The 105,000-nt window shown below is 38.5% G+C and carries 97 protein-coding genes, 2 rRNA genes, 1 pseudogene and 1 riboswitch; of the genes and pseudogenes, 38 read left to right on the top strand and 62 right to left on the bottom strand.

The genetic code is table 11. The features are described 5' to 3' along the window. Positions 1-39 precede the first annotated feature (39 nt). Positions 40-1,527 carry a carboxypeptidase M32 gene (locus tag MKY27_RS01075; RefSeq protein WP_339196993.1) on the top strand — a complete coding sequence of 496 codons (1,488 nt, stop codon included), beginning with the start codon at positions 40-42 and terminating at the stop codon, positions 1,525-1,527. A 417-nt stretch (positions 1,528-1,944) separates the two neighbouring features. Here MKY27_RS01075 and MKY27_RS01070 read toward each other — a convergent pair whose 3' ends face one another. Next, complete coding sequence (locus tag MKY27_RS01070) at positions 1,945-2,559, bottom strand: CoA pyrophosphatase (protein ID WP_079523288.1); 615 nt, start codon at positions 2,557-2,559, stop codon at positions 1,945-1,947. 139 nt (positions 2,560-2,698) lie between these two features. Here MKY27_RS01070 and MKY27_RS01065 point away from each other — a divergent pair. Next, positions 2,699-3,232 (top strand): annotated as a pseudogene (locus MKY27_RS01065) (ABC transporter substrate-binding protein); the annotation flags it as partial. Positions 3,233-3,629: 397 nt separating this feature from the next. Here the strand turns inward: MKY27_RS01065 and MKY27_RS01060 are convergent. The 5 genes from MKY27_RS01060 to MKY27_RS01040 all read right to left on the bottom strand — a co-directional run bounded on the left by MKY27_RS01060 (position 3,630) and on the right by MKY27_RS01040 (position 9,579). Further along, positions 3,630-4,727 (bottom strand): hypothetical protein, encoded by a 1,098-nt coding sequence (locus tag MKY27_RS01060; RefSeq protein ID WP_339196990.1) that lies wholly within the window; start codon positions 4,725-4,727, stop codon positions 3,630-3,632. A gap of 96 nt (positions 4,728-4,823) precedes the next feature. Further along, positions 4,824-5,966, bottom strand: coding sequence for a DGQHR domain-containing protein (locus MKY27_RS01055; RefSeq protein WP_339196987.1), 1,143 nt, complete (start codon positions 5,964-5,966; stop codon positions 4,824-4,826). Then, the gene (locus MKY27_RS01050; RefSeq protein ID WP_339196984.1) at positions 5,956-7,470 is read right to left on the bottom strand and encodes a hypothetical protein; all 1,515 of its coding nucleotides are present in this window, start codon (positions 7,468-7,470) and stop codon (positions 5,956-5,958) included. Before MKY27_RS01050 ends, MKY27_RS01055 begins: the two co-directional genes overlap by 11 nt. Before the next feature lie 239 nt (positions 7,471-7,709). Then, positions 7,710-8,807, bottom strand: a complete 1,098-nt coding sequence (locus MKY27_RS01045; RefSeq protein ID WP_339196981.1) for an AAA family ATPase — start codon at positions 8,805-8,807, stop codon at positions 7,710-7,712. Then, positions 8,791-9,579: a DUF6414 family protein gene (locus MKY27_RS01040; protein ID WP_339196979.1), complete on the bottom strand. Its 789-nt coding sequence runs from the start codon at positions 9,577-9,579 to the stop codon at positions 8,791-8,793. Before MKY27_RS01040 ends, MKY27_RS01045 begins: the two co-directional genes overlap by 17 nt. 258 nt (positions 9,580-9,837) lie before the next feature. On the opposite strand from MKY27_RS01040, the gene MKY27_RS01035 reads away from it, so the two are divergent. The 7 genes from MKY27_RS01035 to MKY27_RS01005 all read left to right on the top strand — a co-directional run bounded on the left by MKY27_RS01035 (position 9,838) and on the right by MKY27_RS01005 (position 15,610). After that, on the top strand, positions 9,838-9,984 hold the full coding sequence (locus MKY27_RS01035; protein ID WP_339196976.1) for a hypothetical protein: 147 nt from the start codon (positions 9,838-9,840) through the stop codon (positions 9,982-9,984). After that, a complete protein-coding gene (locus MKY27_RS01030) occupies positions 9,959-10,120 on the top strand; it encodes a hypothetical protein (RefSeq protein ID WP_339196974.1) in 162 nt (53 codons plus the stop codon). Before MKY27_RS01035 ends, MKY27_RS01030 begins: the two co-directional genes overlap by 26 nt. Before the next feature lie 54 nt (positions 10,121-10,174). Beyond that, positions 10,175-10,330 carry a hypothetical protein gene (locus tag MKY27_RS01025; protein WP_339196970.1) on the top strand — a complete coding sequence of 52 codons (156 nt, stop codon included), beginning with the start codon at positions 10,175-10,177 and terminating at the stop codon, positions 10,328-10,330. A gap of 20 nt (positions 10,331-10,350) precedes the next feature. Then, entirely contained in the window at positions 10,351-11,736 is a 1,386-nt protein-coding gene (locus MKY27_RS01020) for a recombinase family protein (RefSeq protein WP_339196967.1), read from the top strand. Further along, positions 11,733-13,229 carry a recombinase family protein gene (locus tag MKY27_RS01015; protein WP_339196966.1) on the top strand — a complete coding sequence of 499 codons (1,497 nt, stop codon included), beginning with the start codon at positions 11,733-11,735 and terminating at the stop codon, positions 13,227-13,229. Before MKY27_RS01020 ends, MKY27_RS01015 begins: the two co-directional genes overlap by 4 nt. Positions 13,230-13,773: 544 nt before the next feature. After that, a complete protein-coding gene (locus tag MKY27_RS01010) occupies positions 13,774-13,977 on the top strand; it encodes a hypothetical protein (protein WP_339196963.1) in 204 nt (67 codons plus the stop codon). 40 nt (positions 13,978-14,017) lie between these two features. After that, complete coding sequence (locus tag MKY27_RS01005; RefSeq protein WP_339196961.1) at positions 14,018-15,610, top strand: recombinase family protein; 1,593 nt, start codon at positions 14,018-14,020, stop codon at positions 15,608-15,610. A 907-nt stretch (positions 15,611-16,517) separates the two neighbouring features. On the opposite strand, the gene MKY27_RS01000 is transcribed toward MKY27_RS01005, so the two are convergent. The 5 genes from MKY27_RS01000 to MKY27_RS00980 all read right to left on the bottom strand — a co-directional run bounded on the left by MKY27_RS01000 (position 16,518) and on the right by MKY27_RS00980 (position 18,908). Beyond that, the gene (locus MKY27_RS01000) at positions 16,518-16,862 is read right to left on the bottom strand and encodes a hypothetical protein (RefSeq protein WP_339196958.1); all 345 of its coding nucleotides are present in this window, start codon (positions 16,860-16,862) and stop codon (positions 16,518-16,520) included. A gap of 14 nt (positions 16,863-16,876) precedes the next feature. Continuing rightward, positions 16,877-17,077, bottom strand: coding sequence for a transposase (locus tag MKY27_RS00995; RefSeq protein ID WP_339196956.1), 201 nt, complete (start codon positions 17,075-17,077; stop codon positions 16,877-16,879). A 295-nt stretch (positions 17,078-17,372) separates the two neighbouring features. Further along, entirely contained in the window at positions 17,373-17,552 is a 180-nt protein-coding gene (locus MKY27_RS00990; protein WP_339196954.1) for a hypothetical protein, read from the bottom strand. 43 nt (positions 17,553-17,595) lie between these two features. Next, positions 17,596-18,018 carry a hypothetical protein gene (locus MKY27_RS00985; RefSeq protein WP_339196952.1) on the bottom strand — a complete coding sequence of 141 codons (423 nt, stop codon included), beginning with the start codon at positions 18,016-18,018 and terminating at the stop codon, positions 17,596-17,598. A gap of 14 nt (positions 18,019-18,032) precedes the next feature. Continuing rightward, positions 18,033-18,908 carry a hypothetical protein gene (locus tag MKY27_RS00980; protein WP_339196950.1) on the bottom strand — a complete coding sequence of 292 codons (876 nt, stop codon included), beginning with the start codon at positions 18,906-18,908 and terminating at the stop codon, positions 18,033-18,035. A 919-nt stretch (positions 18,909-19,827) separates the two neighbouring features. On the opposite strand from MKY27_RS00980, the gene MKY27_RS00975 reads away from it, so the two are divergent. Genes MKY27_RS00975 through MKY27_RS00965 form a run of 3 tightly spaced genes read left to right on the top strand, consistent with a single transcriptional unit; the run spans position 19,828 to position 21,685 of the window. Continuing rightward, entirely contained in the window at positions 19,828-20,154 is a 327-nt protein-coding gene (locus MKY27_RS00975) for a hypothetical protein (protein ID WP_339196947.1), read from the top strand. Continuing rightward, entirely contained in the window at positions 20,155-20,901 is a 747-nt protein-coding gene (locus tag MKY27_RS00970) for an ABC transporter ATP-binding protein (protein WP_339196945.1), read from the top strand. It begins immediately after the preceding gene. Beyond that, entirely contained in the window at positions 20,891-21,685 is a 795-nt protein-coding gene (locus MKY27_RS00965; RefSeq protein WP_251691486.1) for an ABC transporter permease, read from the top strand. The genes MKY27_RS00970 and MKY27_RS00965 overlap by 11 nt, the downstream gene beginning before the upstream one ends. A 211-nt stretch (positions 21,686-21,896) precedes the next feature. Here the strand turns inward: MKY27_RS00965 and MKY27_RS00960 are convergent, their stop codons facing one another. Next, the gene (locus tag MKY27_RS00960; protein WP_079523284.1) at positions 21,897-22,403 is read right to left on the bottom strand and encodes a GNAT family N-acetyltransferase; all 507 of its coding nucleotides are present in this window, start codon (positions 22,401-22,403) and stop codon (positions 21,897-21,899) included. A gap of 191 nt (positions 22,404-22,594) precedes the next feature. On the opposite strand from MKY27_RS00960, the gene MKY27_RS00955 reads away from it, so the two are divergent. Then, positions 22,595-23,179 carry a helix-turn-helix domain-containing protein gene (locus MKY27_RS00955; protein WP_079523283.1) on the top strand — a complete coding sequence of 195 codons (585 nt, stop codon included), beginning with the start codon at positions 22,595-22,597 and terminating at the stop codon, positions 23,177-23,179. Positions 23,180-23,240: 61 nt separating this feature from the next. On the opposite strand, the gene dacB is transcribed toward MKY27_RS00955, so the two are convergent. Continuing rightward, positions 23,241-24,635 carry a D-alanyl-D-alanine carboxypeptidase/D-alanyl-D-alanine-endopeptidase gene (gene dacB / locus MKY27_RS00950; protein WP_339196939.1) on the bottom strand — a complete coding sequence of 465 codons (1,395 nt, stop codon included), beginning with the start codon at positions 24,633-24,635 and terminating at the stop codon, positions 23,241-23,243. Positions 24,636-24,834: 199 nt separating this feature from the next. Next, complete coding sequence (locus MKY27_RS00945; RefSeq protein WP_079523281.1) at positions 24,835-25,572, bottom strand: SDR family NAD(P)-dependent oxidoreductase; 738 nt, start codon at positions 25,570-25,572, stop codon at positions 24,835-24,837. Positions 25,573-25,772: 200 nt separating this feature from the next. Here MKY27_RS00945 and MKY27_RS00940 point away from each other — a divergent pair, with 200 nt between their 5' ends. After that, entirely contained in the window at positions 25,773-26,384 is a 612-nt protein-coding gene (locus MKY27_RS00940; RefSeq protein ID WP_251691476.1) for a TetR/AcrR family transcriptional regulator, read from the top strand. 99 nt (positions 26,385-26,483) lie between these two features. On the opposite strand, the gene MKY27_RS00935 is transcribed toward MKY27_RS00940, so the two are convergent. The 3 genes from MKY27_RS00935 to MKY27_RS00925 all read right to left on the bottom strand — a co-directional run bounded on the left by MKY27_RS00935 (position 26,484) and on the right by MKY27_RS00925 (position 30,189). Continuing rightward, a complete protein-coding gene (locus MKY27_RS00935) occupies positions 26,484-27,425 on the bottom strand; it encodes a sensor domain-containing diguanylate cyclase (protein WP_339196936.1) in 942 nt (313 codons plus the stop codon). A gap of 213 nt (positions 27,426-27,638) precedes the next feature. Continuing rightward, positions 27,639-29,054 (bottom strand): cytosine permease, encoded by a 1,416-nt coding sequence (locus MKY27_RS00930; protein WP_339196933.1) that lies wholly within the window; start codon positions 29,052-29,054, stop codon positions 27,639-27,641. A 511-nt stretch (positions 29,055-29,565) separates the two neighbouring features. Beyond that, on the bottom strand, positions 29,566-30,189 hold the full coding sequence (locus MKY27_RS00925; RefSeq protein ID WP_339196932.1) for a LysE/ArgO family amino acid transporter: 624 nt from the start codon (positions 30,187-30,189) through the stop codon (positions 29,566-29,568). A gap of 385 nt (positions 30,190-30,574) precedes the next feature. On the opposite strand from MKY27_RS00925, the gene MKY27_RS00920 reads away from it, so the two are divergent. From MKY27_RS00920 to MKY27_RS00890, 7 genes are all read left to right on the top strand, one after another. Then, entirely contained in the window at positions 30,575-30,847 is a 273-nt protein-coding gene (locus MKY27_RS00920; RefSeq protein WP_339196930.1) for a CrcB family protein, read from the top strand. Continuing rightward, positions 30,844-31,206 carry a fluoride efflux transporter CrcB gene (gene crcB, locus MKY27_RS00915; protein ID WP_339196928.1) on the top strand — a complete coding sequence of 121 codons (363 nt, stop codon included), beginning with the start codon at positions 30,844-30,846 and terminating at the stop codon, positions 31,204-31,206. The genes MKY27_RS00920 and crcB overlap by 4 nt, the downstream gene beginning before the upstream one ends. 109 nt (positions 31,207-31,315) lie before the next feature. Then, the gene (locus MKY27_RS00910) at positions 31,316-31,780 is read left to right on the top strand and encodes a general stress protein (protein ID WP_339174769.1); all 465 of its coding nucleotides are present in this window, start codon (positions 31,316-31,318) and stop codon (positions 31,778-31,780) included. 155 nt (positions 31,781-31,935) lie between these two features. Continuing rightward, a complete protein-coding gene (locus tag MKY27_RS00905; RefSeq protein ID WP_339174767.1) occupies positions 31,936-32,391 on the top strand; it encodes a general stress protein in 456 nt (151 codons plus the stop codon). Between the two features lie 164 nt (positions 32,392-32,555). Continuing rightward, positions 32,556-33,398 carry an aldo/keto reductase gene (locus tag MKY27_RS00900; protein ID WP_339196926.1) on the top strand — a complete coding sequence of 281 codons (843 nt, stop codon included), beginning with the start codon at positions 32,556-32,558 and terminating at the stop codon, positions 33,396-33,398. A 110-nt stretch (positions 33,399-33,508) separates the two neighbouring features. Continuing rightward, a riboswitch (purine riboswitch) is annotated at positions 33,509-33,608 on the top strand. A 53-nt stretch (positions 33,609-33,661) separates the two neighbouring features. Then, a complete protein-coding gene (locus tag MKY27_RS00895; protein WP_339196924.1) occupies positions 33,662-34,855 on the top strand; it encodes an MFS transporter in 1,194 nt (397 codons plus the stop codon). A 129-nt stretch (positions 34,856-34,984) separates the two neighbouring features. Further along, positions 34,985-35,539 carry a GNAT family N-acetyltransferase gene (locus tag MKY27_RS00890; RefSeq protein ID WP_339174764.1) on the top strand — a complete coding sequence of 185 codons (555 nt, stop codon included), beginning with the start codon at positions 34,985-34,987 and terminating at the stop codon, positions 35,537-35,539. 86 nt (positions 35,540-35,625) lie between these two features. Here the strand turns inward: MKY27_RS00890 and MKY27_RS00885 are convergent, their stop codons facing one another. From MKY27_RS00885 to MKY27_RS00840, 10 genes are all read right to left on the bottom strand, one after another. Further along, a complete protein-coding gene (locus tag MKY27_RS00885; RefSeq protein ID WP_339196922.1) occupies positions 35,626-36,351 on the bottom strand; it encodes a 3-ketoacyl-ACP reductase in 726 nt (241 codons plus the stop codon). A 98-nt stretch (positions 36,352-36,449) separates the two neighbouring features. Beyond that, complete coding sequence (locus tag MKY27_RS00880) at positions 36,450-36,935, bottom strand: glycosyl-4,4'-diaponeurosporenoate acyltransferase (protein WP_339196919.1); 486 nt, start codon at positions 36,933-36,935, stop codon at positions 36,450-36,452. Between the two features lie 12 nt (positions 36,936-36,947). Continuing rightward, positions 36,948-38,066, bottom strand: coding sequence for a glycosyltransferase family 2 protein (locus MKY27_RS00875; RefSeq protein WP_339196917.1), 1,119 nt, complete (start codon positions 38,064-38,066; stop codon positions 36,948-36,950). Positions 38,067-38,111: 45 nt separating this feature from the next. Next, positions 38,112-39,605: a phytoene desaturase family protein gene (gene crtI, locus MKY27_RS00870; RefSeq protein WP_339196915.1), complete on the bottom strand. Its 1,494-nt coding sequence runs from the start codon at positions 39,603-39,605 to the stop codon at positions 38,112-38,114. A 28-nt stretch (positions 39,606-39,633) separates the two neighbouring features. Continuing rightward, positions 39,634-40,476, bottom strand: a complete 843-nt coding sequence (locus MKY27_RS00865) for a phytoene/squalene synthase family protein (protein WP_339196913.1) — start codon at positions 40,474-40,476, stop codon at positions 39,634-39,636. 26 nt (positions 40,477-40,502) lie between these two features. Continuing rightward, positions 40,503-42,020 carry a phytoene desaturase family protein gene (crtI, locus tag MKY27_RS00860; RefSeq protein ID WP_339196912.1) on the bottom strand — a complete coding sequence of 506 codons (1,518 nt, stop codon included), beginning with the start codon at positions 42,018-42,020 and terminating at the stop codon, positions 40,503-40,505. 421 nt (positions 42,021-42,441) lie between these two features. Continuing rightward, positions 42,442-43,116 carry a hypothetical protein gene (locus tag MKY27_RS00855; RefSeq protein WP_339196910.1) on the bottom strand — a complete coding sequence of 225 codons (675 nt, stop codon included), beginning with the start codon at positions 43,114-43,116 and terminating at the stop codon, positions 42,442-42,444. A gap of 15 nt (positions 43,117-43,131) precedes the next feature. Next, a complete protein-coding gene (locus tag MKY27_RS00850) occupies positions 43,132-44,487 on the bottom strand; it encodes an arsenic transporter (protein WP_339196908.1) in 1,356 nt (451 codons plus the stop codon). A gap of 263 nt (positions 44,488-44,750) precedes the next feature. After that, a complete protein-coding gene (locus MKY27_RS00845; protein WP_339196907.1) occupies positions 44,751-45,260 on the bottom strand; it encodes a hypothetical protein in 510 nt (169 codons plus the stop codon). Between the two features lie 569 nt (positions 45,261-45,829). Next, positions 45,830-50,230, bottom strand: coding sequence for an S-layer homology domain-containing protein (locus tag MKY27_RS00840; protein WP_339196904.1), 4,401 nt, complete (start codon positions 50,228-50,230; stop codon positions 45,830-45,832). A 573-nt stretch (positions 50,231-50,803) separates the two neighbouring features. On the opposite strand from MKY27_RS00840, the gene MKY27_RS00835 reads away from it, so the two are divergent. Then, positions 50,804-51,988, top strand: a complete 1,185-nt coding sequence (locus tag MKY27_RS00835; protein WP_339196902.1) for a CaiB/BaiF CoA-transferase family protein — start codon at positions 50,804-50,806, stop codon at positions 51,986-51,988. 46 nt (positions 51,989-52,034) lie between these two features. On the opposite strand, the gene MKY27_RS00830 is transcribed toward MKY27_RS00835, so the two are convergent. The 3 genes from MKY27_RS00830 to MKY27_RS00820 all read right to left on the bottom strand — a co-directional run bounded on the left by MKY27_RS00830 (position 52,035) and on the right by MKY27_RS00820 (position 55,670). Then, positions 52,035-53,477, bottom strand: coding sequence for a Fe-S-cluster redox enzyme (locus MKY27_RS00830; RefSeq protein ID WP_339196901.1), 1,443 nt, complete (start codon positions 53,475-53,477; stop codon positions 52,035-52,037). 198 nt (positions 53,478-53,675) lie between these two features. Continuing rightward, on the bottom strand, positions 53,676-54,194 hold the full coding sequence (locus MKY27_RS00825; RefSeq protein WP_339196898.1) for a hypothetical protein: 519 nt from the start codon (positions 54,192-54,194) through the stop codon (positions 53,676-53,678). Positions 54,195-54,305: 111 nt separating this feature from the next. Further along, positions 54,306-55,670 carry an acetamidase/formamidase family protein gene (locus MKY27_RS00820; protein ID WP_339196896.1) on the bottom strand — a complete coding sequence of 455 codons (1,365 nt, stop codon included), beginning with the start codon at positions 55,668-55,670 and terminating at the stop codon, positions 54,306-54,308. Between the two features lie 182 nt (positions 55,671-55,852). Here MKY27_RS00820 and MKY27_RS00815 point away from each other — a divergent pair, with 182 nt between their 5' ends. Continuing rightward, positions 55,853-56,206 carry a YbgA family protein gene (locus MKY27_RS00815; RefSeq protein ID WP_339196893.1) on the top strand — a complete coding sequence of 118 codons (354 nt, stop codon included), beginning with the start codon at positions 55,853-55,855 and terminating at the stop codon, positions 56,204-56,206. A gap of 60 nt (positions 56,207-56,266) precedes the next feature. Here the strand turns inward: MKY27_RS00815 and MKY27_RS00810 are convergent, their stop codons facing one another. The 5 genes from MKY27_RS00810 to MKY27_RS00790 form a co-directional block, all read right to left on the bottom strand. Beyond that, complete coding sequence (locus tag MKY27_RS00810; protein WP_339174749.1) at positions 56,267-57,049, bottom strand: SDR family oxidoreductase; 783 nt, start codon at positions 57,047-57,049, stop codon at positions 56,267-56,269. Positions 57,050-57,253: 204 nt separating this feature from the next. After that, the gene (locus MKY27_RS00805; protein WP_339196890.1) at positions 57,254-58,249 is read right to left on the bottom strand and encodes a nucleotide kinase; all 996 of its coding nucleotides are present in this window, start codon (positions 58,247-58,249) and stop codon (positions 57,254-57,256) included. Between the two features lie 168 nt (positions 58,250-58,417). Further along, on the bottom strand, positions 58,418-61,015 hold the full coding sequence (locus tag MKY27_RS00800) for a cation-translocating P-type ATPase (RefSeq protein ID WP_339196887.1): 2,598 nt from the start codon (positions 61,013-61,015) through the stop codon (positions 58,418-58,420). Between the two features lie 271 nt (positions 61,016-61,286). Then, positions 61,287-61,532, bottom strand: a complete 246-nt coding sequence (locus MKY27_RS00795; RefSeq protein ID WP_339196884.1) for a spore protein Tlp — start codon at positions 61,530-61,532, stop codon at positions 61,287-61,289. Positions 61,533-62,124: 592 nt separating this feature from the next. Then, on the bottom strand, positions 62,125-63,456 hold the full coding sequence (locus tag MKY27_RS00790) for an FAD-dependent oxidoreductase (protein ID WP_339196881.1): 1,332 nt from the start codon (positions 63,454-63,456) through the stop codon (positions 62,125-62,127). A gap of 169 nt (positions 63,457-63,625) precedes the next feature. Here MKY27_RS00790 and MKY27_RS00785 point away from each other — a divergent pair, with 169 nt between their 5' ends. The 3 genes from MKY27_RS00785 to MKY27_RS00775 all read left to right on the top strand — a co-directional run bounded on the left by MKY27_RS00785 (position 63,626) and on the right by MKY27_RS00775 (position 66,986). Beyond that, positions 63,626-64,564, top strand: a complete 939-nt coding sequence (locus tag MKY27_RS00785) for a Gfo/Idh/MocA family oxidoreductase (RefSeq protein WP_339196878.1) — start codon at positions 63,626-63,628, stop codon at positions 64,562-64,564. 155 nt (positions 64,565-64,719) lie between these two features. Then, entirely contained in the window at positions 64,720-66,321 is a 1,602-nt protein-coding gene (locus MKY27_RS00780) for a gamma-glutamyltransferase family protein (RefSeq protein WP_339196876.1), read from the top strand. 209 nt (positions 66,322-66,530) lie between these two features. After that, positions 66,531-66,986 (top strand): helix-turn-helix transcriptional regulator, encoded by a 456-nt coding sequence (locus MKY27_RS00775; RefSeq protein ID WP_339174740.1) that lies wholly within the window; start codon positions 66,531-66,533, stop codon positions 66,984-66,986. 35 nt (positions 66,987-67,021) lie between these two features. Here the strand turns inward: MKY27_RS00775 and MKY27_RS00770 are convergent, their stop codons facing one another. Then, positions 67,022-67,330 (bottom strand): DUF6509 family protein, encoded by a 309-nt coding sequence (locus tag MKY27_RS00770; protein ID WP_339196874.1) that lies wholly within the window; start codon positions 67,328-67,330, stop codon positions 67,022-67,024. Positions 67,331-67,464: 134 nt separating this feature from the next. On the opposite strand from MKY27_RS00770, the gene MKY27_RS00765 reads away from it, so the two are divergent. Further along, a complete protein-coding gene (locus MKY27_RS00765; RefSeq protein WP_339196871.1) occupies positions 67,465-68,640 on the top strand; it encodes a DHHA1 domain-containing protein in 1,176 nt (391 codons plus the stop codon). Between the two features lie 61 nt (positions 68,641-68,701). Here the strand turns inward: MKY27_RS00765 and MKY27_RS00760 are convergent, their stop codons facing one another. The 13 genes from MKY27_RS00760 to MKY27_RS00700 all read right to left on the bottom strand — a co-directional run bounded on the left by MKY27_RS00760 (position 68,702) and on the right by MKY27_RS00700 (position 79,090). Beyond that, positions 68,702-69,058 (bottom strand): rhodanese-like domain-containing protein, encoded by a 357-nt coding sequence (locus MKY27_RS00760; RefSeq protein WP_339174736.1) that lies wholly within the window; start codon positions 69,056-69,058, stop codon positions 68,702-68,704. Positions 69,059-69,342: 284 nt separating this feature from the next. Further along, on the bottom strand, positions 69,343-70,161 hold the full coding sequence (locus MKY27_RS00755) for a metallophosphoesterase (RefSeq protein WP_339196869.1): 819 nt from the start codon (positions 70,159-70,161) through the stop codon (positions 69,343-69,345). Between the two features lie 37 nt (positions 70,162-70,198). Continuing rightward, positions 70,199-70,828 carry a glucose-6-phosphate isomerase gene (locus MKY27_RS00750; RefSeq protein ID WP_339196867.1) on the bottom strand — a complete coding sequence of 210 codons (630 nt, stop codon included), beginning with the start codon at positions 70,826-70,828 and terminating at the stop codon, positions 70,199-70,201. A 38-nt stretch (positions 70,829-70,866) separates the two neighbouring features. Further along, entirely contained in the window at positions 70,867-71,580 is a 714-nt protein-coding gene (locus tag MKY27_RS00745; RefSeq protein WP_339196865.1) for a silver transporter, read from the bottom strand. Continuing rightward, entirely contained in the window at positions 71,546-72,433 is an 888-nt protein-coding gene (locus tag MKY27_RS00740) for an ABC transporter ATP-binding protein (RefSeq protein WP_339196863.1), read from the bottom strand. The genes MKY27_RS00745 and MKY27_RS00740 overlap by 35 nt, the downstream gene beginning before the upstream one ends. A gap of 4 nt (positions 72,434-72,437) precedes the next feature. Continuing rightward, positions 72,438-72,809, bottom strand: coding sequence for a GntR family transcriptional regulator (locus MKY27_RS00735; RefSeq protein WP_339174729.1), 372 nt, complete (start codon positions 72,807-72,809; stop codon positions 72,438-72,440). 486 nt (positions 72,810-73,295) lie between these two features. Then, positions 73,296-73,700, bottom strand: a complete 405-nt coding sequence (locus tag MKY27_RS00730; RefSeq protein ID WP_339196861.1) for a Na+/H+ antiporter subunit G — start codon at positions 73,698-73,700, stop codon at positions 73,296-73,298. Beyond that, entirely contained in the window at positions 73,678-73,962 is a 285-nt protein-coding gene (locus MKY27_RS00725; protein WP_008407457.1) for a Na(+)/H(+) antiporter subunit F1, read from the bottom strand. The genes MKY27_RS00730 and MKY27_RS00725 overlap by 23 nt, the downstream gene beginning before the upstream one ends. After that, positions 73,959-74,441: a Na+/H+ antiporter subunit E gene (locus tag MKY27_RS00720; RefSeq protein WP_339174728.1), complete on the bottom strand. Its 483-nt coding sequence runs from the start codon at positions 74,439-74,441 to the stop codon at positions 73,959-73,961. Before MKY27_RS00720 ends, MKY27_RS00725 begins: the two co-directional genes overlap by 4 nt. 14 nt (positions 74,442-74,455) lie before the next feature. Beyond that, a complete protein-coding gene (locus MKY27_RS00715) occupies positions 74,456-75,940 on the bottom strand; it encodes a Na+/H+ antiporter subunit D (protein WP_339174727.1) in 1,485 nt (494 codons plus the stop codon). After that, positions 75,933-76,271: a Na(+)/H(+) antiporter subunit C gene (locus MKY27_RS00710; protein ID WP_339174726.1), complete on the bottom strand. Its 339-nt coding sequence runs from the start codon at positions 76,269-76,271 to the stop codon at positions 75,933-75,935. Before MKY27_RS00710 ends, MKY27_RS00715 begins: the two co-directional genes overlap by 8 nt. Position 76,272: 1 nt before the next feature. Then, complete coding sequence (locus MKY27_RS00705) at positions 76,273-76,695, bottom strand: Na(+)/H(+) antiporter subunit B (protein ID WP_339174725.1); 423 nt, start codon at positions 76,693-76,695, stop codon at positions 76,273-76,275. Continuing rightward, positions 76,682-79,090 (bottom strand): Na+/H+ antiporter subunit A, encoded by a 2,409-nt coding sequence (locus MKY27_RS00700; RefSeq protein WP_339174724.1) that lies wholly within the window; start codon positions 79,088-79,090, stop codon positions 76,682-76,684. The genes MKY27_RS00705 and MKY27_RS00700 overlap by 14 nt, the downstream gene beginning before the upstream one ends. A 333-nt stretch (positions 79,091-79,423) precedes the next feature. Here MKY27_RS00700 and MKY27_RS00695 point away from each other — a divergent pair, with 333 nt between their 5' ends. The 5 genes from MKY27_RS00695 to MKY27_RS00675 all read left to right on the top strand — a co-directional run bounded on the left by MKY27_RS00695 (position 79,424) and on the right by MKY27_RS00675 (position 83,834). Beyond that, entirely contained in the window at positions 79,424-80,110 is a 687-nt protein-coding gene (locus MKY27_RS00695) for a histidine kinase (RefSeq protein WP_087618520.1), read from the top strand. Positions 80,111-80,178: 68 nt separating this feature from the next. Further along, on the top strand, positions 80,179-80,883 hold the full coding sequence (locus MKY27_RS00690) for a FadR/GntR family transcriptional regulator (protein WP_339174722.1): 705 nt from the start codon (positions 80,179-80,181) through the stop codon (positions 80,881-80,883). Between the two features lie 110 nt (positions 80,884-80,993). Continuing rightward, complete coding sequence (locus tag MKY27_RS00685) at positions 80,994-81,710, top strand: (Fe-S)-binding protein (RefSeq protein WP_339196859.1); 717 nt, start codon at positions 80,994-80,996, stop codon at positions 81,708-81,710. Between the two features lie 19 nt (positions 81,711-81,729). Further along, entirely contained in the window at positions 81,730-83,157 is a 1,428-nt protein-coding gene (locus MKY27_RS00680) for a LutB/LldF family L-lactate oxidation iron-sulfur protein (protein WP_339196857.1), read from the top strand. After that, entirely contained in the window at positions 83,154-83,834 is a 681-nt protein-coding gene (locus tag MKY27_RS00675; RefSeq protein WP_339196855.1) for a lactate utilization protein C, read from the top strand. The genes MKY27_RS00680 and MKY27_RS00675 overlap by 4 nt, the downstream gene beginning before the upstream one ends. Before the next feature lie 42 nt (positions 83,835-83,876). Here MKY27_RS00675 and MKY27_RS00670 read toward each other — a convergent pair whose 3' ends face one another. After that, entirely contained in the window at positions 83,877-85,076 is a 1,200-nt protein-coding gene (locus tag MKY27_RS00670) for an MFS transporter (RefSeq protein ID WP_339196854.1), read from the bottom strand. A gap of 186 nt (positions 85,077-85,262) precedes the next feature. Between MKY27_RS00670 and MKY27_RS00665 the strand changes: the two genes are divergently transcribed. Then, a complete protein-coding gene (locus tag MKY27_RS00665; protein ID WP_339196853.1) occupies positions 85,263-85,943 on the top strand; it encodes a DUF421 domain-containing protein in 681 nt (226 codons plus the stop codon). A 90-nt stretch (positions 85,944-86,033) separates the two neighbouring features. On the opposite strand, the gene MKY27_RS00660 is transcribed toward MKY27_RS00665, so the two are convergent. The 5 genes from MKY27_RS00660 to MKY27_RS00640 form a co-directional block, all read right to left on the bottom strand. Then, positions 86,034-86,816, bottom strand: coding sequence for an ABC transporter permease subunit (locus MKY27_RS00660; RefSeq protein ID WP_339196852.1), 783 nt, complete (start codon positions 86,814-86,816; stop codon positions 86,034-86,036). After that, positions 86,803-87,705, bottom strand: a complete 903-nt coding sequence (locus tag MKY27_RS00655) for an ABC transporter ATP-binding protein (RefSeq protein ID WP_339196851.1) — start codon at positions 87,703-87,705, stop codon at positions 86,803-86,805. Before MKY27_RS00655 ends, MKY27_RS00660 begins: the two co-directional genes overlap by 14 nt. Beyond that, positions 87,702-87,902 carry a PLD nuclease N-terminal domain-containing protein gene (locus tag MKY27_RS00650; protein ID WP_339174712.1) on the bottom strand — a complete coding sequence of 67 codons (201 nt, stop codon included), beginning with the start codon at positions 87,900-87,902 and terminating at the stop codon, positions 87,702-87,704. The genes MKY27_RS00655 and MKY27_RS00650 overlap by 4 nt, the downstream gene beginning before the upstream one ends. 12 nt (positions 87,903-87,914) lie before the next feature. Then, positions 87,915-89,021 carry a helix-turn-helix transcriptional regulator gene (locus MKY27_RS00645; RefSeq protein WP_339196849.1) on the bottom strand — a complete coding sequence of 369 codons (1,107 nt, stop codon included), beginning with the start codon at positions 89,019-89,021 and terminating at the stop codon, positions 87,915-87,917. A 501-nt stretch (positions 89,022-89,522) separates the two neighbouring features. Further along, a complete protein-coding gene (locus MKY27_RS00640) occupies positions 89,523-90,470 on the bottom strand; it encodes a carbohydrate kinase (protein ID WP_339196848.1) in 948 nt (315 codons plus the stop codon). Between the two features lie 149 nt (positions 90,471-90,619). Here MKY27_RS00640 and MKY27_RS00635 point away from each other — a divergent pair, with 149 nt between their 5' ends. The 4 genes from MKY27_RS00635 to MKY27_RS00620 all read left to right on the top strand — a co-directional run bounded on the left by MKY27_RS00635 (position 90,620) and on the right by MKY27_RS00620 (position 94,709). Next, entirely contained in the window at positions 90,620-91,180 is a 561-nt protein-coding gene (locus MKY27_RS00635) for a GNAT family N-acetyltransferase (protein WP_339196846.1), read from the top strand. 18 nt (positions 91,181-91,198) lie between these two features. Then, entirely contained in the window at positions 91,199-92,113 is a 915-nt protein-coding gene (locus tag MKY27_RS00630) for a DMT family transporter (RefSeq protein WP_339196845.1), read from the top strand. A 132-nt stretch (positions 92,114-92,245) separates the two neighbouring features. Beyond that, positions 92,246-93,769 carry an argininosuccinate lyase gene (gene argH / locus MKY27_RS00625; RefSeq protein WP_339196843.1) on the top strand — a complete coding sequence of 508 codons (1,524 nt, stop codon included), beginning with the start codon at positions 92,246-92,248 and terminating at the stop codon, positions 93,767-93,769. Beyond that, entirely contained in the window at positions 93,762-94,709 is a 948-nt protein-coding gene (locus MKY27_RS00620; RefSeq protein ID WP_339196841.1) for a BadF/BadG/BcrA/BcrD ATPase family protein, read from the top strand. Before argH ends, MKY27_RS00620 begins: the two co-directional genes overlap by 8 nt. 49 nt (positions 94,710-94,758) lie before the next feature. Here the strand turns inward: MKY27_RS00620 and MKY27_RS00615 are convergent, their stop codons facing one another. The 5 genes from MKY27_RS00615 to aceA form a co-directional block, all read right to left on the bottom strand. After that, a complete protein-coding gene (locus tag MKY27_RS00615; protein ID WP_339174700.1) occupies positions 94,759-95,142 on the bottom strand; it encodes a YkvA family protein in 384 nt (127 codons plus the stop codon). A gap of 85 nt (positions 95,143-95,227) precedes the next feature. Further along, positions 95,228-95,938 (bottom strand): glycosyltransferase, encoded by a 711-nt coding sequence (locus MKY27_RS00610; RefSeq protein WP_339196840.1) that lies wholly within the window; start codon positions 95,936-95,938, stop codon positions 95,228-95,230. 56 nt (positions 95,939-95,994) lie between these two features. Beyond that, positions 95,995-97,728 (bottom strand): adenine deaminase, encoded by a 1,734-nt coding sequence (gene ade / locus MKY27_RS00605; protein WP_339196839.1) that lies wholly within the window; start codon positions 97,726-97,728, stop codon positions 95,995-95,997. A 134-nt stretch (positions 97,729-97,862) separates the two neighbouring features. Beyond that, positions 97,863-99,038, bottom strand: coding sequence for an alanine--glyoxylate aminotransferase family protein (locus tag MKY27_RS00600; protein ID WP_339196838.1), 1,176 nt, complete (start codon positions 99,036-99,038; stop codon positions 97,863-97,865). A 427-nt stretch (positions 99,039-99,465) separates the two neighbouring features. Continuing rightward, positions 99,466-100,749 carry an isocitrate lyase gene (gene aceA / locus MKY27_RS00595; RefSeq protein ID WP_339174695.1) on the bottom strand — a complete coding sequence of 428 codons (1,284 nt, stop codon included), beginning with the start codon at positions 100,747-100,749 and terminating at the stop codon, positions 99,466-99,468. 215 nt (positions 100,750-100,964) lie between these two features. Between aceA and MKY27_RS00590 the strand changes: the two genes are divergently transcribed. Next, positions 100,965-101,636, top strand: coding sequence for a LytTR family DNA-binding domain-containing protein (locus tag MKY27_RS00590; RefSeq protein WP_339196836.1), 672 nt, complete (start codon positions 100,965-100,967; stop codon positions 101,634-101,636). Positions 101,637-101,720: 84 nt separating this feature from the next. On the opposite strand, the gene rrf is transcribed toward MKY27_RS00590, so the two are convergent. Together rrf and MKY27_RS00580 are read right to left on the bottom strand one after the other, a co-directional pair. After that, positions 101,721-101,836, bottom strand: a 5S ribosomal RNA gene (gene rrf, locus MKY27_RS00585). A gap of 183 nt (positions 101,837-102,019) precedes the next feature. Then, positions 102,020-104,948: ribosomal RNA gene (locus tag MKY27_RS00580) — 23S ribosomal RNA — on the bottom strand. Positions 104,949-105,000: the final 52 nt, after the last annotated feature.

The following is a 105,000-nucleotide window of genomic DNA, read 5'->3' as shown; positions in this document are numbered from 1 at the left end:
GTACTATATAATAAATGTGAAAGGAGTGGGTGATATATTATGCAACAAACTTTTATTAATTATGTGAAGAAAATGCAAAACTATTCAGAGGCGCTTTCCGTTATTTATTGGGATATGCGTACAGGGGCTCCTCGAAAAGGGTTGGAGCAACGTGCGGAAGTAATCGGAACATTGTCCGCAGAATTATTTGCTCTTCAAACGAGTGACGAACTGGGAAAATTGCTGTCTGAGCTTCAAAATGAGAAATTGGACTTTGTGACGCAACGTCTGTATGAAGAAGTTAAGAAAGAATATGACGAGTCTAAAAAGATACCAGCTGAAGAATTTAAAGCTTATACGATTTTAAAAGCAAAATCGGAAGCAGCTTGGGAAGAGGCAAAAGAAAAGTCGGATTTTCAGATTTTCCTGCCGTACTTAAAAGAAGTAATCGATTATCAGAAGCGGTTTGTTCAGTACTGGGGTATTAAAAATGGTTCTGCCTATAATACATTATTGGATAAATATGAACCGAATATGACGACGGATACGCTTGACGAGTTATTCGGTGAGCTGAAGGCAACAATCGTTCCTTTAGTAAAGGCTATCGGTGAATCAAAAAACAAACCGGATACTTCTCTATTATTTAAACACTTCCCGAAAAGCGGACAACATGCTGCTTCACTGGAATTATTGAAACAGCTTGGCTACGACTTTGAAGCTGGCCGTTTAGATGAAACGGTCCATCCTTTCATGATCGGTTTAAACAGCGGAGATATTCGGATTACGACAAAGTATGATGAAAATGATTTCCGTTCTGCTGTTTTTGGCACAATTCATGAATGCGGACATGCTTTATATGAACAAAATATTGATGCTTCATTAAACGGCCTGCCATTATCTACAGGTGCTTCAATGGGAATTCATGAATCTCAATCACTGTTTTATGAAAATATTATTGGACGGAACGAAAGCTTCTGGAAACATCATTACGCTATTTTACAAAAGCATTCTCCGGAACAATTTGGGGACGTACCTGCTGATGAATTTTTAAAAGCGATCAATTTCTCAGAGCCTTCGTTAATACGGATTGAGGCAGACGAGCTTACTTACCCGCTTCATATTATGATTCGCTATGAAATTGAGCGAGAGATTTTCAATGGGGACTTACAGGCGGAAGACTTACCGCGCGTTTGGAATGAAAAATACGAAGAATATTTAGGGATACGTCCACAAAATGATGCAGAAGGTGTACTGCAAGATATGCACTGGAGTGACGGCAGCTTTGGCTACTTCCCAAGCTACGCGCTGGGCTTCATGTATGCTGCGCAATGGAAACATGCAATGGATCAGGACATTCCAAACTTCGATGAGCTTTGCGAACGCGGAGAATTAGCTCCTATTAAAGATTGGCTAACAGATAAAGTCCATCAGTTCGGTGCATTGAAAAAGCCGAATGAGTTAATTATGGAAGGTACCGGTGAACCGCTTTCCGCAAAATACTTGGCCGACTACTTACAGGAAAAATATACAAAGCTTTATAATCTGTAGTTTTATAAGCGAACCTTTTCTTATAAAGGTTTGCTTTTTCCATAAAAAAACCCGCTACATTTAATATGCAACGGGTGATTACGGACTTATGAAAATATTTTTTGCAGCAGTTGATATCCTAAACCTTTAAATGCGATATCTAAAGCTGAAGCTATCACAATCACTACAACTACTCCTATATAAAGCATCTTTTTCCCTTTCATAAATGCCTCCTGATTCTTTGATTGATAAGATTCCCTGTTCTCTGTACTGCTTTGTTTAAGCTATATACAATTCTTTGTTTCTTCGCGTCTCTCTTAGGACAATACACTGATTTTACCATAGCATTTGCATATTTTCCCTCTTCATTAAATTTATTCGTCATTAATAGAAAGCATAGTAAAAGGCGTCTCCCCGGTAATGAGAAGGCGCCTAATCTTATTTTAACTTTTCAATAAAGTGCTTTAACAATCGTGCGGTTAAACCCCAAATTGTGTACTTTCCATATTCATAAAACCATTCTTCCATCCGGCTTGAACGCCATTCGTAATTTTCGCCGTTCGCAATTTTATCATACGGAAAATCAATCGGAGGCTTCGGTTCAACCGGAACATAATGCACATACGGCTCATGCGTCAGCAACCAGTTTAACGGGACTGTAAACAGTTCTTCGACTTCATCCTTATTAAATGTATTCAGTTCCGACTGCTCGATGATCCCGATGAACGGATAGACAACAAAAGCCGGTGATATAACAAATGGACTGAGATTGCCTATTAGTTCAATCGACTGTTGATCGATACCGAGCTCTTCATGTGTTTCACGAAGCGCTGCAGCGAGCGGCGATTCATCTGTCTCATCAATTTTTCCGCCCGGAAAGCTAATATCGCCAGGTTGTTTGCGCATTGTTAACGCACGCACCTCAAACAAAATATGCCACTCGCCCTGTTTTTTTACAAGCGGGATGAGCACGGCCGACCGAAAAGCAGTGTCTTCCCCTAAAAACAGAGGCTGCGGTTTTGCAAGCTGTCCTTTCAGATGATTTAAATCCATAACATTCTCCACCTTACTAAATAGTTATCTTTATCGTACCATGACCGCCTTGCATGGTGAAATGGAAATATGGAAGTAACACCTCTCACCCCTTTACTGCATACGATACAACAACACTATTAGAGAAAAGGATGACCAAATGAAATGGCTTAGAACCGCCCTTTTCGTTGGGCTTTTATTGTTGTTGGTCGGCTGTGGACAGAAGGATTTACAGGAAGTAAAAGTAGGCGAAGTAACCCGTTCTATTTTCTACGCTCCTCTTTATGCAGCGATTGAAGAAGGCTTTTTTGAAGATGAAGGTTTATCGATTCAACTGTCAACGATCCCTGGCGGAGACAAAACGATGACCGCGCTTTTATCGGACGGCATTGATATTGCCTTAATTGGAGCTGAAACGTCGGTTTATGTATCAGGTCAAAATCCAAACGATAAAGTAATCAACTTTGCACAGCTAACACAAACAGACGGAACATTTTTAGTTGCGCGTGATCAGAATATCGACTTTAGCTGGGATGGTTTAAAAGGCAGTACATTTTTAGGTCAGCGTGTTGGCGGGATGCCGCAAATGGCCGGCGAATTTGTGCTGAAAAAACAAGGGATTGACCCGCATAATGATTTAACTTTGATTCAAAATATTGATTTTGCTAATATTGCGAACGCCTTTGCTTCAGGGTACAAAAAACACTACCTATAAGCACACCAACCAATTTCAAGGAATTTTTGATATTAAAATCGGAATAATGTTAGTAAATCTGTTTCACCTTACATACAAGCCCTTTGACATCAAGGGTTTGACAGGGGTATCACATCCTTCCTGGCGTAAGGTGAAAGTGTGTATTATCTACCATGATATGTTCCAAAAGTGAAATAAATCAAGGTGTTTGGAAATCGCAGCTGTAACATATTGAATGACAATTTATCATTTTCCATATAATTGCGTTAGCAAAATGTTAGCATATATTCACATACTCTACCTCTGCGGAGTGTATGTGGCAACACATGGTGCTGGTGGGTTTACCCCTTTATTTATAATATACTTATCATTTTGATTAAAATATAATAGATACCAATTAAAAATAATCAATACAAGTGTACACTAAAAAACTAACGCTACTTATTAGACCTATGATATAAAATACGAAGAATGTCGTTGCTGTATATCCTTCACTCTTAGTAAAAGGTTTATATCCGCCATTTTTCAAATCGTAATTAATTGCTACCCATTCTAAATCATATAAGGATACCGGCAATTTCTTTTCAATCGCACTAATAACACTTATCTTACTCCGATTTAATTTACCATAAGAATTCAGTACATTTTTCCACGCTAAGCTATTTATAACACCTAAAGAGCTTATAATGAATCCAATTATCCCTATCATTATCCCCTTTAAATCCATAAGTGTAACTAAAGTTGTGAACAATGTTGCCATTAATGTATTGGCCGTAATATAAAAGCTATTTATTGCTTGCCGACGCTGCATTAAAGATTCCGAAGTTTGAATGAAAATTTTATATTGCTCTAACAATAATTCTGGATTTTTTTTATGAATATTTTCTTTAATTACTCTTAATTCATCAAATTCAAACTGTTCGATTACTTCATTTATTTCGTGTAAATCTTTTTTGATATCTGCTTCCATTAACTGATTTAAATAGGGGTCTTTAATTTTAAATCGTTTTGAAATATCTTCAAAAGAATGAAAGTCATATAAAGTATCCAAAAATTCTTTTCTCGTTTTCCCTTGTTCTATAAACTTTTTAATCTTATGAATATCCCAAATACTACTTTGTATACAATGCTCTATATCAATTAATGCAAGTTTCCTCTCTAAATCCAAATCTAGAAAAACCTCATATATTTCCATTAAAAACTCTAATTTTAATCTACTTATATTTACGATAGGTTTTCCCAAGCTTTTTGCTTTTTTTAGTTCCCATAAAATATTTTTACTAATAGGAGCATTGTTGCTAATAAATATAATAATATGGCTGTCCTTAATAGCATTTTTAGCTAGATATTTCCAAGATAATAAGTTATCATTTTCTTTTAGATATTTAAGCTTTATTTTAGAGTTCACTTTTTTAAAAATAGCGCTTAATCTTTCATAAGATAGCTTTTCGCTATCTTTAAAATCATTAAAAGAATGTACTAAAAATATCTGCATTTCATTTCCCTTTCTTTTTCATCTCTAACAATTCCGTCAATATATTCATACTGTATATACCAGCATATTAGTGTGATATGAAATACTTGGTTAGTATTAATTCTTTTCCTCCCAAAATTCTTTAGGATCCTTACTTAATATAATTCCCACCGCTTTATTAAAACCAGATTTTGATGTTAATCCGGAAAAAGGTCCTTTTGCTTTCCAATCTTCGTATTTGATTGGACTTTTCAAAAGTATTTCTTGATAGCTCTCTAAAGTATTAACTCTATCTCTTTTGATACATTCCATCATAATTTGATGTAATGCATTAACCCCTGTGGTTTTTTGAATATAAAAATTACTATTAAATCTAGATTCATTATCGTCATTTGTAAAAGCCATAGGCCAATGTCGATATGTTATTTCCCATGCTCGCACTAAAAATTCAGTTAGTTCTATTGATATACTTTGAATTTGATCAATTGTGGGAGATATAAAAATTCTGTCATAGCCTTTAGCTTCTATAAACGTTTTAATTAATGGATTTAAAGAATTTTTAAATGCTGCTACTCCTATAATTCCAGAGTTCACATTTGATGTTACATCTACCTTAATTGCCCCAAACCATATATTCACAAGAGAAACATGCTTTAATTCATTAAGATTATATGCAACCTCTACGCCCACATGATCTAGTATCTCCTGCTGACTAATGCTTGGTAAATAGTGAAGTCTATAATTATATTCTGCCAATAACGTTAAATCTGTAGTTATTTTCTTAGCCTTAGAATTTATATCTGTAAAAACTTTAATCTCTTTAATACGGTCTATATCTTTATTTACTAAGATAATTATATTCAAACTATAATCTAATAAGTTACTATTTTTAGTAGCAGCCAATTCTAATGCTGCTAACCTATGTTGTCCATCAACAACACTAAACATAGGTTCTTCAGATTGTAATAACTGGCTAATTGGAAAATCGACTATTGATTCTTCTTGATTTATGTCAATGAATTGTTTTATAAATTCCTCACTAACTCCAAGTACAATAGCTGTAGGTAACGTAACTTCACCTGTTAGTAATTTTCTAGCCAAATCATAATAATGTTTTTTATCTAATTGTCTTTGATATCCTAAGGGGTTATCTTTATGATATATCAATGGTTTAGCAATTTCATTTACATGTTTAAACGGTAAAACAGTACTTAAATATAATTGATTTTCTTGAATATATTTAAACGCTTTAATCTCCAAAACCATCCACCTCCATTAAATTTGAAATTTTCTGTTCGAAACCTTTATGAATTTCTTTTAACCAACTTAACTTCTCAACATCATTACCTGCAATTTCTATTTCAACTTCTCTAAATAAATCTTCTAGCCGCTTTAATTCTCCTAATGTATCTATTACTAAGTTTAGTGTTTCACTTTTTAAAATTAATTCCCTTTCAAAACTAGCAAAGGCAAAGTTTAGAGTTAGATTTTCTAATAGTTTCCGATACTTTTCATTTTCCATATCTGAATCTTTATTTAATAACACTCCATAAACAGTAGCAAAATAATCACTGATTTTTTTATATGTATAATGATTTAGGTAAACTTCAACGTTCGGACAAGAATTTAAAATTCCGTATATGACCTCACTCATTCCTATTATGTAATCATCATTTTTCACAAAATGTCTGACTAAATATTCTATATAAAGGTCTATATATTCTTTTAAATTAAGGTCTTGGCTACAATTTTGATTTTGCTGGTTTTTAAAACTTTGGAAAACTATCTCGTTAACAAGGGTATCATAATTTTTTCTATGAAAGTCAGTATAAACTTTAGATATACCTTCTAATTCACCTTTTATAATTGTAGGATTCACAACGTATTCTTTGGATATTTTCTCTCTTTCACAACTATATGAATCCGCCATGTAATTATAAAAATCTACATGTCTGCTAAAATCAAAAGAAAATTCCACTTTAAACAATTCCTTTATGAAATCTTGATATTCTTCATTTAATTTTCGTAAAAGTATTATTTTATGTTCTTCTTCTTGAAAGTCTAACTTAGAGTTCCTAATAGAAAATAGTAATCCATCCACCTCATGTAATAATTTACCAACCTTATTCATAGTGCTTTGTACTGATTTTCTTACAGGTGTAATATCATAATCTTTATAAAACATTTCATGATCCATATCTGCCCAGGCAGATTCAATTTGGCTTTTTATTTGTAATTCGAAGTTGTATTTATTTTTATATCTACCTTTAATGTTATATATATCCATACCATTCTTCATTGGTTTAGGTTGTTTATGAAAGTCTTTAAACTCTATATCATTACTTTTTAATAGATTTAAATTTCTATTTAGTAATTCATAAATTTTTTCACTATCATTTTTGACTTGTGTTAAAATTTTAATCCCTATTAAATCATCCATTTCCAATAAATACTCTTCTATTAATTGCTTTCTTTTTTTAGGTTCTTGTCCTTCAAGCATTTCAGCTATTTCCCAAATTAGATTTTTCCTGAAAAATTTTTCTTCTAGGCTCCGACTTTTCTTAATTCTAATTATAAAATCATAATAAGTTCCTGAATGAACATTATTTGAATACACCAACTCACTCTGGACTTGATTATCTAAAATTACTTTCTTTAAATGTAACTTTATTTCTTCTTTCGCAATTATTAAAAGGTTCTCTCGAAATTCATCATTGTATATATCTAATATTTCTCTAGTTTTTTCTTCACATACTATTTGCACTATACATCCTCCTTTATTTCTCCTAATAATGATTGTTATTCTTGATAATTGCTAGGTCTAGTAACAGAGATTAAACGCTCGATTTAGAGTATCATGCTTGTCACTACGGATAAAGCCGGGGTTTTTCAACTAAAAAACATAGTATGTTAAGTAGTTCATGGATTAATTAATAAATGGTCCAATACTCGGTTGCGATATACTGTTAACTATTTAATCTTTCTTTTTTTGTGTTTTTACAACTATATATATTCAATTAGCGGAGTGGCTATCATCTGTTTAAGATACCTTCTTATATCTCGCGCATTATTTATAACAGATAAGTGTTGTTTTAATAAGTCTGGAATATTACTTTTTGAAATAATTTCAATTTCTTCTTCTGAATATTTATTAATTTCTTCACCATATATTCTATCAATTAATTTTTCTTTTATAATATCAGGGAATTGTTGGAATCCTATAAAGGAATCAAATCGAGAAAATATAGCTTCTCCAAGATTTTTTCTTATATCAGCTTCTGATACGTAATTTGAAGTACACAAAATAATTGCATTTTGTAAGTTAACCTTATAATACTTATCCTCATAAATACCTTCATCAAATACTTGATAAAAAGCACTAAAGAAAACCTTATTACACTTATCAAATTCATCTAATAAAATTATATTGGATTCTCTATCAATTAAATCTTTAGCAAATGAATTGGTTCTGTCGCCGAAAATATAGCTGTAAAAACTATCATTATGGAACATAGAAAATTGCTTTCTAAGAATATTATTATCTTCGTTAATAGCTTGATTAATAAAATAAGCTGTTTCAGTTTTCCCTACACCGGGAGGACCATATAACATAATTATTTTAGGTTTAGAGTCTTGATTGTTTGTTAGATCATATAATGCAGTTAAAACTTCTGTTTTCACCTGTGATTGACCCAAAATTTTTTCATCAAAATTTTCTTTAATTAATTTTAGTGCATTTTTAGTTGTCTTTGGATAGGACCAATGCTGAATTGATAGTTTAAAATGATCTTTATAAATTTGGATTTGATTATAAATACTATTAGGTGGGTTATGAAGGAGAATTTCAGTGTATCCCAAATAATTTTGGTAAATCAAAATACTTATGATAAATCTCTCAATAAAGGCATCTGTTACTCCACCATATTCTTCAGTAGTAACCGTTAGATAACGGTAGGTTCCAATTAATTCATCTTCAATTGGATTGGAACGACGAGCATCACTCCATCTGACCATTTCAGAAAGACTTATAGTATCTTTAGTTGGAATTTTCGAGTTAAATTCTTTGGTTGGACCATAAATAATTTTAATCTTCATTTTCATTCTGAATTTCACCTACTCCAGCTAAAATAACATCATATAGTTTTAACTTTGAACTTGTACCCGATTGTGTGGGAGGGTTGTTACCCATAATAGCTTGTATATTTAAAGTGTCGACTGAAGGAGGCTCCCCTGAAAGTTCATTCTGCATAATAAGTTCTTCTTTCTTACAATCACCAACTTCTATTGCAATAAAAGCTAAGTTCATTTTAGGCAAGTCTGTTAAAACATACGCATTTTTAAATGAGTTAATGTTGAAACGAAGAACTATTTCCTCTTGGTCTTTATAAGCAACCATTTCATAGTAGCCCTTAGCTGCTGCAAGAATTTCATCAACGTTTTGTAAATCAAGATCTCTTAGTCCTTCTACTGCTTCTGAACCTTCTCTAAATATTTTCATATAAGGTGCATACATTTTCATATATGCAAAAGAATCCTTTAAGGCTGTAACTTTATATCCTTCAAGTATTTCAATTGATTTTTTTCTTACCAATTTTTCTTTTAAGGCAACAAAATCAGTTAAAATTGTATTTGTGACTGTTTTAGTTGCCAATGTATCTTTGCTATGAGAAACACTAGCACTTACTTTTGTACTAAAAGCAGCTTTAACAATATTCAAAAATCCAGTACTTGTTCCAACTGAAAGTTCTCCATTGGCTTCCCCCTTCAGACTAACCGTCCCCTCGCTCTCATTAATTGAAGAAATTTGTCCACCATGTTCAATTAATAGAATATCTGTTGCTGAACCTTCATCAAAATATATAATTTTACGCATTTCTTATAACCCTCTCTACTATTTATTGAATATATTAGCTCACCTTACTTCCCTATCAGTATACATAAAATACCATTTGTTTACCAACAACCTGGATTTAATTACCCTAATTTTATAGATTCCCCTAACGTAACAAAACAAGTCTTTTGGCCCATAAGAATCTATATATTTTAAAAGTATTATGATTAACGCTTGAAGGCCAAGGCCAGTAGCAACCAATTATATAAACTACTTTTACTAGAAAGGAGGCACTCCGCAATGGAGGACAAGCGTTATTACACAACTCCAAAATGGTATGAACAATGTCTTGAACATTGTGAAACCTTTGGTATTTCGAAGTCCATCATTCAGCTGTTCATCCACATTCAGGAGCAAAATTATGAACAAAATAATAAAGAAATTTAAAATTTCCGGTTATGAAACAAGCACTGTTATTACACCCAGAGGGAATTATGATTCGAAAGAAATTAAGGATGTTCAGATGTCCATTGATTTTGGAGAAATGAAGTCTACTAAAACTAAAAAAAGAAATAAAGTATAAAAAGTTCCCTTCCAGTCAAAGATGAAGACAAAAATAGGACTGGAGGGGAACTAAGTGAAAGAACAATTTCGAGTTGTAAAAGTAAGTTACTCTGAAGAATTATCATTTGAATCTGAATTATGGTTTAAGAGATTTATTGAAAAAAGACTTCTTGATCACGTTGCAAAAGATGATTATAAACTCCGAGCTTTATTGATTAGTAAAAAATAAATTTGCGAAAGGATTAATATATGAAGAAGGAAAATTTAATTATTGTTTATAGCCGGGTAAGTTCAGCTGCTCAAAGTCTTGAATTACAAGATGCTGCTGCTAAGCGGTATCTTGAGTCAATCGGACTTAGTGGTGAAGAAAATTTTATTACCAATTTAAATGATCATGATGTTTCAGCTACGAAACTAAAAATGAATCACAGACCCAACTTAATGCAATTATTGGCTTTAATTAAAGAAGGAAAAGTTAAGACAGTAGTTGTCTATAAACGGGACAGGTTGGCAAGGAACTTTTATGAATTCGTCGATATAACAAATATTTTCATTAAATATAATGTGGAAGTCATCTATACCGCTAGTAATGAGCCACCTTTTAAAAAGAAACTTGCCCTTGAAGCGTTTTACGGTATGTTTGCTCAAATGGAAGGTCAAAATATCAGTTCACGTACTGCGGATGCTCGGAAGCAATATCCATCAAATATTTTTGGATATAAACGAATTACTAATGAGACGAACAAACCACGTTATATTATTAACGAGGATAAGAAATGTTTAATTGAATCATTATTTACCGATTTTAGTAAGGTTGATAATGAAGAAGAGTTCCTTGATTTTTTAATGCTTCGAAGAAAAGGGCTAAAAGATCCAGATAAAATTATTAAAATTTTAACAAACCCATTTTATTCGGGGCATTACGCTTCAAAAAGCAATTACCAGGTGCTAACTCATGCGGACCCAATTATTTCATTGGATCTTTTCCTTGAAGTAAAAACAAAAATTGATACATTTAAAGCTTACTATATAGAAAAATTAGCAGATGCTAATAGACATATTTTGTTTTCGCCACTATGTGGTGAATGCGGAAATATAATGAAGCACCGGAAAGAGAATGCATTAGATAGAGGTTATTTTGTCTGTAGTGCTAAACATAAACGTATTCATATTACCGTTGAAGAAATTAATCATTTAGTAACACAAACTGTTTTGAATTATGTACAAACGCTTTTGGTACCCCTTGTAGAAAAAGTAATTCCAAAACAAGTGAGTGTTGCTCAAAAAATGTTGCAAAATGACTTAAAAAGCACAGCATCAAAATATTTAGATACTTCTTTAAAAATTTGCACACATGATGGAAAGGCAAAATCTCTAATTTCCGCCTATTTAGAAGAAATTCAAGCACTAAAAAATAAATACAATGATTTAGAACAGGACCTGTTATCTTTACAACAATTAAGTAGCCAAATTAAAGAAGTGATACAGCTATTGTCACAGCAAAATTTTAATTTTAATGAACAAGAGATTCAACGGCTCATTGAATTATTTGTTGCAAATATTTCCGCTTATGAAACGCATCTTCATATTAATCTGTTCCTATCATCGTTTGTAAAGGAGTTGGATGCATCATGAATAATAATGAAACTTCGAAATTAATAAAAGCATCAGCATATCTTCGGTATTCCGATAAAAAACAAGATAGCAATAACTCTTTAGAAATTCAAAAGAGCCGAATCCAAGTATTAGTTGAAAGAGAAAACCTACACATTACTAATTGGCGAGTAGATAAGGCAACTAGTGCATTTCGGAATAACATTAGTAAACGAGAAGGTATTCAACTTATTCTTGAAGATATAGCCAATGGAGCAGAAGCAATCTGCTTTTACGAGGAATCTCGAATCACTCGAAGTATCACTGATTTCTATAATGAAATTTATATTACTATTAAGCAGCAGTATCCTCATGTAAAATTTTTTAGTACGCAAGGCGATGGCGAATGGAATCCAGACGACCCAATTGTTCAGGCTAAGCTAGTCTTTGCTGCAGAAGAATCAGAAGTTAAGTCTGACCGCGCCACTGATGCTCAAATGAACCTGTTAACTCGTGAACAACCAAAACGCCCAGGTTCCCGTACCCCTGCAGGTTATGTTATGGAAAATGGTGTTTTGCATCCCAATGAAGATGCAATAGTAGTAGAATTAATCTATTATCTGGCAAGTTGGGGGCATTCTCATAACATTATTGCTCAATTTTTAAATCAATGCGCTATCACAACTGAGAAAATAACGTTTTGGAATAGCAGTACAATTGGTTATATCCTTTCCAACCGTGTTTATACAGGTGACTTAGCTTGGAATGTAAGAACAAGCTATGAAATCAGTAAACCAAAACCTGACAAAGATATTGAGTTATTAAAAAATGTACATTCTCCAATCATTAACCCAACAATTAGTCATTTGGTGAAACAAATAAACGATTTAAAAAACCATTATGGAACAATGAGTACACCCTTTTATCTTCGTTCCATTATTAAATGTAAGAGTTGTGATGCTTATTTAATAGCCAAAGACCAATCGCCTCAAGGGAAACCTGGGGCATATAGAATTTATAAATGCTCAGAATGTAATAATAATGTTCCGTTACTCCCTGTTCATGAAGTTGTTTTAAATGATCTACTGAAAAAATGGAATAACCAATTCAACACTATTAGTACTTCATCTAGAAAACAGCTTAAACAGTGGTCTACTAAACTTAAAAAGACTAAGGATAGAATAAAGCAGCAACGCAAATTGACACTCCTTAATGAAAAAATGTTAGCAAGTGATATAACAAATTCAACACTATTATCTGAAGCGTTTCATACTGCAAAGCAGCATTTAGAAGAAGAATTAACTTATATCAGTGAGACAATGGAAGAAATTGATTTACTACTTAATAGTGATTACCTAATAGTCACTTTAAAGGAAATGCTAAATCATAGTTTTAAGGATTTTTCAGATACAGAATTAAGGGTTTTTATCCTATTATTTTTTGATGAAGTAAAAATTAACTTTGAAAAAAATAATGAAATTCAAATTAGTTACCGTCTCTCCCCATTTGTTTCTTTAGAAAATTCAACTGGTTAAAGAACCGAAGAAATAAAATAAGTAACATTTTTAACTGGCTGTAAAACCGAAAGCAAAGGCTGTAAATTTGCTTCCATATAATTAACATTCTTAGAATCCCTTGTAATCAAGGCTTTTTGAGCTTATTAATTCGGTTTTATAGCCATCTTAGTATACTTCGATGACTATGAAACCGAACGCTTTAATTCATTTATGGTCAAAAAACCGAAGTTCTAAACCTTAAAATATAATTATTTTTTTAAAAGACATACAATATAAAAATCTAATGATATAATGTTTTTAGAAATAACAATTAACTTTTTACGAATCTTAGCGGTCACGTAGTAAATATAAAAAAACAATTAAATAACTAATAAGGGGAAAACCCCATAGAAAATTTACACAAATGTGTAGATTTTTCTATGGGGTTTTTCTTTTTTTAAAAGAAATTAAAAGGTGTTGAATTAGGTGTTCTTATAAGACATTTTTGGTGTAAAAAATTGACTAATATTATCGATTCAAGACGAATACACTTTAACACCCCATAACATCGGAGTGATTTATTATGAAGGATGTATGTCATCCTCAAGCGTTGGGTGAAATTGATATTGGTGGAGTAAAGTATCTGCACAAATCAGATGATAATTTTGATTATTTAAAGGATATTTCAGAAAACGAAGTAAAAATACATTTGAAGTTTACCAAAGATCAAGAAAAAAGAAATGCTGCTAAAAATGGATTAAAAACCTTTTTCTTAGAGATATTATAATTATCTTCCTTTTTAAAGGCTAATGAACGGGTGTGTGAAAATGAAACGAGTTTGGTGTCTTTTTCGAGTATCTAAGAAACAACAAGTAAGTACAGATGATGATATACCGATGCAAAAAAATTCTTGTCATGAATTCGTTAAAAGCAAAACTAATTGGATAATAACAAATGAGTTATACGAAAAAGGAGTATCCGGTTGGAAAAAAACAGTTAACGAACGAGATGAAATGGCAATCCTAAAAGAAGGCGCATTAAATAAAGAATTTGACGTATTATTGGTCTTTATGTTCGATCGTTTAGGTCGAAGAGAAGATGAAACACCAGTAATGGTAAACTTTTTAGTTCAGAACGATATCGAGGTCTGGTCTGTAAAAGAAGGCCAAAGAAAAATTGAATCTCATACTGATAAGCTTCTAAATTATATAAGCTTTTGGCTATCCGATGGTGAAAGTCAAAAAACTTCAATTAGGGTAAAAGAAGCAAAAAAACAACTTAGTGAACAAGGATATTTTCAAGGTGGCTCCCCCCCAATTGGATACAAAATTGTGGAAACAGCTGAGCAACATTGGAAAAATAAAGAACGTCGAGTTAAAGAATTAGTGCCAGATGAAGATGAATCAGAAATGATTAAGTTGATTTATAAGTTATATGTAAACAAACATATGGGTTATAGAAAAATTGCGGACTACTTAAATGAAAATGGATATCGTAATAGAGATGGTAAAGTTTTTATAGTGAGTACCATCCAGAGAATATTATCAAATTCAATTTATATTGGATTAAAGCGGTATAAAAATGCTGTAGGTGGAACTCAGCCATTTAATGAAAAGTTAAGAATTATTCCAGACGAGTTATTTAATCAAGCTGAGCAAATAAGAAATACTAGGAGTAGTAATATTAATGAACAGGACAAATCCGCAATACCAAGAGCAGGGAAATTACTGTTTGCAGGGATGGCATATTGCAAATATTGCGGTTCAAAGCTTACCCCTAATTATCTCTATAGGAATTCAAAATATAATAACAAAGACGGCTTCTATAAAAACACCATTTACCGATATAAATGTCCTTTAAACAAAGGTAAGCTATATTGTGATCACCAGCAAAATATCTGGGGCGGGAAAAAATTTGATACACTAATTATTAATAAGATAAAATTTATCTTTTCACAATTTGAATTAAGGTCCTTTCTTGATACAAGCAAAAATACGAAAGCTGATTTGTTAAAGATAAAGGAACGGAATGTTTATAACCTAGAAAAAGAGTATTTAGCTTTAACAAAGCAACAAGAAAAATTAAACCTTGAAATTGGGAAAACTTTAATCGGGGAAAGTTCTTTTACTACTGAACAGTTATCAGCAGCTATTAATGTAATAGATAAACAAACAGAAGAAAAGTTATCACAATTAAATTCTTTAAAAGAGGAATTAGAAAGAGAGAGAGAGAACTATTCCGATGTAAATTACCTGGCAAACGAATTAGATAACTGGGTGCAAAAGTTCAATGAAGCAGATGATGATCTAAAAAAAGCAATGCTCTCAAGAATAATTGATAAGGTTTATTTAGGGAAAAATGAAATAGAAATCGAACTAAATATATGGTTATCAGATTACTTTGAAGGGAAATTTGATTAGGGTTTTATAGGATAAAAAGACTTAGCTTTTGATAGCTAAATCCTTTTATTCTAGCTTTTAAGAAGGTAGTGACCCCTTAAAGTTAGAGTTTTATTACGTAACTAATTGGCTGGCATGTTTTCGGTAATTTACCGGACTCATGCCAGCCAATTTCTGTTTAATACGAACTTTATTATAATAATTGGTATTTTCTTATGTAATCCTTTATAAGAGATGATTTGTTCTCCATAATACATTTCCTATTTTAGTAAGCTAAAGAAGTTTTCCATGGCCGCATTGTCTACGCATGTTTCTTTACGAGACATGCTTTGAAAAATCCTGTTCTGCCTTATTGTTTTCACCCACGTATTGTGTTGATAGTGCCATCCTTGATCGGATTTAATTGTTGTCCGATATTCAGCACGCTATAGAATAATCGGAAGTGCTTGTTTGAGTGAATCTAACACAAAATCTAGACTTGGCCTTTTTGACATACTAAACCCGATTATCTCACTAGTATATAAATCCATCATCGGACTTAGATAGAGTTTTTCATCATCTTTACATTTAAATTCAGTTCGATCAGTCACCAATTTTTGAAATGCATATGACGTTCTGAATCTACGATTCAAAAGGTTTTTAGCGGCTTTCCCAACTGTTCCTTTGTATGATTTATAGCGTGATTTACGTACGAACTTTACAAACTTTAACCCTAGGTCTTTCATGATTCGTTGTACCTTTTTATGATTAATTTATGCCCTTGCACTCTTAAATCTGTATGAATTCGGCGGTAGCCATAGCGACCTTCATGTTTCGAAATTCTCTAAAATCAGGACTTTCCACACTACGTCTGGATCGTGTTGCCCTAACAGTTTGATATGATAATGATACGTCGCTTCTGGAATATCCACTTGTTTTAAAATATCTTTTAATCGAAATCCTTTTTGTTTAAGTTCGAAGGCGATGGCAGCTTGTGCTTTTCGAGGAAGGCATCTGGATTCTCCCGAAAAGCCTTCAACTTATTTAAATAAGCTACCTCTAAACGAAGCAGTTCATTTTCGCGTTCGATCTGCTCCTCACGTGACATTGTTTTTTCTTGGTTATTCACTGTTGATTTTTGTTTCTTAGACATGGATGGGCGCCACTTTGGTTTTCTTTGCAGGCCCTCTATCCCTTCTTTTAAACACCGATGATACCAACTAGCAACTAAAGTTGGATCATTCAAGTTAAAGTGAATCGCAGTATCTTGATGGGAAGCACCTGTTCGTTTCATATAGCTCGATACATCTAATTTAAATTAACAGAATAAGACTGCTTCGTTTTCTTAACAGATAGGCCACTACATCCAAACTCTTTATAAGCACGTACCCATTTCCTTAACGGTGTAGCACCGATACCATATTTTTTCGCTATCGCTCTATATCCTAGTGAACCACTTAAATATTCTTGAACCACCAACAATTTAAATTCTTCATTATATTTAGTCATAAAAAATCACCCCAAAAGTTAGTTTTTCACTCTAACCTTTGGGGTGCAGTACCGAATTGTTTAAATCGTTATTTAGCCTAAAGCTCCTTTATAAATATCAGAATATTATGACCATCATTAGAAGGTGCTTGTCTTATTATGTAGTCCACCGAGAAAAAATCAATCTAAAATGACCTCTTATTCAGCGTCATTATGGACACTCTTGTTATTGCTAGCTAATCATTCTTCTTTGAGGTTAGTACTTACGCTCTATAGTTTGTTCATATGCTTATCTCTCACATAAAACTTATTTTATTTAGTTAGATATCCCAGATAATACCAGAGCAAATATAATAAACGCAAACATAAACCCACTCATTAATATCTGGACTGTTATCTCCTTTTCTCCATCTTTAACTTTGTGAGCAATTCCAATTAAATTAAAAAAGAAAATAAAAGCAATAACAGGTGTTAAATAAATTAAAAATGCATTCATAAATATTCTCCCTATATTAAATCAACTTTATTTTTAAGTAATTTTACTTTATTGATTCAATTTGTTCTATAGATATTTCTTCATCATTAAATCGGATGGTTTCTAACTCACTGCCTTCAAGATAAATTACCACTACTTTTTCTATAGGTTGATTCGCTATATAAGATTCCGTATATATATCAAAATACCCCATTTTATCGGTATTACCTTGAATTCCTATGTTATAGTTTTTGTAATTACCATCTTGATTTTTGTTGCTTTTTACATAAAAATACACAATGGAATTTTCTTTATTTTTCGCTAAATAAATTCCATCTTCTTCATATTTAGAGAACCATTCTTGGACATCTGTCTCAACATTATTTATCTCAGTGTATTCAAAGTAATATACTAGTTCAGACTTAGAACATCCTGTAATTATTATAAGTAAGATGAAGAAAGAACACATTAAATTTATTTTCTTCAATTATTATAACCGCCTTAGAATGTTATTTTTTTATAATCGAAATCGTCTTCACTTACTTGATAAGAGAAGCTCACTGATAGACCTGCTGGAATCGATACAGAAGGTGAACCTACAGCAACTGTAGTATGTCCATACTCAGATTGGATTGCCATTTCTTTAACTTTGGCTTTTTTATCGATATGGAAATTAAATCTTCCCTTTTTAGTATAAATACCAACTTCTTCTTGGTCACGGTACCCCATCCCAAATGATGTTGATACACCTACATTTAGATGAGGTTTAACTGTAGCTGTATTAGTTTTATTTAAAGTTTCTTTACCAATATTGTAATAATCGTACGTCATTTTTGTATATCCACTATCTGTATTTAAGTAGAAGCCTTCCGACCATGTAATCGCAATAAGATCTTTAATTAAAACAAGCGGTGCTTTTGACCAATTAAAGATATATGCTCCTTTAACAAAAGAATATGTTGATGTACTACCTTGACTAGCAATTGAAAGTGTACCTGAAAGATTTGCTAGTAAAGATAATACTTGAGTATCAGAACCTGAAAAATTTTGAATACTCTCTATTTGTTTAAGAGAATAACCCTGGGACATTAATTCATTTGTACTATTATTTTGCAAACTTTTAACTCTTTCACTTAGCATACTTTCGAGATTGAATTCTCTTAATTGTTTTATTTCACTTTTACTTGCACCTTTTTCTAATAGTTCACTATCTGATAGGTCTTGTAAATCTTTAATGTATTCAAGCTCATTTACGACTGTAATTCTTGACACATTCTCCAAACTTTCCTTGCTTTCTTCCGCATTTACACCTTCTGGTAAAAAAATTGAACTAGTTAGCAAAAGTGCTGATACAGCAATAGCTATAATTTTCTTCATAACATTACCCCTATTCTAATTTTTGAGTTAAGAACAATATAATTTACTAAATTTTACTATTTTTACGATAATTTTAATAAATATGTAATTAACTGTTTTTACAGCTTATTTTAAAAAACAGATATTGTCAATGACTTTATGGTAATTATCAATCTAAAATAGAAAAAAGGCCCATTATTTCTCAAGAATCGAATCATTTTTCCTTGTGATGTAATCGGGACTTATCGATTATATTTAAATTAAATAATTTAAATATAAAAGTAACGGGTTCATAAATTTATGAACAACAATATTCCCAAACATCACTTTGGTAACCAACACCTCTTATTTAATTGAACAGAAATGTTTTGATTTTTCTAAACAAATAATACGGAAAATTCGTCAATATCCTTTGGGGATAAATGGGGGGAATGAGTATGGCGATTAATATTATTGAACAAGCAAAACGTGGCTTGAAAGGTTTTGCAATAGGGCATTTTCATGCTAGCGGTCATTAAGGTCGGTATCAAGAAGAATATTTTAAATATTTTGGAGACCCAGATTTTGACACTAGAAAATATTTAATCGCTGCATTTACCTGTATGTTAGGGACTTGGGAAAAAGGATATTGCCAGGTATTTCAGCCAGTCAAAGAGTGGGAGGAGCATAGAGATCCTTTAAATCAATATTATTGCTTCGAAGATTATCTTAATGCAAATTTAAAATATCACGATCGGATAGAAAAAGAATCCCCCTATATGTTTGAAGATATATTGTACTTTAATAGTGGTGTTTTTTGTAACTGATAGCCTTTGCTTCCGGGACAGGTGATTATGTACAACTTTTCGAACCGACTGCAAGTATTTTTGAACAGCAAGGCATCGGAAAAATCGTCGCTTCATTCGGCGAAGAGCTTGGTGCCATTCCATATACGGTATTTATGGCAAAGGAAAGTACATTCTCTGAAAAAGAAATGATGGATAGCTTTACGAAGGCTCTTTATAAAGCACAAAAGTGGGTTTACGAAGCATCAAGCGCTGACGTGGCAAAAGCGATTGCTCCTTACTTTGAAGATACAGACCAGAAGATTATTGAGCAGGTTGTGACGCGTTACCGTGATCAGGAGTCTTTTGCAAAAGATCCGATTATCGATGAAGATGAATTCCAAAATCTACTTGATGTAATGACCGAAGCAGGCGTCCTGGAATTTGAGCCAGCTTACAAAGATTTAGTAAACCGGTCATTTGCAGATGCGGTTGTGAAGTAAATGACTTATTTGGAAGTAAAAAATGTTACCCATCATTTCTTTAAAGAACAGCAAGTGGCAACAGCTCTTGAAGATGTAAATTTTACAGTTAATTCAGGAGAATTTGTCTCCTTTTTAGGTCCGAGCGGCTGTGGGAAATCCACACTGCTCTCTTTACTGGCAGGCTTATTGAAACCAACAACCGGTTCGATTGATTTTGCCGAATCGGATGTTGAAATCGGCTATATGCTTCAGCAGGACTTTTTGTTTCCATGGAAAACAATCGAAGACAATGTCGCACTCGGATTGAAACTGTTAAAAAAAGAAGAAGATCGCGCAATTGTTGATGAATTGCTCGAACAATTCGAATTGGCCCATACAAAAAAGCTTTACCCGCAGCAGCTTTCAGGGGGGATGCGCCAACGTATTGCGCTTGCCCGTACACTTGCAGTGAAACCAACATTACTTTTACTTGATGAACCGTTTTCTGCGCTCGATTTCCGGTCCAAACTATCACTTGAAAACTTTGTATCGGATACATTAAAGCAATTTTCAACGACGACTATTTTGGTAACGCATGATATTAGCGAAGCCATTGCGATGAGTGATAAAGTATTTATCTTTAGCCCTCGTCCGGGGACTATCGTGAAAAGCTTCATCATTCCACAGGAAGTTCGTGAACTGACACCATTCGAAGCAAGAAATGCCCCTGCTTTCCAAGTACTATTCCAGGAAATATGGAAGGAGCTTGATTCGGATGAATATTGAACAGCTGCAGCAGCAATATAATGAGAAACGGCGACGTGAAAAACGCAAAATTTTCTCTTTCCAATTACTGCTCCTTGTCGGTCTTCTTCTATTTTGGGAAATTACGACACATTTCCGCATACTGGATCCGCTCATTTTCAGTAGTCCACGTGCGGTTGGGAGCCTTTTTATCACAAAAATAACGGACGGCACCTTATTCCCGCATATTGCGATTACATTGTTCGAAACCGTTGTTGGCTTTATATTAGGGACTCTTCTTGGGACATTGCTTGCGATTTCCTTATGGTCTTCCAAAACATTTGCCAATGTAATGGACCCCTATCTTGTCGTATTAAATGCAATGCCTAAAGTAGCGATCGGACCGATGATTCTCGTTGTTTTCGGACCGAATATGCTTGCAGTTCTAGTAATGGGTGTGCTCATTTCAGTTATTATTTCGACCATCGTTATTTTTTCAGCTTTTCAGCAAGTAAACGAAAACTATATTAAGGTAATGCAGCTTTTCCGGGCATCCAAATATGAAACATTCCGGCATGTTATTCTTCCTGCCTCTACCCCGACGATTATCTCTACTTTAAAGGTGAATGTCGGCTTGTCATGGGTTGGGGTTATTGTCGGAGAGTTTTTAGTATCATCAAGCGGCCTTGGTTATCTTATTATTTCCGGGTTCCAAGTGTTTAACTTTACGTTAGTATTCTTGGCGCTTCTCATCATTATTGTATTGGCAACGATTATGTATAAAGGCGTTGAACTGATTGAACGAAAGGTATTGGAAAAGCAGTGATTAGTGAGTTGAAGAAGTCTCCGGGGCAAATTGAAAAACATCCATTTTCCTCTGGGGGGAGAAAAGTGGATGTTTTTTTGCTTTTATATGGAGGGAGTGACGAAAACCTCTACTTGGAATTTATATTTTTTCCCTTGGCGGTTAACATACCCATACGAGGCACTAATTGATGTAGATTGAATTGGAAAATCCATTCGCACCACTGAATCAATTAGCTAAGAAGGTTGAGCTGATAGCCTTTCACAATGATTCCGTCATTCAATGGTTCCAAGTCGCGTTCTGGAACACGTTGGAAGCCCATACTTTCATAAAGAGCAGATGCTTTTGTCATGAATGAAGCTGTATGGAGTCCAATCTGTTCGGAACCTGTTGCTTTCGCTAATTCTAGGCAATGAACAACTAACGCCCGACCGATGCCTTTCCCCCTAATATCAGGATCTACAGAAAGCATGCGAATCTCTGGAAATTCCTGCACATCATCCGTCCAGTCATAGGCTTGAGTGGATGCAGGAAATAATACGATGCTGCCGACAATAGCTCCATCGGTTTCGGCCACGAAAATCTGGGCATTATTTTTAATGTCGTTATCCGAAAGCAGACTGGTTTTTAATACACCCCAGTGTTCTGGTGAAACGTGCTGTTCGTATTCCCCATATCCTTTTACACGCAATACACGCACTGCCTGAATTTCCTCTTGCTTCATTTCTCTAATTTTCATTTGTTCAAGCCCCTTTATATTGTTTCTCTCATTACTATACCAAAAGGAGAAATTCCTTTTGGAGCCTCCCGGTTGTAATTATATTTGGAAGCAGCGTATCAAAATACCATTTAACATATTCCAACTCTACGTTCCGTTTGTTGCGAATCGACTTCAATCCTTTTATGCTAAATACAGTAGGAGGGAAACGAATGGATAATGAAAAAATTGGCCAATTAATTTATACATTGCGTAAGGGAAAAGGGATGACACAAAAACAAGTAGCAGATGCACTGTTTTTATCAGACCGCACCATTTCAAAATGGGAAAGAGGGATCGGATGTCCTGACATTACACTTCTCCCTCAGCTCGCTGCCCTCTTCGATATTCCAATAGAAAATTTACTGACAGGTGAAATAAATCAAAACGATTTCGTAGGAGGTAATATGAAAAATTCAAGCTATTATGTATGTCCAAGCTGTTCGAATATCGGTTTAGCAACAGGAAATTTTACAGTTTCGTGCTGCGGACGGAAATTAGAGCCATTAACTGCTGTAAAAGCAACGGACGAACAAAAACTAAGTGTAGAAGAAATCGATATGCAATGGTCCATTTCTGCAGACCACCCAATGACGAAAGACCATTACGTATCATTTATCGCACTGGCAACAGGTGATCAGGTTCAATTGTATAAGCAGTTCCCTGAATGGGCTTTGCAGGCAACGATTCCTCGTAAAAAACACGGGAAACTAATTTGGTTTGACACTCGTGACGGATTATTTTATCAGTATATTTAATGCCTTAATAAACAGTCTCCAACTATTAGACAACAGCTAATAATTGAGACTGTTTTGTTTTTTATACTACCTCAATAATCGCCTTCAACCCTTCATCCAAAAACGGAATCCCCTCTTCCCTTCCTTCAAGCATAATCGAGAAAATGTAGTCTCTCCCGCTTTTTCCTGTTACATAGCCTGATAATGTATTCACTTCATGAATATAGCCTGTTTTAGCGAATATTCGCTGTTGCAGTTCCGGCTCTAAAAAGCGGTCTTTTAATGTTCCGCCAACTAGTCTGTTTATATTCCCTCCAACTGGAAGTGATTCGTAAAAGTTCTGGAAATACGGTTCTTTTTGCAGCACATACAACAGCTCGGATATACCATTTGAGTGCAGACGGTTATGATGTGATAAGCCCGAACCATCAGCAAATTGCCACGTCGCAAAATCAATTTGCTGCTTTTCCAAATAAGCGCGCATTACTTTTAGGCCATGCTCGTAATCGCCTACTCCATGCTTTTGTTTCCCCATCGTTTTCAGAAAAATATCGGCGATGCTATTATTGCTTAATTTCATAAAAATTGAAAACATCTCCGCGATTGAGCGAGACTTATGCGTGTGTATTAGTTTTGCATGGTTTGGCGTTATGCCGCTATCAATGCTTTCTTCCTGTTCAAAACGGATGCCTGCATCTTTGCATAGTTCTTTGAAAAACAGCAGCGTGTTTTTCGTAGGGTCCTGGTGGGACACCCAAACTTTCGCCGTTTCTCCTTCCGGTATTTCACCTGTAATCATAATTTGACTTGTATTATTAATGCGGTAGATTTCCAATGTGTTTTCAGCACTTTTGTCTACTGATTTTGCTTCATTAGAAAGTTGCATACCACTTAAATGCGGGATGACGTTAAAACTCGGCTTTTCTCCGACATTCCCTGCAGTTGCTTCCACAATAATTGTGCTCGCATCAAAATCTTCATTCGGTGACATCGTAATGGGCGAAATACGGGCCCCGTAATAATGGGTTTCCCCTTCATCATCAACACCCGGTGGCAATGTATCACCCGAGAAATATGTATCATCCCCGATTAGCTTACCCTTCACCTGATGGATGCCTTTTTCCCTTAAAACTTCCGCAAAATGCTTAAGTGTTGCTTCATTTATTGTCGGATCACCGTAACCCTTCACGTAAATATCCCCGTTTAACGTATGGTCCTCAACATTTCCGTCGATAAAAATTTCTGTTTTAAATCGGTAGTCCAGTCCAAGCTCCGAAATTGCAGCTGCCCCTGTAAGAATTTTCATATTGGACGCAGGACGCATTAAACGATCCCCTCGGTATGTATAAAGAATCTCCCCAGAAGTCCGGTCACGCAGCGTAAAAGTGGCCTTATCTCCCCCTAAAATTGTTTCCACTATTTCGTCCAATTTCGTAATTGCATCGCCATTTAAGTTCTTCTCTTGAATCTCCTCCATACTAAGCCCCCTAAATTGTTAGAATTTACTGTAAATTTATTCTAACAGAAATATTTAGTTACGGTTAGCAGGAATTGAAGCGGACGAGACTTTCTAATATAAATGAAATTGTTCTAATATCCCACTCAACTGTTCTAATAAAAACAGCACACACATAAAAAGCGCACTTCCAAAATGAAAGTGCGCTTTGAATCAGAAATTATTGAGCTGTATATCCACCATCAACCGTTAAGCTGTTGCCGGTCATGAATGAAGAATCGTCACTTGCCATAAATAATACTGCTTTTGCCATTTCTTCAGCTTGTCCAAGGCGTTTCATCGGTGTCATTGAAGCTAATGCCTGTTTGCTTTCTTCCGGAATAATCGGTGTGTCAATGAAGCCTGGGCATAATGAGTTCACACGAATATTCTGCTCTGCATATTCAAGTGCAAGTGAGCGCGTTAAGTTAATTACGCCACCTTTTGCCGCATTGTATGCTGCCGAACCAGGTGAACCAACCCATCCGTACATAGAAGCGGTATTGATAATTGAACCTCCGCCAGATTTCAACATTTCACGAATTGCTTCACGGGCTACTAGGAAAACACCATCTAAGTCAACATTGACTGTGTTGCGCCACTCCGAATATTCCAGTTCATGTGAAGGGAAAACGCGACCAATGCCTGCATTGTTAAATACTATGTCTACTTTGCCAAATGCTTCAATTGTCTGTTTGAATATATTTGCTACTTCTTCTTCACTTGTAATATTTGCTTTAACAAATAATGCGTCCGCGTTAAGCGCTTTCAATTCCGCTTCGAAAGCTTTACCTTTTTCTTCGTTTAAATCAACTAATACGACTTTAGCACCTTCAGAGACAAATAATTTTGCTGTAGCTGCACCAATACCTGATGCCCCACCTGTGATGACTGCTACTTTACCTTGTAATTTACCCATCTTTTATTCCTCCTAGTATATCGCTTTATTAAAAATGCACATATTTAAGTTAAATTAAACAAAATAACAGAAATAAGTGTCATTGTTCTACAATTTAATTTTAACAACTTCTATAAGTTCAACAATCATTAAAATATTGTAAAATGTATAATTAGTAGACACTTACTAATATTTTGTCTTTTTCAGATGGAGGAGTAACGATGGAAAATAACCAAATTGATACATCCAAGCGAAAAAATCGAACAAAAGAACATTTTAAATTAGCTTTAATTGAGCTTATTAAAAAGAAGGGTTACCATGCCATTACCGTAAAAGATATTGTCGATCAAGCATCATACAATCGCAGTACGTTTTATGTGCATTACCAGGATAAAATCCAACTGGCAGAAGAATTGCTTGAAACAATGCTTGCTGGTTTAGAAGAATCGGCCGGAAAACCGTACACTCCTGGTCAAAAAATATATACGACAAAATTAAGTGCCCCATCTTTTAATATTATTTCTTACATATATGATAACCGGAATTTTTTTGAACTCATTAAATACGACGATACATTAGCAGGCTTCCACATAAGATTTCCTCAAACAATATTAAAAATTTACGGGGAACAGTTCATATTTCAAACACTCAATAATATCCCAGTAAACATGGATTACTTTAAAAGATATACGGCTTATGGATTTTACGGGCTTATACAAAATTGGATTAACAGCAATTTCAAAGAATCCAAAGAAGATTTTATCGAAGAAGTCATTGCTTTATCTCAAACACATATTTATTCACTGAAGTTTGTGGGGAAACAAAACAAATAAAACTATTATAACCATGTGTCTGGGGCAAAAAGAAAAACTAACCCCGTCACAAGGTTAGTTTAAAAATATATTATATGTAAGCCATAAAGTTTATCTGTTTCAGATCAACACCTTCTTCATCTTTTTATTTTTATACATTTTCTGATCGGCTTTATTAAGCAGTTGTCTCATTACGCCATATGAAGAAGGTGAATATTCATATCCAATTGAAATGTGGATAGGCGAGAATGGTAAGGTGTTAGAAAATTCCCTCATTTTAGAGCATACATTTTCTATATATTGTTCAACTTCAAAGTTATCTTTATGCGGCATCAAAACTATGAATTCATCTCCGCCAACTCTTGCAACAATCATTTCTTCGTCTGCAAATTTTTTTAAGCAATCGGCTGCTGCAATAATTAACCGGTCTCCCATTTGATGGCCATATTCGTCATTAATTTCTTTCAAGTCATCTAAGTCTGCGACAATTACAGATATAGGGATTGCAATTTCATTAAATTCTTTCTTTTTCAATTGGAAATACTCTCTATTGTACAAACCTGTTAATCCATCATGAGTCGATTTGTATTCCAGCTGCTCCTGCAAAATATATTGACTATGTACGTTTCTGTACACGCCTTGCACTGCCATCACTTTCCCATCTTTGTAGACAGGTGTAGCATATTCTTCAAACCAAATGTATTCTCCTAAATGGTTTTTAAACCTTACTGTTATCGGTTTATCGAAATTAAGTGTTCCCAATTGTTTCTTCCTTAAAATATCGTGGTCATCAGGGTGAACAATATCAAAAATTTTATCCGGATTATTTAAATGTTTTTCCAGCGAATTTGGCCCTAAATTACTGTCTATACTTGGGCTTAAATAAAGATATTTTAGTTTCGGGTAAACTTCACAGTAATATAACATATCCCGGATGCCTTCAGTCGTTTCAATCATTGGTTTAAATAAATTTATTTTTTGTTGCAACTTCGCCTTTTCATTGTGCAGACGTATACATAATACGATGAGGCAAATTAATATACCTCCTACAACAATACTCATAAAAATGACCCGCTTTCAATTTAATTCTCCAATAGCCCCAATAGTATTATTTTACTAAAATTATAATTTGATTGTATATATTAAATCCCCTAATAACAAGTACTTTTTGGTATTTTTCTGAAGAGTAAAATCACTATATTTCACCGTTAAAACACAACCCTTAAATAATAAAAACCGTACTCCCATTAAAACGGTAAGTACGGCTCAAATTTTTTAACCAATCCAATCCTCTTTCGGAATATCATTTGCTTCTTTCTTGCTATAGTATCGCCCTTTTGTCGCCAACCCTAAAATGACAGTCAGAATTGCTGCCATAAGTGCTGCGAAAAAGGCGGCAGTATTTTGCAGGAAAGTGCCCATATATCCGAGCGCTGCAATAGTGCCGATTACAGTTGGAACAATCAACGCAATGACACCAACCGGATTCCATTTAAACAGGTTTTCCTGTCTGGATTCGTAATAACGTGTGCCGATTTTCAGCCATTTTTTGAGCACGAGTGCTTCCGTTACAAGAACGGCTGCCCAGCTCATCAGTGCTACACCTTGGAATGTCATCGCAATTTGAAGATGATCGACAATACCACCAAGCATCAAGATCATCGCAATGACACCGCCTACTACTACCCAAAAACGGCGTCCTGGTGTAAAACCAAACATGTTTTCAAAAAAGTTCGAGAGGGAAAGTGAGCTGCTGTAAATATTCGTTATATTAATTCGAACCTGTGTCAGTACCGTGAATACGACACCACCGAGCCCTAATAATGTCACGATATAAACGCCGGGATTCGCTTCGGCGAATTTTACACCGAACCAAATGCCAAGGCCACCCATTACACCAAAACAGAAGATTTGCGGAATAAATCCGATAGCAATTGAACCGACTTTCAAATCTTTCGGTTTCAGGAATCGTGCATAATCCGAGGCAATTAAAGCCGTAAGTCCCATGATACCATGTTGCATTCCGATACATAACAGCAATGCCGTACCACCTATTTGAACACCCTCAGGCATATAGGTCCAGAAATTTCCGGAGTTAAGTGATGGGGTGTTGAAAGCAATGACAATGGCCGTAATGAGGAAGAACCCAAAAATAGGCAATGACCACTTTTGAAGTTTGTCCAATTGTTTAATGCCAAACCAGTTTAACGGAATTACTAAGGAACCAAAGAATACAATTAAAAGCCAGATCGGAATCGCCGGGAAGAATGCATGAACTGCAGCGACTAGAATCATTCCTTCAAATGCACAGTACATAATAAAGTTTGATGCGTAAATTAATGAGGTTAATGAGGCTCCGATATAACCGAATCCTCCGCGGGATAATAAGTTGACGTTCATGCCGGACTTTGCCGATAAATAAACTATGATGCTTCCAAGAATACCAGCGACAATGATGGCATAACCAGCTGAGATGAGCGCATTGACCGCTCCGAATTGTAGTGCCATGACGCTCCCCATCTGGAAATAGAAGATGGCAGTTGCGATGCCAAACGTTATATTTGTGATACTTAACCAGCCCATTTTGCGCTCTTCACGCGGAACTCGGTCAAAAGTATAGTCACTAGTTGCTTCTTCTTGATATAAGTTTCGTTCTCTTAAATTTTGATCTGCAGTAATCTCAGATCTCATTCAATCAAATCCTTTCTGTACTTATACTTCTTTTGTTTCAAAGGAACTTTTATTAGAGGTGGATAGATCTTTTTAAGGGAAAGGGCGGTTACGGTAAATCATCTGCAATTGATCCCTTCAATCCAGAAACAAAAAAAGAAATGATTTTTTTACCGCGCAGACAGTCGTGAGCGTAAGTTAAATAGCTCCATTAAATATTTTAACATAATTTAACGCAATTATTTGCTTTCTCAGTCTAAGTCGTTCTTTAGTCCCGCAATAACTCCACCCTTTTCCAGATAATAAAAAAAGCTCGAAAAACATAAAATTTCCTTGTTTTACGAGTACTTATTATAGCCAATATGACCATCTGTTTATTCTACCTATTCTTTTACACTTACCGCAAAATGACTGTTTGGAGTTATTGGTTTCTAAGTTTATAGATGCATTTATAGCATCCCGGTAAGAGTATAATTTTCCTAACACAATATTATTCGTTATTGTTAGCCTGCTAATGGTTCCGTCGTCTTTCCTACTCACCTAGCAATGCATAAAACTGATAGCCCATATACAGCGCCATAATCCAAATGATGACTGCCGATATTTTATTAAGGAAATTGAGGAATTTCCCGTTCCCGTCAATTTGTCCAATCTTTCTCCCGACAATGGCAAGCGACAGAAACCAAATCCATGATACAGCTATACAGGCCAAAGTAAACATCCATTTCTCATACCCTGTATAAGCTAATGAACTTGTTCCGATTACCCCAATTGTATCCAAAATAGCATGAGGGTTAAGTAGCGACACGGATGCAGCGAATGTTATTTGGCGTCTAGCAGAAAATCCTTTTTCTTCCCGCTTTGCATTTATCGCAGTATCGTCTTTCCAGATTACCCACCCCATATAGGCCAAGAAAAAGAACCCTACTAAAAACAGAGATATTTTTAACCATCCAAAACTAAAAACAATTACCGATACTCCCGCTACCGCTAAATAAATTAAAATCGTATCACAGATGCCTGCTGTTACAATGGCAGGCAGTGCTTTCGTAAATTTCCGGTGTGTAGCGCCTTGATTAAAAATAAAAACATTTTGAACACCTAATGGCAAAATTAAGCCAAATGCCAATAGGATGCCATGAATTAATGCTTGCACGTTCATTCCTCCTATTTCCATTATTTAAGAATAACGGTGAAGGATTGATTTGTCTCCATCTATTGAAAAGATTCGGTGGGATACTCCGTGAAGAAATTGCCTGCCGTTTTTATGAGTATCTTGACTTACCATTAATTGATAAATTAATGTAGTAAATAGAACATGATAGGCGATAAATTTCGCCCTAAACCGCCTATAGACGAATGACTCCTGTCAGTTTAGTGAACTGGCGGGAGTCTGTTTTTATTTAAAGGAGGTTACTGAAATTGCAATTTTTTTTAATAGGAATCGGCGGTGCAGTTGGAGCTGCATTACGATATAGCGTATCCCTGCTTTTTTAACAAATGAGACAACTGCCTTCCCTTTTGCAACAGTTGCAGTGAATTTGGCAGGCTGCTTTCTTCTAGGGGCGCTCTCTTCCGGTCTTGAACTAAAAATATTTATAAACCCTGACTATTTATCAGTACTTAAAACTGGTTTAATCGGTTCATTTACAACTTTCTCTACATTCAGTGTCGAAGTTATCCAGCTGCTGCAACATCACTTTTATTTTTCAGCTATTCTTTATATTTTCATTAGCGCCATCTTCGGTTTGATTTTCGCTGCGCTTGGCATGAAGATCGGAAAAAGCATTTCGGAAAGGAAAGAACGAGTATGATGAATTTCTTATTAGTGGCCGTTGGTGGATTTTTCGGAGCCATTTTCCGCGCTGTTATTTCTAAGCGGCTCAATCATACAAGCCAATTTGTTCATTTAGGAACTTTTACGGTAAATATGCTCGGCTCGTTTGCGTTGGGATTTTTGGTTAATATTCATCTTTATACAAATGCAAATCTAATTTTTGGTATCGGATTTTTAGGTGCGTTTACTACTTTCTCAACTTTTAAATTGGAAAGTGTGACACTCATCGGTTCAAAACAATGGAAGCAGTTTGTACTCTATTCTATCTTCACCTATACGGTCGGACTGTCCATTGCTTTTTCCGGCTTTTGGATGGCAAAAATGTATGTATCATAGTGTTTTACCCCACCTCTAATCATGATCGATTGTCAACCTGTCATGTTTATAAACAAATGACACGGGTAAATTTACATTGTGCAACATTCAGATGAGGAGGATGATAGAAATGGTAAAACATATTGTGGGGTATTATGATACAGAAGCAGAAGCAATCGATGCAATTGAGGATTTAAAACGACAAGGTTACCGTACTGAAGATATTTCAGTTATCAGTAAAAGCCAATCGGATGTTGATACGATTTCCGATGAAACAGGTGCAAACGTTGCAGAAGGTGCAGCTACAGGCGCGGCTGCTGGCGGGGCATTAGGCGGAATTGGTGGCGTGCTTGCAGGTCTTGGCGCATTGGTGATTCCAGGAATTGGCCCTATTGTCGGTGCGGGTCCAATCGTTGCAGGTATTACAGGCGCTGCTGCTGGTGCAGGTGTCGGCGGCTTGACTGGCGCTCTTATCGGAATGGGGATTCCAGAAGATGAGGCGACACGCTACAACGAACAATTTGAGTCTGGTAAAATTTTAATTATGGTAGATGAAGACACACGAGGTCCACTACGTGATTCAACACTTTTATAATACAACTACAGAAAGTCATTCCTGACGCGTCAGGATGGCTTTCTTTTTTGTTCCTGCAGGAAGTAGATTTGCCCCTCCCCTGTTTCCTCATGTTTACAAATATCCCTCCAGGGTAAATTTCAATATACGAAAAGAGTTTTGAGAGGATGAGGGAAATGGCAAAACATGTTGTAGGATATTATGATACAGAAGCAGAGGCAATTGAAGCAATCGAGGATTTACAGCGACAAGGATACAGTTCTCAGGATATTTCAATCATCAGTAAAAACGTATCGGATGTAGATGCAATCTCCAATGAAACCGGTGCAAATGCTATGGAAGGTGCCGTTACCGGTGTTGCTGCCGGAGGAACATTAGGCGGACTCGGTGGTGTTATTGTCGGACTTGGTGCACTTGCGATTCCAGGTATCGGTCCTATCGTTGCTGCCGGACCAATCGCTGCAGGGTTAACTGGAGTAGCAACCGGAGTAATGGTCGGCGGAATCGTCGGGGCATTAATCGGAATGGGGATTCCGGAAGACGAAGCAGAGCGCTACAACGAACAATTCGAAGCCGGCAAGATTCTAATCATGGTGGCAGAAGATAAACGCGGTTCAGGTACCATTTCATAAATATAATATATTTGGCCATCCTATAAATCGGGATGGCTTTCCTGCTTTTATACAGTATTAAGGAAGAATTTTCACTGTACCCTATCAGTAGGTGAGCGCAAAAATTCATGGTATATTATTGAAGTTGCACTATTAAGTGTTATTTTACAAATGGAGGTTTTACGATGCTCAAAAATTTGCAAGATACAACAACATTAAATAACGGTGTTAAAATGCCTTGGTTAGGACTCGGTACATATTTAGTCGAGGAAGGAACTGAACTTCTTAATGCAGTGAAATTTGCCATTAAACACGGTTACCGCAGTATCGATACAGCTGCCGTTTATCAAAATGAAGAGGGCGTCGGCGAAGCGATTCGTGAAGCAATGAAAGAAACAGGTATTTCAAGAGAAGAACTATTCATCACTTCTAAAGTATGGAATACAGATTTAGGTTATGAAGAAACACTTGCTGCCTATGAAACAAGCTTAAAGAAATTAGGTCTTGAATACTTGGACTTATACCTTATTCACTGGGCAGTTGTAGATAAATATAAAGAAGCATGGCGCGCGATGGAAACACTTTATAAAGAAGGTAAAGTGAAAGCGATCGGCGTTTGTAACTTCCAGGTTCATCATTTAGAAGACTTGATGAAAGATGCGGAAATCAAGCCGATGATCAATCAGGTGGAATACCACCCTCGCTTAGCTCAATCAGAAGTAAAAGCTTTCTGTGAAAACAATGATATTCAGTTTGAAGCATGGTCTCCATTAATGCAGGCAAAATTATTGGACAATCCTCTATTAAACGAGTTGGCTGCTAAATATAATAAAACCGTTTCCCAAGTCATTTTAAGATGGGATCTGCAAAATGGGGTTGTAACGATTCCAAAATCTACGAAAGAACATCGCATTGTAGAAAATGCTGATATTTTTGATTTTGAACTGACTCCTGAAGATATGGAACAGATTAATGGTCTTAATCAAGATTTACGTATTGGGCCGGATCCTGATCACTTCAGTTTTTAATTTAACTCCATTCAAAAAGCTGCCCTCGTCTTATTCCGAGGGCAGCTTTTTTACTGAATAACATATACTTGATATTTTTTTCGAAAACAAGTAAACTATCAAAGTGCTCATTTATCCAAATTAATAGTAACTGTATAACCTCAAGGATATGGCTTGAGGGTCTCTACCAGGAACCATAAAATCCTGATTACAGAAAATGATTTTTTTCATTTTTTGTAATCAGGATTTTTTTATTTTTCTCAAGAAAGGAAGTTAGACATACTATGAATTTCAAAGTTTTAATACTCGCATTATCCACGGTTGCGGTTGGATTGGTGGAATTAATCGTTGGAGGTATTCTCCCGATTATCGCAACTGATATGGATATTTCAATAAGCACTGCCGGACAGCTGATTACCGTATTTGCTCTTATTTATGCAATCGCCGGTCCAGTGTTACTCGTTTTAACGAGCAAAGTTGAACGGAAAAAGTTATATCTTATTTCGTTATTTATTTTCTTCATCAGTAACATCATGATGTATTTTAGTGTGTCATTCACATTTATGATGGTTGCACGTATTTTAAGTGCGATGAGTACATCACTGATTACCGTGCTTTCTTTAATCATCGCTGCAAAAGTTGTTTCACCCGCGCATCGTGCGAAGGCACTTGGTTTCATTTATATGGGGATTAGTTCTTCGCTTGTACTAGGTGTACCGCTTGGCATTTTAATTTCCGATTATTTCGGATGGCGTGTAATTTTCCTAGGCATTGCGATTTTATCGGTAGGCTCATTTATCCTTATTTCAATCTTCTTAGAGAAGGTCCCAGGGGAAATGTCAATTCCACTTTCACAACAATTAAAGGCGGTTGCAAGCTCTAAAATCGGAAGTGCCCATCTTGCAACAATGTTTATGCTGGCAGGACACTATACGATGTATGCGTACTTCACACCGTTTCTGGAAACTGAATTAAGTCTGAATTCCAGCTGGATCAGTCTTTGCTACCTATTATTCGGGATTGCTGCAGTAAGTGGCGGGGCATTTGGCGGAACGCTTTCGGATAAAATCGGCGCACCGAAAAGTATTATTTTCGTTATTGTTTCATTTGCAGTCGTGCTATTCATCCTGCCATTCACGACTTTCTCGCTTATCATCTTCATACCAATTATGATGATTTGGGCAGCGCTAAGCTGGAGTTTATCACCACCACAGCAAAGCTACTTGATTCAGACAGATCCTGCTACATCCGATATTCAGCAAAGCTTTAATAACTCAGCTTTACAGATCGGAATTTCAATGGGGTCAGCCTTTGGTGGTATTGTCATCAATCAAACTTCTACAATCTCACACGCAGCTTGGTACGGGGGCGCACTTGTACTCATTGCGTTGGCATGCGCAGTCTTTTCTTTAACGAGAAAAACAACCGGAAGAGAAGAAAAAATTTCTGCTTCGACTGTCCATCATTCGAATATTTAAAGTTAAAACAATATCCGGTGATATACCGGGTGTTGTTTTTTCTTTTTATAGTTAAAAAATGTATATTGTGTTATGATAAGCAAGCCTATCACACTCTCGAATAAATCTGAATTATTGGAGAAAAAACTAATGGAAAATCTTAATTTAATGCTTGAAAAACACAGTCATCTGGAAAGCGAACGTCTTTTTTTACGTCCGATTTCAATTGAAGATACTGAAGATATGTACGAATATACAGCGGATGAAGAAACAACGAAATTCCTTTATCATGCACACAAAGATCTAGAACAAACAAAGAAAATGATTGAGAATTATTTTCTGAAAGAACCTGCCGGGAAGTACGCGATCGTATTAAAAGAAAGCAATAAAATGATCGGTGCGATTGAATTCCGTGTCCATGAATGGAATAAAAGCGGCGAACTTGGTTTTACATTGAACCGCAGTTTCTGGGGAAAAGGCTATATATCAGAAGCAAGCAAAGTTGTATTGGATCTAGCCTTCAACATCCTTGGCCTAGAACGAGTATTTGCGGAGTCTCACGTTCAGAATGCTGCTTCCGCTAAAGTAATGGAGCGTTTAGGGATGACCCACGAAGGAACAATGCGAAAAAATCACATGATTAAAGGTACTCTTGTAGATAGTGTTTATTATTCTATTTTAAAAGAGGAGTTCCAGCAGGCTTAATTAATACCCTCAATTACTAAATAAAGCCCTTCATTCTGATTCAGAGTGAAGGGCTTTTCCTATTCAATCGTTTCTCGCATTATTAATTAGAAAGGATTAGTATTCATTAATGTAGCGTTTTTGATATACATGCGGTTATTCAGCTTCAATTGCGCAATAATGTACTCTGCAATATCTTCCGGGTGCATATATTGATCTCTTTTTTCATCCGGCACTAAGTTCAGTGCATCCGCCAAATCTGTTGCAATTGTACTTGGTGCTAATGCAGTTACGCGAATATTGTTGCGGCGTACTTCCGCTGCTAACGACTCTGTTAAGCCGATGACACCGAATTTAGAAGCGCTGTATGCACTTGATGTTGCTGCACCGTTTAAACCGTTTGTAGATGAGATATTGATAACATCACCTGCATTTTTTTCGATTAATTGCGGTACAATTGTGTGCGATACATAAAAAGTACCCATTACATTGATATCGACAATTTCCTTAAATTCTGCAGGGTCCATATCAACGAGCTTATCAAACTTTCCTACGCCCGCATTGTTAACTAAAATATCCGTTAATCCCAACTCTTCTTTTAGATGGGCAGCAGCTTTTTGCACTTGTTCCAAGTTCGAAACATCCGCCACTGCATAGGCAGCTTTAACACCCTGGCTTTCGATTTCTTTTGCCACTTGCTGCAGTGCATCTTCTGAACGTGCAATGATCCCTACGTTCACACCCTCTTTTGCTAATGCTACCGCTACCGCTTTACCGATTCCGCGTGCAGCACCTGTTACAACTGCTACTTTACCTTGCAATGATTGACCCAATTTCATCGTCTCCTTTATACGTTATTCCAATATAATTTTAACATAGCAGGCTTCTTTACGTCTTATATTGCGTTCGGATCCTGTATGGATTTACTGCGCTAATTACCACGATTAGATAAACCTAAAATATTTTCAATTCGTCCTCTGTTATAACGTTGCGTTAATATAAATGGCAGATTTGCGAAAAGTGCGTAGAAAATATTAATCCAGCCTGCCCAAACAGGATTCCACAGGAAAAATAGAGGCGCAGGCAAGATAAGCAGCCAATGTGTCATCTCCGCTCTTTTGGTTTCTGCGGCAAAGACGAGTAGATCTTCCCGCTTCGTACCATGTATGTGGCTTTTATTGTAACTTTTCTTTGCAATCGATGACCCATCGATTAAGTGCTTTTTCCATTTCTTCACTAAGAAAAGTCGATTCCAAATCTCCCCGTGCTGCTCCCACTTTGCAATACGGAAAAATACAATATCCTTTAGAAAAATGCGTAAAGGAATTTTGAAGCAAAGAACCGATATCGAAAAATGAAGAACGAGCCATGCTGCTATGTTAACAACGAGAAGCCAAACTGCATTAATAACTGTCATACCTCTCTCCTATTACACTTTGATTTTTCTGCCTCTCCACATTACCGAATGCAATACATGCGTACGGTATAATGAGTACAAAAATACTGCTGTAAAAAATAAAACAAAAATCGGATAGATCAAGAAAACCATTAGGTGGAAATTCCCTGCTCTTCTCGCAAGAAAATACAAATGCCCACCATATAATAAATAGACAACAATACTGCTGAAGAGCGCTACAGATGAATCCGTTAAAATGGCGAGTAATGGCGCCAATACAGCCAGAATCACGCCAAAAATCCAAAGCTGAATGAGCAGCATGACAAATTTATGAGTGGATTGCGATGCTGTTGCCAGATTTTTCGTCCAGCCTTCCATCAACTGCTTCGGCCCCTCCTCATACATCCGCATATTAATAATCCCTTTCCCGGCATAATTGGTTACCGGTAAATCTTTCGCCAAAAATACATCACTTAGCGCAAAGTCATCCATAATTGATTCTTTCGCAGCTTCATGTCCTCCAGTTGTAATATAGCTCTCCTTATCACAAAGAATACATGGTCCAAAAGATCCTGCCGTTGCAAACTTGTCTTTCCAAAAAGTAAATACATTCATTCCTGTCAGCACAATAATATTAAAGATTACCGATAAATTTTCATATTGTTTTACAATACGATGATATGGTTGAATGGATAATATTCCTTTACTGTCTTGTTTGCTAAAGCTGTCTACAATCCGCTCAAGACTGTCCTCAGCGGCAAGCTGTACATCTGCATCCAAAAACAGCAGCAATTCTCCATTTGCAGATTGCGCCCCATATGCACAAGCATTGGATTTACCCGGACTCATCCCGCCTATTTGTTTACTTTTTAAAACCTTTGCTCCGTATGATAATGCAACTTCAGCCGTATGATCCGTGGAACCATCATCAACTACAATTTTTTCGAAATGCTTCCAATTTTGCATTTGAAGCGACTTAAGTAATGGCGGCAAGCGAAGCGCTTCATTTCTTGCTGGTATGATAATCGATAATGAAGGCAATGGTTGATTACCCTCTATTGCCGGCGGTTTTCTTGTAGACCAAAACATCAGCACACCACATAATAAGCCGAGTAAGGATAGTATTTGCACAACCAAATACAAAGTTTCCATTCATCATGTTCCTTCCTTTTGTATTTGCCTTCTAGCTCGTACTACTTACTTCTTCCTATCTTTTTCGATCAGTTTCTTCGCCACCTGCTGTCCGCTAAGTGTAACCATTGGCATACCGCCACCAGGATTTACAGTTCCTCCGACGAAATATAAATTGTCATAGCGTTCACTTTGCTTCGGGTGCTTAAATCCTTTATTCATTTTCTTATCGGATACAGTCCCGTAAATCGCTCCTCGGTCTGAAGAATACGTTCGTTCAATATCATGAGGTGTCCACATATCTTTTGTGACAATACTTTCTCTAAGATTGTCTAATCCCATGTTTTCCAGCTTGATTAATACCTTCTCCGCAAACTCGGTGTACTGCTGCCTAGTTAAAGGCTTTTCTTGAAGATGTGGAATATGCGGAAGAATTTTAAGATTTTCGTGACCAGGCAATGCTTGTTTTGGATCTGTTTTATTCACATTCACTAAATAAATGACCGGATCATCAGGAAGTTGGTGCTTATCAAAAATCAGATTCATTTGCTTTTTCGTATTTTTAGAGAAAAAGAAATTATGGTGGGCCAGTTGAGGGTAACTGTTTTTAACCCCTAAATGTAAAACAAGACCTGAGCTTGCAGGTTCGAATTTTTCATCTAATTTATCGGTATAACTTTCTTTTTCCTCGGTTAACTGTTTATATGTCGGGATGACTTCCATATTGGAAACAAAATAATCAGCAGTCAGTTTCGTACCATCATCTGTGTAAGCTGCCATAATCATTCGTTTGTTTTTATCCAACTTTACGATCTTTTTCCCGAGATGGAATGTCACACCGATTTCTTCAGCTAGCTTCACTAAAGCATTTGCCAAATTGTGCATTCCGCCAGGCACATACCAGACCCCCTGGGCGTGCTGCATATAAATCATCATATTAAGGACAGCCGGCGCATGATAGGCCGAAGATCCGACATATTTTACAATATAACTTAACATATCCCGGAATTGCGGGTTCTTAATTCTTTTATCGATCGCCTCAAACATTGTCGACGATAAATCAAATCTCCTTAATGATTGAAACGCACCGTGAAATTGAAGCACTTCCTTCAGATTATCTAATCCTTGATTAAAATAACCTTCCTCCGTGATCTCATATAGATCCTTAGAATATTCAAGTAATTTCTTGTATTGTTTAATATCTTTTTTCGTCAGCGACGGATTCAAATTTTCCATATCGTACAGATCTTCATGTAAATCAAGTGTATTACCATCCGGGAAAAATGAACGCCACTGATGGCTCAATCGCTGAATCTTCACATAATCACTCATTTTTTTTCCGCTTTGCTGAAATAACGTTTCGAATATGTGAGGCATCGTTAGTATGGATGGTCCTAAATCAAAACCGAAACCATCCTGTTCTAAACGGTTCAGCTTTCCGCCGAGATGTTTGTTCTGTTCATATATATCAACATCGTACCCTTTTTGCTGGAGCGAAATGGCTGCAGATAAACCGCCAAGCCCTCCGCCTATTACAACCACTTTTTTCTTACCTGACATATTGTCTCCCCCCCTAATTGCTTTTTATTTAAACTCTCATCTGTTCTAGCCGTTCCTTAGCCACAAAATTTCTTTTCGTTAAGCAGTCATAATGATTTTCCCGAACCACATTTAAAATCTCCCGGTAAACAGTTGCTGCCGTCATAAGCGGTGCTTTACTGTCGTCATCATAAATCATAAGGTGATTTGAAAATGCATCATATAAAGTTTCGGCCCGTACCGCCAAATGTTCCCAAAGATTGATAAACGATTGATCAATTAATTGTTGATTCAGCTTTTCTTCGCCATATCCGAAGCGTAACCGTTCCATCTCGGGAAGGTAAATACGGTTCTTTTCATGAAAATCTTCACCTATATCCCGTAATATATTCGTAATCTGCATTGCAATACCGAGATCAACCGCAGTCTTTTTAAGATATTGGTGATTTTCCGTTGCAATAATCGGTAGAAGCATCAACCCGACAGAGCCGGCCACATAATAGCTGTACTCTTCTAATTGTTGGAGTGTTTTTGGTGAAGAAAAATCAATATCCATCTCTTGTCCCGTCAACTGATCATAAAAAGGCTGAATATCCATTTCAAATGTATTAAATACATGTCGCAACGCTCTCCATAATGGATGATCTCGTTCTTCATGGCGGCTGAAAAGATCGAGCTCATGGCGTAATTGATTGATAGCCGCGCTCTTAACTGCAGCAATTGGATTTTCGTCCACACTATCATCAGCTAATCTGCAAAAAGCATAAATGGCATAGACCGCATACCTCTTTTCCGCAGGAAGTCCTGAAAATGCAAAATAAAAGCTTTTGGAATGCTTTTTAATAATATTTTCGCAGTATAGTAAATCCTCGTTCAATTGTTGCTGTATCATATCAATCTCCCCTTTTGTAAAATAGTTTAATAGTCAAACTGAATCCCTTGATCATCTGATATGAGTTCCTGAGCAGCTATTTTAGCGGAGAGAAGAACGATCGGCACACCTGCACCGGGATGCGTACTGCTTCCCGTAAAGTATAGGTTTTCGCAATGGGTTGCTTTACTTTGCGGGCGCATATGATTACTCTGTCTCAACGTTGGCTGCAAACCGAATGTTGCGCCGTTGTAGGCATTGAACTGATGTTTGAAATCCAATGGTGTTGTGTACGATTCCGAGACAATTTCTTCTTCCAGATTTTCTAATCCTTTTATTTTTTTCATTTCACGAATTAAGTAATCCCGGTAGTATTGAATGGTTTCATCATTCCACTCATATTTCGCCGTTGAAAGTTCGGATACCGGCAGCAATACATAAATGGCTTCCTTTCCTTCCGGTGCCATCGATGGGTCGGCTTTAGACGGAATATGAATGTAAAATGCGCCGTCCTGAAGTTTTTCCCCTGAAAAAATATCGTTTATATTTTTCTTCATCTCACTTTTGAAGACAAAGTTATGCACGCCTTCTATTTGGTCGTATTTGCGGTTCGTTCCTAAATAAAGAAGGAAGCATGAGCAGGAATACTTCATCGCATCAATTTTTTCATCGGTGTATTTCCCCTTCGCCTTTTTATCTTGAACAAGCTCCTTCATTGCATATGGGAAGTCGGCATTACACATAACGTAATCTGCCTCTTCTTTTCTGCCATTTACATAAATTCCATCGGCACGACCGGACTCGATGGAAATTTTCTCGACATTGGCATTGTAGTGGATTTTACCACCGAGTTCATAAAACAGTTTTTCCATCGATGTCGCCATTGTGTGCATCCCGCCTTTGATAAACCAAACCCCGTACAGAAATTCAATCATAGGAATAATGGAATACAGTGATGGTCCGTTGTATGGGGAGATACCTATGTACAATGTTTGAAAACTAAGCATATTTTTAATTCGTTCATCTTTTATATATTTACCAATAAAATGATCGGCACTATCGAAGATTTTTAATTTTAAAGTTTGCTTAATCATAAATGGATTGTAAAAGTCTTTAAATTTGCGGAAAGGCCGTTGGATAAAATAATTCTTTGCGATGATAAAGCGTTTATATATTTCCTGTAAGTAATCCAGAAAACCTTGTGCATCATCAGGGTTTATACTTTCCAGTGTTTTCATCATTTCGGTTAAGTCAGACGAACCTTTATAAGGGCGATCCATCTCGTCTTTAAAATACACTTGAAACATTGGATTGAGTTTTTCCATTGGTATGTAGTCATCAGGGTCCCGGCCGCATAATTCGAAAACCTCCCTGTATAGTTCAGGCATCATCACAATGGTCGGTCCTAAATCAAATTTAAAACCATCCTTTTCAATACGATGCATTTTCCCGCCCGGCATTCCTTCCTTTTCAAACAATTCCACTTCATAACCCGCTTGCTGTAGACGAATTGCACTTGCCATGCCAGCTACACCAGCACCAATAACAATGACCTTTTTTTTCATATTTGCGCTCCCCTATAAATTATTTAAATGATGATATTCGCTCTTTTTCATATGTAGATTTCTTCTCATCGTTCAACGTTGTACAAAATAAATATTTGTATAACCTTTTATTTTCAATTTTTTACTTTTCCTCTAAAACGTTTACCCTTTATGCTTTGCTTTCAATCCTAATATTTAAGTTACTTTTTCAGTTTTATTGTTCAATTTTTAAATTTCTATTCATTTATAATTTCCGTTGAATTTTACTAGGTTTGTATAATGTTTTTAGTGAAAATCCAGCAACACAATAAAAAAGACACTAATTCAAATTGAATTGTGTCTTACAGATTGTTATTTTAATTTTACTTCGACAAATTTCTATATAAGTTTGCTTACATGTAAAAACTATAGGCATTACATAACACTGCTTTTACAGCGTTGCCTATACGCAATGTATTGTTTGGATATGTTCAATATTTACATACGTCCGTTTCTCTTTTGCTGTTATCAGCTCGAGCATCTTGCCGTTAATACTTTTTACTTTCCCGATATGATGTGTTTTCTCCCCCATATTTAACACGATCAGCTTATTCAATAGTACCGCCAGCTGTTGTTGGAAATTCGCTTCAAACTCCTTTTTTGCTTGTTTCCAGCTAAACTCTGTCTCAGTTAAACCATACGGTCGCTCGTTAGACGTATAAGGAATAAGCCATTTTATATGTTTTATGGGAATATAGATTTCTTTATAAATAGGTGAATCGAACACAAGATAATCCTCCATAACCTCAAGAATCGTGCCATATAAGTACTTTTTACCGATAATACATATTTCCTGGTTAATTCCCTTTGCCTCTTTCAGGATACTCTCAAATGTTAAATTCTTTTTATTATCTATCAAAGGAATAATCGGAGAATCGGAAGGCTCTGCAAATTCAGTATCTGGTGTATCCGCTACAATATACTCAATATGGCTCACGGGGATATAAATAAAATTTTCTCCGTTAAATAATACAATAATGTCGCTGCCGCTATCGAAAATAATCCCTTTAAAAAGCTGATCTCCTATTAAACTGACTGTGACATATACTTTTTGATCTCCTAGCCATATGTCATACAAATTACTTCCTCCTATCTACTGAACAACCAGCATAATCCATAAATACAAACTAAATAAACTGACAAACAATCCAATTGGAATAACGAGGAATGTAACTTTCAAATATTTCCGCCATGTCATTTTCACACCAAACTTTTTAAGTTCAAACATCCAAATTAATGTGGCAAGTGTACCAATCGGTGTTAACAGCGCTCCTATATCACTCCCGATTACACTGGCGAGATATGCAATCTGTACAATAAGAGGTTCCAGTCCCATATCAACAATTGCCATTGTACTAAGCATGACGGCCGGTAAATTATTTACTAAATTTGAAAGCACAGTAGTCAGCATTCCCATAATAATCGTTGCCTGTAATGCATCCTGAGCTATGACATCGCTTATCGAAGATACAATGAAGTCGTTTAAACCGACATTTTTGAGACCATAAACAAGGACATACATATTAAAGGCAAATAAAAATATTTGCCATGGTGTATTTCTTATCACATCTTTAATTCCAATGCGTATATGGATCCACCGATAAATAATGAGGATGGCAGCACCGAATAAGCCGATAAATTCCAGCGAGATACCAAAAGGAGTGAGGGCAAAAAACGCAGTTCGAGTTGTTATAATAATGAGGATACATATTTTGAACATCTTCCAGTCGATATCTTCCGGATTGCCTGCCGGATCAAGAGGATGAGTATATAATTGAGTAGAATGGAGGTGTGCACGTTTTAAGGGAAACATTATAGAAACTTTCGGTATATCCTTTTTGAAATATAAAAAAAGCAGCCAGGCGATAACAAAAATACCAATCATCGATGGGATAAACATCATAAGTACATAATCATTTAAAGTGAGTCCGATAATTTTCAGTGCAATTAAGTTCGAAATATTACTAACTGCAATGGGGGCACTGGCAGCTGTAGCAATAAGGGCGCCTGAAATTAAGTATGGATACATTTGATGCGGTTTAAATTTGAGTAGTTGGACTATACGAATGATGATTGGTGTAGTAATCAAAATACTGCCATCATTATTAAACAGCACTGTCATCAAAAAGCAGAGCAAATTTGTATAAACGTAGAGCCTAATGCCAGATCCTTTAGACCTGTTGACAATGTTGAACGCAATCCACTTAAAAAAGCCGATACTTTCCAAAACAATCGTCATCATAATGGTCGAAAGGATTGTAAGTGAAGGTCCACTGACGATGCCCAGAATATCAAGAATGTCAGTCCACGATACAATACCCAGGATTAACACAATTGCCGCCCCGATAGTTGTTGGAACCGTTTCGTTCACATTCTTAGGTCTCCATAACATAAAGACAATCGTGAATGTAAAGATAATAAGCATCATGATGAGCGAGCTATCCCACATTAATATCCGCCGCCTCATTACTAATAAATTTCGATCTTACTGGTTCATGTGCTACTTCTTTCTCTAGTTCCATTACTGGTTCGATTCCTGGCCCGTTGACTAGTCTTTGTTCAATTGGAGCTGAAATATATAATTTATAAAATAAACCTCCCACTATTGAGAAGTAGAGGATTATAAATAAAATGAGCACCATTTCACCTCCTTCTTTTAGGATTTTGGCACGAATATTAGTTTAATGACTTTTTAAGTGGCTAAATAAGCTATTACTTTCTTCTGTTTCCTGAAGACTTTGAATTCGAACTACTTTTTGCTTCTTGACTTTGAGCTTCCTGACCTTCTTCTTGGCTCTCTTCTTTTACACCGAAGCTGATATTGCGAATATGGAACATTGAAAGCTGGATAACTTCTTCCTTAGAGAAAATCGTTACGTAATCATCTTCAACCTCATTTAAAATCCCCTCAAGTGATTCCGGGCCACCGCGGTTTACCTTTACCCAGCTATGTCTAAAATTCGTAATGACGGACTTGAAATCTTCGCCTTGGTAGTAACCTACATTTTCATTTCCTTCGAATCCTTTGTCTAGACCGCCCTTAGCATGAAGTGTAATACTCTTTACGTGTTGCATTTTGTAGTAAACAACACCATCATCTTTCGTGAATAGCACAAAATAATCCCCTTCTACTGCCAGCAACATTCCAACGCGTGACTCTGGACCACCTCTGTCGATTTTTACAACTTTCCCGACAAGCGAAAGCATTAAGTCTCTGTTCATGATGTTATACTCCTCCTATTTTTAGCTTACTGAAATAATATGAATTCCTTTTTTTAATAAAGAGGTAAATCGCCCACTGTTTCAAAACTTTACATTAACGGCATTTAACCCGAGCGTAATAAATTGCCTTTTAGTAAAGAGGTAACTATAGATTTAAACCAAGAAAGGCTTTGTACTACACGGCTGTTTAATAAGCAGGTCTTTTCGGAATTAGCTTTCACAATTGGAAATAAATAAAGGTAGTTATTGCTGTTATTTTCAAATCTTAAATAACAACAATCATCTAACTGTGATTACTCAAATACAATTCACTCCTGTATCCTTTTCATAATTTAATTGCTATATATTTTATGAAAACGATGCGAAGAAGGTTAAAAAGAGGCATTATTTTATAATAAAGAAGGAAAAATTTTATAAGTTGAGGGGTTCTGGAAATATGAATAATTACAAAATAAAAAACCAACCCCACATGGCTTTCGCTTTGTGGAGTTGGTTTTTACTTTTCAAGCACTTGTTGTACTACATTCCCATTTAAAGTTTAATTTTGCATATATCCAGCACAGGAAATTTTACTTAATTTTTATATAGTTATTAGAATTTTCATACAACCAAACTATATTCCCGAAATCATCTATAGTAAATGCCGCTATATGATCATCTTCTCTAAATACTGCTGTATCGTTTTCGTTTTCGGGAAGCGTTAACTCAATCACTCCAGCAATATCTTTTGCTGTTAGGGTTTTTGTTTGCACTGTTTGTATCCCCGACACTGTATATCCTCTATAAGCTGCAAAAATCTCTTCAGAAGTTACCTTTGTTTTATTTACGAGAGTTGCGTAATATAGCGTTTGGTTTATAGTTAAATCAAGGTCATTATCTCTACCTATAACAACACCAAATCCTACACCGACTTCTAGTTTTTTAGAATATTTCCTACCATTTAATATCGACGGATTAACAAGTTCTGCGCCCCAATATTCATTTTTAATCTTACCTGGCCAGTAGTACTTACCGATGACATCTAGATTAAATGCATTTTTGTCTACATAATCATATGCGTCTTCGTTATTTTCAAGCATTGTAACTCTTATCGTGTCACTAGCTGTAGAAGATACAGCAGTTGATGTTGTTATTACTAAAGTCGACTGACTACCTGTCGACGTTCCAGGGGTATAGCTCTTCACTGAAAACTGATCAGTGATATTATCTGAGCTGTTATCTGTTATTTTCATTATTTTTGATAAATCAAAACCTGGTATAATACTAGACTTGTTAAACTTACTTACATCATTTTGTCGCATAATTGACTCATTAAAAGTAATGGTAAATTCCGCTGTATTAGTTTCTAACGGATCTCCTTTACGATAAATAACTGAATTTGTAAGATATGGCTTCACACCATCCGTATAAAAATCCTTAACAATTAGTTTACCATTCGGCTCATCTGTCGATATTGGTGGAGTATCATTATCTACCTCTCTTATCGTAAAATTACCATATACATCTTCTACACCTATTAAAAATGAATATTCCATATGTGGATCTAAGTTTGTAATTTCAACTGTTGGATTACCAGCTTTAAACCCTTCTTTTTTATAAAGACCAGCCTGGTTAGCAAAACTTGTAAAGTATTGTAAACGTGTTTTATTATCAAAGGAAGTATTATTGATATTCTTAATTTCCGAACGGGTTTCTAATAAACCTTTGGTCGTATGATTAAAATAGTCTGCACCTTTAGAATCTGTATTCCATATATAGGTATTGGTATTATTTGGATCTTTTCTATACTTAGGGATTGCTGCCACATGAAGTGTACCATCCTCATCTGAATTAAATGTTATTAAAGCTGTTTCATTTTTATATCTATCTATTCCTGTTATTGGTGACTGAATAATATAATTCGAAGTCAATGGTGGCTTTGTATCAGTAATCAATGTTTTTTGATCCCAAACGGATATCTTTCCTGAACGATCCTTTAGCAAAATATAAATAGAGTAATCTTTAAATTCACTGATTCCACTTGGTCTAGAAATAGGCGGCAATGTAATTTTCCCTAATTCTGCCGGTCCGGTACCTTTAGCTAAATAATCATTTAAACTATCCGTTTGAAATTTTCCAGTTACTGTTTCAGAATCAAATTCATCAACAAAATCTCGTGGTGTAATAGTATCTTTATCATCAAAATATCCATTCTCCAATATCATATAGTAATAAGTACCAGCTTTATTGGTCGTTACGTCAATTAAAAATTTGTTGTCTGTTGGTGAAGATTCAACTTTATCAATCTTTAATTTTGGCGCTAATGCATCGGTATGGTTATATACCGCATAGTTACGTGGTGGATTTCCTCCAGGAGCTGTTAGCGCGCTTTCAAATTCATTTTCCGCCAAGTCTTTTACTCCTGGTAATACCGTTGCACGAATTGTATCTCCATTTACCAATGCTGTAACAGAAGGAATCTTAATACGAATACGTTTATCAGAATAAATTACTTCACTAGGTTTAATTTCTTTTTGACCTGTAATATTGACAATGCCGGTTCCTGATAATACATAGTTATTAACATTTTCAGCGCTTGCTTTATCTAACTCTTCACTGACTGAAATGTAAAAGTAACCTTCATTTGAATTAGATGAACTTACAGGCGTTAATTCAGTATTAATAACATACGGATAAGTCGTATCCGGTGCTTCTGTCTTCAACGTAATCTTCGGAGCAGGGTTGCGCATTTTATTTCCTGATTTATCGACCATCACCGCATATATTTCATACTCTGTATTTGGCTTAATATCACCGATTGCAGGAGTTGCACCATATTTCGTTTCAGTAATGACAACATCATCAGGTTTTGTAATTGTCCCTTTTCCCGTATAGCGTTTCATAATTTCATCGACAGTCGGATCCGGCATCGTAACGGGTGATTTTTCGCGAATATAGTAATAGTATTCGCCCGGCTCGGTAATTCCCTTAATAACAAATTGTACACGCTTACCGCCATACATCGTTTCGCCTTTATCGAGGCGGAATGTCGGTGGTCGGTTATCGATTGTCGAGAATTCCTGCTCTTCCTTCTCCGATACATTATCCGCATCATCAATGACGATTGCATAAATGACATAGTCCGTCATTGTCTCCAGACCGGATACAGTAAATTTCACAGGCTCGTCCATTACGAGTGGACCATTGCCGTTATATTTTGTACCGCCTGTTTTAATCTCGCTTATTGTCGGCGCTTTTTCATTCGCCTTTTTAATGACATAGTAGTACGTACCATCTTCATCTGCTGTTAATGTCACATCGGCTGTCGATCCGCCCGCTTCCACATCCAGCTGTGTAATAGTTGGAGACGTAACATCGGTAACAATCGTATTTTCAACCGGATCACGGTCAACCGCTTTTCCGTCTTCGTCCTCTACATATCCAATGTTCGGGTCATCCGTTTTATAATCGTCAAACACATCATTTACGGTTTTATTTTTCGGAATGATTGCCTTAGAGATATAAGCATGTGTTCCAAGATTCGTAAAGCCATTGCTCGATGTAATGTAATAAAAATCATATGTGCTGTCTGTATTCAGGTGCACATTTTTCAATGTATTTTTATACACGTATTGAATGTCATGAACCCCATAAATAGAAACATTATAGTCCGTATCAATATACATTGCTTTCGGGCTTGCATACAGCTCTATATTTGCTACATTTCCCTGAACTGTCAGGCGGTCGATATCATAGTTGGCTTTTAAAAACGTACGGTCAGCCGTTACATACAATTGACGAATATCCGCATTTTCAAAATCCACATACTTCTTAATGTTCGCCATCCGTTCAGTATACTTTTGCAGGTGCTCAGGTTTTGTCGGATCCGGCTTATCCTGTAGCGTTTCCTTATCCACAGGGTTTAGGAAATCTTCATTTTTCGGATCTGTAGGTGTTCCCCAGTCGATAAACGATGCGAAGTTTCCTATACTTGCAATGCGTACATTCTCCAATGCGCCAAGAGAACGTCGAGGTGCTTCTGCAACTTCTACACGTCCTGTAAAATTAATATTTTTAAAGCGAACATAGCTTCCATGAACGACAAGTTCTCCTGCAAACGAAGAATAGCCCCCATCAAGCGCCAATAAACGCGAAGAATTTCCGCTCGCATTGATTGTCAGCTTCGAAATATTTTGTAGGGTCTTCCCTGAATAGCTTCCTTCGATATAGGCACCTTTTAATACATTTTGATTTCCCGCATTAATAATACTGCGTAAATGGGATGCCACAGTGTACGCGACACCGTTTATGTATATTTGATTTCCTACAATATCCCCGACTACGTAGACAGGGTTGCCACGGTCTGCTTTTTCTGCACGCCAAATAAAAGTCGCCATCTGTCCGCGTGTTACGGTATTAAATGGATCAAATGAAACAGGAGTTTTTCCTTTTGTTATATTCAAATCGTAAAGTGTCTGTATAAAATATGCATTGGCATTTTTATTCGAAACATCCTTAAAACCGTGGTTAAGTTTTGTGGAAACGCCAAACTTGAAGCCAAGCGTTAATATTTTCGCCATTTGTCCGCGTGTAATCGGCTCTTTTGGCTTAAAAGTTTTATCTGAATAGCCATTAATGACACCCGCTTCTGCCAATGCAGCGATGTAACGATAGTTTGGATTATTCACCGTCACATCTTTAAAGCCGGGATTTTTTGGATTTGTTATATTAACATCAATCGTCAGTGCCAGCATTTTTGCGGCATCTTCACGAGTAATTGCTGCGTTTGGTTTAAATGTACCGTTTGAATAGCCTGTTGCAATTTTACGGTTGGCTAAATCGATAATCGGCTCATAATAATCCGCATTGGGATTTAAATCACTGAATGAATAGGCATTTGCCTGGTGAGGTATTGCGACCAGCACACCACTTGTCGCCAAAACCGTTGCGACCGCTGCCTTTGAAAGTTTTTGTGCTTTTTTCGAGTCCATGTTAGAAAATCCCTCCTTTTTGAAATGTCGTAACATGTTCAATCTAGTAAAAACTTCTATTATTTATATCGGCTAACAGTGCGCAAAACTGTATGAAATTTATGTAGTTTTTCATTTTAATTCTGGATTTCTAAATTTGGACAAAAAAAGGAACGACCCTGCTCCGACATATTGTCATAAAGCAAAACCGTTCTATAAATAAATAGCCAACCATCCATATTTTACCCTAGCTAAAAACTATCTAATCTTTAATAGGGTTTCTATACTTAGTTAATATTCACTAAAGTTATATTTTATTCCTGACTTGGACTATTTTTTTTAAAATAATAGAGAACAAGAATTCAATGTTTGTTTTTTCTATATTTCTGCACATTTTGCTTATTTTCGCACTATAATTTTCAGAGTATTTAAAATATAATAGAGTATAGAGAATTAGATAATAAGGGGACTCTTTTTCTTATATTTATATTTTTTTGAAGGTGGTAGCATATATTGCTCTTTCGGAGCTTTCGTTTGTATTAGTTCTACATTCTACTTTCAAAAGCAACTGTTCAACACATAAGGGGGATGGGTATGACGATTTTAAATGGGTTAAAGATTTTGGATTTTTCTTCTCTATTGCCTGGACCGCTTGCGTCAATGATGTTTGCGGATCTCGGGGCAGATGTGATTCATGTGGAGTCAGAACGCCGTGTTGATTTAATGCGGATTATGCCTCCCTATGATGAGGACAAGGAATCCTACTTCCATCAGCATTTAAACCGTTCAAAAAAGTCTCTGCAGCTCAATTTAAAGTCTGCGGAGAGCATCGAAATTATTAAAAAGCTTATCCAAGATTACGACATTATCATTGAAGGATTCCGTCCAGGTGTAATGAAGCGCCTCGGAATCGACTATGAAACATTGCGTGAATATAACCCGCGCCTAATTTACTGCGCAATTACCGGCTATGGACAAACCGGACCATATGCAACGCGGCCAGGTCATGATAATAACTACTTATCGATTGGCGGGGTGTTGGATCATTCCCGTTTGAAAGATAAAAAGCCTGTTGCAATGGGAATTCAAATTGCGGATATTGCCGGCGGGACAATGCATGCCGCTATCGGAATTTTAGCGGCTGCTCTACACCGTGAAAAAACTGGCGAAGGGAAATTTATCGATGTCTCGATGACCGATGCGATGTTTTCAATGAATGCTTTATATGGCACGCAATATCTTGGAAGCGGTCGTCCACCACAGCCGGAAGAGGAAATTTTAAATGGCGGAACATTTTATGATTACTATCGTACGAAAGACGGTCGTTACTTTTCTGTCGGCAGCCTGGAGCCTCAGTTCCGCAAACTGCTATGTGAAGCGCTTGGCATTCCGGAACTGATCGACAGCACATTCAATGACTCCTACTATACACAGCAACGATTTAAAGAAGCAGTTACCGATGCATTTTGTTCGAAGACATTCGATCAATGGCTTGAAATTTTCAATGAAGATTTCCATGGATGTGTGGAACCGGTTCTTACATTTGACGAAGCTTGTGAACACCCGCAAATTAAAGCGCGGAATATGCTTGTAGATGTTCAGAAACCGGATGGATCCTCACAGCGCCAAATTGGAACAGCCTTGAAAATAAGCGGTGTTGAACCGACTTACAAACATGTAGGGGCAAAAATAGGTGAACATACCGAGGAAATTTTAACTGCTTACGGCTATACTAAAGAACAAATCGAACAGCTAACAAACGATGGCGTATTACAATAAAACAAAAAGGTGAAGCATGCATCGGCATTGCTTCACCTTTTCATTATTAACATAATACAACACGGCGCTCAATAAACTGGCGCAAATATTGGAAATGATGCGGGATGAGCAAATATTTTTTATAGACCGCTAACAGTTTCTCCACTAGCACATCTTCTTCAGCCCAAAACAGTATTTTCAACAAATTGCAAATATGCTGTGATGTCATTTCAGCTATACGATAATAATCGCTGTTTTTATTCAAATAATGTTGCTGCCAGATAATGATCGATTCGCGAATGTTTTGTGGCGAACCATCAACAAATAGAGCAATATCACGTTGAACAGTTGCCTCAATCATATGCAGAATCGTTTCCGTTTCTTCTGCATGAAGGAGCTGGAATATGGCTGCACATGATGCAAGCTCATAATTTTTCAGCAGCTCTATCCCAAGCTCAAACTGTTCTTCTTTTACCACACTATTAATCAGTTCATAAAAGACATGCTCCAAGTAGTTTTTCCGGTAATCTTTCACAAGTGTATCAGGCTGCGGGTTCATGCTGCTCAACACATCCGCATATTCAACAACAAGTTCAATCGCATGATTGTTTATCCGTTCTTCCTCAATTAAATACATTCCTTGCAGTAAAATACTCCGGTAATCCCTTTTATAAACCGCTTCTTGAAACAACATATAGCCAAGCAGTGTTTGCTCTTTCGTATTTAATGCAAACGTTCCGGTTGACCAGTTTTCCAGTAATGCCTGAATACATTTTCGGAGCTTCAGCATATGGCGTCGCCCGCTCGTAAAATGCGTGCGGACATTTAACAGATGCAATTGCTTTACTTCATCCGATTTCGGATTTTCATCATCTATCTTCTGTACGAGCTTATGAATAATTGTTGCAATGCGATTTGCTGTCAGCTGACCGGCAAGCAATGCTTTAAAATGCCGCATTAATTCAACTGGTCTCGTCATATTCATTAAAGGTACTTGTAAAAACAGTGAATAAATCTTTTTCGCACCGATTATTTGCCAAAACTTTTCATCTGCACAATAAATCGGTTGAACAAAAAAATGATTGTTCACTTCATATACATAAATTTTCTTTAATTCTGTTTCTATATGAGTTACAGGGACCGGCTTTGAAAAAATATATTCAATTAGCTGATCAAATGCCACTTCACCATGGTTATGTAAAAATGAAAATAGCACTTTTCTGTTTTCGGACTCGGCAAAAAACTGTTCCATTTTTTCATTCAAAGAATTCGTCTCTTGCACTGAATCACTATTAAATAAGTCTAATCTGCCCCAATAGGTTTTAATTAACTGAAAGCAAAACTTCTCTGCACGCTCCTGTTCCAGCAAAAAATCACTGCTCTGTATAGGTGCGCCCCAAATCGCAGTCTGTTTTACAAATTGAAATTTATCTTCCAAAGCCTGCTCTAGCTTTTTCCCTGTTTGTCCGTTCGTCTGTTGAAAGAGCTGCTCATCAAATGAAAGCAACAACAAAGATCCCTCCATATTTTCCACCTTATTTCTATACAAAAATATACCAAAAAATAAATGTGGATGTAACATATTTAATTTATTTACTTTCCTTCAGTTTGATTCCACAAAAAAAGCATATCGTTTCATTTGCAGCATTTCGTATGATAGATTGCTTAAAACATACGTACTAACAATTGAAATCGATATGCATCATGGCTATTCGTTATGCAAAATAGAGGTCACGATAATTTTTGATGGTTTGGCTTGCACGGGTTTGCTTTTAGTTGCATGATCATAAAAAACAAAAAGCATCTTTCCGTCCATATCTTTCTGATCTACACGCTTTCCCGCCAAATCCACTATTTCTGTTTTTTCACTAATATGGAGTTTAAGTTTCAACTGATCACAGTAAAACACCCGGTCAAATGCACCGACACATACTTCACCTTCTTTATCATACTGGTCAAAAATAATGAGTAATGGTGTTGTATGAGGCGGAGAAATCATCGGCAACGGATTTCTGGAATCAATAAAGGCAATGATTTTCGCCTTGACCGGAATGGCAGATGCCCCAATCTGGTGCCCGTCCTTTGTCATTAAAGGCGTTTTTGATGTAATTTGGAATATGACTTTCTTATTGCCGTCTTTTTCACTAATTGCTTCAATAATACCAATACCGGACTGAACGCTAATCGAGATGACAAGAGCTTCTATCTTCTTGATCAATGGCTGCATTGCTTCATCCCCTCTACTTTTCTAGTAATTTCCTATTTCCCGAAAAATAAAGAACAAAAACTTATCTAATTAATTATGATCGTAGTGCTTCTAATAATGGTCCCGTGGCATTCAGTCATATTGACGCTTAATCGTTTTAAACAGTCTTGCTTTTTTCAAAAGTGATTTTGGCATTTGAACGGTAGCCGTCACAACACCCGGATGTCTGCCGATTTCAATACCACCTGTAATTGTTGCACGGTTTCTTACTTCTTCCACGGTCAGTTCAAATAACTTTGCCGCACGCTCCAGTGCATTTTCTGTAGCCGCATTTAAGTTAACCCCTGTTCCTACAATTGACAACGGGAAGCTCTCTTCGACTTGCTTTACCCCAAACTCTTCTGCCAGCTCTCGTGCTATACGCTTTTCTTCCTTCGTGAAAGGTTTTGCGGTATAGGGCAAATCATCAACATTCGGCAGCAAGATAGGACCGTCCAAGTTTACCTTTTTCAGTACACTTACCTGCAGCTGTACAATACCCGATACATCAGTCGTATGTCCTGCAATTTCTCCATCGCCCTGCATTGCATGCATATCCCCTACATATACACCGCCACCAGGAACCTTTACAGGACAAATGACAACAGCCCCTTCACGCACGCGGTTAATATCCATATGCCCATCTGTACGGTGGATATTCAGCTCATCTTCAGTCATTGTAAATTCATGCGGTGCCCCGATTAAAAACGTTCCGAAGTCACCAGCATTATGAGAATCCGGCATTGCTTTTGACGGTGTTGTCCCAAGCTGACCAACAAACGGACGCATTCTTGCAAGTACCCCGATCAGGTCACTCGGCGCAAATGAAGTAATTGGATTTTGAACTGAATTTTCCGGAGTTCGCATATAGTTTTTGCTGTCTTGAGCAATCCGGCGCGCAGCTTCTTTTCCGACCGTCAATCCGACATTCCCTTTTGAATTGAATGCCATTGTATAGCCGTTGGAAATTTTAAATGGGGTTGTATCCGTTCCGCAAGTCATACATTTTACAGACTCCTGACCGATTCCTTGTACAATTGTCGGCGGATGGAGTTTCCCGCAACCCGGGCATTTCACCTTAACGAAAGGATCTCCGATAAACCGCTCATTTTGCGCTTCGTCTGTTCCCGAAGAAGTCGCAATCGATGTAACTTGAATCGACTTAATTTGGATGACGATTGCGTCCCCGACTTCCGCACCTTCTACATATACGGGCTTCGTTACTTCGTGCCCTCCGCGAATCGCCGGTGTAATCATTGGGCCCCAACAACCAGGAGCTGTATTGGCAATGATTGTACCCCCATCTTTTAAAGGTCCTAACATAGGTGCATTCGGATTTAAAACACCATCTGTAAATTCATTGACGAATAGTGTTTCGGCTGCCTGAATGACCGGTTTATCCTGGTATACCGACTCCCCTGTTACATGTCCATTCACTGATGTTAGTTCATTTACCATCGGAATCCCTCTCTCCCTTTAATTTTAAGTAAATTCAGAAAATTTGAAAACTATCTTCATTATACAATTTTTCACACTATACGTTGGATTTGACCCCTTATAAAAGCAAAACTTTTATCTATCTTATATAATGTGAGCAACTAGTAGATTATGCAGAAGTAAATCGTGAGGAGGAATCTTTTATGGATCAAAAGAAAACGGAAATCCTTTGGCGTGAAGAAAAGTACAATGTAATGTTTTATAGCCAAAATCATTACAATGCTATTCGTCAGGCGATGAAAAATAAGGCTTCTTATGAAGAAATTTCAGCGCTGATCGAACAGGCATTAAGTTTAACACCGACAAAAGGCAGCATGCGCAATGCTTGCCAACATATGTGGGGGTATTTCAAGAAAGTTGCAAACGAGGAAGAGAAAAAACAGTATAAGCAATTGATCCAAACAACAGATTTCAATGAGCTATTAGCCTTTATAAGAAAATTGGCAGAGAAATACGAGGTGACGTATTTACTGGAAAGCCGGGTATTGAATCGTTGAAAAAGAAAGCGAGTTCTAAGAGGAAAAACCCCCTTAAAACTTGTTTAAGGGGATTAATATTTAATATTTATAAGACTGGCCGCCATCGATTGGGATAACGGCTGCGTTAATGAAGTCCGCTTCGTTTGATAGCAGGAATGCCACTAGATAACCGACTTCTTCCGGCTTACCAAAACGTCTCATCGGATTCGGCTTAACAAACTCCTTGCCGACTTCCTCCCAGTTATCGCCACCCATTTGGCGCAGTGAGCCTTCTACCATTGGCGTCATAATCGCACCCGGTGCTATTGCTTTAATCGATATTCCATATTGTCCGTATTCAATCGCCGAGTTACGCGTTAACCCGACAACGCCATGTTTACTAGCCGCATAGCCTGACTGGTTTCCGACGCCACGGATCCCGCCGACAGAAGCTGTATTGACAATCGAGCCGTATCCTTGCTCCTTCATTACTTTCAGCACATATTTCATACCATAGAAGACACCGTTCAAATTGACGGAGATAACTTTATGGAATTCATCAATACCGTAATCTCCAGTTAAGTTTTGCTTCCCTTCAATTCCCGCATTGTTAAAGAAACCATCAATTTTGCCGAATTTTTCAACCGTTTGATTCACAAAATTTTCAACTTCACTTTCCGTAGCTACGTTTGCTGTTACTGACAATGTTTCAGCATTAGGAGCGACTTCCAGCACTTTTTTCTTCGTTTCATCCAGGCCTGCCTGATTTAAATCTACGAGTACAAGCTTTGCGCCTTCCTTTGCAAGCTGTAATGTGGCAGCTTGTCCTAATCCCGATCCTGCACCAGTAACAATTATAACTTTTCCTTCAAAACGATTCATGAGTTGTCCTCCTTTGTAATGAAAAGCTCACCATCAGCATACAGTATTTTCTGTTTGAGTAACATTTATAGCTCTTAAAAGATTTATTATTTTGAAAATTTATAAACTATTCTAAAATAGCAATTGTTATATAGATTCTACTATAAAAAAAGGCATGGTCCCGAGATGAATTCGGACCCATGCCTATAAATTTCTTTAGCCTTATCAGAAAAGCTCAAACAGTAATGCTGTACGTCTATTGAATTCATCCAAATTGATAGCAGCATCTATCGCTTCACGAAATTTCCGCTCTTGTTCTGCGTATTTCCCCGCAAAATGTTTTGCATCGGTCATCGTTGCTTTGTATTTTTCTGTGATTGCTTCTATATTCTTTAGCTCTACTTCTGTCGGATGACAATGCTGGGCAATATCGAAAATCTCGTCACCAGGACGATTTTCATCCGGAAAATATACATGCGGTTCCGTGCTGTCAAAAATACAGAATTTCAGTTCCGGGATAATGACCATATCGATCGAATTGGAATCCAGTCCGCACCAAACGAGTTGTACATCAAACCCCCTGCTTATCGCTTCGTTGGCCAATTTCTTCATCATCGAAGACTTCCCTGTTCCCGGGTATCCTTTAATAAACAATCTCTTTTCAAGATTTTGTGTAATACTCTGTACAGTGTCCCGAGCTCCTGTTGGCGTTAATGTTCCAAGCAGACGGTGTGTAAGCTGTCCGGATTGCTCCCGATTTGTTTCACCGAATAGATTGTGCGACAACTCAGCAAACTGCTGGTTCAATCCGCTCCATTCCATCTGTTTTCTCGTTTCCACTTCCCAGTCATCATGAATATGAATAGCATTTGAAAGCTTCGCAAAACACTGGTCATAATAAGCTTGTTTCGATTCATTCACTGAAGGAAGATTTCCATTCAATGAAATATGTTGTTCATCCACACAGTCATAAAGGGAAATGACATGATCCCGTAACCCTGGCAGTACCGGTTCTATTGACGGGTTTGTCGCTTGAACAATTAAAATGTGATGAGGGGCTTGAATATAAACAGCTTCGACCGTATTTCCAAATAATGGATCATGGAAAAGCTCAATATGTGCTCCTTTTTCAAAGTAATGCGCCCCGATTTTCTGCAGTAACTCCGAAACTTTGAACCCATGCGCACCTTTTAATAAATACACAGCTTTCGCTTCATTCATTAACTCTTTATAAATGTTTTTAATCCCTTGCCCTGTCATTGCCTGGCCGAAGAAATGTTTAATTGTCGTGCTAATAATGTCATCCTTCCATAACCTTGTTAACTTTATTTTTATGTTAACCGGTTAAAAAAGTTGCCATATGCGTTTTTTGTTCATTACATTTTCTAGCTATGCCTTGGAAGATCCGAAAAACAGTTTACGGACTTGGATAATAACTAACGGCACTAACGATAATCCGTAAATCATTAAATATTGGCTATTCGTCAAATTGGCTACCTCGAATAATCCATTGATCAGTACAAAATTCAGTATTGTAAACCCGAGTAAAAAGGCAATCCAAACCGCCAAATTTGAGAAAATCCCTATTTTTAAAATAGATTCTTCCGAACGGCAATTGAATCCATGCAGCAATCTTGATAAACATAATGTCGCAAACGCCATTGTCGTGGCAACTGCTGTATCACCCGTCGATAAGCCTACCTGGAAGGCAATAACTGTGACTGCCGCAATGATTAGCCCTTCAAATCCTACCTGGGTTACGAATTTTTTATTTAACAGTGACTCATTCATATGCCGCGGTTTTTCCTTCATCAGTTTCTTGTTATGCGGTTCCAAACCAATTGCAATCGCTGGCAGGCTATCTGTCAATAAGTTGATAAACAGCAAATGGATCGGCAAAAACGGAGCCGGTAATGCAAAAAGGGTTGCATATAAAACAACGAAAATGGCCCCCGCATTTCCGGATAACAGGAATTTAATCGCGTTTTTAATATTGGCGTAAATGCTTCGCCCATTCGAAATCGATTTGACAATCGTTAAAAAATTATCGTCTGTTAAAATCATCGCTGACGCATCTTTTGCTACTTCCGTTCCTGTTTTCCCCATTGCTACGCCAATTTCAGCCTGCTTTAATGCTGGAGCGTCATTTACCCCGTCTCCTGTCATCGCTACAACATGTCCTTTTTCTTGCCATGCCTTTACAATCCGGATTTTGTGTTCCGGTGATACACGGGCATAGACAGATAAATTTTCCACCTTATTATTCAGTTCGCGGTCCGAAAGCTTTTCAATTTCCTTGCCTTCAATTGCTTCATCAGGGTTTTTTAAGATGCCCAGCTGTTTTGCGATTGCGATTGCCGTAATTTTATGGTCCCCTGTAATCATGACAGGTTTAATCCCCGCTTCAATACAGTCTGCAACTGCCTGTGCTGATTCATCGCGCGGAGGATCCATCATTGCAATCAAACCGATAAATGTTAGGCCCTGCTCGTCCTTTTCACTTATATTAGAAGAAAATACTTCTTTATACGTAACGGCAATTACCCGTAATCCGGCATTCGAAAATGCAGTATTCGCTTGATTAATCTGTTCTATCTGCTTGCTTGTTATAATCGAACTGCTGCTTGACTCAATACGGCTGATACGAGGAATAAGCTCGTCCACTGCTCCCTTTGTAATCATGACATTGCGGTTGCCCATTCTGTGAACGGTACTCATTAATTTTCTAGTGGAATCGAAAGGAATTTCTCCAACACGCGGATGAAGCCCACGTATCAATTGCTCGCTCAGTTCATACTCATGTCCTAATTTAACGAGTGCAAGTTCTGTCGGATCCCCGATCGTTTTATCCCTTAACATCATGGAATCGTTACACAGGATTGCGAAATCGATCAGCTTCTTATGATTCGGATTGCTTAGCTCGAGCTCGTTAGAAGAGAAAAACTGCTCCCCTGTATAAACTTCCTGAACAGTCATATTGTTTTGTGTCAGCGTTCCGGTTTTATCAGTACAAATAATCGATACACTTCCCAAACTTTCTACTGCAGGCAACTTACGGATAATTGCATTTTCCTTTGCCATATTTTGAGTTCCTACTGCCAGAACAATCGTTACAATTGAACTTAATGCTTCAGGAATTGCCGCCACAGCCAAAGAAACTGCAAACATAAAGGAGTCAATCAGCTCACGCCCCCGAATAATATCCAAAGCCAAAATTACGATACAAATCAGGATAATTCCGATGGCAAGACGCTTTCCGAATTTATCAAGGTTGACTTGCAAAGGGGTTTTTTTCTCTTTCGCATTATCGATCAGCTTTGCAATTTTTCCGATTTCCGTATTCATCCCGATTGAAGTAACTGCCACTGCCCCACGACCATTTGTCACAAAGCTTCCGGAGTACACCATGTTTTTTCTGTCTCCTAGTGCAAGCTCTGTTTCAATAATCGGATTGGCTACTTTATCGACCGCCAAAGATTCGCCTGTTAATGAACTTTCATTTATCTGCAAACTATGACTTTCCACTACTCGTCCATCCGCACTAATAGAATCGCCTGCTTCCAAAATGAGCAAGTCCCCGACTATTACATTTCTAGATGGTATTTCAATAATTTCTCCGTTACGTTTAACTTTTGAAACAGGGGCCGCCAGTTCCTTTAAACTGTTCAATGATTTTTCGGCCCGGACATGTTGAACCGTTCCGAGAAGGGCGTTCAATATAATGACAATTAAAATGACTACGGAACTGTCCGTATCTCCAAGGAAGATTGAAACAATAGCCGCAATAATTAAAATCAGCACCAAAAAATCCTGGAACTGCTCGAAGAAAACTTGAAAGATATTTTTCTGCTTACCTTCTTTTAATTCGTTATAGCCATACTTTTTCAAACGGCCCCGGACTTCGTAATCAGATAATCCATACTGCGTCACATCTAACTTTTTCATTACCTCTTGTACAGATGCTTGGTAAAATTCTGTCACCTTCATTTAAAACCTCCTTTAAGTCATTTGATTGGTGCAAATAACTATTTTGAGCAATCCCATTTAAAATAGAAGAACTCTCCCAAAACACTGTATGATAGTTTTAGTATGAAAATGAAAACTTCCCAATAAAAATCTGTGGAAACTTAGTTTTGTATAAAAAAGTGTGGAACAAAACGAAAAGCAGCAATTTTCCATTTAAGAAAATTGCTGCTATTCTGCATTCGGGAGTATTGATTTTCATTTCAGGACGTTTTACTTCCAAACTTTTAAAAAGCTATTTAAATGAGTCCCTTCTAGCTTTGGCTGCTTTTCTTTCTCTAATTTGTTCTTCCATTTGGGCAATGGCTGTTCTGCGACGTGCATTTTTCTCTTCAATATTTTCCAGTTCTTCAGGAAGCGCAAATTCTTTACTAATTTCAGCTTCATGTATATTTTCTTTGGTATTGTTAATCATTTTCCCTAAACTTATCGCATTTTCCGATCCTTTATTAAAAACTTCATGTCTGTCGTTTTTCATCATGATTCCTCCTTTTCGATGATAAATTTAGTTTGTTTTGCATCCCTTTATTTATTCCAAAATAATTTTTCTTTATTTCGTCACAGATGTCATATTTTTGTTATACAATTACAATAAAAAAATTTAAAAAAGCATCAAAAATACCTCCGAACCCTTGTTACGAAAGGTTTTGTCGTAAATTTTGCTATTTTACATGTTATTTACATATTCATTAAAATGACGTATTACTAATAATTATGCGCTATAGTATGGATAAGTTCAAAACAAGTAGTGAGCCTTCATCATGATTCCACCTTTGCAGAAAGACATAGCTGCTAGCATGAATGAACGCAGAACTATACATAATTAATTTGAACATATTTGACTAACACCTCTTTGCCGATTACGTCACAGCGTAATTGTATCCAAACGTTGGATATCCACCTGAGGTTTTAACTTCATTTAGCGAGTGTTTATAACACACACTTTAAACACATATAAACACTTCCTCCAGCCATCTTGCAACCTTTCATAAAGGTGGGAAGATGCTACTAAAAGAAGTTAGACACCAAAAAGCTCCAGCTATTTCCCAATAGTAGCTAGAGCTTTTGACGTTTTATTCTTTTTTCCCATATCGTTTTGGCGCCTGCATTATCGCATCCCATACGCCGCTAAATGGCGGTGCATACGCTAAATCCAAGTCCAGCAATTCCTCGAAGGTCATTTCATTGTATAGCGCTGTCGCAAATACATCAATCCGTTTATCAACACCATGTTTTCCTACTATTTGAAGACCAACAAGCTTACGGCTCTGCTGTTCGACAAGCATTCGAAGCTTCATCGGCCGGACATTCGGATAGTAGCTTGCAATATCATTTACTTCCATTTCATACACTTCTACAAGTGCATTTAAACGATCTGCCGCTTCGTTATTTAATCCTGTCATGCCGATATGCAGATCGAAAAACTTCAGAATGGATGTCCCGACAATGCCCTTGAACTTCTGATTAAAGCCGGCAATATTCAATCCGGCTACTCGCCCTTGTTTATTTGCAGTCGTACCAAGCGGTAAATAATCATTCTTTTGGTTTACACGGTTAAAATGAGATGCACAGTCTCCTGCTGCATATACATTAGCAATCGAAGTCTCCATTTTTTCATTGACGATAAGGGCTCCATTTTCCAGCTTGGCAAATCCTTGTGCAAACTGTGTATTTGGGCGTACTCCTGTCGCGACGATGACGAGGTCTGTTTTATGTACCCCACTGCTCGTCCGAACTGCCTCTACAAATTCAGTTCCTTCGTAGCCTATCGTATCTTCGTTCAGTAAAACTTCCACACCATTTTTGACTGCTTCTTCATATATAATATCAGTCAACTGCGAATTCAAAATCGACATTAATGTGCTTCCTCGTTGAATAAGACGTACATCCAGACCACGCTCCCGGACTGTTTCAACAACCTCCAGACCAATATAGCCTCCGCCGATGACCGTAACATGCTTCACGTTTTGCAACTGTTCCATCAGTTCATTCATTTGCGGAATTGTTTTTACTGTATGAATCCCTTTTAAATGATTATTTTCGATTTTCGGCATTGTTGGCGATGCTCCTGTTGCGATGAGCAATTTATCATATATAAATTCAAAAGGTTCGTTGCTGTTTACATCAATACCGCTCACTTTTTGCAGTTTTGTATCAACTGCCGTCACCTCATGGAAAATTCGTGCGTCAATTCCGTATTTCGAGCGGAATTCCTCAACATCCCTTGCAATCAATTCTTCTGTATTAGTGACTTTCCCGTTAATTACGTATGGCAATCCGCATTGGCCGTAAGAATAAACCTCTCCTTTTTCCAAAACGACAATGTGCGCAGCTTTATTATTTCGCACAATTTCCATCGCTGCGCTCATTCCTGCCGCGTCGCCGCCTATAATTACAACTTTCATATTTGATCCACTCCTCAATACATTTTTCTCTCTCATATAAAATGCTACCGAAAATTATTTCTATTAATAGCTTATCATTTCTTATTGTTTCGTAATCCTATGTATTCCCAAAATATGTTACACTAACTATCAGAAAAATCCTACATTTCATCTTAAAGGAGCCATTTAAATGACTAAAAAAACGACGATCGGCATTATCGGTACTGGTGTTGTCGGTGAACGTATTATTAACCAGGCACTGCAAAATGAACATTATGAAATTGCGGCAATTTTTGATACGAATGAAGCACGTACAGCACAACTGGCCGCTAAATATAATGTACCCACTACGAATGATTTACAAGCGCTATTGAATTTAAAACCGGATTGGGTGTATATTGGCACACCGCCTGTCAGCCATGCAACACTTGCTGCAGAAATCGCAAAGCACAAATTACATATTTTATCGGAAAAACCGCTTGCCCATGATGCAGCGGACGGTGAAATGATGGTACGCATTGCAAATGAAGCTAATGTAAAAACAGCGATGCATTTTCCATTAATGTACGGTGCAGCAGTCCATCAGCTAAAACAAGAGCTGGCAAAAGATATGGGTGAGATTACACGTATTGAGCTGCATACATATTTCCCTGAATGGCCGCGAAAATGGCAGCAAAACCCTTGGATTGCATCGCGTGAACAAGGTGGCTTTATTCGGGAGATTTTCCCGCATTATTTGCAATTAACGCACCATTTATTCGGTGATATTGAAATTTTGGCGCATGAAACGGCTTATCCTGCAGATGAGGCACTTTGTGAAGTTGGGGTAACTGCTTTAGCGAAAACAGTAAACGGGATTCCAATGGTCATTAACGGTCTTGCAGGCATCGGCCAGGAAGAGCGCATCGATTTTAAGATTTTCGGCACAGAAAAGGTTGTAACGTTACGAAACTGGTCCGAAGTTTATACAAGTAAAGCATATGAGCCGGAAGTGGCAATTACTCCTACTGAAACTCCTGAAACAATGCTCGATGCATGTCGAAAAGTCCTTTTAGGTGAGGAAGCATTTGTCGTACCATTCGAGGAAGGTCTAAAAGTGCAACGCTGGATTGATGAATTGTTAAAGTAATACGATTTTAAGGCTGTTTGGAAAGCGAATTCTCCTTTCCAAACAGTTTTTTATTTCGGATTCTGAAATATTTAAATTGTAAAAAACCCCCTTCTATACTAAAATAGTCGTAATATTCGTTTTATTGAGTCATTAAAAACAAAGGGGGATTTTTTGTGGATCATTTACATTATCCATTTCCAAGTAAGCGTAATACAGTCATCGCCAATCGCGGAATGGTCGCAACATCGCAGCCGCTCGCAGCACAGGCTGGTCTGGACATTTTAAAAAAAGGCGGCAACGCAGTCGATGCTGCCATCGCAACAGCAGCAGCACTTACTGTCGTTGAGCCTACATCAAATGGAATCGGCGGGGACGCTTTTGCTCTTGTCTGGATGAAGGATGAACTTTACGGGCTAAACGCTTCGGGTCCTTCTGCCAAGTCGATTTCCAAAGAAGCATTAACAGAGAGAGGATTAGATCAAATTCCGATGCATGGAGTAATTCCGGTTACTGTTCCTGGCGCACCATCGGCATGGGCAGCTCTTTCTAAACGATTCGGTAAATTGCCTTTAAACGAAGCATTGGCCCCTGCCATTTCCTACGCAGAAGAAGGCTATCCGATTTCCGTAACACTTGGACAATACTGGCAATCGGCCTATAAAAAATATAAAAAGAACTTCACGACTGAAGAATTCCAGCATTGGTTTGAAACGTTTTCAATCGATGGACGGATGCCGGAAATTGGCGAAGTATGGAGTTCCCCAGCACATGGGGACACATTGCGCAAAATTGCCAAAACAAATGGCGAGGCTTTCTATAAAGGCGAGATTGCAGATAAAATCGATGCCTTTATGAAAAAACATAACGGCTTTATTTCAAAGGAAGATTTGGAAAGCTACGAGCCAGAGTGGGTGAACCCGATTAAAGTGCATTACAAAGGCTATGATGTATGGGAAATCCCGCCGAATGGCCAAGGCATCGTCGCACAGATGGCACTGAATATTTATCAGCATGCGGAGCCAAAGTGGCAGGATGCAGAAAATCTACATAATCAGATCGAAGCGATGAAGCTTGCCTATACGGACGGCAAAGCATTTGTCACAGAATCAAATGAAATGCCGGTAAATGTCGAAACACTATTATCTAAATCTTATGGAGAGTCACGCTTTGCGGAAATCAGCGATACAGCACTTGATCCGAAACCGTTCGACATTCCAAAAGGCGGTACGGTGTATTTAGCAACAGCTGATGCAGATGGCAATATGGTGTCGTATATTCAAAGTAACTATATGGGCTTCGGTTCAGGTATTGTTATTCCGGAAACGGGTATAGCACTTCAAAACCGTGGCTATGACTTCTCGCTGGATGAGACACACCCGAACTTCTTAAAGCCAGGAAAACGTACATACCATACAATTATTCCGGGATTCTTAACGAAGGATAATGAAGCAGTCGGTCCCTTTGGCGTAATGGGCGGCTATATGCAGCCTCAAGGTCATTTTCAGGTCATTACGTCCACAATCGATTTTGCACTCAACCCGCAAGCAGCCCTTGATATGCCGAGATGGCAATGGATTGGGGAAAAACGCATTGAAGTCGAACCCCACTTCCCTAGTTATTTAGTGCAGGCATTGCAGCGGAAAGGTCATGATATTCATGTTGCAGTCGACGGCGGCAGTTTCGGACGCGGTCAAATTATTTGGCGTGACCAGAACACTGGCGTACTGTACGGCGGAACAGAACCACGTACTGATGGCGCAATTGCCGCTTGGTAAAATAACTTATAACAACAAAACAGGAGTATCCCGTGGAAGTAAATTTGCGGGATACTCCTTTTATATTTTCATTTTTTGAACATTATAAGTTATGATTAGACCGGGAAAAATCAGTGTCAACACGAGGTTGCGCCCTGACGCACCTATAACTATCTTTACTTTATCCGTACACTTCATCAATACTGAAAACAAGGAAGGGGATGACTCACATGATTTTTAGTGAACGATTAAAAAAAGAACGAGAAAAAAGAGGTTGGTCACAAGCCGAACTTGCCGAGAAAATTCATGTTAGTCGCCAATCCGTTTCAAAATGGGAAACCGGAAAAAACTATCCGAGTATTGAAGTAATCATTGATTTGAGTGATTTATTCGGCATCACAATCGATGAAATGTTGAGGAGTGACGGAGAATTGAAAGAAAAAGTAATTCGAGATAGTAAGAAATTGGCGTATCCAAAATGGAAAGCGTTCTTTGATAGCGTGTTTTTATTAGGGATATTTTTATTGGCCGCAAAACTGATTATAATAGGCTTAAATCATTTTGCGGGTATGAATATTATCATTCCTGAAGGCTTACCAAAAGTCCTTTCAAACTTCTTGCCGTTAGCCTTAATGGTAATTGGCGGGATCGGTGCAGACCAGCTGAAAACGAAATATATTGATTAAAAAAAGGTAGCGAATTCGCTACCTTTTTTTGATGATTATTCAGCTTCTGTTTCACTTGAATCAGCAAATAATTCCTCTTTGCAAAACGCTAAAATCATTGCTTCTTCGTCTTCTTCCAATGCAAAATCCAAAAACTCATTATTGGCTTTATCGATAATAAAATAGTTCACGATGCGTACGTTGTCATCTATTACTCCAACGATTACACGGATTTCTAATCCTGCAGCGGAATACAGTTCATCTTCCTCATCCACTTCTACATCTAATAAAAACTCATAACGCTTACCTTCAATAATCTTCGTCGGATCTAAAATTTCTTCTATTGAAAATTGCGTAATATTCATATTCATGCTCCTTCCGGGAAATGCTTCTATTTTATCATAAACGAAAATTGCCGCGCGTCAAATAACAATCATTCATTTACACCGTGACAGCAACGTTTTCATATGACAAACTAGAAATTAAGGAGTGATGGACTTTGAAAAATCTATTTTATTACGAAGATGCAATGATGAAGGAATTTACGGCACAGGTTGTGAAAACAGGTAAAGATGAAACGGGAAATTTCATTGTACTGAACAATACGGCATTTTATCCTACTGGTGGCGGGCAACCCCATGATACCGGCTGGATTAATGAACTGGAAATTATTGATGTTGAGAAAATCGATGAGGAAATTCGTCATTATACGGCAGCCGATGTGTCGAATATTTCCGGGGAAATATCCGGGAAACTACATTGGTCGCGTCGATTCGACCATATGCAACAACATGCGGGACAGCATATTTTAACGGCAGCCTTTGTGGAATTGTTTGATATGGCGACAGTAAGCTTCCATTTAGGAACAGAGCTTGTAACAATTGATTTAAATGTTGGTGAAGTATCTGAAGATCAGTTGGCGGCAGTGGAAAAACGTGCTAATGAAATCATTTTGGAAAACCGTCCGATTGAAACAAAATGGGTGACAAAAGAGGAATTAGCGCAATATAACTTAAGAAAAGATGTGAAAGTCGACGAAGATATCCGGTTAGTCATTATCCCCGACTATGACTACAACGGCTGTGGCGGTACACATCCTACTTCTACCGGACAAGTAGGCTTGTTGAAGATTTTAGCTACGGAGAAAATGAAAAAGCAGATTCGTGTACATTTCGTTTGCGGTAATCGCGTATTACAGCAGCTGGCTATGCGTAAACAGGTTTTAAGCGATGTGGCCCGCCAATTGAGCGCACCGGAAGAGGAAGCAGCTGATGCGTTGCGTAAATTCGCGAAAACAGCAAAACAAACAGAGAAGAATTTAACGGAAGCGCAAGACGCCCTTCTTGAATTTGAAGCAAAAGAATTAGCAAACGAAAAAGTTGCTGCAGCGACCTTCGAAAACCGCTCAATTCAAAGTTTGCAGAAGCTGGCACGTTTTATTACACAGCAAAATAGTGAGGCAATTGCACTGCTCGTTGCCGATAATGAAGACAAGCTACAATTTGTTGCGGCACGCGGCAGTGAGCAAATGAAATCGATGAAAGATATTTCTGCTGCTGCTTTACCGCTCATTAATGGTAAAGGCGGCGGAAATGATGCACTTGTGCAAGGCGGCGGTGAAAAAAAGGTATCGGCAGAAGCGCTGATTGAGGCTATGAAAGAAGCCTTTCAATAACCTGTTGCGGGATAAATGAAAAAGCTAATGATGGATTGTACCATTCATTAGCTTCTTCTATTTAACCTGCACGCAGTCCATTCATACCACGGCGGACATTTGTTATATCGGTATAACCGAGCTTCACAAGTTCCTTGCACGCCTTATTACTGCGCGCCCCACTTTGACAAATGACGACAATTGGCCGATCTTTCGGCAAATCCCCTAAATACGTTCCAAGAGGACGATTAATAAACTGAGGAATGTGAGCCTCTTTATATTCATTTTGTGTACGGACATCCACAAATACATATTTCTCGTCTTCCAGTAAAGGCTGCAGCTCTTTTGTCGTAATATATTTCACGCCTTTTTTCGGCATAAAACGCACGATCATTGCAATAATTCCCACCATTGCAAGTAGTGTAATAATCCCTTCCATTTGCATACTCCTAAGATCTGTTTTCACTTATTTTACGATACTCTGCACAAGCTTACGAATATTTTGCGCTTTTAGAAAGGGATCCCTACTCTTATGGGATTATATTAGAACTTTTTTGAGTTTATTAGAACAATGGAACACTTTATTTGAACAGTTCACCTGTTTATTAGAAGAACTAAAACCTATTTTAGAACTTCTTGAACATTTATTAGAACTTCCACATTATATTAGAACTTTTTCAAGCTTATTAGAAAACATGCAGCATATATTAGAAAAACTACTGACTAGCTTTCCTTTTTCAGCTCAACGGCATAAATTTCAGGCAAATTAAAGACCCGGTAAGGAAACAGACTATTCCCCAACCCTCTGTTTACGATCATTTCCGTTTCCTGCTCTTCATAAATCCCCGCAGTGTATTTTGGCATGAAACCTTGTGTTGGCGCAAAAAGTCCGCCGATAAATGGCAGACGAATTTGGCCGCCATGTGCATGCCCTGTAAACACTAAATCGATTTCCTTTTCAACATATGTTTCAAACAGTTCAGGACGATGCGACAATAACACTTTAAATGCGTCCGGATCCATATTGTAAAGGGCTTCATCTATCGACTGACCCACTTCTTTTCCCATTAACGGGTCCTCAACACCCGCAATGATAATGTGCTCTCCGTTGCGCTCCAATTGAACCGCATCATTCGGCATTACATGGACATCGAGCTCATTTAAAGCAGTATATATTTCATCTGTTAAATTCAATGCAACTTCGTGGTTACCGAGGACATAGTATACGTCCGTAATTTCGACCAACTGGCGGACAGCCTGCAAACTGTTTTCCAGGTCATAGCGGCGACTATCTACTAAGTCACCCGTTAAGAAAATAGCATCCGGTTTGGTAGCCTGCACTTTTTTTACTAACCGTGACTGATTTTCCCCGAATGTTGCATCATGCAGATCGGTCACTTGGGTAATCCGGTATCCATCAAAACTCGCCGGAATTTTCTCTGATTCATGTACATAATCGGTCGTGACAAGCCAATTATTATTTATATATAAAAATAGATAGACAACACCTATAAAAATGATTAATTTCAATAACTTTTTCAATTTATTCGCTCAATTCATTGTGAGTTTTAAGCAGCTACTAATACCACCCATCTTTATCAATAATATTGAACTGTTTCGGAACATTCAAGTGTAAAATCCGTTTACCAATTAATTCGTTGAGTGGATGATTATAGCTTTCATACTCAGAAGAGCTTAATAGTTCCATAGACAAACGCATTGATTTTGCCGTAAATTTCGTTTCGGTCTCCTCAATGTATAGCTTGTTTTCATTCCACCAAATCTTTGGAGCTGTAACATACGGCGAAATATAAACACGATTCAAATACAGCGGTGTCTCGTAATAAGAAACCTCTATTTTATTGTCATTTGATTCGGTCCAGGAAATAAAGACCGGTAAGTGATGGCCCGTTTGTTTGCGAATAACCTCAATGTTTTCTGCCGTTGCTTCAAATGTTTTGGAAAATTTTAGATGCTCTTCCTTCAGACTTTCAAACTGACGTTTTTTTAAATCCTTCTCCAGCTGTTCAGTTTCCTCCAGTTGCTGCTGTAAAACTTTATCAGAAGCAATCTTTTCCACATTGCCCGATACAAACAGCAAATAGACAAGTGCCAATATTCCACAACTAAAGTAAATTACCGTAAACCAAAGTGTTCTTTTCGGCTTCCAGATTTGCACCTTTGAAACTAACACGTTTGTAACTATCATAGCTATACCTATTATTATAAGAAGTATCAAAATGCCACTCATGTGCGTGTCACCTCTCTTTTCTGTCGGATCAACGCAATCAGAAGCCAAATAACGATGACATAAACAGTACTTCGTCCGATAATCTGCATCGCTCCATCACCAAAAACAAATTGCCATATATCATACGTATATCGACGAATTAATAAGAAGATACCGGCAGCGAGTATGATAAAAGCGATCTTTGAGAAATCAAACATGGCGTGCAAAAAATAGCCGATCGATGCGGCAAGTAATGTACAAACAATAAAACCGATGATAGCAGTAAATGAAATAGTGGAGTCGTAATATATATTCTGTTCTCCCGTACTCAACAGATTAATAAAAACTGAAATAATTAATGTGCTAATTGCAGCCGCAAGTGTAAAAATACATAAAATGATAAGGAATATTCCTGTTGAAGCAACTTCCGTTAAATTTGTCGTGACAATCGAATAATTTTGCCGGGCAAGCTGCTTTGAAGCAAGCATCCAACCTAAAATCAGCATGAGTATAATCGTATAAATAAAAAATCCGTCCAATGAATAAAAGCGCTCTTCATAATTTACAAAACTAGTTCCTGTTCCTAACGAACCGCTCATACCGCCCGAAAGTAACCCCATAAAAATATAAACAATCAGCACCGTACTGAACAGCGAGCTGTACGCCTTACATTTCCATTTTACCTGCTCATAAATATTACGCATTGGACTTACTGTTACGATAGATGTCATCAACGGAACCCCCTTTCGATGTCGTCAACGCTTTGCATACATCACTAGCCGATAAACTTTGCATCCTTACGCCATCAGGTAATGGCAATTCACTGTTTTTCACAATCGCTTCATAAATTGGACCGTTTTCATATGTCGCAAGTAGTTCATATTCTTTTAGTGCCGGCTGCACATTCTCCTTTTGCCCTACTAGCTTGACCGCTAGCTGCTGCACCTCTTCGACTGGAGCGAATAATTCGACTTGCCCTTCATGCAACAGCAAAATGTCTTCGATTAAATGCTCCATTTCATTTAAATAATGACTGGAAATAATCATTATGCGCGGATATGCCATGAAGTCCTTTAAAATAACGCGGTACATATCATCACGGATTGTCTCATCCATGCCATTCATCGGCTCATCCAGCAATGTAATCGCACAGCGGCTGGCAATACCGTAAATCAAATTGAATACGGCTTTTTGACCTTTGGATAAGTGATGGTGGTGATTTTTTTCGGATATCCTGCTAAACTTCAATAGTTCAAATGCTAATTCTGTTGCAAAATTTTTATAAAACCTTTTCCCCGATTCAAGAATTTCCTGTAAGTTCATCACTGACGGAAAAGTCATCGCATCCTCGATAAAAATGGTATTCGCAGCGACCGTTAAATTTTGAAATGGTCTTTTTTCAACGACTTCAATGATTCCACCCGATGTTTTTACATGCCCTGCCAATATTTTCAGCAATGTCGACTTGCCGACACCATTTCGTCCAATGAGCCCAATAATCTTTGGTTCTGTAATTTCAAAAGATACCTGTGTCAATATTGTCTTTCTGCCGTACCGCTTTTCCACTCGTTCGCAAACAATCATTCATTCACCCCTCCTTTTGAATATGCTTGATCAGCTCAATTAAATCTTCATCCATTACCCCTAAACGTTTTGCTTCTTCTACAATTTCCTTTGCCATCTTCGTCAATGTATCACTTCGTCTCGTTGTTAAAATCCGATGTTTTGCATCCCCCATCACGAACATACCAAGCCCTCTCTTTTTATATAAAATTTCTTTTTCTACTAAAATCGTCAGACCTTTCCCTGCGGTTGCCGGATTAATATTAAAAATTTCAGCAAGCTGATACTGGGAATAAACTTTTCCTTCCGGAAGCAGCCGGTCCGCCAATATCTCATTTTCGAGCCATTCCGCTACTTGCATATAAATTGGCATTGTACTCTGTGTGTTAAAAATCAAAGAGATCCTCCTTTCTAAGTTATCCAGTACATTAGTGTTGTAATGTACTATATAAAAGATAAGCTTATTTGTCAATAAATCAAGAAATATTATCCACATATACTATTTATCCACAAAGTTATACACATTAACGTCGATTATCCACAATTTAATCACCATTTTTCAACAGGTTAAATTATATTTATCCACAAAAAATATTTTAAAATTCTATTTTAGAACAGGATTTCAAAAAAATATTCCAATATATTTTCATTTGTTCTAGAAACCGTCACATTTTTCTTCGTAAAGTCTATTTATTTTTATACGAAATAGGAATATTTTTAATTTCTTATATCCATAATCTGTTAAAAATAAAAAACAGTACTCCGTTATTCGATAAATTTGTTACATTATCTACAAGTTATCCACATCGTTCTATTTGTTATCCACTAAAAAAAGCATTTTAAAAGCGATATGTTATCACTTCTAAAATGCTTTTCAAATTCATTATTTAATTTTCTTCAATGTGGCTTCCACTTCTTCTTTTACTTGTAAATTCTCTTCGCCGAATAGAATTTCATTCAATGCATCGTCCCCAGAACCTTCCGCCAGTGGTACGCGCGAACGATATGCTGCGCGACATACTAAATGCCCAGAAACAGGTGCCGTAATAAATACGAAGATAATTCCTAAAATGAGACGAATGCTCACATAGCCATCATGGATCCAAAAGTAAATGAACCCGCCGAACAAGCAAAGCAATACAGAAAGAGTCGCACTTTTCGTTGCTGCGTGTGAGCGTGTGTACACATCTGGTAAACGAATCATGCCGAATGCGCTAATGACACTCACAATTGCACCAAACAAGATAAGAAATGCCGCCATTAATTCAATCAGCTGATTTACGCTCAACAATGACACCTCTTTCTATATATTTTGAGAATGCAATTGTCCCGATAAATGCTAAAATCCCCAGTATTAAAATGGCTTCCAGAAATGCCTTTGTTTTTAAAACAATCGACACGATGGCGATCGCAGAAATTAAATTAACACCAATCGTATCAAGAGCGATTGCGCGGTCAGGCAGTGACGGCCCTTTTATTACACGAAATAGGGAAAGTCCGATTGCCACCATAAATAGAACAAGTGCCGCCTTTAGAATTAAATCGATCATTGTGTCACCTCCAAAATGGCACGTTCAAACTTGCCGATTGAACGGAGTACCGTTTCTTTCGATTCTTCTATATCCATCGCGTGAATATAAAACGTACTGCTATCTTCCGAGACTTCCATTACAACAGAACCCGGTGTCAACGTTAACAACAGGGCCAATGTTGTCACTTGATAGTCCCCTCTTAATTTTGTTTCATAAGTAAAAATACCCGGTGTAAAATTCATCTGTGGATCCAGCACTTGTTTTAATACAGAAATACTTGATGAAAGCAGCTCTCGAATAAATATTAGGATGAGCTTAATAATCTTTAAAACGCGACGCAAGTAAAACTGTGTTCCGAAAAATCGGTGCATAGCATATAAAATCAATGTTCCGACTAAAAAGCCTGACATAAATGTCGTAAAGTCTGCAGTTGGATCATCCTTCAGCAAAAACCAAAGCGCCGCAATAAATAAATTAATAATAAATTGACCTAGCATGTGCTCACCCTCCTTTATTTATTCGTGTTTAAAACCGCATCAATGTATACGGAAGGATTTGATAATGTGTAGGCAGCATCATTCACATAAACCGCCAGACCTTCTGCGCCAACCCCTAAAGCAACAATACAGATCGTCAATAGCACAAATGATACCATCGCCCCGCGTGGCATCCGAATTTTGTCCTCTTCATTAATCGATGTTTCTCCAAAAAATGAAGCAAGGAAAATACGCATTAATGAATAGAGCACGATGATACTCGAACCGAATGCCAGTGCCAATAAAATATAGGACTCTGTTTCAACAGCACCCTGGCCGATCAATACTTTTCCGATAAATCCGCTTAATGGAGGAATTCCGACAAGTGCACATAACATAATGAAGAACAGCCAGCCGAATACCGGATAAATTCGAATTAAACCATTCATATTTTTCACGACAATTTCCCCTGTTAAAAGCACCATTGTTCCGATAAGTAAAAACAGCAATGCCTTACCGAGCATGTCGTGGATTAAGTAATATACCGCGCCTGCCATTGCAGATTCAGTTCCGATTGCAAGTGCCGTCAATATAAAGCCAACACTGATGATAACGTTATACGTAGCAATTGTCCGTACATCGCGTCCGGCAAATGCGCCCATACATCCTGCTATAATTGTCAGTCCTGCCATCACGCCGATCGCTGTATGCGTAACTTCCGGCTGTAATGGAAACATAAGCGTGAACGTACGGAATAATGCATAAATACCGACTTTTGTTAGTAGCGCAGCAAATAATGCCTGTACCGCTGTTGGAGGCACACTGTATGAACCAGGCAGCCAAAAGAACAGCAGCAAGCCTCCCTTTAAAGCAAATACAATGAGGAAAACTAGTGCTACAACCGTCAGTAACGGATCTTGGCCGGCTTCTGCAACGCGCTGTGCAATATGTGCCATATTTAATGTCTTTAACGTTCCGTACATGAATGCGAGGGCTACAAGGAAAATCCATGAAGCGACTACATTAATGAGTACATACTTGATCGACTCGCGCAGCTGTATCTTTCCACCGCCCAAAGCAACAAGTACATAAGACGCCAGGAGCATTACTTCAAAACAAACGAATAAGTTGAAAATATCGCCTGTTAAAAACGAACCGTTTACACCTGCAAGTAGAAACAGAACGAACGGATAAAAATACATTTTTTCGTGACGTTCGCCAATTGTAGAGAAGGCATAGATTAAACAGACTGCTGTAACAATGCTTGCCGTCAAAACAAGAAGGACCGAAAATGAATCGGCAACAAATAATATACCGAATGGCGGTGCCCAACCACTAAAGTCTATACGCATAATACCTTCTGTTTGAATAAGCTGTAACAGGACAACGGATGTTGCTATTACAAAAATCATAGTTACTAAACTTACAACTCGCTGAAGTTTAATATTATTATTTAAAAATACTAATAATGCCGCCGTTATAATCGGCACAATCATAGGCAAAACAATTATATTATTCATCTGATGACCCTCCAAGTTCCTCTAGATCATCGGTTCCGTTCATTAAATACATACGATAAGCCAATACGAGTAAAAAGGCCGTAACAGCAAAGCTGATAACGATTGCTGTTAAAATCAATGCTTGTGGCAAAGCATCGGTATAGGGTGCGGCCGCTTGACCTAATAACGGTACACTCCCCTTTTTTAATCCGCCGACTGTCAATAACAACAGGTGAACGGCATGAGATAAAATGGCGGTGCCGACAATTACACGTATGACACTACGAGAGAGGATTAAATAAGTAGCGACTGCGACTAAAATGCCGACAAGTACAATCATTAATGATTCCATACTATTCATCCTCACTTATATTTAAAATAATCGTTACGAGTGTACCGATAACCGTCAATGCGACACCTGCTTCAAAAATCGTAACAGTCGACAAATGTTTTTCTCCTACTAATGGAAGATTATAATAACCATCTGTCTGTGTTAAAAAAGGTACATCAAAGAAAATCGAGGCAATGGCAGAACCTGTCGTCAGCAATACACCGACTGCAGCAACTTTTTTAAAGTCGAACGGCATGCCTTTATGCACGGTTTCAATGTCGTACGTCAAATATAACAGGACAATCCCCGAGCCAAGCACTAGTCCGCCGATAAATCCGCCACCCGGAGCATTATGTCCTGCAAAAAATAAATACATACCAAGCGTAAAGACGATGAATACAACGCCTCGTACGACTGATTTTAAAATAACATCATTTACTTTCAACGTCTGCATCCCCCTTTTTCGCCTTAAGCTTAATAAGTGTGTAGACGCCAAGTCCTGCAATGAAAAGTACCACTACTTCAAGCATCGTATCAAATGCACGGAAATCGCCTAGAATCGTGTTGACGATATTTTTTCCTCCTGCCAAATCATACGAGTCCTCAAAGAATTTTGAAATTGGTTCAAAACGATCGTAATTCATTACAGCTAATCCGATCAGTGTCACTGTTGCACCGACCGCAATCGAAATTGTTACTTTCGCAAAACGCCAGCTTTTAGAAATATACTCATTTTTAAGCTTCGGTAAATATTTGAATGATAGTAAGAACAATGCTGTTGTAACTGATTCTACGACAAGTTGTGTAAGCGCCAAGTCCGGAGCCCTGAACACGACAAAGAAAAAGGCAACAGAATAGCCGAGAACCCCGTTCAAAAGCACAACTGTAATTCGCTGCTTAGCAAATATGATCGCTATTGCAGCCGCAATCATAACGAATACAAGAACCAGTTCATAAGGCTCGATCACCGAGTCTTTTGAAGGATTCCAGCTGAACACGTCCGCATAAATCATATACCCTGCCAATAGAGTTACAAAAAACACATAGATATATACGAAATAATAAGTTAAGTTACCGTTCATATAACGGTTTGTTACACGTCCTGATACACTCTCACTTGAATTGATCACACGTTCATAAATCGCATTTAACGTAAAGCTTTGCGGAATTAACTGGTAGACTGGACGCCATTTTTTTAATGTGCGATATAAGAAGTACCCTACAACAATGACACCAAGCGTCATAATAAGCTCCGTGTTAAACCCGTGCCATGCTGAAATATGAGGCGTCAATTCTTCAGCCGAAGGAAACATTGGATAAATGCTTGCCATCGCCGGACTTAAAATATAATGTCCCAAAACATTCGGGAATATAAAAATTCCAATGACGAATGCCACTAAAACAAATGGTGAAATTAACATACCAAATGGCGCTTCATGTGGCGGCTTTTCCAGACGATCCGGCTGTATTTTCCCGAAGAAAGTACGCATGACAATAATGACACAGTAAATAAACGTAAAAATACTTGCCACCCAGGCGATGATCGGGAATAAAAGGCCAATGCTATCAAGTGAGAAAATATCAAGCTGCGTAATTTTTAATGTTGCTGTAAAGAACATTTCCTTACTTAAAAAGCCATTGAATGGTGGTAAACCTGCCATTGAGGCGCTGCCGATGACGGCAATTGTGAATGTAAATGGCATTAACGACATCAAGCCGCCTAGTCGGCGAATATCACGTGTGCCTACTTCATGATCGACGATACCGACCATCATAAAGAGCGCACCTTTAAATGTTGAGTGGTTGATTAAATGGAATAGTGCAGCAAAAGTAGCCTGCGTATATATTACTGACTGTGTTGAATAGCCAAAATGCAGCGCTGCAGAACCAAGACCGAATAATGACATGATCAGTCCAAGCTGACTAATCGTAGAGTATGCGAGCAATGCCTTTAAATCATACTGACGAACCGCATTGAACGAGCCCCAGAATAATGTCAGAAGACCTACCCCGCTCACTGCCCAAAACCAAACTTCATGCCCGCCGAAAATCGGTGTTGTACGAGCTACTAAGTAAATACCCGCTTTTACCATCGTTGCGGAATGTAAATAGGCGGAGACAGGTGTCGGTGCTTCCATCGCATCCGGCAGCCAAATATGGAATGGGAATTGTGCTGATTTTGTAAACGCACCTAAAAGTACAAGACACATTGCCGGAACAAAATAAACACTCGATTGCACGACATCCAAATTCTCAATAATTTCGCGAATACTAAACGTTCCGGATGCAACATATAACATTAAAAAACCGGCGAGCATAGCAACCCCACCAGAAACGGTAATGGTCATTGCTTTTCGCGCACCTGCACGAGATGCTTTACGATGATGCCAGAATGCAATTAACAGGAAAGACGATACGCTCGTTAATTCCCAAAATACATAAAGCACCATTAAGTTATCCGAAAATACGACGCCTAACATCGCGCCCATAAATAATAGTAAATAGCAATAGAAATGGTGTAATGATTCTTTCGTTGATAAATAGAAAATTGAGTAAAGTATTACTAAACTGCCTACCCCAGTAATGAGTAAGCTAAAAATCATACTCAAGCCGTCTAAATAAGTAGTAATATTAATACCGAAAGAGGGGATCCACTCAAATGTTTTGATGAACACTTCACCATTGGCAATTCGAGGGATATATGTAGCTAAAATCGAAAACAACGCAACAGGGACAATTAATACGAACCAACCTAAATGTATATTTTTAAATCCCCTGTATATTAACGGGATTAATGCTGCAGCAATAAATGGGAGCATAATCGAGAAAGCAATAACCAAAAGCAATAACCTCCTAACCTATTGAGCCGATAATAATATGTAAAGTTCGGCATTCGAACAATCACACTTGACTATCTATATAACTATCTTCATAATAATGTGGCATATGGGGAATATATTTTCCAACAACAGTAATCTTTTAAGAATTACAAATGCAAAAAATATAACAAAAATTTACTGAATATAAATATGCATCATAGAAATAAGTATACAATAATAATGAGTGCATTGCACTGTAATAGCCTTCGTATTATCTCAATTATGCTTAATTTCTAAAAATATATTCGGATTCATTTCATTATTATAGGATAAGAAAAAGAGGTGCGAACTAAAATGAAACATGTTAAAGGCCGATTAGACGAAAGTATTTTGGTTTGTGTATACTACGGACAAAATGGTGAGCGTTTAATTCGCCGAGGACACAAGCTTGCTACACTACTTGACTGCCCATTATATGTGTTGACTGTTGATTCAAAGCCACTTGATGCATTTGATGCTGAAAAATCCGGCTATATCGAACAGTGGAAAGAACTGACTGATGAATTGGAAGTTGAACAATTCATTATTAAGGATAATGAAAAGCGTCCATTCCATAAAGTTATAACAGAGATTGCAATGGACTTTAATATCACTCAAATTATTGTGGGTCAAAGTGCTCAAAGCCGCTGGGAGGAAATCACAAAAGGTTCCTTCTTGAATGTCCTTTTAAAAGAAGTACCATTCGTTGATTTTCATATTGTATCGGTAAAGCGTCCTTCTGAGGATGAGCTGATCGATGTTTATGAAAAAGGTGTCCGTGCTTATATAATCCAGGAAAATGACTACTATAAAGTCGTGTTTACATGCCCTAAAATAGTGGCTTTGGAAGGTATTTTCTTTAAGGAGATCGGAACAGACTTTGATAATGGGATATTCAAATTCAATTATAACGGGAAACTTTTAGAGGCTGATATAACAGAAGGTACTGTTAATAACCCTGAAATTCTACCTAAAGATCGTTTTACATCACTAAAACCTTAATACGAAAGCTGTTTCCAAGTTATTGGAGCAGCTTTTTTTAGAATATAAAATAGGAAAGGACTTTTAAAATGAAATTTGAAGTACCAAAGACTAAGAAACTATACGAACAAATTGCCGCTATAATTGAACATAAAATTACGATCGGGGAAATTTCGCCTGGCGATAAATTAGATTCCGTTGAACAGCTTGCCAAAAACTTTGAAGTTGGGCGCTCTGCCATCCGTGAAGCATTAACTGCTCTTCAGGCACGGGGTATTATCGAAATTCGCCAAGGAGAAGGAACCTATATCCGCAAAGTAACTGCCCAGGATATTTCTTTAAATATTCCTACATATGCCTCATTTTCTGAGCAGGATTTACAGCAAATATTTGAAGTACGGAAAATTTTAGAATTAGGTCTTATTGAGAATGCTGCAAAACGCAGAACGACTCGGCAGCTTGAACAATTAGAAGAAGCGCTCAGTAAAATGAATGATGCACTAATCGATCCTGAGGCAAGCAGTAATGCCGATATGCAATTTCATGCAATCATTGCCGAAGCAGCGGATAACCCTCTCCTTGTTTCGATGCTTCAAAGTGTTTCCAAGCCAATTGCACGGCAAATCCAGCATACCCGTTCCATTTTATCCACTTCAGATCATGCCGCTTTACACAATTTACATGAGGAACATACTGCGATCTACAACGCTTTAGTGCATGCAGATGATATACAGGCTAAAGAGGCGATGGCAAAACATCTTAAGACCGTTGAATCATTACTTTTCGAACAATAATGTTTTTTAAACGTTATTATTCTCGTTAAATACTATTTCATTAAGTCATCAGATGACCTGTTGACTTAATTGTCAGAAATTTGTAAATTTAATAGAACAGGGGGGATTGGATGAATGTATCATTATTCGCTACATGTTTAGTTGATATGGTTCAAAGTAATATCGGAAAAAACACGGTTGAGCTGCTGGAACGCTTAGGCTGTAAAATAAGTTTCCCAAAAGGCCAAACATGTTGCGGCCAGCCAGCCTATAATAGCGGCTATGTAAAAGCATCTAAAGAAACGATGAAAAATACAATTCGCGTATTTGAAGATGCAGAAGTCATTGTCTGTCCGTCAGGTTCTTGTGCATATATGCTGAAAGAATATGTTCATATTTTTAAAGATGAGCCACTTTGGCAGGAAAAGGCACAAAAAATCGCAGACAAGACATATGAACTGACACAATTTATTGTCGACGTACTTAAAATTGAGGATGTTGGAGCAAAACTGAACGGAACGGCTACATATCATCCTTCATGTCATATGACACGCTTATTGAAAGTGCAGCATGCTCCCCTCACATTGCTTCGTAATGTAGAAGGTCTTGAACTGCTGGAAATGCCTTTAAAAGAAAATTGCTGCGGCTTTGGCGGAACATTCTCTATTAAAATGGGTCCGATTTCAGAACAAATGGTAGATGAAAAGATCGCTTCTGCCGAGCAAATTGCTGTCCATTATTTAATAGGTGCTGATGCAGGCTGTCTCATGAACATCGGCGGACGGATTGACCGGAAAAACATTGATATAAAAACAATGCATATCGCAGAAATTTTGAATAGCCGCTAATAGAGAGGACGTGTTTCAAATGGCGATGAAAATCAGTCAGCAAAAATTTAATGAACGTCTATCATCCAACTTGGAAAATGATTTTATGCGTGGTGCTGTAGCCGGCGCACAGCATCGCTTTCAAACAAGACGGAGTGCTGCTGTTGATCCCTTAGATTGGGAAGAGTGGCGCAACCATGGTGAAGAAATCCGGCAGCATGTTTTGGAAAATCTTGATTACTATTTATATGAGTTGAGTACAAACGTTGAAGCACGAGGCGGTCATGTATTTTTTGCCCAAACCGCCGAAGAAGCTACCGAATACATTTCAACAATTGCGAAACAAAAGAATGCCAAAAAGATAGTGAAAGCAAAATCGATGGTAACCGAAGAAATCAATTTAAACGCACACTTGGAACAGCTCGGATGTGAAGTGATCGAAACGGATTTAGGCGAATATATTTTACAGCTTGATGACCATGATCCGCCTTCTCATATCGTCACACCGGCACTCCATAAAAATAAAGATCAGATTCGGGAAGTGTTTGAACAAAAAATTGGCTATACGGCTTCTTCCCAACCTGAAGAACTGGCACTTCATGCCCGTAAAGTTTTACGAGACCATTACTTAACAGCGGATATCGGCATTACGGGATGCAATTTTGCCGTTGCCGAAACGGGTTCTGTTTGTTTAGTAACGAATGAAGGAAATGCGGATTTAGTAACAGCCTTGCCGAAAACACAAATTTCCGTCATGGGAATGGAGCGTTTAGTTCCCACATTTGAAGAAATGGAAGTTCTCGTCGGCATGCTGACACGCAGCGCGGTTGGCCAGAAATTGACAAGCTATATTACAGTGCTGACAGGCATAAAAGAAGCGCTTGAAGTCGATGGACCCGAAGAATTCCATTTAGTCGTTGTAGACAATGGACGTTCTTCAATTTTAGGCGGGGAATTTCAATCGATTTTACAGTGCATTCGCTGTGCTGCATGTATTAATACATGCCCTGTTTACCGTCATGTTGGGGGGCATACGTACGGATCCATCTATTCAGGTCCTATCGGTGCCGTATTATCACCGTTATTAGGTGGTTATGATGATTATAAAGAGCTGCCCTATGCCTCTACTCTATGTGGCGCATGTACAGATGTATGCCCAGTAAAAATTCCATTGCACCAGTTGCTTCATAAGCACCGGGAAGTGATCGTTGAACGGGAAGGCCGTGCTCCAATAAGTGAGAGTTTGCTCATGCAGGCATTTGGGATGGGCACTTCTTCAAAATCAATCTATCAATTGGGCACTAAAATGGCTTCAACCGTTATGAAACCATTCACGAAAAACGAAAAAATTACAAATGGTCCCGGTCCACTGAAAAACTGGACAGCGTATCGTGATTTTCCTTCCGTGCAAAAAGAACGTTTCCGTGACTGGTTTGAACAGCATAACAAGGGAGGTAAATCCAAATGATTCAAAATCGAGAGCCCTTTTTACAAACAATCGCTGCACGTCTTGGCAGATCTGTTCCTTCTTTAACAAAACCCGACAGAAACTGGAAGCACCTGCCTCAACACGAAGTATTGAAGGACGCTTCGATGGAAGAACTTATCGAAGTGCTAAGAGAACAATGCTTAAACATTCACACTACATTAAAGAGATGCACCCAACAGCAATTGCCTGAAATATTAAATGAAACAATTGCAGACTACGGTGGCGGGCGTGTTATTTACAGCAATGATCCGCGTTTTGAAGTATTGAATGTGTTACCGGTTTTTGAGCAATATGAACATTTAAAGTGGCAATCTGTAAACGGTAAGGGAAATATCGATTTTGCTGAACAGGCAAATGTCGGTGTCGTAATCAGCAACGTGACATTAGCGGAATCCGGCACAATTATGCTTCAAACATCACCGGAAGTCGGCCGGACGCTTTCATTTTTACCTGAAAATTCGATTGCCATTATACCAAAAAGCAGCATCGTTCCCCGCATGACACAAGCTGCCCAATATTTACGGGAGCAGTCCCATGTTTCGTCCTGTATTAATTTCATTACAGGACCAAGCAACTCCGCAGATATCGAAATGAACTTAGTTGTCGGGGTTCACGGACCGGTAAGAATGACGTATATTTTGGTGGAGGATTATTAAAAAAGAACTTCGGACATTAAAATCCGAAGTTCTTTTATTTACCTAGTCCCCTACTCGATCACGAGGCAGGAAAAATGCCACGAGCAATAATAATGTCAGTACCGATATCGCGTTCATTGTAAAGTGAATGCCCATCTTATCAATAAGAATCCCAATAACAACCGAGCCAATTGCCCCCATCCCAAATGCTACACCGACTGTTAACCCGGCCATAGTACCGATTTTCGATGGGACAAGTTCCTGAGCATACACAACAGTCACTGTAAAGCTGACCATAATTAAGAGTCCAATAATAATGAGTAGAACCAGTACAGCAGGCAACGGGACAAACGGAAGAGCCAGGCAAAACGGAATCGGTGCGATCACCGACAGCAATATAATATTTTTCCGACCGAAGCGATCTGATAATGGGCCACCAAAAAATGTGCCTACAACCCCAACTGCCATAAATATAAAGATAAACAGCTGACCGCGCTCAACACTCATCCCATACTGTTCCGATAAATAAAAGACATAGAAACTTGTTATATTCGTAACGTAAAACGAACGGGCAAATATAATGAACAGCAGCACGAGTAAAGCCATTCCAACTTGTTTTTTCGTTAAAGGAGGCAAGGACGAGATCAGCATTTTTTTGATTTTTGATCTCTTTTCCGCCTCGAGCTGACGTTTATACCACATTGATATTTTCGTTAATAAAAAGATCCCGATTGATGTAAAAATAAGAATTACCGATACGCCGTACATCCCGAAAGGCAAAATGATAAATGCGCTTAGTAGTGGAGCTAGTGCCTGTCCGCTGTTGCCCCCAACCTGATAAATGGACTGAGCTAAGCCGCGCTTATTACCTGCTGCCATAAACGACACACGTGATCCTTCCGGGTGAAAAATGGCTGAACCAAGTCCCAAAAATAGAACCGACACTAAAATCATCCAGTATTCGCCCGCTAATATGAGCATTGTCAACCCGATAAATGAGCTCACCATCCCAAGCGGCAATGCATACGGAAATGGCTTCCTATCTGTCATAAATCCGACGGCCGGCTGTAGTAGGCTGGCAACCATATTCAAAACAAATGAAATCAGGCCAAGTTGCGTAAACGTTAATCCTAAATCACGCTCCAATAATGGGAACATCGCCGGTATAACCGCCTGCATCGTATCATTGATTAAGTGACATACCCCAATTGAGACCATGATGGGATAAACAGGGTTTGATTGTTTTACTGTTGTAGTCGACAATTTTTCACATTCTTTCTGTTATATCAATTTTACTTCTCATATTTTTCAGCTCATCCATATGCTGTCTTTTTATAACCCTTTCACTTTTAACTCTCATCATGAATTGGTTAAAGTGCATAGTTTATCGCATTTTATTCATACTACCCATTAAAAGGAGGGATTATCATAGAACTGAACCTTGGCGAAATGATTTTACGTGCAAGCTGTGCATTTTTCGCAATTTTAATACTCGCTCGTATTATCGGTAAAAAGCAAGTGAGTCAGCTCACTTTTTTCCACTATGTCACGGGTATCACTTTTGGTTCGATTGCTGCCGAAATTTCGACTCAAGTGGAAACCCCTTTTTTAGATGGTATCGTTTCTTTAGTAGTGTGGGCTGTATTAACAATTGCGGTCAGCTATATTTCATTCAGATCAAAAAACGCACGTATCCTTTTTGATGATAAACCACAGATTGTCATTAATAATGGTGTCATATTAAATAATGAATTGAGAAAAGCGCGGCTTCATCCGGACGAGCTTGCTATGCTGTTGCGTGAACAGAGTATTTTTTCATTTGATGAAGTACAGTATGCCGTTTTTGAAACAAACGGAGAACTAAGTGTCCTGAAAAAGCCGCTTGCCCGGACTGCAACAACAGCAGATGTTTCCGTATCTGCTCCTTCCCCGCAATACTTGCCGATGGAATTGATTACTGACGGACAAATTATTCGAAAAAATTTAAATGAACTTCAACTTACGGAAGACTGGCTCAGAAAAAAATTAGCAAAGAAAAATATCCATGACGTCAATAAAGTTTATTATGCGCAAATTTTAGAAAATGGATCACTCTATATTAGTATAAAAAATGCTAGTCCACCTTCATAAACAATTAACTCTCATTATATTCCTAATTTTCCTGTAAGTTAATAAAAAAAGCAGAAATCTCGTATAGGACTGTGATTTCTGCTTACTATTTTATACTTTTAAATATCGGATATTTTTCTTGCTCATTTGAATACCGATTAATACGATGACAACAATTAGGACGAGAACAACAAGTAGCGTATACCAGTAATTTTCCATTAATACACTGTCAGTAAGGAGGCCTGTTCCGTACTTTGCCAGCTTCCACGGTGTGATACTCCAAAAGCCGCCGATTAATGTATCAATAAGTAGGCCGACTGGAATGAGAATAATTGTAATAGTAGCAGCGACCGATGTTTGGAAGGCTGCACTCATAGCAACAGTTAGTGCCATGACAAACAGTAGCCATATGCAATACGTACCGAGCATTGCCAGAAATTTTGTTACATCCACAGTCCCGTAAAGGAGAGCCGTATAATACATGCTTCCCGCATAGCCCGCTAGTGCACTGATGATTGCAATTGTGCTTGCAACAATCCATTTACTGAAAAACAATGCCGTAAAAGACATCGGACGAACATAGAGTAGGGTCGCAGTACCATTTTGACGTTCCCGGCTTACCGAACCAATATACGCAGTAATTAATACGAGCAGTCCAATAGTCTGAAATTGACCCGTTGATGCAATAAGCAGATCAGCCGGCTGAAATTCAGGCATTGTCATCATAAATCCGTCGGGCATATTGCCGACCGCCTGCAAAATATCTTCCATGAAGTAATTCATAAGCGGATCACTAATTCCAAGAAGTACAAAAACGAGCGGAATCCATAAAATTTTAAAGCTGCGAACACTTTCACGCCATTCCTTTAAAAGTAATGCTTTAAATTGCTGCATGCTTTCCCGCCACCTTCATAAAAATTTCTTCCAAGCTTGCTGTTTCCCGCTCCACTTTTACAACTGTATATGGTGATGCCGCCAATTGCTGAAGCAGCTGTTGCATCGATGGGCGTTCATCAAAAACTTCTACATATGCCGCTATCCCTTCAGCAATAGCTCCTAATGTAGACTGACTCGCAAATTGACGTGCCTCTTCCGGAGTTGTAAACGTTATTTTAAAACGCGGTTCCTCAAACTTTTGCTTCACCTCTGTCAGTGACCCCTGTTCAACAAGTTTTCCATCCCGCAAAAACAGCAGCTGGTCGGTCATTTCCTCCGCATCGTTCAAAATATGCGTTGAGTACAAAATCGTCGTTTGCTGCTGAATTTCCTTCAATAAATTCATGACTTCCCGACGTCCAACCGGATCAAGTGCCGATACCGGTTCATCCAGCAACAGCAGCTTTGGTTTGTGCACTATTGCCTGGGCAATACCTAAACGCTGCTTCATTCCTCCTGAAAATGTCTCGGTCTTTTTATTCATCGCATCCTGCAAACCTACAAATTCAAGCATCTTTTTGCATTCACTTTTTAATGAACGCTTTTCAAGGCCATTTAAATTAGCCACCATCTCCATATATTCAAGTGCAGTCAGCCAGGAATAGTACTGCGGATATTGTGGTAAAAATCCGATTGCACTGCGAATATCCTTTACATCCGGCATGTTGATCTTGCCGCTTGTCGGTTCCAGTATATTGGAAAGCATCGAAAGCGCCGTCGTTTTCCCTGCGCCATTCGGACCGATCAGCGCTGTAGAAGTATGCATCGGCAAAGTGAACGATAAATCATCCACTACTTTTTTTGCTCCAAATTGCTTTGTGAGGCCATTCACTTCAATGCAGATCATTGGCTTTTCCGTCCGAACAGAAAGTAGGCAATCGGTCCGAGTGTATTAACAAATAATGATACGAGCACCCATACCCATTTCGGGCCGCGCGTCTCATAACTGCGTACAATATCCACAATGGCAACCGCCGCAAGCACCAATTGCAGTACTAATAACGGCGCAATAAGTCCCCAAGGAATATTCGATAATTGATCCATTTTAAATCCTCCTTAAATTTTCAAATGATGTTTTAAATTGATGAGTAAACTTTTAAAGCGCGTATCGTTTTGCACACTGGCCAACATTGGATTCTCGGCGATACTTTCATAAATCGATTTTTTGATCGATTCCTCATCACGTGGTGTTTGTGTGCTCAACATAACTTCCTTTGCAATCCAGCCATCCAGCAAGTAAAAATAATCGTCTCCTGTGAGCTGCAGTGGAAACTTAATTTGCGTACATACTTTCACATAGCGTTCAATACATCGAATTGCTTCATTTGTATTATTTTGTATTGCATAGCCGCTCGCTGCTTTTATATAAAACAGAAGCGTGTTGTGTATATTCAATTTATCTAAATGAAAAATGTCTATTATTGTTTCAATCCGACTGACCGATTCTTCAAAATACGGGATATTTTTCATTTCCAACCCAAGTGCTTCATTCGCATTCGTTATCATATACAGTAAATGCTGATACATGTGGACCTGATGAATTTCCTTCGCCTTTTCTATATTGCCAAGCATCGTTTGTGCCGTTGCGATAAGCTGCTCAGTCCCAAGCTGAACTACAGCGTCTTCCCCTAATAATTCGAGCACTTGCTGAGGTTCCCCTTTTAAAATATACGTATATGCTTCCAGTAAATTTGCCTCGTTTTTCAGCCTGTAATTTCCGCTGAACTCCTTCACACGTTTGCAAAGGTCCTGAATTTTATCAGCAAGCGCTTCTTTTTTCTGTGCGAGATTAAAATAATTGACATAGAGCTGCGCCATCTTCAGTAAAAACGGGAAGCAGCTATAATATTCATCAATGAGCCGATCGATTGCTGCATCCACTTCAGCAAATGGTTCCTTTGAAAAATGCTGTGCTAATTCCGCATACATTTTTAAAATTCGTTCATCCGTCAATTGCGGTTCATAACCGAGCAGTGCATCAATGGAAGTATTGAAAAATGTTGCAAGCTTCGGCAACAGTCCGATATCCGGATAGCTTTGCCCTTTCTCCCACTTCGAAACAGCTGCCCTTGATACTCCGACATGCCGCGCAATTTCTTCCTGTGTTACTTTTAGTTGCTTGCGGCGTTCTGTAAAAATGGCCGCAAATTGAAAATTCGTCATCCCCCTCACCTCTTACACTTATTATAAAAAGAAAATCGGCTGTTTAATAGCGACTAATTCTTTCGGAAAGGAGATTTTGTCAACTGTTGGTTTCATTCGGGGATTGCGGGATGAAAATGTTCTAATATATTGGGGGAAGTTCTAATATATTTTCATTTGTTCTAATAAAGTTGGGATTTTCTAATATAACCGTCCGTTGTTCTAATATCAGACTGTAATGTTCAAATAAATCCCCTGCATTTTCTAATATCGCTCTGACTTTTTCTAATATCGTCGATTATTGTTTTAATAAAAATCAAAACGCCCTCCTTTGCCACCTCGCACTCACAAAATGAAGCTCCTTCGCTCCACTTCTTCTAATAAACCCGTCACTTGTTCTAATAACCATCCAACTTCTTCTAATAACCGGCCGCAATCTTCTAATAACCACAACCACACCCCAACAAAAAAGCCGCCTCCAAAATGTTAAACACTTCGAAGACAGCTTGCTCTATATAAAATTTATTTAATTAAATGCTTAATTTCCTCGTAGCTTGGCAGTGCCGTTAATGCACCGGCTTTAGTTGCCGCCATTGCGCCCAGCTTGTTGCCGAATGCGACACAGCTTACTAAATCTTCTGTTACTGTAGGTAAACCATTGAAATGAACATAGCGGAGTACACCAGCCATAAACGCATCGCCTGCGCCTGTTGTATCTACAGGAACAACTCGTTCAACGGGAACATGTGTTACTTCGCCGTTTAATACGGCATAAGCTCCATCAGCGCCAACTGTAACAAGCACAATCGGTACTAACAGCTCATCCAACTTTTGAAGACCTTCTTCAATTGTTGTTGTTTCTGTAAGGAAATATAATTCCTCATCAGTTAGCTTTAAAATATCTGCATCTTCAAAGAATGAAGTAATCGTCTCACGGCAGACTTCCTCGGATTCCCAACGAAGCGGGCGGATATTCGCATCGATTGCGATGATCGCTCCCTTATCCTTAGCCATATCCACTGCGGCACGTGTTGTTTTTAATGCTGTTTCTTCAAACATCGTTCCTGAACAAACATTTAAAATCGAAGCACGTTTGAATGCTTCTTCCTGTAATTGCTGAGGTGTTACTTGTAAATTCGGCGTCTCATCGACATAATCTTTAAATACTCGCTCACATTTTTCAGTTAAATGCACATATACACCACTTACACGCTTCTTCGCATCAAATACAGCGAAATCAAGATTCACACCTTCTTTTGTAATCTCCTGACGGCAAAATTCCGATGTTTCGTCATCGCCTGTAATTGTAATAAGTGCTGACGGTGCCCCAATACGACTAATCCCTGCTGCAACATTGATTGTTGCGCCACCTAAGTACTTCGTAAATGAAGTATTGGTCTGATCATTTGCAATATAATCAACGAATGCATCTCCATAAACTAAGATGAATTCTTTGTCTATTTGACTCATTAATTGTCTAACCTCCGACGTTGTATGTTCTTACTAATTTACCATAGAAAAGATATATTTATAAAACTTTATACTATTCTGAAACTAATGCTTTCTTCGCGAATGAATATATTTTCTGTTATACTTTGTTCGGTAAGGAGTTGATTGTGATGACCATTACCATTCGACAAGCAGATCGAAATGACGCGAAAGCTGTTGCCCCTCTAATTTATGACGCAATCGGAGACATTGCAAACAATTTGACTGGTGAAGAAGAAGTTTCGCAGATTTTAGCTGCTTTAGAACAGTATGTCACAGAAACGACAAATCGACACAGCTATTTGAATACATTTGTAGCGGAACAACAGGATGAAATAGTAGGGATTGTCGTGCTTTATGATGGCCGTCTCGGATACGAGCTCGATCGTCAGCTAGAAGAACAACTAGCCAAAAAGGGAATACAGACTACATTGGACGTTGAAGCATATATGGATGAATATTACATCGATACCATTTGTGTCTCAAAAAATGCACGTGGTCTTGGCATCGGTACGCTCCTATTGCAATTTGCCGAGCAAAAAGGCAAAGAGCTTGGGTACGAAAAGATTTCTCTAAATGTGGAACTAGAGAAACACGATGCACGACGCTTGTACGAAAAAGTAGGTTATCGTACTACTGAAAGCTGGACAATAATTAATGAGCCATTTCATCATATGGTGAAGTTGCTATAGAATAGGAAGAAACACGAAATGAAACAAAACTGGATTTACCCGCTATTAATCGTAATAGCGGCTAGTAGTTACGGAGTTTTATCAACAATTGTAAAAGTTGCGATGCAGCATGGCTATACTTCGGCAGAAGCTGTGACAAGCCAATATTTCGTTGGATTTTTACTCGCACTCGTGCTCTTTGTTGTAACACAACGCACATTACCGAAGCTATCAAGAAAAGGTGCCATTACTTTAATTTTAGCCGGAATATGTACAGCAGTTACCGGTATTTTTTACGGTCAGTCCCTTAATTATTTACCGGCATCATTGGCAGTTGTGATGCTGTTCCAATTCACATGGATTGGTTTATTCATGGACTGCTTTCTGAAAAGACGCCTGCCAACACGCATTGAATTAATTTCATTAGTATTTTTATTTGTAGGTACGATTTTGGCAGCCGGTGTCATTGATGTAGATTTATCGCAAATCGCTTGGCAGGGATGGGCACTAGGGTTACTCGCTGCCTTTACTTTTGCTGCCTTTATGCAGTTTAACGCTCAGCCTGTTGAAGGAGTGACGACGATCGGACGTACATTTATTTTATCTATTGTATCACTGATCATCGTTTCTATCTTTTTATCGCCTGAAATTGTATGGAACGGTCAATTGACTGGCGGCCTTTGGAAGTTTGGTCTGGCACTCGGGCTCTTCGGTATTATTTTGCCGATTTTACTATATTCGATTGCCGCGCCAAAAGTCGGCGGTGCACTTGTCCCGATTTTAAGTGCAATGGAACTGCCTGTAGCGATTACGGTATCGGTTATTGTATTAAATGAAAATTTAACACTTCTCCAAGTTTTCGGTATCGTATTTGTACTGTTCGGTATGGTTTTGCCATCCTATTTTGCTTCAAGAAAAGTACGTATCATCGATCAAACACAGCAACTGTCCTGATTTCAGGGCAGTTTTTTATTTCTATTTTACGCTGGCTTACTTAATTTATTTGAATTGATAAAATTTTCTAATAATTGTAGAATGAGATTACGAGATAGTAGTTTCTATCATTTGATCGGAGGCCCATTCACGATGTTCTTTCAGAATTACCGCAATCTAATAAATGAAAAAGAAGGAATTTTATTTCCTTCCAACAGTTATCGTCAAATGGTTTTACAGCCCGCTTACGATGAGGCTCGCAAGCATTTTTTGGATGCGATGCTTCAAATTCATATTGCCCATTTAAAGATGCTTGAAGAACAGGAATTGGTTACCCCAGAAAATGCACGCCGTATCGGTCAGGCGATTCAAAAACTTGATCTGGAATATTATAAAACCCGCGATTATAACCCGCAGTTTGAAGATTTATTTTTCCGCATTGAAAACAAGCTAATCGAACTTGGAGGCGATATTTCAGGAAATTTACATATCGGACGCAGCAGAAACGATATGGGAATCGCCATTTACCGTATGACTCTTCGGAAAAAGTTGCTTTCGCTCATGCAGGAACTTTTAAATTTACGTCAATCACTAATCGTCTTTGCCGAAGAGCATGTAGAGACGATCATGATTGGCTATACACATACACAGCAGGCGCAGCCGACAACATTTGCCCATTATTTAAAGGCTGTCATCGACCAGTTGACCAGGGACTATAAACGAATGCAGGCCGCATACAATACGATTAACCGCAGCAGTATGGGCGCGGCGGCTTTGACAACAACTGGGTTCCCGATCAGCCGCGAGCGAGTACAGGAATTGCTTGCTTTTGATGACTTAATCGAAAATGCCTGGGATGCTGTAGCCGGTGCTGACTACATCGCGGAAGCAGCTAGTATCGTACAGCTCGCTGCATTAAATTTAGGGCGCACATCACAGGACTTTTTACTATGGGCAACGCAGGAATTCAATGCTTTTAAGCTCGCGAGTCCTTATGTGCAGATCAGCTCCATCATGCCTCAAAAGCGCAACCCGGTCTCAATCGAGCATACACGTTCGTTGCTCTCATCAGTTGTCGGGGATGCGGCAACAGTGTTACAGATGGTCCACAATACACCGTTTGGAGATATTGTCGATACGGAAGACGATATGCAACCTTATTTATGGCGGGCAATTGACCGTTTAGGCGGGATTTATAAGCTATTTGCAAGTATGATCCTCACGATGGACGTGAATAAGGAAAATTTACTGAAACGTGCGCAAAACAGCTTTGCCAACGTAACAGAGCTTGCCGATTCCCTCGTACGCTCCGAAGGTATTTCCTTCCGCCAGTCACATAAAATCGTCAGCCTATGTGTGCGGGATCTGATGGCAAATAATAAAGAATCGCTCGCAAGCCTGACATGGAATTTGGCAAACGAGAAATGCCTGGAAGTAACGGGAAAGCCGCTTCAAATTAATGAGATTGCCTTTTACCAGGCTATCCAGCCGGAGTATTTCGTTAATATACGTACATTAAAGGGAGGGCCTGCGCCTTCAACAATGCGAAAGTCGCTCAAACAGGCACAAGAAGATACGGTCCATCTTGAAAATTGGCTGCGAGAAAAAACAGAGGCCATTTTAAAAGCAGAAAATCGATTGGAACAAATTTTAAAGGGGTGGACGGAACATGAGTAATCGTTATGTATTAGCCGTTGACGGTGGTGCATCAAAAACAGTAATGACCATTCGTTCTACAGATGGACGTGAACTATTTACCGCAACTTCCACGGGATCGAATTACCAGGCGGTGGGGATTGGAAATGTCCAACACGTATTTACCGGTCTGCTGAGGAGTGCAGCAGCCCATTTACCGAGCCTGTTTATTGATGTAGCCATTTTTGCACTATCCGGCATTGATACAGATCAGGATAAAAAGATTATTGAAGAAATTATTGAAGAAAGTATCGCCCGATCCCCTTTTACATTCGGTCAAGTTTTAATAGAAAATGATGTTGAAGCGACTTTAAAGGGACTTGGGAAAAGTGATATAAGCCTGCTTATTTCGGGCACAGGGGCGATTTGCTATAGCCTCATGAATGACAAGATTAGTCGTGGCGGCGGCTGGGGGCACCGGATTGGTGATGAAGGTAGCGGCTACTGGATCGGAAAACATATTGCGAAGGCGATTTTCCGCGCTGCTGATGGACGCAACAAGCCGACCATATTAACAGAGCTTGTTTTGGCAGGTCATCATGTTCACAGCACAGATGAATTGTTCAACCTTATTTATTCAGCGGATTATACAAATGCCCGATTGGCTAGCTTCAGTTCCTATTTGCAGCAGGCGGTCGAAATGGGGGATGCCGTTGCACAAAAAATTATGCAAAAAGCAGCGGATGAACTTGTTTTATTGGCAGCAACGACATTAAAAAATGCAGGCTATGCAAACAATGAACATACACTGTTTTTAAATGGCGGCATTTTAAAAAATAACCCCGGGCTTGTTGAATTAATAACTGCTCAGCTCCATAAAACACATCCTAATATTACGTTAAAGCTATGTGAGGAAAAACCGATTGAAGCTATTTTCAATCGCGGCTTGCGCGAATTAAACGGTGCCCAGTCTGTAAAATAAACATAAAAAAATCCCCTTTAGCATCAGTTGCTTTAAGGGGATTCATATTTTATTGCACTACGTCTTCCTGACTTCCCAGCTTTCCTTCGATTAGCTCTTTTGCTTCATCCTTCATCTCATCTGTGATCGACAAATACACTTTCCCCAGCGCAGTTAAAATGACAAATGCATCATCGGTTAAACCGAACAAAGGTAGAAAATCGACTACTAAATCGAATGGTAAAATAAAGTACCCAAGCGCTCCCAAAACAATGAGCTTGCTTGATTTCGGCATGTCCGGACTACGCAGGGCAACGTAAAGTGTGGCAGCTGCCTGCATCGCTTTATAGCCTAACCCTCCACCGAATTTCTTCATTTTATGCAGGAACTTTTTATCTGAATAATGTTGATCTTGACCTTCAATCATTTTTTCAAAATTATATTGTTCGCTCATACGAATGCTCCCTTCATCTCTAGTACTTTATTATTCCTCAAATATGCGGCTCGTAATCCTTTACGTTTTCGCAATTAGAAAAGATTCATTTCGTATTGTGCCTTTTATGTAGGAAATTTAACCAAAGCTGCTGGAATATTTTTGTCGGATTCAATACTTCATCATAGTAAATAATTGAATTTTTACGGAGCTTTGCATGACCGATCGGCACCTCGTAGACAGGGACTTTTCGTCTTATCGCCTCAATGAGCATGTTTGTATCATAGTGATACGACTCCCCCTTTACTTTACAAAGCCATGGCAGATGGACTCTTGGGATATAGCGTAACCCTGTTTGGATGTCGAGCAAACGTTTACGGATAAGCAGCTCAAACATCATCGAATAGGCGCGGTTTTGAAGTTTACTAATGAACGGATAGTCGGAATCCTTGAAGTCACGAATACCTAGTATAATCCCGTCCGAAAAAATTTTCGTACTCGATAATACCTGCTCCACATCCAATAACGAATGCTGGCCATGTGCACCTACCGTAATAATCCCCTTTGCCCGCAATCGTGATTTCAGTATATACTCCATCCCGGTTTTTAGCGCGCGGCCTTTCCCCAGGTTTTTGTCATGTGTTAATACTTCGCAGCCTTCTTGCCGCAATTGTTCAAAAAGAACGTTATATCTTTCTGCACTGCCATCATTAATGATAATAATTTGGGAAATAGGCAATGCATTCAGTTTCCTGACAAATTGAAGAAGGGCCGGTAGTGGGTTTAATGCTGGAATCATAACAATCACTTGCTCCATTTTGCATGCTCCTTCATAGAATATTTATGAAAAAATATAGATTAGCAAACTATTCATCAGCCATTAAAAATCTCAACCGGAATATGCTGAAATTTTGTAACATCAAATAAGCCTGTATCTGTAAGCTTAATATCAGGAATAACCGGCAAAGCGAGAAACGATAAAGTAAGAAACAAATGATAGTCGAGTGTAGGATGAATTGTATGCAAACCTTCATGTAATTTCTCCAGCTCCTGCTTCGCTTGTTCAGCAGGAGCATCTGTCATAAGACCGGCAATTGGCAGACTGAGGGAAGCAATCACTTCTCCTTCATTTACAACGACTAACCCGCCTTGTATCTCTTGAAGAGCCTTAAGTGCCAATAACATATCTTCATCATTTGTTCCTACGGCGATCGCATTATGTGAATCATGGGAAATCGTTGTTGCTACTGCGCCGCTTTGAATACCGATACCTTGTACGATTGCGACTGCCTTTGTCCCAACATGGTGATGCCGCTCCACAACCGCCAGCTTCAATAAGTCCTTTTCAATAGAGGGTACAAATTGTCCATTTGCTACATCAACTTCCAACTCAACCCGTTTTGTAATGAGCTGGTTTGGCACAATTTTCATGACATTTGCCCGGTTTCCTGTAAACGGCAAGCGTAAATCTTCAACTGTCAGCTCTGGTAAATGTATAGATTGTAAAATGGACGTTTCCACAGTAGTTTTTTCTGGAATTGGTGAAAGCATTTCTCCATTTTCCGCAACTTTTTTGCCATTTTTCCATACAGCCAGCGCTTTCATCGTCTGCAAATCCTCAACTACTATAAAATCCGCATCATAACCTGTAGCAACCGCACCTTTATTTTTTAGATGATAACATTCAGCGACATTTAATGATGCAAGCTGGATCGCCAGTAATGGATCCATTCCTTCCGCTATCGCCAATGCCACTGTGTAGTTAATGCTTCCCTGTTCCATCAGTTCATCCAGATGCTTATCATCCGTACAAAAAGCAAAACGCCGTGCATTCGACATTGTTACAGCAGGTAAAATGGCTTTTAAGTTTTTGGCTGCTGACCCTTCCCTAATGAACACATACATCCCCTGTTCCACTCGGTCCAATGCCTCTTCGGCTGTGACGCATTCATGATCTGTTGTAATTCCTGCTGCCCTGTAACCGCGTATTTGAGAGCTTGTTAAACCTGCACAATGGCCATCAATGATCATCCCATTTTCTTGAGCAAGCTTTAATTTTGCGAGCATTTCTTTTTCCCCGTTCAGTACAGCCGGGAAATCCATTACTTCTGCTAAACCCAATATATTCTTATGACCGATAAATTCTTTTAAATCTTTTGCCGTCAGCACAGCTCCCGCATGTTCAAAAGAGGTCCCCGGTACACTGGAAGGCAGCATGAAATAAATATCCATTTCGACATCTTCAATATCCTGCAGCATAAATTCCAATCCTGCTTTACCTGAAACATTCGCAATTTCATGCGGGTCTGTAACGACTGCCGTTACACCATGTGGAAGCACGATTCGATTAAACTGTTTGGGGACAAGCATAGATGATTCAATATGAATATGCGCATCAATAAAGCCCGGTACAATATACTTCCCGCTTGCATCTATTACTTGTTCTGCTTCAAATTCACCTGGCTCTGAAACCGCAATAATTTTGCCGTTTGCCACTACAACATCGCCTTTGCGCCAGCGTAAATTAAAGACATCGGCAATTTGCGCATGTTGAATGATGAAATCCGCTTTACCTCGATTTTGAGATTGATCAATAATTTCCCTCATATGCCACCCCCTGTTTATTTCACACTATGATCCTATTTCTTTTATTAATTAAATAAAAAAGGGATGGCTTTAAAAATTGCACCGTCCCCTTTCCTATGATTGCACTAAACTTTAATATATGATTCTAGCAGCCTTTAGCTCTTTACTGTTGCTGCTTCTATTTCCTGAGCAAATACACTTTTCGCCTTTTCAATATCGACTTCCAGCTGCTGCTCGTGCAATGCTTCACCAATTGCTACAATAGCCTGCTCCAGCATTTCCGCTGTTGTATTCCCCATATGCCCGATGCGGAATGCTTTTCCTGCCAAGTGGGCTAAAGAACCCGCTACGATAATGCCGCGCTTCGCCAGACTTGCTCGGAACTTGCCATCTTCAATACCTTCAGGATATAAAATACAGCTTAATGTCGGTGCAGCTACTTCTTCATCAGCCAATGGTGTCATCCCGTAAGAACGCAGTGCCGCACGGATCGCTTTACCAAATGCGATATGACGCGCTTCACGTTTTTCCATACCTTCTTCTAATACAATATTCAATGCAACATCATATGCATAAATTAAGTTAACCGGAGGCGTCGCAAAGTACATTGCCGGATTCTCCATAATATTGCGCCAATTATGTATATCCGCATAATAGGCCGGCACTGTCCCGATTTGTTCACGTGCTGCCAATGCATTCGGACTGAAAGCAACAATTGCCAGCCCTGGAGGAATACCAATTGCTTTTTGCGATCCAGTTAACACAATATCAATTTTGTAATTTTCTTCACCGTAAGCTTTACTCATATCCTCTTGCAATGCTGCTGTTGCGACAACACCATCGACAATGACAAGTGCACCGGATGCTTTAATAATCGGTACTAGCGTATCTAAGTCCGAAACAACTCCAGTAGATGTATCCGCATGTGTAATTGTTACGGCCTTATACTTATTAGCCTTCACCGCTTCCTCCACTAGCTTGGCGTCTACACGTTCACCCCATGTCGACTGCAATACATCCACTTCAATTCCAAACGCCTTTGCAAGTGGTGTAAAACGATCGCCGAAATAGCCGTGGCTAATAACCAAGAGACGTTCACCTTTTGCAATAGTATTTACGATTGCCATTTCCATTGCCAACGTACCTGAACCTGCTACTACATACACTTCCCCGTCTGTATTAAACAGCTTTTTCGTATTAGCTAACGCGTTCTTAAAAGTTTCAACAAATCGAGGGTCTGTATGGCCTCTCGTCTCACTCGCCAAGGCATCATAAATCTCATCCATTACCGGTGTCGGCCCTGGCACTAATAATAATTCTTTATTTTTCATTGGTATCGCCTCTTTTTCTTAATAGTAAAAATATTCTATCTATATAATATTCTCTATACTTTATAGAACTCCTTCATTTATATAAAATAGAAAATGCCTTTTCAGCCCCATCCAAGCTAAAAAGACATTCCTCTTTATAAAAACCCCTTAGTTTTCCTTATATGTTGGGAGGCATCCCATACTAAACCGCGTTCCAATTCGATTTAGCATTTTTCATAGTAGTCAATCTGTTCAAGTTCAAGAAAGTATTCCTTTTCCCCCTCCTATGTTTCTTTCAATAGTCGCTTCGGCATAACGTCTATTTACTAAGTGCACATTCCCCAATGTCACTAGAATCAGTAAGATAGAAGAAAAGGAATAGATTAATCCGAAAAAGCAGTTCCCCGTTTATGAATCTCTTCATAACACTGCCTATTAAACTTCAGTCTTATACAAATTGCTCTGTTTCAGTAGAGCCGGACATAGCAGTTGTCGAAGATGTACCACCTGAAATTGTTTGTGATACTTCATCAAAGTAACCAGTACCTACTTCACGTTGGTGACGAGTAGCAGTGTAACCTTTGCTTTCAGCAGCAAACTCAGCTTGTTGTAGTTTAGAGTAAGCAGCCATACCATTATCTTTGTAGTCATGCGCAAGCTCGAACATTGAGTAGTTTAAGCTGTGGAAACCAGCAAGTGTAATGAATTGGAACTTGTATCCAAGCTTTCCTAGCTCACGTTGGTACTCTGCAATCTCTTCATCTGATAATTTAGCTTTCCAGTTGAATGAAGGCGAGCAGTTATACGCTAACATTTTCCCTGGGAACTCAGCATGGATTGCAGCAGCAAACTCACGCGCTTCTTCTAATGATGGGTGAGAAGTCTCACACCAGATTAAGTCTGCATATGGTGCATAAGCTAAACCGCGTGCAATTGCTTGCTTAATGCCTGGTTTAGTACGGTAGAATCCTTCAGGAGTACGTTCACCAGTTAAGAACTCTGCATCGCGTGGGTCAATATCTGACGTTACCATGTCAGCAGCATCTGCATCTGTACGTGCGATTAAAATTGTATCAACGCCTGCCACATCAGCAGCTAATCGTGCCGCAATTAAATTACGGACAGCGTTTTGTGTTGGTAATAAAACTTTCCCGCCTAAGTGACCGCATTTTTTCTCAGAAGCCAATTGGTCTTCTAAATGCACACCAGCTGCACCCGCTTCAATCATCCCTTTAACTAATTCGAATACGTTTAACGGACCACCGAAGCCTGCTTCTGCATCAGCTACAATCGGTGCAAACCAGTCAAAACCGTCATCGCGGCCTTCCGCATGGTCAATTTGGTCAGCACGCTGAAGCGCCTGGTTAATACGTTTTACTACTGCTGGTACAGAGTTTGCCGGATATAAAGATTGGTCCGGATACATTTGACCAGAAAGGTTTGCATCAGCCGCTACTTGCCACCCCGATAAGTAGATTGCCTGTAAACCTGCTTTTACCTGCTGTACAGCCTGATTCCCCGTTAAAGCTCCTAACGCATTGATGAAAGGTACTTCATGTAATGACTTCCATAAACGAGCAGATCCACGTTTTGCTAAAGTTTGCTCCTGGATGAATGAACCTTGTAACTTTACAACCTCTTCTGCTGTATAACCACGCTCAATACCTTTCCAGCGCGGGTTTTCTGCCCAATCCTTTTGTAAAGCTTCAATTCTTTCTTGACGAGTTGACATAATAAATTTCCACCTTCCCCATTGTGTATGGATATTCTGTTAGAAAAATTTGTAATTGACTGTTCCATAACAGAACATCTTGCTGTAATATAATGTATAACAGAATGTTTAACTTTTCATTATTTTCTGATAAATTAACTTTAATTTAGGATGAATGGGTATATTTGGAGGATGAGTTGTCATTTAGGCTATAATACAGAAGGAGTGGAATTGCATTGTCATTACAAAATATTGAAATCGAAAAGGACATTTTAAATCAGTATAAAATTATTTTAGAAGATTGGATTCCTGAGGATGCATCGATTGCAATAGCAGTAAACAATAGCTTTATTTATTTCAGTACCGGTCATCACCATTTTGCATTGAAAGTCGGGTCGGCTGTTCCGAAAGACAGCATCGCTTATAAAGTACTACAAACTAAACAAAAGGTTGATGCTGTTATGGAGAATACACTTTTTGAAACACCCTATTATGCAATCGGTTATCCGATTTTGGTTAACGGCGAACATGGCGCTCTAGTTGTCGTCCTGCCCCCATTGTTTAAAGTAAAGAGTTCGGATATGTATAAGTTTTTAACAGGTAAACAAATGGAGGATTGGGTTCCGATTTCGATTGATGAAATTTCACATATTGAAAGTTTGCAAAAGAGGACTTGGTTTTACTCCAAAGGTGAACAATACAAAACAGCTGTTACACTGAAAGAATTACAGACTCGACTGCCAAATAACTTTCTTCGCATTCATCGCTCTTATATTATAAATATTTGCTATATCAAAAAAATCACGCGTGATTTAACTTCAAATTTTATTGTACAGCTGAAGGACGGCGTGGAATTGCCAGTAAGTCAGTCCTATATAAATAACTTGCGGGCGGTTTTGGAGTTTTAGTATGAGGAAAAATTTATAAAAGACAGGGCTCTATAGATCGAATAAACAAAAAACCCACTGATTCCTCAGTGGGTTTTTACATGTGCGAAGCGACGTCCTACTCTCACAGGGGGAAGCCCCCAACTACCATCGGCGCTAAAGAGCTTAACTTCCGTGTTCGGTATGGGAACGGGTGTGACCTCTTTGCCATCATCACTTCACTATTACGGCTTCCAATACACGGCGCTATCCTTCGTCAACTTCCTTCGTTCTTTCAGTCACGTACTTGAGTACGCTCCTTCAATCACTCAGTCGTTTCCTCGACTAGCTTGTGTCTTGAAACCCTTAGAAAGATCATTCTTTCAAAACTGGATAAACGTTTCATTGAGTTTGTGCAATAAAATGTGGTTAAGTCCTCGACCGATTAGTATTCGTCAGCTGCATGCGTCACCGCACTTCCACCTCGAACCTATCTACCTGATCGTCTTTCAGGGGTCTTACTTACTTGCGTAATGGGAAATCTCATCTTGAGGGGGGCTTCATGCTTAGATGCTTTCAGCACTTATCCCGTCCATACATAGCTACCCAGCGATGCCTTTGGCAAGACAACTGGTACACCAGCGGTATGTCCATCCCGGTCCTCTCGTACTAAGGACAGCTCCTCTCAAATTTCCTACGCCCACGACGGATAGGGACCGAACTGTCTCACGACGTTCTGAACCCAGCTCGCGTACCGCTTTAATGGGCGAACAGCCCAACCCTTGGGACCGACTACAGCCCCAGGATGCGATGAGCCGACATCGAGGTGCCAAACCTCCCCGTCGATGTGGACTCTTGGGGGAGATAAGCCTGTTATCCCCGGGGTAGCTTTTATCCGTTGAGCGATGGCCCTTCCATGCGGAACCACCGGATCACTAAGCCCGTCTTTCGACCCTGCTCGACTTGTAGGTCTCGCAGTCAAGCTCCCTTATGCCTTTACACTCTACGAATGATTTCCAACCATTCTGAGGGAACCTTTGGGCGCCTCCGTTACTCTTTAGGAGGCGACCGCCCCAGTCAAACTGTCCGCCTGACACTGTCTCCTACCCCGCTAAGGGGCATGGGTTAGAAGTTCAATACAACCAGGGTAGTATCCCACCGACGCCTCCTTCGAAGCTGGCGCTCCGAGATCTCTGGCTCCTACCTATCCTGTACAAGTTGTACCAAAATTCAATATCAGGCTACAGTAAAGCTCCACGGGGTCTTTCCGTCCTGTCGCGGGTAACCTGCATCTTCACAGGTACTATAATTTCACCGAGTCTCTCGTTGAGACAGTGCCCAGATCGTTACGCCTTTCGTGCGGGTCGGAACTTACCCGACAAGGAATTTCGCTACCTTAGGACCGTTATAGTTACGGCCGCCGTTTACTGGGGCTTCAATTCACAGCTTCGCTTGCGCTAACCGCTCCTCTTAACCTTCCAGCACCGGGCAGGCGTCAGCCCCTATACGTCACCTTACGGTTTTGCAGAGACCTGTGTTTTTGCTAAACAGTCGCCTGGGCCTATTCACTGCGGCTTCTCTAGGCTATGCACCCAAAGAAGCACCCCTTCTCCCGAAGTTACGGGGTCATTTTGCCGAGTTCCTTAACGAGAGTTCTCTCGCACACCTTAGGATTCTCTCCTCGACTACCTGTGTCGGTTTGCGGTACGGGCACCTCTCACCTCGATAGAGGCTTTTCTTGGCAGTGTGAAATCAGGAACTTCGCTCATACGAGCTCGTCATCACAGCTCAACGTTAGAGTATGCGGATTTGCCTACATACACGCCTTACTGCTTGAACACGCGCAACCAACGGCGTGCTTACCCTATCCTACTGCGTCCCCCCATTTCTCAAACGGTGAGGAGGTGGTACAGGAATATCAACCTGTTGTCCATCGCCTACGCCTATCGGCCTCGGCTTAGGTCCCGACTAACCCTGAGCGGACGAGCCTTCCTCAGGAAACCTTAGTCATACGGTGCATGGGATTCTCACCCATGTTTCGCTACTCATACCGGCATTCTCACTTCTAACCGCTCCACCAGTCCTTCCGGTCTGACTTCAACGCTGTTAGAACGCTCTCCTACCACGCATACTCAAAGTATGCATCCACAGCTTCGGTGAATCGTTTAGCCCCGATACATTTTCGGCGCAGCGTCACTCGACCAGTGAGCTATTACGCACTCTTTAAATGATGGCTGCTTCTAAGCCAACATCCTGGTTGTCTAAGCAACGCCACATCCTTTTCCACTTAACGATTACTTGGGGACCTTAGCTGGTGGTCTGGGCTGTTTCCCTCTTGACTACGGATCTTATCACTCGCAGTCTGACTCCCGTGTATAAATATCCGGCATTCGGAGTTTGTCTGAATTCGGTAAAGCGAGATGCCCCCCTAGTCCAAACAGTGCTCTACCTCCGGTATTCTCAATCACGAGGCTAGCCCTAAAGCTATTTCGGAGAGAACCAGCTATCTCCAGGTTCGATTGGAATTTCTCCGCTACCCACACCTCATCCCCGCACTTTTCAACGTGCGTGGGTTCGGGCCTCCAGTGAGTGTTACCTCACCTTCACCCTGGACATGGGTAGATCACCTGGTTTCGGGTCTACGACCACGTACTAATTCGCCCTATTCAGACTCGCTTTCGCTGCGGCTCCGTCTTCTCAACTTAACCTCGCACGTAATCGTAACTCGCCGGTTCATTCTACAAAAGGCACGCTATCACCCATTAACGGGCTCTAACTACTTGTAGGCACACGGTTTCAGGATCTATTTCACTCCCCTTCCGGGGTGCTTTTCACCTTTCCCTCACGGTACTGGTTCACTATCGGTCACTAGGTAGTATTTAGCCTTGGGAGATGGTCCTCCCGGATTCCGACGGAATTTCACGTGTTCCGCCGTACTCAGGATCCACTCTGGAGGGAATGAACTTTTGACTACAGGGCTTTTACCTCGTTTCGCGGACCTTTCCAAGTCGCTTCGTCTAGTTCATTCTTTTGTAACTCCGTATAGAGTGTCCTACAACCCCAAAGAGCAAGCTCTTTGGTTTGGGCTCTTCCCGTTTCGCTCGCCGCTACTCAGGGAATCGAATTTTCTTTCTGTTCCTGCAGGTACTTAGATGTTTCAGTTCTCTGCGTCTGTCTTCGACACGCTATGAATTCACGTGAAGATACTATCCGATTAAAGATAGTGGGTTCCCCCATTCGGAAATCCCCGGATCAAAGCTTACTTACAGCTCCCCGAGGCATATCGGTGTTAGTGCCGTCCTTCATCGACTCCTAGTGCCAAGGCATCCACCGTGCGCCCTTATTAACTTAACCAAAAGTTAACACTTGGAACGAGTCCAAGATTTAAGTTTACACGTCAATTGCT

Origin of the sequence: Solibacillus sp. FSL R5-0449, from assembly GCF_037975215.1 — a bacterium.
Lineage (GTDB): Bacteria > Bacillota > Bacilli > Bacillales_A > Planococcaceae > Solibacillus.
This window is presented reverse-complemented; position numbering and strand designations above follow the sequence as displayed.

Bases quoted from the DNA above. Each gene is read 5' to 3' on its own strand.
- MKY27_RS00995 (WP_339196956.1), bottom strand. From the start codon at position 17,077: ATGACTAAATATAATGAAGAATTTAAATTGTTGGTGGTTCAAGAATAT.
- MKY27_RS00665 (WP_339196853.1), top strand. From the start codon at position 85,263: ATGATTTTACGTGCAAGCTGTGCATTTTTCGCAATTTTAATACTCGCT.
- MKY27_RS00895 (WP_339196924.1), top strand. From the start codon at position 33,662: ATGAATTTCAAAGTTTTAATACTCGCATTATCCACGGTTGCGGTTGGA.
- MKY27_RS00900 (WP_339196926.1), top strand. From the start codon at position 32,556: ATGCTCAAAAATTTGCAAGATACAACAACATTAAATAACGGTGTTAAA.
- MKY27_RS00695 (WP_087618520.1), top strand. From the start codon at position 79,424: ATGAAACATGTTAAAGGCCGATTAGACGAAAGTATTTTGGTTTGTGTA.
- MKY27_RS00835 (WP_339196902.1), top strand. From the start codon at position 50,804: ATGACGATTTTAAATGGGTTAAAGATTTTGGATTTTTCTTCTCTATTG.
- aceA (WP_339174695.1), bottom strand. From the start codon at position 100,749: ATGTCAACTCGTCAAGAAAGAATTGAAGCTTTACAAAAGGATTGGGCA.
- MKY27_RS00970 (WP_339196945.1), top strand. From the start codon at position 20,155: ATGACTTATTTGGAAGTAAAAAATGTTACCCATCATTTCTTTAAAGAA.
- MKY27_RS00980 (WP_339196950.1), bottom strand. From the start codon at position 18,908: ATGAAGAAAATTATAGCTATTGCTGTATCAGCACTTTTGCTAACTAGT.
- MKY27_RS00660 (WP_339196852.1), bottom strand. From the start codon at position 86,816: ATGCAGCAATTTAAAGCATTACTTTTAAAGGAATGGCGTGAAAGTGTT.
- MKY27_RS00720 (WP_339174728.1), bottom strand. From the start codon at position 74,441: ATGCTAGGTCAATTTATTATTAATTTATTTATTGCGGCGCTTTGGTTT.
- MKY27_RS01040 (WP_339196979.1), bottom strand. From the start codon at position 9,579: ATGCGTAAAATTATATATTTTGATGAAGGTTCAGCAACAGATATTCTA.
- dacB (WP_339196939.1), bottom strand. From the start codon at position 24,635: ATGGAGGAGATTCAAGAGAAGAACTTAAATGGCGATGCAATTACGAAA.
- MKY27_RS00690 (WP_339174722.1), top strand. From the start codon at position 80,179: ATGAAATTTGAAGTACCAAAGACTAAGAAACTATACGAACAAATTGCC.
- MKY27_RS01035 (WP_339196976.1), top strand. From the start codon at position 9,838: ATGGAGGACAAGCGTTATTACACAACTCCAAAATGGTATGAACAATGT.
- MKY27_RS00825 (WP_339196898.1), bottom strand. From the start codon at position 54,194: ATGCAGCCATTGATCAAGAAGATAGAAGCTCTTGTCATCTCGATTAGC.
- MKY27_RS00760 (WP_339174736.1), bottom strand. From the start codon at position 69,058: ATGGAAGGGATTATTACACTACTTGCAATGGTGGGAATTATTGCAATG.
- MKY27_RS00600 (WP_339196838.1), bottom strand. From the start codon at position 99,038: ATGAAAAATAAAGAATTATTATTAGTGCCAGGGCCGACACCGGTAATG.
- MKY27_RS00840 (WP_339196904.1), bottom strand. From the start codon at position 50,230: ATGGACTCGAAAAAAGCACAAAAACTTTCAAAGGCAGCGGTCGCAACG.
- MKY27_RS00850 (WP_339196908.1), bottom strand. From the start codon at position 44,487: ATGTGGGATAGCTCGCTCATCATGATGCTTATTATCTTTACATTCACG.
- MKY27_RS00890 (WP_339174764.1), top strand. From the start codon at position 34,985: ATGGAAAATCTTAATTTAATGCTTGAAAAACACAGTCATCTGGAAAGC.
- MKY27_RS00965 (WP_251691486.1), top strand. From the start codon at position 20,891: ATGAATATTGAACAGCTGCAGCAGCAATATAATGAGAAACGGCGACGT.
- MKY27_RS00815 (WP_339196893.1), top strand. From the start codon at position 55,853: ATGGATCAAAAGAAAACGGAAATCCTTTGGCGTGAAGAAAAGTACAAT.
- MKY27_RS00805 (WP_339196890.1), bottom strand. From the start codon at position 58,249: ATGAATGAAGCGAAAGCTGTGTATTTATTAAAAGGTGCGCATGGGTTC.
- MKY27_RS00875 (WP_339196917.1), bottom strand. From the start codon at position 38,066: ATGGAAACTTTGTATTTGGTTGTGCAAATACTATCCTTACTCGGCTTA.
- crtI (WP_339196912.1), bottom strand. From the start codon at position 42,020: ATGAAAAAAAAGGTCATTGTTATTGGTGCTGGTGTAGCTGGCATGGCA.
- MKY27_RS00975 (WP_339196947.1), top strand. From the start codon at position 19,828: ATGGCAAAGGAAAGTACATTCTCTGAAAAAGAAATGATGGATAGCTTT.
- MKY27_RS00955 (WP_079523283.1), top strand. From the start codon at position 22,595: ATGGATAATGAAAAAATTGGCCAATTAATTTATACATTGCGTAAGGGA.
- MKY27_RS01075 (WP_339196993.1), top strand. From the start codon at position 40: ATGCAACAAACTTTTATTAATTATGTGAAGAAAATGCAAAACTATTCA.
- MKY27_RS00640 (WP_339196848.1), bottom strand. From the start codon at position 90,470: ATGAGTCAAATAGACAAAGAATTCATCTTAGTTTATGGAGATGCATTC.
- MKY27_RS01070 (WP_079523288.1), bottom strand. From the start codon at position 2,559: ATGGATTTAAATCATCTGAAAGGACAGCTTGCAAAACCGCAGCCTCTG.
- MKY27_RS00615 (WP_339174700.1), bottom strand. From the start codon at position 95,142: ATGAGCGAACAATATAATTTTGAAAAAATGATTGAAGGTCAAGATCAA.
- MKY27_RS00775 (WP_339174740.1), top strand. From the start codon at position 66,531: ATGATTTTTAGTGAACGATTAAAAAAAGAACGAGAAAAAAGAGGTTGG.
- MKY27_RS00675 (WP_339196855.1), top strand. From the start codon at position 83,154: ATGATTCAAAATCGAGAGCCCTTTTTACAAACAATCGCTGCACGTCTT.
- argH (WP_339196843.1), top strand. From the start codon at position 92,246: ATGTTCTTTCAGAATTACCGCAATCTAATAAATGAAAAAGAAGGAATT.
- MKY27_RS01020 (WP_339196967.1), top strand. From the start codon at position 10,351: ATGAAGAAGGAAAATTTAATTATTGTTTATAGCCGGGTAAGTTCAGCT.
- MKY27_RS00935 (WP_339196936.1), bottom strand. From the start codon at position 27,425: ATGAGTATTGTTGTAGGAGGTATATTAATTTGCCTCATCGTATTATGT.
- ade (WP_339196839.1), bottom strand. From the start codon at position 97,728: ATGAGGGAAATTATTGATCAATCTCAAAATCGAGGTAAAGCGGATTTC.
- MKY27_RS00710 (WP_339174726.1), bottom strand. From the start codon at position 76,271: ATGGAATCATTAATGATTGTACTTGTCGGCATTTTAGTCGCAGTCGCT.
- MKY27_RS00820 (WP_339196896.1), bottom strand. From the start codon at position 55,670: ATGGTAAATGAACTAACATCAGTGAATGGACATGTAACAGGGGAGTCG.
- MKY27_RS01005 (WP_339196961.1), top strand. From the start codon at position 14,018: ATGAAACGAGTTTGGTGTCTTTTTCGAGTATCTAAGAAACAACAAGTA.
- MKY27_RS00940 (WP_251691476.1), top strand. From the start codon at position 25,773: ATGGAAAATAACCAAATTGATACATCCAAGCGAAAAAATCGAACAAAA.
- MKY27_RS00865 (WP_339196913.1), bottom strand. From the start codon at position 40,476: ATGATACAGCAACAATTGAACGAGGATTTACTATACTGCGAAAATATT.
- MKY27_RS00945 (WP_079523281.1), bottom strand. From the start codon at position 25,572: ATGGGTAAATTACAAGGTAAAGTAGCAGTCATCACAGGTGGGGCATCA.
- MKY27_RS01010 (WP_339196963.1), top strand. From the start codon at position 13,774: ATGAAGGATGTATGTCATCCTCAAGCGTTGGGTGAAATTGATATTGGT.
- MKY27_RS00655 (WP_339196851.1), bottom strand. From the start codon at position 87,705: ATGATCTGCATTGAAGTGAATGGCCTCACAAAGCAATTTGGAGCAAAA.
- MKY27_RS00795 (WP_339196884.1), bottom strand. From the start codon at position 61,532: ATGATGAAAAACGACAGACATGAAGTTTTTAATAAAGGATCGGAAAAT.
- MKY27_RS00685 (WP_339196859.1), top strand. From the start codon at position 80,994: ATGAATGTATCATTATTCGCTACATGTTTAGTTGATATGGTTCAAAGT.
- MKY27_RS00740 (WP_339196863.1), bottom strand. From the start codon at position 72,433: ATGATTGTTTGCGAACGAGTGGAAAAGCGGTACGGCAGAAAGACAATA.
- MKY27_RS00990 (WP_339196954.1), bottom strand. From the start codon at position 17,552: ATGAATGCATTTTTAATTTATTTAACACCTGTTATTGCTTTTATTTTC.
- MKY27_RS00750 (WP_339196867.1), bottom strand. From the start codon at position 70,828: ATGATAGTTACAAACGTGTTAGTTTCAAAGGTGCAAATCTGGAAGCCG.
- MKY27_RS01030 (WP_339196974.1), top strand. From the start codon at position 9,959: ATGAACAAAATAATAAAGAAATTTAAAATTTCCGGTTATGAAACAAGC.
- MKY27_RS01045 (WP_339196981.1), bottom strand. From the start codon at position 8,807: ATGAAAATGAAGATTAAAATTATTTATGGTCCAACCAAAGAATTTAAC.
- MKY27_RS00905 (WP_339174767.1), top strand. From the start codon at position 31,936: ATGGCAAAACATGTTGTAGGATATTATGATACAGAAGCAGAGGCAATT.
- MKY27_RS00800 (WP_339196887.1), bottom strand. From the start codon at position 61,015: ATGAAGGTGACAGAATTTTACCAAGCATCTGTACAAGAGGTAATGAAA.
- MKY27_RS00960 (WP_079523284.1), bottom strand. From the start codon at position 22,403: ATGAAAATTAGAGAAATGAAGCAAGAGGAAATTCAGGCAGTGCGTGTA.
- MKY27_RS00790 (WP_339196881.1), bottom strand. From the start codon at position 63,456: ATGAAAGTTGTAATTATAGGCGGCGACGCGGCAGGAATGAGCGCAGCG.
- MKY27_RS00845 (WP_339196907.1), bottom strand. From the start codon at position 45,260: ATGAACAGAGACTTAATGCTTTCGCTTGTCGGGAAAGTTGTAAAAATC.
- MKY27_RS00810 (WP_339174749.1), bottom strand. From the start codon at position 57,049: ATGAATCGTTTTGAAGGAAAAGTTATAATTGTTACTGGTGCAGGATCG.
- MKY27_RS00650 (WP_339174712.1), bottom strand. From the start codon at position 87,902: ATGGATCAATTATCGAATATTCCTTGGGGACTTATTGCGCCGTTATTA.
- MKY27_RS00620 (WP_339196841.1), top strand. From the start codon at position 93,762: ATGAGTAATCGTTATGTATTAGCCGTTGACGGTGGTGCATCAAAAACA.
- MKY27_RS00610 (WP_339196840.1), bottom strand. From the start codon at position 95,938: ATGGAGCAAGTGATTGTTATGATTCCAGCATTAAACCCACTACCGGCC.
- MKY27_RS00770 (WP_339196874.1), bottom strand. From the start codon at position 67,330: ATGAATATTACGCAATTTTCAATAGAAGAAATTTTAGATCCGACGAAG.
- MKY27_RS00630 (WP_339196845.1), top strand. From the start codon at position 91,199: ATGAAACAAAACTGGATTTACCCGCTATTAATCGTAATAGCGGCTAGT.
- crcB (WP_339196928.1), top strand. From the start codon at position 30,844: ATGATGAATTTCTTATTAGTGGCCGTTGGTGGATTTTTCGGAGCCATT.
- MKY27_RS00880 (WP_339196919.1), bottom strand. From the start codon at position 36,935: ATGACAGTTATTAATGCAGTTTGGCTTCTCGTTGTTAACATAGCAGCA.
- MKY27_RS00645 (WP_339196849.1), bottom strand. From the start codon at position 89,021: ATGACGAATTTTCAATTTGCGGCCATTTTTACAGAACGCCGCAAGCAA.
- MKY27_RS00725 (WP_008407457.1), bottom strand. From the start codon at position 73,962: ATGATCGATTTAATTCTAAAGGCGGCACTTGTTCTATTTATGGTGGCA.
- crtI (WP_339196915.1), bottom strand. From the start codon at position 39,605: ATGTCAGGTAAGAAAAAAGTGGTTGTAATAGGCGGAGGGCTTGGCGGT.
- MKY27_RS00910 (WP_339174769.1), top strand. From the start codon at position 31,316: ATGGTAAAACATATTGTGGGGTATTATGATACAGAAGCAGAAGCAATC.
- MKY27_RS00930 (WP_339196933.1), bottom strand. From the start codon at position 29,054: ATGAGATCTGAGATTACTGCAGATCAAAATTTAAGAGAACGAAACTTA.
- MKY27_RS00715 (WP_339174727.1), bottom strand. From the start codon at position 75,940: ATGAATAATATAATTGTTTTGCCTATGATTGTGCCGATTATAACGGCG.
- MKY27_RS01000 (WP_339196958.1), bottom strand. From the start codon at position 16,862: ATGAAACGAACAGGTGCTTCCCATCAAGATACTGCGATTCACTTTAAC.
- MKY27_RS01015 (WP_339196966.1), top strand. From the start codon at position 11,733: ATGAATAATAATGAAACTTCGAAATTAATAAAAGCATCAGCATATCTT.
- MKY27_RS00680 (WP_339196857.1), top strand. From the start codon at position 81,730: ATGGCGATGAAAATCAGTCAGCAAAAATTTAATGAACGTCTATCATCC.
- MKY27_RS01060 (WP_339196990.1), bottom strand. From the start codon at position 4,727: ATGCAGATATTTTTAGTACATTCTTTTAATGATTTTAAAGATAGCGAA.
- MKY27_RS00785 (WP_339196878.1), top strand. From the start codon at position 63,626: ATGACTAAAAAAACGACGATCGGCATTATCGGTACTGGTGTTGTCGGT.
- MKY27_RS00635 (WP_339196846.1), top strand. From the start codon at position 90,620: ATGACCATTACCATTCGACAAGCAGATCGAAATGACGCGAAAGCTGTT.
- MKY27_RS00745 (WP_339196865.1), bottom strand. From the start codon at position 71,580: ATGACATCTATCGTAACAGTAAGTCCAATGCGTAATATTTATGAGCAG.